Origin of the sequence: Caulobacter vibrioides (genome assembly GCF_002858865.1) — a bacterium.
Lineage (GTDB): Bacteria > Pseudomonadota > Alphaproteobacteria > Caulobacterales > Caulobacteraceae > Caulobacter > Caulobacter vibrioides.
Genome location: NZ_PJRR01000014.1, coordinates 1 through 112,716, shown reverse-complemented (window position 1 = coordinate 112,716; position 112,716 = coordinate 1). Strand labels below are relative to the sequence as shown.

General features: G+C 67.1%; 101 protein-coding genes, 1 tRNA gene and 9 pseudogenes (1 of these 111 only partly in view). 44 read left to right on the top strand and 67 right to left on the bottom strand.

The features are described from left to right. Positions 1-1,434, top strand: the 3' portion of a protein-coding gene (locus tag CVUC_RS10305) for a PAS domain-containing hybrid sensor histidine kinase/response regulator (protein WP_096032510.1). 897 nt of this gene lie to the left of the window's left edge; 1,434 of the gene's 2,331 nt are visible here — the last part of the coding sequence; its start codon lies off the left edge, out of view; the stop codon is at positions 1,432-1,434. Between the two features lie 69 nt (positions 1,435-1,503). On the opposite strand, the gene CVUC_RS10300 is transcribed toward CVUC_RS10305, so the two are convergent. Beyond that, complete coding sequence (locus tag CVUC_RS10300) at positions 1,504-2,007, bottom strand: CarD family transcriptional regulator (protein WP_024265581.1); 504 nt, start codon at positions 2,005-2,007, stop codon at positions 1,504-1,506. 352 nt (positions 2,008-2,359) lie between these two features. Further along, entirely contained in the window at positions 2,360-2,701 is a 342-nt protein-coding gene (gene fdxA, locus CVUC_RS10295; protein ID WP_010918540.1) for a ferredoxin FdxA, read from the bottom strand. A 264-nt stretch (positions 2,702-2,965) separates the two neighbouring features. Here fdxA and CVUC_RS10290 point away from each other — a divergent pair, with 264 nt between their 5' ends. Further along, the gene (locus CVUC_RS10290) at positions 2,966-5,050 is read left to right on the top strand and encodes a putative bifunctional diguanylate cyclase/phosphodiesterase (RefSeq protein ID WP_096032511.1); all 2,085 of its coding nucleotides are present in this window, start codon (positions 2,966-2,968) and stop codon (positions 5,048-5,050) included. Between the two features lie 235 nt (positions 5,051-5,285). On the opposite strand, the gene CVUC_RS10285 is transcribed toward CVUC_RS10290, so the two are convergent. Next, entirely contained in the window at positions 5,286-5,579 is a 294-nt protein-coding gene (locus tag CVUC_RS10285) for an RNA-binding S4 domain-containing protein (RefSeq protein ID WP_010918542.1), read from the bottom strand. After that, positions 5,576-8,143, bottom strand: coding sequence for a helicase-related protein (locus CVUC_RS10280; RefSeq protein ID WP_096032512.1), 2,568 nt, complete (start codon positions 8,141-8,143; stop codon positions 5,576-5,578). Before CVUC_RS10280 ends, CVUC_RS10285 begins: the two co-directional genes overlap by 4 nt. A 9-nt stretch (positions 8,144-8,152) precedes the next feature. Between CVUC_RS10280 and CVUC_RS20405 the strand changes: the two are divergent. Continuing rightward, a pseudogene (locus CVUC_RS20405) lies at positions 8,153-8,311 on the top strand (hypothetical protein); the annotation flags it as partial. Between the two features lie 4 nt (positions 8,312-8,315). Here CVUC_RS20405 and CVUC_RS10275 read toward each other — a convergent pair. Then, on the bottom strand, positions 8,316-9,950 hold the full coding sequence (locus CVUC_RS10275; protein WP_096032513.1) for an amidohydrolase: 1,635 nt from the start codon (positions 9,948-9,950) through the stop codon (positions 8,316-8,318). 80 nt (positions 9,951-10,030) lie between these two features. Between CVUC_RS10275 and CVUC_RS10270 the strand changes: the two genes are divergently transcribed. After that, positions 10,031-10,606: a methylated-DNA--[protein]-cysteine S-methyltransferase gene (locus CVUC_RS10270; RefSeq protein WP_096032514.1), complete on the top strand. Its 576-nt coding sequence runs from the start codon at positions 10,031-10,033 to the stop codon at positions 10,604-10,606. A gap of 513 nt (positions 10,607-11,119) precedes the next feature. Here CVUC_RS10270 and CVUC_RS10265 read toward each other — a convergent pair. After that, positions 11,120-11,617 carry a DUF3617 domain-containing protein gene (locus CVUC_RS10265; RefSeq protein ID WP_164468063.1) on the bottom strand — a complete coding sequence of 166 codons (498 nt, stop codon included), beginning with the start codon at positions 11,615-11,617 and terminating at the stop codon, positions 11,120-11,122. Positions 11,618-11,882: 265 nt separating this feature from the next. Between CVUC_RS10265 and rpmB the strand changes: the two genes are divergently transcribed. Further along, positions 11,883-12,182, top strand: coding sequence for a 50S ribosomal protein L28 (gene rpmB, locus CVUC_RS10260; RefSeq protein ID WP_010918547.1), 300 nt, complete (start codon positions 11,883-11,885; stop codon positions 12,180-12,182). 268 nt (positions 12,183-12,450) lie between these two features. Here the strand turns inward: rpmB and CVUC_RS10255 are convergent, their stop codons facing one another. Continuing rightward, positions 12,451-14,376, bottom strand: a complete 1,926-nt coding sequence (locus CVUC_RS10255) for a TonB-dependent receptor domain-containing protein (RefSeq protein WP_096032516.1) — start codon at positions 14,374-14,376, stop codon at positions 12,451-12,453. A 586-nt stretch (positions 14,377-14,962) separates the two neighbouring features. Here CVUC_RS10255 and CVUC_RS10245 point away from each other — a divergent pair. The 4 genes from CVUC_RS10245 (at position 14,963) to CVUC_RS10230 (ending at position 16,225) form a co-directional block, all read left to right on the top strand. Then, on the top strand, positions 14,963-15,172 hold the full coding sequence (locus tag CVUC_RS10245; RefSeq protein WP_010918551.1) for a cold-shock protein: 210 nt from the start codon (positions 14,963-14,965) through the stop codon (positions 15,170-15,172). A 144-nt stretch (positions 15,173-15,316) separates the two neighbouring features. After that, positions 15,317-15,676 (top strand): DUF6481 family protein, encoded by a 360-nt coding sequence (locus CVUC_RS19860; protein ID WP_164468064.1) that lies wholly within the window; start codon positions 15,317-15,319, stop codon positions 15,674-15,676. 102 nt (positions 15,677-15,778) lie between these two features. After that, entirely contained in the window at positions 15,779-15,985 is a 207-nt protein-coding gene (locus CVUC_RS10235; RefSeq protein ID WP_096032517.1) for a hypothetical protein, read from the top strand. 42 nt (positions 15,986-16,027) lie between these two features. After that, positions 16,028-16,225, top strand: coding sequence for a hypothetical protein (locus tag CVUC_RS10230; protein ID WP_096032518.1), 198 nt, complete (start codon positions 16,028-16,030; stop codon positions 16,223-16,225). 151 nt (positions 16,226-16,376) lie between these two features. On the opposite strand, the gene CVUC_RS10225 is transcribed toward CVUC_RS10230, so the two are convergent. The 4 genes from CVUC_RS10225 to cobT all read right to left on the bottom strand — a co-directional run bounded on the left by CVUC_RS10225 (position 16,377) and on the right by cobT (position 20,460). Continuing rightward, positions 16,377-16,667, bottom strand: a complete 291-nt coding sequence (locus tag CVUC_RS10225) for a hypothetical protein (protein WP_024265585.1) — start codon at positions 16,665-16,667, stop codon at positions 16,377-16,379. A 272-nt stretch (positions 16,668-16,939) separates the two neighbouring features. Then, a complete protein-coding gene (locus CVUC_RS10220; protein ID WP_193343187.1) occupies positions 16,940-17,245 on the bottom strand; it encodes a hypothetical protein in 306 nt (101 codons plus the stop codon). Between the two features lie 207 nt (positions 17,246-17,452). Then, the gene (locus CVUC_RS10215; protein ID WP_096032519.1) at positions 17,453-18,535 is read right to left on the bottom strand and encodes an esterase-like activity of phytase family protein; all 1,083 of its coding nucleotides are present in this window, start codon (positions 18,533-18,535) and stop codon (positions 17,453-17,455) included. Further along, complete coding sequence (gene cobT / locus CVUC_RS10210; protein WP_096032520.1) at positions 18,532-20,460, bottom strand: cobaltochelatase subunit CobT; 1,929 nt, start codon at positions 20,458-20,460, stop codon at positions 18,532-18,534. Before cobT ends, CVUC_RS10215 begins: the two co-directional genes overlap by 4 nt. 107 nt (positions 20,461-20,567) lie before the next feature. Here cobT and CVUC_RS10205 point away from each other — a divergent pair, with 107 nt between their 5' ends. Further along, positions 20,568-20,750, top strand: a complete 183-nt coding sequence (locus tag CVUC_RS10205; RefSeq protein WP_010918559.1) for a DUF1328 family protein — start codon at positions 20,568-20,570, stop codon at positions 20,748-20,750. A 120-nt stretch (positions 20,751-20,870) separates the two neighbouring features. On the opposite strand, the gene CVUC_RS10200 is transcribed toward CVUC_RS10205, so the two are convergent. Continuing rightward, complete coding sequence (locus tag CVUC_RS10200) at positions 20,871-22,028, bottom strand: DUF3089 domain-containing protein (protein WP_096032521.1); 1,158 nt, start codon at positions 22,026-22,028, stop codon at positions 20,871-20,873. 142 nt (positions 22,029-22,170) lie between these two features. On the opposite strand from CVUC_RS10200, the gene CVUC_RS10195 reads away from it, so the two are divergent. After that, positions 22,171-23,271, top strand: a complete 1,101-nt coding sequence (locus tag CVUC_RS10195; RefSeq protein WP_096032522.1) for an IMCp domain-containing protein — start codon at positions 22,171-22,173, stop codon at positions 23,269-23,271. Between the two features lie 4 nt (positions 23,272-23,275). On the opposite strand, the gene CVUC_RS10190 is transcribed toward CVUC_RS10195, so the two are convergent. From CVUC_RS10190 to CVUC_RS10160, 7 genes and pseudogenes are all read right to left on the bottom strand, one after another. Further along, positions 23,276-23,590 (bottom strand): hypothetical protein, encoded by a 315-nt coding sequence (locus CVUC_RS10190; RefSeq protein ID WP_096032523.1) that lies wholly within the window; start codon positions 23,588-23,590, stop codon positions 23,276-23,278. Between the two features lie 39 nt (positions 23,591-23,629). Continuing rightward, a complete protein-coding gene (locus CVUC_RS10185) occupies positions 23,630-23,761 on the bottom strand; it encodes a hypothetical protein (RefSeq protein WP_024265586.1) in 132 nt (43 codons plus the stop codon). Positions 23,762-23,777: 16 nt separating this feature from the next. Beyond that, positions 23,778-23,864, bottom strand: a pseudogene (locus tag CVUC_RS20395) (hypothetical protein); the annotation flags it as partial. 11 nt (positions 23,865-23,875) lie between these two features. Beyond that, entirely contained in the window at positions 23,876-24,064 is a 189-nt protein-coding gene (locus CVUC_RS10180; RefSeq protein WP_096032524.1) for a hypothetical protein, read from the bottom strand. Positions 24,065-24,124: 60 nt separating this feature from the next. After that, positions 24,125-24,328 carry a hypothetical protein gene (locus CVUC_RS10175; protein ID WP_096032525.1) on the bottom strand — a complete coding sequence of 68 codons (204 nt, stop codon included), beginning with the start codon at positions 24,326-24,328 and terminating at the stop codon, positions 24,125-24,127. Positions 24,329-24,345: 17 nt separating this feature from the next. After that, on the bottom strand, positions 24,346-24,633 hold the full coding sequence (locus CVUC_RS10170; RefSeq protein ID WP_105212838.1) for a hypothetical protein: 288 nt from the start codon (positions 24,631-24,633) through the stop codon (positions 24,346-24,348). Positions 24,634-25,191: 558 nt separating this feature from the next. Then, positions 25,192-25,392, bottom strand: a complete 201-nt coding sequence (locus tag CVUC_RS10160) for a hypothetical protein (RefSeq protein WP_096032527.1) — start codon at positions 25,390-25,392, stop codon at positions 25,192-25,194. A gap of 115 nt (positions 25,393-25,507) precedes the next feature. Between CVUC_RS10160 and CVUC_RS10155 the strand changes: the two genes are divergently transcribed. Further along, complete coding sequence (locus CVUC_RS10155) at positions 25,508-26,749, top strand: HlyD family secretion protein (RefSeq protein ID WP_012640036.1); 1,242 nt, start codon at positions 25,508-25,510, stop codon at positions 26,747-26,749. Beyond that, positions 26,710-28,890 (top strand): peptidase domain-containing ABC transporter, encoded by a 2,181-nt coding sequence (locus tag CVUC_RS10150; protein WP_096032528.1) that lies wholly within the window; start codon positions 26,710-26,712, stop codon positions 28,888-28,890. Before CVUC_RS10155 ends, CVUC_RS10150 begins: the two co-directional genes overlap by 40 nt. Positions 28,891-29,922: 1,032 nt before the next feature. On the opposite strand, the gene CVUC_RS10140 is transcribed toward CVUC_RS10150, so the two are convergent. From CVUC_RS10140 to groES, 3 genes are all read right to left on the bottom strand, one after another. Beyond that, positions 29,923-30,807, bottom strand: a complete 885-nt coding sequence (locus tag CVUC_RS10140) for a hypothetical protein (RefSeq protein WP_096032530.1) — start codon at positions 30,805-30,807, stop codon at positions 29,923-29,925. A 309-nt stretch (positions 30,808-31,116) separates the two neighbouring features. Next, positions 31,117-32,760 carry a chaperonin GroEL gene (gene groL / locus CVUC_RS10135; RefSeq protein WP_010918571.1) on the bottom strand — a complete coding sequence of 548 codons (1,644 nt, stop codon included), beginning with the start codon at positions 32,758-32,760 and terminating at the stop codon, positions 31,117-31,119. A gap of 57 nt (positions 32,761-32,817) precedes the next feature. Continuing rightward, on the bottom strand, positions 32,818-33,108 hold the full coding sequence (gene groES, locus CVUC_RS10130) for a co-chaperone GroES (RefSeq protein WP_013080760.1): 291 nt from the start codon (positions 33,106-33,108) through the stop codon (positions 32,818-32,820). A 213-nt stretch (positions 33,109-33,321) separates the two neighbouring features. Between groES and CVUC_RS10125 the strand changes: the two are divergent. Together CVUC_RS10125 and CVUC_RS10120 are read left to right on the top strand one after the other, a co-directional pair. Then, positions 33,322-33,477, top strand: a pseudogene (locus tag CVUC_RS10125) (VOC family protein); the annotation flags it as partial. A gap of 18 nt (positions 33,478-33,495) precedes the next feature. Further along, positions 33,496-33,924 (top strand): DUF4345 family protein, encoded by a 429-nt coding sequence (locus CVUC_RS10120; RefSeq protein ID WP_010918574.1) that lies wholly within the window; start codon positions 33,496-33,498, stop codon positions 33,922-33,924. On the opposite strand, the gene CVUC_RS10115 is transcribed toward CVUC_RS10120, so the two are convergent. Together CVUC_RS10115 and CVUC_RS10110 are read right to left on the bottom strand one after the other, a co-directional pair. After that, positions 33,921-34,583 (bottom strand): methylated-DNA--[protein]-cysteine S-methyltransferase, encoded by a 663-nt coding sequence (locus CVUC_RS10115; protein ID WP_096032531.1) that lies wholly within the window; start codon positions 34,581-34,583, stop codon positions 33,921-33,923. The two genes, CVUC_RS10120 and CVUC_RS10115, sit on opposite strands and share 4 nt — an antisense overlap. 50 nt (positions 34,584-34,633) lie before the next feature. Next, positions 34,634-35,941, bottom strand: coding sequence for an acyl-CoA dehydrogenase family protein (locus CVUC_RS10110; RefSeq protein ID WP_096032532.1), 1,308 nt, complete (start codon positions 35,939-35,941; stop codon positions 34,634-34,636). 156 nt (positions 35,942-36,097) lie between these two features. Between CVUC_RS10110 and CVUC_RS10105 the strand changes: the two genes are divergently transcribed. From CVUC_RS10105 to CVUC_RS10090, 4 genes are all read left to right on the top strand, one after another. Further along, the gene (locus CVUC_RS10105; protein WP_096034730.1) at positions 36,098-36,694 is read left to right on the top strand and encodes a GNAT family N-acetyltransferase; all 597 of its coding nucleotides are present in this window, start codon (positions 36,098-36,100) and stop codon (positions 36,692-36,694) included. Between the two features lie 72 nt (positions 36,695-36,766). Beyond that, a complete protein-coding gene (locus CVUC_RS10100; RefSeq protein WP_096032533.1) occupies positions 36,767-37,930 on the top strand; it encodes a hypothetical protein in 1,164 nt (387 codons plus the stop codon). A gap of 94 nt (positions 37,931-38,024) precedes the next feature. After that, entirely contained in the window at positions 38,025-39,329 is a 1,305-nt protein-coding gene (locus tag CVUC_RS10095) for a hypothetical protein (RefSeq protein ID WP_164468067.1), read from the top strand. A 75-nt stretch (positions 39,330-39,404) separates the two neighbouring features. Continuing rightward, positions 39,405-40,172 carry a MerR family transcriptional regulator gene (locus tag CVUC_RS10090; protein WP_096032535.1) on the top strand — a complete coding sequence of 256 codons (768 nt, stop codon included), beginning with the start codon at positions 39,405-39,407 and terminating at the stop codon, positions 40,170-40,172. Between the two features lie 170 nt (positions 40,173-40,342). On the opposite strand, the gene mutL is transcribed toward CVUC_RS10090, so the two are convergent. After that, on the bottom strand, positions 40,343-42,256 hold the full coding sequence (gene mutL / locus CVUC_RS10085; RefSeq protein ID WP_096032536.1) for a DNA mismatch repair endonuclease MutL: 1,914 nt from the start codon (positions 42,254-42,256) through the stop codon (positions 40,343-40,345). Between the two features lie 112 nt (positions 42,257-42,368). Between mutL and CVUC_RS10080 the strand changes: the two genes are divergently transcribed. From CVUC_RS10080 to CVUC_RS10070, 3 genes are read left to right on the top strand one after another with little or no spacing between them, the layout of a single operon-like run. Then, the gene (locus tag CVUC_RS10080) at positions 42,369-43,421 is read left to right on the top strand and encodes a TraB/GumN family protein (protein ID WP_096032537.1); all 1,053 of its coding nucleotides are present in this window, start codon (positions 42,369-42,371) and stop codon (positions 43,419-43,421) included. Between the two features lie 59 nt (positions 43,422-43,480). Then, the gene (locus CVUC_RS10075) at positions 43,481-44,419 is read left to right on the top strand and encodes a TraB/GumN family protein (protein WP_096032538.1); all 939 of its coding nucleotides are present in this window, start codon (positions 43,481-43,483) and stop codon (positions 44,417-44,419) included. A 53-nt stretch (positions 44,420-44,472) separates the two neighbouring features. Next, positions 44,473-45,381 (top strand): TraB/GumN family protein, encoded by a 909-nt coding sequence (locus tag CVUC_RS10070; RefSeq protein ID WP_096032539.1) that lies wholly within the window; start codon positions 44,473-44,475, stop codon positions 45,379-45,381. Between the two features lie 61 nt (positions 45,382-45,442). Here CVUC_RS10070 and CVUC_RS10065 read toward each other — a convergent pair whose 3' ends face one another. The 6 genes and pseudogenes from CVUC_RS10065 to CVUC_RS20825 form a co-directional block, all read right to left on the bottom strand. After that, the gene (locus tag CVUC_RS10065; protein ID WP_012640037.1) at positions 45,443-46,012 is read right to left on the bottom strand and encodes a DUF3035 domain-containing protein; all 570 of its coding nucleotides are present in this window, start codon (positions 46,010-46,012) and stop codon (positions 45,443-45,445) included. 112 nt (positions 46,013-46,124) lie between these two features. Next, positions 46,125-46,631 (bottom strand): signal peptidase II, encoded by a 507-nt coding sequence (gene lspA, locus CVUC_RS10060; RefSeq protein ID WP_010918586.1) that lies wholly within the window; start codon positions 46,629-46,631, stop codon positions 46,125-46,127. 146 nt (positions 46,632-46,777) lie between these two features. Continuing rightward, positions 46,778-49,783: an isoleucine--tRNA ligase gene (ileS, locus tag CVUC_RS10055; protein ID WP_096032540.1), complete on the bottom strand. Its 3,006-nt coding sequence runs from the start codon at positions 49,781-49,783 to the stop codon at positions 46,778-46,780. 78 nt (positions 49,784-49,861) lie between these two features. Continuing rightward, positions 49,862-49,906, bottom strand: coding sequence for a hypothetical protein (locus CVUC_RS20020; RefSeq protein WP_024265596.1), 45 nt, complete (start codon positions 49,904-49,906; stop codon positions 49,862-49,864). Positions 49,907-50,082: 176 nt separating this feature from the next. Beyond that, a complete protein-coding gene (locus CVUC_RS10045) occupies positions 50,083-51,174 on the bottom strand; it encodes a S1C family serine protease (protein ID WP_096032541.1) in 1,092 nt (363 codons plus the stop codon). Between the two features lie 81 nt (positions 51,175-51,255). Beyond that, positions 51,256-51,321: pseudogene (locus tag CVUC_RS20825) on the bottom strand (hypothetical protein); the annotation flags it as partial. 75 nt (positions 51,322-51,396) lie between these two features. Here CVUC_RS20825 and CVUC_RS20385 point away from each other — a divergent pair. Next, positions 51,397-51,468, top strand: a pseudogene (locus CVUC_RS20385) (hypothetical protein); the annotation flags it as partial. On the opposite strand, the gene CVUC_RS10040 reads toward CVUC_RS20385, so the two are convergent. Genes CVUC_RS10040 through CVUC_RS10030 form a run of 3 tightly spaced genes read right to left on the bottom strand, consistent with a single transcriptional unit; the run spans position 51,465 to position 53,749 of the window. Then, positions 51,465-52,406: a bifunctional riboflavin kinase/FAD synthetase gene (locus tag CVUC_RS10040; RefSeq protein ID WP_096032542.1), complete on the bottom strand. Its 942-nt coding sequence runs from the start codon at positions 52,404-52,406 to the stop codon at positions 51,465-51,467. The pseudogene CVUC_RS20385 and the gene CVUC_RS10040 overlap by 4 nt on opposite strands. Further along, positions 52,406-52,831, bottom strand: coding sequence for a MaoC family dehydratase (locus CVUC_RS10035; RefSeq protein ID WP_024265597.1), 426 nt, complete (start codon positions 52,829-52,831; stop codon positions 52,406-52,408). The genes CVUC_RS10040 and CVUC_RS10035 overlap by 1 nt, the downstream gene beginning before the upstream one ends. Positions 52,832-52,888: 57 nt before the next feature. Further along, a complete protein-coding gene (locus CVUC_RS10030) occupies positions 52,889-53,749 on the bottom strand; it encodes a TIGR01459 family HAD-type hydrolase (RefSeq protein ID WP_164468068.1) in 861 nt (286 codons plus the stop codon). 146 nt (positions 53,750-53,895) lie between these two features. Between CVUC_RS10030 and CVUC_RS10025 the strand changes: the two genes are divergently transcribed. Next, positions 53,896-54,462, top strand: a complete 567-nt coding sequence (locus CVUC_RS10025) for an NnrU family protein (protein WP_096032544.1) — start codon at positions 53,896-53,898, stop codon at positions 54,460-54,462. Positions 54,463-54,639: 177 nt separating this feature from the next. On the opposite strand, the gene CVUC_RS10015 is transcribed toward CVUC_RS10025, so the two are convergent. From CVUC_RS10015 to CVUC_RS10005, 3 genes are all read right to left on the bottom strand, one after another. After that, entirely contained in the window at positions 54,640-55,326 is a 687-nt protein-coding gene (locus tag CVUC_RS10015) for a 2OG-Fe(II) oxygenase (RefSeq protein ID WP_096032545.1), read from the bottom strand. Next, entirely contained in the window at positions 55,323-56,048 is a 726-nt protein-coding gene (locus CVUC_RS10010; RefSeq protein WP_096032546.1) for a methylated-DNA--[protein]-cysteine S-methyltransferase, read from the bottom strand. Before CVUC_RS10010 ends, CVUC_RS10015 begins: the two co-directional genes overlap by 4 nt. A 98-nt stretch (positions 56,049-56,146) precedes the next feature. Then, the gene (locus tag CVUC_RS10005) at positions 56,147-57,415 is read right to left on the bottom strand and encodes an EAL domain-containing protein (protein WP_205685767.1); all 1,269 of its coding nucleotides are present in this window, start codon (positions 57,413-57,415) and stop codon (positions 56,147-56,149) included. Between the two features lie 188 nt (positions 57,416-57,603). On the opposite strand from CVUC_RS10005, the gene CVUC_RS10000 reads away from it, so the two are divergent. The 3 genes and pseudogenes from CVUC_RS10000 to CVUC_RS20820 form a co-directional block, all read left to right on the top strand. Next, positions 57,604-57,924: a FeoA family protein gene (locus CVUC_RS10000; protein WP_164468069.1), complete on the top strand. Its 321-nt coding sequence runs from the start codon at positions 57,604-57,606 to the stop codon at positions 57,922-57,924. A 4-nt stretch (positions 57,925-57,928) separates the two neighbouring features. Then, the gene (gene feoB, locus CVUC_RS09995; protein WP_096032549.1) at positions 57,929-59,824 is read left to right on the top strand and encodes a ferrous iron transport protein B; all 1,896 of its coding nucleotides are present in this window, start codon (positions 57,929-57,931) and stop codon (positions 59,822-59,824) included. A 2-nt stretch (positions 59,825-59,826) separates the two neighbouring features. Continuing rightward, a pseudogene (locus tag CVUC_RS20820) lies at positions 59,827-59,953 on the top strand (hypothetical protein); the annotation flags it as partial. 159 nt (positions 59,954-60,112) lie between these two features. Here the strand turns inward: CVUC_RS20820 and CVUC_RS09985 are convergent. The 9 genes and pseudogenes from CVUC_RS09985 to epmA all read right to left on the bottom strand — a co-directional run bounded on the left by CVUC_RS09985 (position 60,113) and on the right by epmA (position 67,956). Next, positions 60,113-61,141 (bottom strand): helix-turn-helix domain-containing protein, encoded by a 1,029-nt coding sequence (locus CVUC_RS09985; protein WP_024265602.1) that lies wholly within the window; start codon positions 61,139-61,141, stop codon positions 60,113-60,115. A gap of 326 nt (positions 61,142-61,467) precedes the next feature. After that, positions 61,468-61,587: pseudogene (locus CVUC_RS20380) on the bottom strand (hypothetical protein); the annotation flags it as partial. A 39-nt stretch (positions 61,588-61,626) separates the two neighbouring features. Next, positions 61,627-62,868, bottom strand: a complete 1,242-nt coding sequence (locus CVUC_RS09980; protein WP_096032550.1) for a DUF418 domain-containing protein — start codon at positions 62,866-62,868, stop codon at positions 61,627-61,629. 33 nt (positions 62,869-62,901) lie between these two features. Continuing rightward, positions 62,902-63,780 carry a 3-hydroxybutyryl-CoA dehydrogenase gene (locus tag CVUC_RS09975; RefSeq protein ID WP_096032551.1) on the bottom strand — a complete coding sequence of 293 codons (879 nt, stop codon included), beginning with the start codon at positions 63,778-63,780 and terminating at the stop codon, positions 62,902-62,904. A 137-nt stretch (positions 63,781-63,917) separates the two neighbouring features. Beyond that, positions 63,918-64,955: a lysine-2,3-aminomutase-like protein gene (locus tag CVUC_RS09970; RefSeq protein WP_096032552.1), complete on the bottom strand. Its 1,038-nt coding sequence runs from the start codon at positions 64,953-64,955 to the stop codon at positions 63,918-63,920. 157 nt (positions 64,956-65,112) lie between these two features. Continuing rightward, positions 65,113-65,814, bottom strand: coding sequence for a VIT1/CCC1 transporter family protein (locus CVUC_RS09965; protein ID WP_096032553.1), 702 nt, complete (start codon positions 65,812-65,814; stop codon positions 65,113-65,115). 283 nt (positions 65,815-66,097) lie between these two features. After that, complete coding sequence (locus CVUC_RS09955) at positions 66,098-66,538, bottom strand: tellurite resistance TerB family protein (RefSeq protein WP_164468070.1); 441 nt, start codon at positions 66,536-66,538, stop codon at positions 66,098-66,100. Continuing rightward, positions 66,496-66,774, bottom strand: a complete 279-nt coding sequence (locus CVUC_RS09950; protein WP_012640045.1) for a hypothetical protein — start codon at positions 66,772-66,774, stop codon at positions 66,496-66,498. Before CVUC_RS09950 ends, CVUC_RS09955 begins: the two co-directional genes overlap by 43 nt. A 135-nt stretch (positions 66,775-66,909) precedes the next feature. Continuing rightward, on the bottom strand, positions 66,910-67,956 hold the full coding sequence (gene epmA / locus CVUC_RS09945; protein WP_096032555.1) for an EF-P lysine aminoacylase EpmA: 1,047 nt from the start codon (positions 67,954-67,956) through the stop codon (positions 66,910-66,912). A 120-nt stretch (positions 67,957-68,076) separates the two neighbouring features. On the opposite strand from epmA, the gene efp reads away from it, so the two are divergent. Next, a complete protein-coding gene (gene efp / locus CVUC_RS09940) occupies positions 68,077-68,643 on the top strand; it encodes an elongation factor P (protein ID WP_010918607.1) in 567 nt (188 codons plus the stop codon). 126 nt (positions 68,644-68,769) lie between these two features. On the opposite strand, the gene CVUC_RS09935 is transcribed toward efp, so the two are convergent. The 6 genes from CVUC_RS09935 to CVUC_RS09910 all read right to left on the bottom strand — a co-directional run bounded on the left by CVUC_RS09935 (position 68,770) and on the right by CVUC_RS09910 (position 75,466). Then, positions 68,770-71,244, bottom strand: coding sequence for a TonB-dependent receptor (locus CVUC_RS09935; protein WP_096032556.1), 2,475 nt, complete (start codon positions 71,242-71,244; stop codon positions 68,770-68,772). A gap of 134 nt (positions 71,245-71,378) precedes the next feature. Then, positions 71,379-73,079 (bottom strand): ATP-binding protein, encoded by a 1,701-nt coding sequence (locus CVUC_RS09930; RefSeq protein ID WP_096032557.1) that lies wholly within the window; start codon positions 73,077-73,079, stop codon positions 71,379-71,381. 144 nt (positions 73,080-73,223) lie between these two features. Continuing rightward, complete coding sequence (locus CVUC_RS09925; RefSeq protein ID WP_010918610.1) at positions 73,224-73,433, bottom strand: DUF4926 domain-containing protein; 210 nt, start codon at positions 73,431-73,433, stop codon at positions 73,224-73,226. Beyond that, positions 73,430-73,774: a DUF6883 domain-containing protein gene (locus tag CVUC_RS09920; protein ID WP_010918611.1), complete on the bottom strand. Its 345-nt coding sequence runs from the start codon at positions 73,772-73,774 to the stop codon at positions 73,430-73,432. Before CVUC_RS09920 ends, CVUC_RS09925 begins: the two co-directional genes overlap by 4 nt. Before the next feature lie 4 nt (positions 73,775-73,778). Next, positions 73,779-74,720 carry an electron transfer flavoprotein subunit alpha/FixB family protein gene (locus CVUC_RS09915; RefSeq protein ID WP_096032558.1) on the bottom strand — a complete coding sequence of 314 codons (942 nt, stop codon included), beginning with the start codon at positions 74,718-74,720 and terminating at the stop codon, positions 73,779-73,781. Then, on the bottom strand, positions 74,720-75,466 hold the full coding sequence (locus CVUC_RS09910; RefSeq protein ID WP_010918613.1) for an electron transfer flavoprotein subunit beta/FixA family protein: 747 nt from the start codon (positions 75,464-75,466) through the stop codon (positions 74,720-74,722). The genes CVUC_RS09915 and CVUC_RS09910 overlap by 1 nt, the downstream gene beginning before the upstream one ends. 207 nt (positions 75,467-75,673) lie before the next feature. On the opposite strand from CVUC_RS09910, the gene CVUC_RS09905 reads away from it, so the two are divergent. Beyond that, a complete protein-coding gene (locus CVUC_RS09905; RefSeq protein ID WP_012640047.1) occupies positions 75,674-76,012 on the top strand; it encodes a hypothetical protein in 339 nt (112 codons plus the stop codon). A gap of 158 nt (positions 76,013-76,170) precedes the next feature. On the opposite strand, the gene CVUC_RS09900 is transcribed toward CVUC_RS09905, so the two are convergent. Then, entirely contained in the window at positions 76,171-76,749 is a 579-nt protein-coding gene (locus tag CVUC_RS09900; RefSeq protein ID WP_010918615.1) for a cob(I)yrinic acid a,c-diamide adenosyltransferase, read from the bottom strand. 37 nt (positions 76,750-76,786) lie between these two features. Beyond that, positions 76,787-76,990, bottom strand: a complete 204-nt coding sequence (locus CVUC_RS09895) for a twin transmembrane helix small protein (protein WP_024265605.1) — start codon at positions 76,988-76,990, stop codon at positions 76,787-76,789. Positions 76,991-77,274: 284 nt separating this feature from the next. On the opposite strand from CVUC_RS09895, the gene CVUC_RS09890 reads away from it, so the two are divergent. From CVUC_RS09890 to CVUC_RS09875, 4 genes are all read left to right on the top strand, one after another. Next, entirely contained in the window at positions 77,275-77,409 is a 135-nt protein-coding gene (locus CVUC_RS09890) for a hypothetical protein (protein ID WP_024265606.1), read from the top strand. After that, positions 77,345-77,569 (top strand): hypothetical protein, encoded by a 225-nt coding sequence (locus CVUC_RS09885; protein ID WP_010918617.1) that lies wholly within the window; start codon positions 77,345-77,347, stop codon positions 77,567-77,569. The genes CVUC_RS09890 and CVUC_RS09885 overlap by 65 nt, the downstream gene beginning before the upstream one ends. Continuing rightward, a complete protein-coding gene (locus CVUC_RS09880; RefSeq protein ID WP_096032559.1) occupies positions 77,566-78,213 on the top strand; it encodes a TetR/AcrR family transcriptional regulator in 648 nt (215 codons plus the stop codon). The genes CVUC_RS09885 and CVUC_RS09880 overlap by 4 nt, the downstream gene beginning before the upstream one ends. Positions 78,214-78,296: 83 nt before the next feature. Further along, entirely contained in the window at positions 78,297-78,905 is a 609-nt protein-coding gene (locus CVUC_RS09875; RefSeq protein WP_010918619.1) for a TetR/AcrR family transcriptional regulator, read from the top strand. A 656-nt stretch (positions 78,906-79,561) separates the two neighbouring features. On the opposite strand, the pseudogene CVUC_RS09865 reads toward CVUC_RS09875, so the two are convergent. Further along, positions 79,562-79,777: pseudogene (locus tag CVUC_RS09865) on the bottom strand (hypothetical protein); the annotation flags it as partial. Positions 79,778-79,995: 218 nt separating this feature from the next. On the opposite strand from CVUC_RS09865, the gene CVUC_RS09860 reads away from it, so the two are divergent. Together CVUC_RS09860 and CVUC_RS09850 are read left to right on the top strand one after the other, a co-directional pair. Beyond that, complete coding sequence (locus CVUC_RS09860; RefSeq protein WP_024265607.1) at positions 79,996-81,474, top strand: M20 family peptidase; 1,479 nt, start codon at positions 79,996-79,998, stop codon at positions 81,472-81,474. Between the two features lie 222 nt (positions 81,475-81,696). Then, positions 81,697-82,800 (top strand): aromatic ring-hydroxylating oxygenase subunit alpha, encoded by a 1,104-nt coding sequence (locus tag CVUC_RS09850; protein WP_096034731.1) that lies wholly within the window; start codon positions 81,697-81,699, stop codon positions 82,798-82,800. Positions 82,801-82,809: 9 nt separating this feature from the next. On the opposite strand, the gene CVUC_RS09845 is transcribed toward CVUC_RS09850, so the two are convergent. The 3 genes and pseudogenes from CVUC_RS09845 to CVUC_RS09835 all read right to left on the bottom strand — a co-directional run. After that, positions 82,810-83,967 (bottom strand): aminotransferase, encoded by a 1,158-nt coding sequence (locus CVUC_RS09845; RefSeq protein ID WP_096032562.1) that lies wholly within the window; start codon positions 83,965-83,967, stop codon positions 82,810-82,812. Between the two features lie 92 nt (positions 83,968-84,059). After that, entirely contained in the window at positions 84,060-87,623 is a 3,564-nt protein-coding gene (locus tag CVUC_RS09840; protein WP_096032563.1) for a TonB-dependent receptor, read from the bottom strand. A 113-nt stretch (positions 87,624-87,736) separates the two neighbouring features. After that, positions 87,737-87,985 (bottom strand): annotated as a pseudogene (locus CVUC_RS09835) (EAL domain-containing protein); the annotation flags it as partial. Positions 87,986-88,209: 224 nt separating this feature from the next. On the opposite strand from CVUC_RS09835, the gene CVUC_RS19715 reads away from it, so the two are divergent. After that, the gene (locus CVUC_RS19715; protein WP_125469916.1) at positions 88,210-88,650 is read left to right on the top strand and encodes a hypothetical protein; all 441 of its coding nucleotides are present in this window, start codon (positions 88,210-88,212) and stop codon (positions 88,648-88,650) included. A 33-nt stretch (positions 88,651-88,683) separates the two neighbouring features. Here the strand turns inward: CVUC_RS19715 and CVUC_RS09830 are convergent, their stop codons facing one another. Both CVUC_RS09830 and typA read right to left on the bottom strand, forming a co-directional pair. Continuing rightward, positions 88,684-91,107: a putative bifunctional diguanylate cyclase/phosphodiesterase gene (locus CVUC_RS09830; RefSeq protein ID WP_096032566.1), complete on the bottom strand. Its 2,424-nt coding sequence runs from the start codon at positions 91,105-91,107 to the stop codon at positions 88,684-88,686. A 159-nt stretch (positions 91,108-91,266) separates the two neighbouring features. Then, positions 91,267-93,099, bottom strand: coding sequence for a translational GTPase TypA (typA, locus tag CVUC_RS09825; protein ID WP_010918627.1), 1,833 nt, complete (start codon positions 93,097-93,099; stop codon positions 91,267-91,269). Between the two features lie 566 nt (positions 93,100-93,665). Here typA and CVUC_RS09820 point away from each other — a divergent pair. Then, positions 93,666-94,067, top strand: a complete 402-nt coding sequence (locus CVUC_RS09820; RefSeq protein WP_024265610.1) for an energy transducer TonB — start codon at positions 93,666-93,668, stop codon at positions 94,065-94,067. Positions 94,068-94,080: 13 nt separating this feature from the next. Here the strand turns inward: CVUC_RS09820 and CVUC_RS09815 are convergent, their stop codons facing one another. Next, positions 94,081-95,007 (bottom strand): N-formylglutamate amidohydrolase, encoded by a 927-nt coding sequence (locus CVUC_RS09815; RefSeq protein WP_096032567.1) that lies wholly within the window; start codon positions 95,005-95,007, stop codon positions 94,081-94,083. Between the two features lie 151 nt (positions 95,008-95,158). Between CVUC_RS09815 and cpdR the strand changes: the two genes are divergently transcribed. Next, complete coding sequence (gene cpdR, locus CVUC_RS09810; RefSeq protein ID WP_010918630.1) at positions 95,159-95,515, top strand: cell cycle two-component system response regulator CpdR; 357 nt, start codon at positions 95,159-95,161, stop codon at positions 95,513-95,515. Between the two features lie 109 nt (positions 95,516-95,624). Then, a tRNA-Val gene (locus CVUC_RS09805) sits at positions 95,625-95,699 on the top strand. A gap of 311 nt (positions 95,700-96,010) precedes the next feature. On the opposite strand, the gene CVUC_RS09800 is transcribed toward CVUC_RS09805, so the two are convergent. Continuing rightward, entirely contained in the window at positions 96,011-96,667 is a 657-nt protein-coding gene (locus CVUC_RS09800) for a DUF4145 domain-containing protein (protein ID WP_164512719.1), read from the bottom strand. A gap of 178 nt (positions 96,668-96,845) precedes the next feature. Between CVUC_RS09800 and hsdR the strand changes: the two genes are divergently transcribed. The 4 genes from hsdR to CVUC_RS09780 are packed head-to-tail and all read left to right on the top strand — an operon-like array spanning position 96,846 to position 104,216. Then, positions 96,846-100,229 carry a type I restriction-modification system endonuclease gene (gene hsdR / locus CVUC_RS09795; protein ID WP_096032569.1) on the top strand — a complete coding sequence of 1,128 codons (3,384 nt, stop codon included), beginning with the start codon at positions 96,846-96,848 and terminating at the stop codon, positions 100,227-100,229. Beyond that, positions 100,211-101,710 (top strand): N-6 DNA methylase, encoded by a 1,500-nt coding sequence (locus tag CVUC_RS09790; RefSeq protein ID WP_096032570.1) that lies wholly within the window; start codon positions 100,211-100,213, stop codon positions 101,708-101,710. The genes hsdR and CVUC_RS09790 overlap by 19 nt, the downstream gene beginning before the upstream one ends. Then, a complete protein-coding gene (locus CVUC_RS09785) occupies positions 101,707-103,239 on the top strand; it encodes a restriction endonuclease subunit S (RefSeq protein ID WP_096032571.1) in 1,533 nt (510 codons plus the stop codon). The genes CVUC_RS09790 and CVUC_RS09785 overlap by 4 nt, the downstream gene beginning before the upstream one ends. After that, positions 103,236-104,216: a hypothetical protein gene (locus CVUC_RS09780; protein WP_096032572.1), complete on the top strand. Its 981-nt coding sequence runs from the start codon at positions 103,236-103,238 to the stop codon at positions 104,214-104,216. Before CVUC_RS09785 ends, CVUC_RS09780 begins: the two co-directional genes overlap by 4 nt. A 90-nt stretch (positions 104,217-104,306) precedes the next feature. Here CVUC_RS09780 and CVUC_RS09775 read toward each other — a convergent pair whose 3' ends face one another. The 5 genes from CVUC_RS09775 to sapA all read right to left on the bottom strand — a co-directional run bounded on the left by CVUC_RS09775 (position 104,307) and on the right by sapA (position 111,600). Next, positions 104,307-105,587 carry an AAA family ATPase gene (locus CVUC_RS09775; RefSeq protein WP_096032573.1) on the bottom strand — a complete coding sequence of 427 codons (1,281 nt, stop codon included), beginning with the start codon at positions 105,585-105,587 and terminating at the stop codon, positions 104,307-104,309. Then, positions 105,584-105,805, bottom strand: coding sequence for a helix-turn-helix transcriptional regulator (locus CVUC_RS09770; RefSeq protein WP_096032574.1), 222 nt, complete (start codon positions 105,803-105,805; stop codon positions 105,584-105,586). The genes CVUC_RS09775 and CVUC_RS09770 overlap by 4 nt, the downstream gene beginning before the upstream one ends. Before the next feature lie 261 nt (positions 105,806-106,066). Continuing rightward, the gene (locus tag CVUC_RS09765) at positions 106,067-107,329 is read right to left on the bottom strand and encodes a tyrosine-type recombinase/integrase (protein ID WP_164512721.1); all 1,263 of its coding nucleotides are present in this window, start codon (positions 107,327-107,329) and stop codon (positions 106,067-106,069) included. A 334-nt stretch (positions 107,330-107,663) separates the two neighbouring features. After that, positions 107,664-109,283 carry an AbgT family transporter gene (locus CVUC_RS09760; protein WP_024265611.1) on the bottom strand — a complete coding sequence of 540 codons (1,620 nt, stop codon included), beginning with the start codon at positions 109,281-109,283 and terminating at the stop codon, positions 107,664-107,666. Positions 109,284-109,623: 340 nt separating this feature from the next. Next, complete coding sequence (gene sapA, locus CVUC_RS09755; protein WP_010918632.1) at positions 109,624-111,600, bottom strand: protease SapA; 1,977 nt, start codon at positions 111,598-111,600, stop codon at positions 109,624-109,626. A 254-nt stretch (positions 111,601-111,854) separates the two neighbouring features. Between sapA and CVUC_RS09750 the strand changes: the two genes are divergently transcribed. Further along, positions 111,855-112,716: outer membrane protein (locus tag CVUC_RS09750; protein ID WP_101685813.1), on the top strand; the 862-nt coding region annotated here is incomplete at its 3' end.

The following is a 112,716-nucleotide window of genomic DNA, read 5'->3' as shown; positions in this document are numbered from 1 at the left end:
ATTCTCTTTGTCAGCGCGGCCGTCGAGCCCGTTCTGGGCTATGCCGAGGGCGAGCTGTTGGGGCGCAAGGCCGCCAAGCTCACCCATCCCAACGATCTGCCCGGTCTGGTCCAGGCGTTCGGCGCCGTGCTGGCCGACCCCGAGGGCCTGCCGCCCATGCTTGAAGCGCGCGCCCTGCACAAGGACGGGCATTGGGTGTGGCTGCAGGGCCGCCCCGTTCTCAATCGGACGGCGGGGCGGATCGAAGGCGTCATGCGGGACATCACCGAGTACAAGCGGGCGCGGGACGAGCTGGCGGCCGAGCAGGCGCGCGCCGAACAGGCGCTGGAAGCGCGCTCGGCGTTCCTGGCCAATATGAGTCACGAACTGCGCACGCCGCTGACGGCGGTGATCGGGTTCGCCGCCCTAGTCGAAGGGCTGGACGATCTGCCCGAGACGGCGCGGGACTATGTCGGCCGCATCTCCACGGCGGGCAAGGCGCTGTTGTCGGTCATCAACGACGTCCTGGAGATGTCCAAGCTGGAAACCGGGCAGGTCCAGGCGCATCTGGCGCCGTGCGCCCTGGCGCCGCTGATCGACGACACCGTCCGGATGTTCGGCCTGCACGCGGCCGAGAAGAACCTTCAGATCGCCGTCCGCATGGTCGATCCGCCGCCGCGCGTGCTGATGATCGACCCTGACCGTGTCCGGCAGGTGCTGATCAACCTGATCGGCAACGCCATCCGCTACACCGACGCCGGCTCGATCACCCTCGAGGTGATCTGGCGTGGCGAGCTGGAAGAGCTGTTCGTGGCGGTCAAGGACACCGGCATCGGCATCGATCCCGCCGATCAGGCCCATCTGTTCAAGCGCTTCTCCCAGATCGAATCCGCGCGCGCCCGGTCTCGCGGCGGTTCGGGTCTGGGCCTGGTGATCAGCAAGGGGCTGGTCGAGGCCATGGGCGGACGGATCGGCGCCAGCAGCAAGCCGGGCGAGGGCAGCACCTTCTGGTTCGCGATCCCGGCCTCGGGGCCGCTGCGGGACGAGGACGCCGGGGCCGAAACCGAGCCGGTCTTCGAGCCCGTGCGCTCGGGCGGCCGCATCCTGCTGGCCGACGACAATGCGCTCAATCGCGAGATGACCCGCGCGATCCTGGGCGTGTTCGACGCCGAGGTGGTCGAGGCGCGTGATGGCCAGCAGGCGGTGGAGGCCGCGCGCGATCAGGCCTTCGACCTGATCCTGATGGATATCCGCATGCCGGTGCTGGACGGTCTGGACGCCACGCGCGCCATCCGCGCCGAGCCGGGGCCCAACCAGGGCGCGCCGATCCTGGCGTTCTCGGCCGACATGGACTTCCAGCTGTCCGAGATCTTCGATGGCCTGGTGCGCAAGCCGATCACCGCCGCCCAACTGATCCAGGCCGTGGCCGGCGCGCAGCGCGCCGTCGCGATCTGAGGGGCCGCCAAATAAAAAACGCCCCCCGCTGGGCGGAGGGCGTCTTCTAAATCTGTGGCGGAGCCTGGATTAGGCGGCCTTGACCAGCGACTTGGTCAGGATGCCGATGGCGGCTTCGCGGTCGATGCGCTCGATGGCGGCGACTTCGCGGGCCATGCGGTCCAGGGCCGACTCATAAAGCTGACGCTCCGAGTACGACTGTTCCGGCTGGTTCTCGGCGCGGTGCAGGTCGCGGACCACCTCGGCGATCGAGATCAGGTCGCCCGAATTGATCTTGGCTTCGTATTCCTGGGCGCGGCGCGACCACATGGTGCGCTTCACCCGGGCGCGGCCCTTCAGGGTGGTCAGCGCCTGGCTGACCGTGCCGCCTTCGGCCAGCGGACGCAGGCCGGCCGTCTTGGCCTTCTTGGTCGGGACGCGCAGGGTCATTTTTTCGTGGTCGAAGGTGATGACGTAAACCTCGAGCGACATGCCGGCCACTTCCTGGGTCTCGATCGCCTGAATGCTGCCCACGCCGTGCGCGGGATAAACGACGTGATCGCCGACCGAGAATTCCAGACCAGTCTTGCTCATGTTCGTCCTCTTCAATACGGACCCTCGGGGTCCGAACGCCGTCATCATTCCCAAACCAAAAGCGACAGGTTCCCGCTCCGCGGAATACGGAACGCGGGGCCACGCCTGTCAGGATTTGGAATAGACCTCTAAGACACCCTTCGCCTTCGATCGGGCGGGCCGGTTCAAATGGGTTTTCTGAAACGGCTTCTTCGACAAGACGGACCGTCGCGAACGAGCGCGGCTGTCACGTCGTCGAAGACAATAGCATAAAATTAAGCCCTATGAAAGGGTTGCGTCCTGGCGCGCAAAGAGACGCCGCCAAGCTTTCGCGAGGCGGTCACGCTCTGGGCTTGAGAAATCGTCGCGGGGATCAGGAGCCCTTGCCGGGCTTTTCGCTGAAGTACTTCTCGAACTTGCCGGTCTCGCGCTCGAAATCCTCGCGGTCGGCGGGCGGCTCGCCCTTGACCGTGATGTTCGGCCAGACCTTGGCGTAGTCGGCGTTGATCTTCAGCCACTTGCCGTCGGCCTCGTCCTCGGTGTCCGGCTTGATGGCGTCGACCGGGCACTCGGGTTCGCAGACGCCGCAGTCGATGCATTCGTCCGGATTGATGACGAGGAAGTTCTCGCCTTCGTAGAAGCAATCGACCGGACACACCTCCACGCAGTCCATGAACTTGCAGCGGACGCAGGCGTCGGTGACGATGTAGGTCATCGAAAACTCGGTTGAGATCGGGCGGAGTTCGGCGGGCGCGTTTTCGAAGTCTGGGGGCCGCTTGTCAATGCGGCTTACTCTCGTACTGGCTCAGGAATTCTGATCGCCGCGCCAGAGCACGCGCATTTCTGGGGCGGTGGCCCGGCGGCGCCATGCCGCCTCCGCGACAATCGGTTACCTCCGTGAAAACTATTTCTTATTGAACGAACGGAATTATGCCGCCGGGGGAACGCCCAATAAAAACAACGTCGGGAATCCGACTTTATGAAGACTCAAGCCTTGGCTGTCCGACAAGACATGGTGGCCGAAGACGGAAAACGCGCCCTGGCCAGGGCGCGCGCGCGTGCGTTCGGCGAGTTCATCAGAGAGATCCCGTTCGCCACGGCGCTGCTGGATCGCGACCTGTCGCTGATCGCCGTCAGCCGCGATTGGGGCGCGCAGGGGATCGCGCCGGGCCTCTTGATCGGGGGGGAGGCGGTCGCCGGCGGCCTGGTCGCGCGTGAGGACGCCGCCGCCCTGCTGGCCTGCGCCGAGGAAGGCCTGGCCTTCTCCCGCTATCTGCCGGTCACGGACGAGTCGGGCGCTCAGCGGGTCTGGCGCACCGAGTTCAGCGCCTGTCGTGACGATGACGAGCCCTACGCCGTGATGGTCACGGCTCGCGACGTCACCGGCTATGCCGAAAGCGTGCTGCGCGCCGAGCGCGACCGCCAGCGCCTGACCATGGCCCTGGAGCTCGATGACCTGCTGGTGCGCGAATACGACCTGCGCACCCGCCAGGTGTTCTTCTCCGGTCACGCCCCCGACCTGCAGAAGTACTGCACCTTCAAGGACGACCCGTTGGAGATCGTCCATCCCGAGGACCGCCAGCGCTGCGCCGACCTGGTGGCCAGCCGCAAGCTGGGCGAGGCGCGGGTGTTCGAATTCAAGCTCAGGCGCGACGACGGGGTCGAGACCTGGGTGCGCTCGGTGGGCAAGGTGTTCATCGGCCAGGACGGTCAGCCCGAGAAGCTGGTGAACCTGTTCAAGGACATCACTGACCGCCGGCGCCAGACCGAGGCGATCGAGACCCTGGCCTTCAAGGATCCGCTGACGGGCCTGCCCAACCGCACCCTGTTCCAGCACCGCTTCCAGGAGGCGGTCTCGGCGTCGGAGACGCTGGGCGAGATGTTCGGCCTGATCATGATCGACGTCGATCACTTCAAGGACATCAACGACACCCTGGGCCACGACGCCGGCGATGCGCTGCTCAAGCGCCTGGCGGGTATGCTGCAGCACGCCTTCCGGACCGGCGACACCGTCGCGCGCCTGGGCGGCGACGAGTTCGCGGTGATCCTGCGCGGCCTGCATGGCGAGGCTGACATGACCCGACCGATCGAGGCGCTGCAGGATCTGCTGCGGCGTCCGATCCAGCACGGGGGGCGCAGCTTCACCGCCAGCGCCAGCATCGGCGCGGCCCTGCACGGCGACCTCGACGCCGACCCCGCCCACATGATCAAGAACGCCGACATCGCCCTCTACCGGGCCAAGGAGGCGGGCCGCAATCGCAGCATCGTGTTCGAGCCGTCGATGCGCTCCGAGGTCGAGCGACGTCTGGAGCTGCTGCGCGACGTCCGGGCGGCCCTGACGGAGAACGAGTTCACCCTGTACTACCAGCCGGTGGTCGATATCCGCGAGAACAGGGTCGCCGGCTTCGAGGCCCTGATGCGCTGGGTGCACCCGGAGCAGGGCGTCCTGACGCCGGCCCGCTTCATGGCGGCCTTCGAGGATCAAGATCTCTCCCTGAAGCTGGGCGACGTGGCGTTCGAGACGGCGCTGAAACAGATGCGGGCCTGGCTGGACGAAGGCGTCGAGTTCGGCCGCGTCGCGGTCAACATCAGCTCGGCCCAGTTCCGCAGCGGACGTCTGGCCGAAGAGATCCAGGAGCGCCTGGCCCGCTGGAACGTGCCCTGTGAGCGCCTGACCATCGAGGTCACCGAGAACGTCTATATGGGCTGGGGCTCTGACCTGGTCAGCGAGACCGTGCGCCGTCTGCACGAGGCGGGGGTGATGATCGCGCTCGACGACTTCGGCACCGGCTATGCCAGCCTGGCCAATCTGCGCCAGTTCCCGATCGACCGTCTGAAGATCGACAAGTCCTTCGTCCAGAACGGCGAGGACGAGGCCATCGTGAAAGCGGTGATCACGCTGGGCACGTCGATGGGCATGAAGGTGGTGGCCGAGGGCGTCGAGGACGCCGAGCAACTGGAGGCCCTGGCGCGCTATGGCTGCGACCAGATCCAGGGCTACCACTTCGGCCGCCCGATGCCGGCCGGTGAGGTGGCGGAGTTCCTGAAGGGGTTTGGAGGCTGACGGCAATCCTCCCCCCAGAGCCTCGCGCGTCAAAACGGAATCGTTTTGACGCGATAACGAGGCTCTAAATCAAACACTTAGAGCGTGACTTGCGCCGAAACCGGTTCCCACTTTCGGCGTCACGCTCTAGAGGGGGAGGTGGCCGAAGGCCGGAGGGGGACGTTGTCCTGGCCCGGTCTCTTCCCTCTCCGTCGGCTGCGCCGACACCTCTCCCACGGGGAGAGGATTTGCGATCCTACTCCACCGCCTCGTACAGCCCTCGCGCCTCAGTCGCCGGGCCCCTTCGCTCGCCGCAGTCCAGCACCCGAACCGCGATCAGCCGGCCGGCGAGGCCAAACACCAGCACGTCGCCGGGCTTGACCGTCCGCGAGGGCTTGTCGATCCGGCTCTCGGTTCCGGCGCGTGTCAGGCGGATGCGGCCTTCGTCGACGAACTTGGCGGCCAGCGAGCGGGTCTTGAAGAATCGCGCCCGCCACAGCCAGACATCGGCGCGGACCGCATCGTTGATCGCATCGTCGTGGGCCGTCATGAGGCGGCCTGTTTGGGCGCCTTGGCCGCCGCCGGTTTGCGGCGACGCGGCTTCTTTCGGCGCGCGGGCGGAGGCGGCGGCTCGGTCAGCTTGGCCAGGGCCGCGAACGGCGAGTCGGGGCGGGCCTTGACCGGCTTCTGCTCCAGCTTGGCCGCGCCGCGTCGCTTCCAGACGATCGGCTGATCGGGCTTGGCGCGGATGGCGGGGGTGTAGTCCAGCGCGCGCAGCACGGCGGCGGCCTGTTTGTCGGTCCAGCCCAGATCGGCGAGCGCCGCCTCGGTCAACACCACGCCCCCCTGTTGCTGGGCGGTGCGCAGCAGCGCGTCCAGCTTTTCCAGTTGCTCGACGGGGATGCTGAAGCCGGCTACCGCGCGCAGGCCGCTGGCCGACAGCTCACGGGCGCTGGGCTCGGGCGAGGGCAGTTTCTCCAGCGTCGTCAGGGCCCCGCGCCAGCCGGCCGGGTTCAGCGCCCGCGCGCAGGCGATGGCCTCGGCGCGCAGCACGCCCGGGCAGAACAGGCTGAACGCGCCGATCCGCACGCCCAGGCCCTTGAGGGTGCGACGCTCCGCCTGGCTCAACGCCTTCAGCTCCGGATCGACCGGGCGCTTGTCCAGCACCCCGCCGGCCTCCAGCAGCCGGTGGGCGATGCCGCGCGGCAGGCCGCGAAGCTCCCCGCCGGCGAGCGCGCGCTCCAGCTTGCGCAGCGGGGCCAGATGGCGGTCGACCTCGCCGGCCAGGAACGCGTCGAGGCGCCGCTCGGCCCGCTCGCGCACGGCGGCGGGGCCAAGCTCGCCCAGCAGGCGGGCGCGGGGCGAGAGCAGGGGCAGGTCGCGGCGCACGGCCCCGGCCACCTCGCCGCGCCACAGGATCGCGCCGTCGGGCGTCAGGGCGAAGGCGTCGTCGGCCTCGCTGGCCAGCAGGCCCAGGCGCCGGGCGATCTCGGGGCCGACCGCGCGCTGAGCGGCGTTGCGCAGGGCCTTTTCCTCCAGCGGCGAAGCGCCCTTGGCCGGGGTGAAGGCCACGCCCGACAGGTGGCCGACCACGTGGCCCTCGACCGTCACCTCGCCGTCCTGGCCAACCCCGGCATAGAGCGTCTCGCGCTCGCCTAGCTGTTTCAGCAGCACGCTGGTGCGCCGGTCGATGAACCGGGCCATCAGCTTTTCATGCAGGGTGTCGCTGATCCGGTCTTCCAGCTGGCGGGTCAGGCCCTGCCAGTGGGCGGGATTGGCCACCCAGTCGGGCCGGTTGGCGATGTAGCTGAGCGTGCGCACGCCCGACAGCCGCGCGGCCAGGCTGTCGATCTCGCCGTCAGTGCGGTCCAGCGCCTTGAACTGGCCGCCCACCCAATCCTCGGGCAGGCGCTTGCGGCCTGTCGTCAGGTCGTCGAACAGGGTGCGCGCCATCCGCTGGTGGTCATCGTCGGTGGTCTTGCGGAAGTCCGGCGTCTGGCAGACCTCCCACAGGCGGATCAGGGCCGAGCGGTCGGCCTTGCAGCGCTTGATCACGTCTTCTTGTTGGGAGAGCGCCCGCAGGGTGCGCTCGTCCAGCGCCTCGTCCGACAGTTTGAGCGCGCCGCGCTGCGGCGTCTCGGACAGCGAGCGCAGCAGGCCCGGCAGCGAGCCGAAATCCAGGCGGGCGTTGCGCCACTCGGCCTGGGTGATCGGCTCGAAGGTGTGGCTCTCGACGGCCTCGACCAGGTCCTCGTCGATCTCCTCGCAGTCGCTGGTGACGCCGAACGTGCCGTCGCGGGTGTAGCGGCCGGCGCGGCCGGCGATCTGGCCGACCTCCTGCGGATAGAGCCAGCGGGTGCGCTTGCCGTCGAACTTGCGAAGCCCGGCGAAGGCCACATGGTCGACATCCATGTTCAGGCCCATGCCGATGGCGTCGGTGGCCACCAGGAAGTCGACCTCGCCGGATTGATACAGAGCCACCTGGGCGTTGCGGGTGCGGGGGCTCAAAGACCCCATGACCACGGCTGCGCCGCCGCGCTGACGCCGGATCAGCTCGGCGATCGCATAGACCGCGTCGGTGGAGAAGGCGACGATCGCCGTGCGCCGGGGCAGGCGCGTCAGCTTCTTGGAGCCGGCGTAGGACAGGTTGGAAAACCGCTCGCGGCTGACGATCTCGGCGTCGGGCAAGAGGCGGCGGACCAGCGGGGCCATGGTTCCCGCGCCCAGGAACATGGTCTCGAACTTGCCGCGCGCATGCAGCAGGCGGTGGGTGAAGATGTGGCCGCGCTCGGGATCGGCGCACAGCTGGATCTCGTCGACGGCCAGGAACTCGACTTCGCGGCCCAGCGGCATGGCCTCGACCGTGCAGACGAAATAGGCCGCGCGGGCCGGGACGATCTTTTCCTCGCCGGTGATCAGGGCGACGGCGGCTTTGCCGCGCAGCTTGACGATGCGGTCGTAGATCTCCCGCGCCAGGAGGCGCAGCGGCAGACCGATCATGCCCGAGGCGTGACCCAGCATCCGCTCGACGGCCAGGTGCGTCTTGCCAGTGTTGGTGGGCCCCAGCACCGCCGTGAGCTTGGAAGGGGCCAGGCCTGTCGAACGGTCGCTCATGGGCCGAAAGTGGGGCGGGAATCGGGGCGGGGCAAGGCGGGGGTTAGTGGTTCCAGATCCTCCCCCCGGCGGGGGAGGTGGCCGAAGGCCGGAGGGGGAAGTTCTCCTGGCCCGGCCTCTTCCCCCTCCGTCGTCTCTTCGAGTCGACACCTCCCCCGCTGGGGGGAGGGGTTTACCGGCTGAACACCACCTTCCCATCCACCACTGTCAGAACCGGATCGACGGTCAGGATCTCCTTGGGCGGGATGGTCATCAGGTCCTTGCTGAAGGCCGTCACATCCGCCTTCTTGCCGGCCTCCAGGGTGCCCAGCTCCTTTTCGCGGAACACGGCGTAGGCGGGGGCCAGGGTCAGCATCTTCAGCGCTTCGGCGCGGCTGACCGCCTGATCGAGATGCCAGTCGGCGTTGGCGAAGCCGTCCAGGCTGTGGCGATAGACGGCGGCGTAGAACTCGATGCGCGGGTCGCCGACCTCGACCGGCGCGTCCGAGCCCGCCGCCACCACCACGCCGGCCTTCAGGAAGTCGGCCCAGCGATAGCCCTCGTGCAGGCGGGCCTTGCCCAGGCGCGCCGGGGCGAAGAAGAGGTCGCCGATCGCGTGGCTGGGCTGCATCGAGGCGATGACCCCCAGCTTGGCGAAGCGCGGCACGTCGGTGTCGGCGACGATCTGCGAATGCTCGTTGCGCCAGCGCGCGGCCTTGGCCTCGGCGCCCAGGCTCTGCTCGAACCAGTCCAGCACCAGGCGGTTGCCGCGATCGCCGATGGCGTGCATGGCGACCTGGGCGCCGGCGGCCTTGGCGCGCTTCATCAGCGCCAGACCCTGCTCCGGCTGGGTCAGTTGCAGGCCCAGCGTGTCGGCGTCGCTATAGGGCTCCAGCAGGGCCGCGCCGCGCGAGCCCAGGGCGCCGTCCATATAGAGCTTGATGCCCTGCACCCGGATCAGGCCGGTGGCGTCGGTCTGCGGCCCCTTGGTCAGCACCTCCTCGGCGCCGCTGGGGTCCATGTAGTTGTCGATGCGGATGTGGAAGTTTCCCTTGGCGGCTTCATCGCGCAGCAGGGAAAGGTCCTCGGCCATGACGCTCATATTGGCCATGCCGGTCCAGCCGCGCGCGGCGTAGAGCTGGCCGGCCTTGCGCAGGGCCTCGCGCTTGAGGGCCTGGTTCGGCGGCGGAATGACGTTCCGCACCAGGGCCTGGGCGTGGTCGATCAGCATGCCGTCGGGCTGGCCGTCAGGGCCTTTGAGGATATCGCCGCCGGGGGGCGAGACCGTGGCGGCGGTGACGCCGGCCTTGGCCAGGGCGGCGCTGGACGCCACGCTGGCGTGACCGTCCGAGCGGCCCAGCACCACGATCCGCCCCGGCGCGGCGGCGTCGAGATCGGCCTTGGTGGGGAAGCGCTTTTCGGGCCAGTGGGTCTCGATCCAGCCCCGGCCATAGATCGCGCCCTCGGGATGGGCGGCGGCGTAGGCCTTGACCGTGGCTGTCAGCTCGGCGACCGATTTCACCTGATCCAGGTTCAAGGTCAGCTCGCGCAGGCCGATCCCGGTCAGGTGGGCGTGGGCGTCGACAAAGCCCGGATAGGCCGCCGCCCCCTTCAGGTCGATGGCGCGCACGTCCTTGGCGGCCTTGGCCTTGGCGGCGGCCAGCGGACCGACGAACAGGATCCTGTCGTCGCGGATCAGCACGGCCTCGGCGGTCGGCGCGGCCTCGACGCCGGTGTGGATCGGCCCGCCGTGGATCAGCAGGTCGCCGGCCTTGGCCGTGGTCAAGGAGGTGGCGGCCAGCAGGGCGGCGAGAACGAGGCGGCGCACGGGCGGTCTCCAAGCAGCAAGATCTGGAAAACGTACGGCGCGGTCCTGCCAAGTCGCAACAGGCCTGCTAGTTTTTAGGCATGACCACCCAGGGTTTCGCCCTTTTTGACACGGCGATTGGCCGCTGCGGCCTCGCCTGGAGCCAAAGCGGCCTGATCGGCGTGCAACTGCCCGAGGCCACGCCCGGCGCGGCCTGGGCGCGGCTGCGCAAGCGGTTCCCGGACGCTGTCGAGGCTGACCCGCCGCCTGAGCTCGAGGCCGTCATCGACCGCGTTCGCGACCTGCTGGCCGGCGACCGCGACGATCTGGCCGACATCGTCTTGGACGTGAAGGGCCAGAGCGCCTTCAACCTGCGGGTCTATGCCATCGCCCGGGCCATTCCACCGGGCGAGACCTCGACCTATGGCCAGGTGGCCCGCGCCCTGGGCGAACCGGGCGCGGCCCGCGCCGTCGGCAAGGCCCTGGGCGAGAACCCCTGGCCGATCGTGGTGCCGTGCCATCGGGTGCTGGGCTCGTCAGGCAGTATGGGCGGCTTCTCCGCCTCCGGCGGCTCGGCGACCAAGGCCCAACTGCTGACGATCGAGAAGGCGCGGACCAGCGGGGCGCCGACCTTGTTTGATCTGGAGTTTTCGGTGGCCCCGCCGCGGGGCGGGTAGGGGGGCTGAGAGCAAAGGGCTGGCTTCGACTCTGGGCGGACGTCGCGCAAAAGCCCTCTCTCTTAGAGAGAGGGAGGGGCCCAAGCGAAGCTTGGGAGGGTGAGTGGCTACGCCGTCAGCCGGCGTGCCGGCACATAGATCAGCACAGCGTCAGAATCGTCTACGGGCTTCGCCTACCCACTCACCCTCCCACGCCTGCGGCGCGGGCCCCTCCCTCTCTCCATGAGAGAGGGATTCCTTGTGGCCGATCCCGACCCGTTGCTGAGGTCGCCAGCGTCCGTTTGCAGCCCTGCTCCGCGCCGGCGACCGGTCTTGTCGGCCACAGCCCACCCGCGATCTGAAACTGAAATGTCGGGCGCCCGGGAAACACCGCTTAACGCCCGCTAACGTTTCCCCGAACAGGGGCGAAACGAATCAGGACCGAATCAGCGACGTTCGCCGATTCAGTGTTTGTTCCCTACTAGCTATTGTAGCTGAAAGCGCATTAACCACAAATCGGTTTCATGGGGCGGGCTATTTGGCCGCAGTCTGGTCGGGCGGGCAGTCGGCTGACAGGCGCTTGGCGGTCATGGTTCCGGCCAGCGGCAGGCCGTTGATCGTCTTCAGCTGGATGTTCAGCTTGAAGCGCTCGGGCGTGTAGCTGCCCTCGGCGGTCACCGGGGCGACGCGGTCCTTCTTGTCGGTCCACGACCCCTTCAGCCGGATCTTGCCGTTTTGGACCACATTGGTGGTGTAGTCGCAGCGATACTTGCGGGTGCAGATGCCGCGCGAGAACTGCTCGACATCGGCGGGCTTGAGGCAGCGGGTCTCGTTGCCGGCGGGGATCGGGCCGATCCGATAGTCGTACTCCCAGTGACCGGGGAGAATCGTCGTCTTGCTGGTTACGGGGGCCGCAACCGGGGTCGCGACGCGACTCGCCGCGCTGACCAGCGGCTGGGCCAGGCTGAATCCGGCCGTGGCGACGCCGACGGCGAGGGTCAGGGCGCAGGCGGCGAGGGTGGTCGAACGCATGGGGCGGGTCTCCTTCAGGCGACTTCTATATAAGGCGCCAGATGAACCGTGCTTGAAGGCGGCGCGGGTGGGGCGGGTTGCTTTGCGGCCGCGAAGTCGGCGCGCGCGCTCAAACCCAGACCAGCCTTGACTCAAGGGCGGGCCTTCGCCTATATCGCCCGCTCTCGCGCGGCCAGCTCGTCCGGCTCGCGTGTCCGAATTCATATCTTAGCGGGCCAGGCTCTTCTCAAGAGGGCGGGGCTTCGCCCAAGCCAAGGTAACCACCATGTCGCGCCGTTGCGAACTTACCGGTATCGGTCCGATGGTCGGCCACAATGTGAGCCACTCGAACATCAAGACCAAGCGCCGCTTCCTGCCGGCCCTGTCGCCCGCCACGCTCCAGTCGGAGTCGCTGGGCCAGAGCTTCAAGCTGCGCATCAGCAACGCGGCCTTGCGCACGCTCGACTTCAAGGGCGGCCTGGACACCTTCCTGCTGGGCGCCAAGGACGAGCAGCTGTCGCCGCGCGCCCTGAAGATCAAGGCCCAGGTGAAGGCCAAGGCCAAGGCCGCCGCTCAGGCCGCCTAAGGCTTCAAGCCTTTCAAGGCTGACGAATTCGAAAGCCCGCCGGGAGCGATCCTGGCGGGTTTTTCGTCGTGGTGAATCCCTCTCTCTTTGAGAGAGGGAGGGGCCCGCGCCGCAGGCGTGGGAGGGTGAGTGGTTACGACGTCAGCCGCATACCCTCGAACCATCTAGCCGCTTTCCGTCACTGCCCTGTCCGGCAAAAGCGTACCCACTCACCCTCCCACCGCTTCGCGGCGGGCCCCTCCCTCTCTCCATGAGAGAGGGATTTTCCTCAGAAATCCATCGTCAGGAACAGCGCCGCCGCGCGCGGGGCGTTGACGTCGTAGGTGGCGCTGCTGACCACGCGCCAGTCGAAGACGTCGGTTAGGTTGGTGACCTGCAGGCGCAGCAGGGCCGGGGTCTTGCCCATGTCGAAGCGGTAGCGGAAGCCTGCGTCCCAGATCGTCGCGGCCGGAGTCGAGACGCGGTTGAGCTGGTCGGCGGTGCGGCGGCCGTGATGGTTGGCGGCGAAGGTCAGGGCCAGGCCCTCGACCGGCGTGGCCCATGTGCCGCTGAGCGTCAGGGTGGCGGCGGTCTGACCCACGGGCTTGGGGCCAAGGCGGCCTTGCGCGACCGGGGCGCCGGTGACGCGCGGGCGCATCAGGACCGCGCCCGCGACAAGGTTCAGGCCCTCGATCGGCGCGCCCGTCACGCTGACCTCCAGGCCCCGGTGGCGCACCACGCCCATCTCGCGGAACACATTGACCTCGTCGGGCGCGAAATAGGGCTTACGGACGTCGAAGGCGCCGGCGACCAGCCGCAGGTCGCCCGGCATGACCCAGCGCACGCCCGCGTCCCACTGGTCGGTCATGATGGCCGGCAGGGCCTGGGTGCGGTTGGCGGCGCTGTCGGGCGCGACGCCGCTTTCCTCCAGGCCGCGCGTCACGCTGCCATAGAGGGCGAGCCGCCGCGTCAGGGTCCAGGAGGCGGCGGCGTTGTAGAGCCAGGCGCTGTCATGGGTGAGGGCGGGCGCGACGCCGGGGCGACGCACGGTCTTGTCGTAGTCGGTGCGCTGCAGGCCCAGCATCAGCGAGCCGCGACCGCGCCAGCGCAGGTCATAGGCCGCCCCGCCGGTCCACTGCTTGACCTTTTCGGCGGTGCGGGCCCCCAGCACGAAGGTCGGCGGCGGGGTGTTGATCGGATCCTCCAGCCGCACCGTCCCGAAGTTGTAGGCGCCGCCGCCGCCATAGAGGCTGTCGCGCACCCGGCCGCGCACCGAGGCGTGCAGGCCATGGGAGAAGTCGCCGCTTATGATGACGCGGCTGATCCGGGCCTCGCCGCTGGTGGAGACGATGCTCTGCGGAGGATCGCGGCTGATCCGGCGCGTCGCCAGGCCGTCGGCGGTGATTCCCGTCAGGACGTGGGCGTAGTTCTCGCGCGTGTCCTGCTCGGAGCGGAACAGGCCCAGCGACAGGCCAAGCTTGGCGGGCAGCGGCGCATGAACGATGAGGCCGCTGTTGGTGGCGACGTTGCGGTTGTCGGCCCAGCTGGGGCCGACATAGCGGCGGCGCGCGACCTCTTGCGGCAGCACGCCGGGCGCGGCCACGTAGATCGGCGCCATCTCGCGGTTCCAGGTGTCGACGCGGCTCCAGAACGGAAGAATCTGGACGCCGGGGGTCGGACGCCAGCGTGCGCCCAGGGCGTAGGAGGCATAGACCGCGTCCGCGCCGCTGCCGTACTCGTCGTCAAAGCCGGCCACCCCGCCGAACAGGCTGAGCGTGTCCGAGACCGGCAACTGGCCGTCCAGCTCCAGTCGGCCGCCGTTCAAGGCGCCATAGCCCGCCAGCACGCTCAGCACCGGCTCGTCGCCGGATGGGCGGATGCGGAAGTCGACCACGCCGGTCGGGGCGGGGAACAGGTAGTTCTGCGCCGCCAGGCCCACGCGCACGACATTGCTGGCCACCAGGCGGTCGGTGAAGCTGGCGGGGCGGTCGACATACAGCCCTTCCAGCCGGATGTTGCCGGCGGTGATCGGCGAAAAGCCGCGCACCTCGCTGGCGCTGTACAGGCCCACCCGCTCATTGCCGATGCTGGCGCCGAAGGCGTCCTCGGCCCCGGCGACGGCGTTGTCGCCCACGCGCTGGGCCAGGGCCGCGCCCGGCGCGACGACGGCGGAGGCGAAGAGAAGCGCCGTCAGGCGGCGGGAGGGGAAACGCATGTCGAACGCACTCGCAAGGGCCAGGGCGAGCGATTCCCGCGCGGGTTCAGCGCGCGATCCTGAGGGCTCCCCCTGTTATTCTGTAACAGGGGCAATGCGGCAAATGCGCGAGTTTGGCAAGGCGCGACGCCGGGCATTCCGTTGACCCGGAGCGTCGGGCGGGGCCCAGGCAAGGCGAACCCCGCCGCGACCTGCACCGCGGCGGGGTTTGAAAGCTTGGCGCCAGGGTCGATCGCTCACCGCGAGACGACAGCGCCCGTGGCCGGGTCGGCGGCGAAAAATCGCGCCGTCTTGGCGCTCAGTTTCGACCGCAAATACTGATATATTTCGCGCTGTTGAATGGAATGTCGCGGTAAAATTCGCGCCGAATTCGGCAAAAATACTTATCGAAAATTGGACCTGAAAATAGAACAATTGTGGAAAACCTATTTCTAGGTCATTATTGTTTTATTGAATATCGCACTGGCTCGGTCGCTCTCCACGCTTGCTCTTCGGATCGAGCTTCGGGCCTACCAAGAACCTCTCCGACAATTTGATCGTAGGGCCTGTTTGAGGCCTCGCGTCACCACATCTGAAAGATACAAACATGGCTACCGGCACCGTAAAGTGGTTCAACGCCGCCAAGGGCTTTGGCTTCATTCAACCCAGCGACGGCTCTGCGGACGCGTTCGTCCACATCTCGGCCGTCGAGCGCTCAGGCCTGGGTTCGATTGATGAAGGCCAGAAGCTCAACTACGAGCTCGAACGCGACCAACGCAGCGGCAAGATGTCCGCCGGGCAGTTGACCGCAGCGTAACGACAAGAAGGGGCCGGGCAGCACACGCTACCGGCCCTTTTTCTTACTCAGGCTCACGGGCGTCTTCGTCCGCCCGGGTGAGCGCCAGCCCAGGCTGGGCCTTCAGCAGATAGGCAAGCCTGTGCTCAAGTCTCCGAAGGTTTCATGATCTCGACCTACGATACGAAATTCTCCACGCGCCTCGAAACCGCCGCGGCCGCCAAGGCGCTGCTGATCGCCAAGCTGCGCCCCAAGGCGGCGGTCACCGACCCGCTGTTTGCGCAGCGTGAGGCCTTGCGGGCGATGGAGCTCAACGCGGTCCGGGCGGCGCGCCTGCAGACGCGCGCCGACGCCAAGCAGGCGATCGCCGAGGCGCAAGAGGCCGCCGTGCAAGCGCAGGCCGCCCTCGACGCCGAGGCTCTGGCCGCCAAGCGTGGCGCCCGCAAGGAGCGCAAGGTTCTCAGCGCCGCCGACGCCAAGGCCAAGCGTGACGCCAAGTACGCTGCGCGCCAAGCCCGCCGCTAACCCGACCGCTCACCCGGTCCAGGTCTCGGACGCGTCCTGACGCACAACCGGTGGCCACAACCGCGTTCCGGTCTTTTCGCTCGCTCGCATTCAAGGACATTCATGAACAAGTCTCTCGGCGAACGCATCGTCATCACGGTCTGCCGCAATGAGGGCCTTTGGGTCGCGGAGGAGGCCGGCGTCTACTTCGGCGCATCGGCGGACAAGGACATCGCCAAGGCGTCAGCCGCGAAACGCGCTCGAGAGCGCATGGTTCAGGGCCACGCCTGCCAGATTCGGATCTCGGGCGAACATGGCTTCGCGATCTGACCGGCTGATCCTGGCGGGTCCGGCGAACGTGGCGGCGGTTCTATGACGCTGCCGTCCGGTCAGATGAAGGCGCTGAGGAATCTCTCGCGCAAGCGGTCCGGCGAAGACGTCGATTGGATCAATATCGGCGACGCCCGTGCGCTCACCGATCTTGGTCTGGCCGAGCGCGGACGGGCGGGGTGGATGATCACGGACATGGGTGTCGATCTCGTCCAGCGCCTGGACCAGGCTCGCGACTGACCATCAACTTCGGCGGGGCGCCGCAAGGGAGGGGCTTGCGCAGCTCACCGCTGCTCCCGGCGCGAGTCTCCGACACGGTCCCAGGCAAAGCAAAACCCGCCGCGACCTGTGCCGCGGCGGGTTTTGAAAGCTTGGTACTTGAAGGTGTCGCTTAGCGCGAAACGACAGCCGGGTTGGCCGTGTTGTAGGCGGTCAGGGCCGGGCTGTTGAGCTTGGTGACGGCGTCGTTGACCGAGGCGCGGATGCAGGCCGGGTACAGGTAGCCGGCGAGGGCTTCGCCACGGACGTCCTTCCAGCAGACGGTCGAGGCCGCCTTGACGATGTCGGCGCGGACTTCGGCGGCCGGGCGACCGGCGACCTTGACGCGGACTTCTTGAGCCGAGGCCGGAACGGCGACCAGGGTGGCGATGGCCGAGGCGGCCAGAACGAGCGAGCGGATCATGTCGAAGTGTCCAAAAAGGAGGTTGTGATCAACCCCCTCCAGACGCGTTCCTCTGACGGCCGGTCCCCGGTCTGTCGCCTGTTGGGCCGTCACTGAGCGTATAGCGGCGCTTTTTTGAGTGATCAATGATTATGTTGCGGCGCACGCATGAAATTTTGCGGCGCCGTTATCAGCGCAGCTGGGGCTCGGCGCAGGCGCCTGGCGGGCCTGCGCGCACGAAAAGGCCCGCGAGCGGGGGGCTCGCGGGCCGATCTCAGGCGAGGGCGTGGCCCTTAGCGCGCCGCGAGGCGCAGATAGGCGGTGCGGCCCTTGGCCTTGTCGTAGGCGCGCAGTTCGGGGTTCTTGGCGCGGACCACGGCGTCGCGCGTGACTTCGCGGATGCAGTAGGGGGTCAGGTCCGAGGCCTTCGGATTGCCCGCCAGGTCTTCCTTGCAGAGTTGCTGGGCGGCGCTGACGATTTCAGCGTGGACGACCGGCGCGGCGCGGCCGCGAACCTTGACGGTGATTTCGCCGGCGTTGGCGGCGGAGGCGGAGACAGCCATCACGGCGGTGACGGCGATAGCAAGCATGCGGATCATTTTGGTAGTCCCGGAAAGGAGGTTGAGTGCAACCGCCTCCCGACGCGTTCCTCTGACGGCCCCCAGGATCTCGCCTCGTCGTCCGTCCCCACCATCAATGTATGACACCGGTGTCTATCGCAAGTGCGAAGCGCGCGATCTCACGAAAATGTTAGCGGTACCATTTCGTTGCCAACGAAACCAGTTTCGGCGCGCGGACCCGCCGGGTCAGGGCTTGCGGACGGGCTTCTTCTTGACGGGCTTGGGCGGCAAGGCCGGCGGGGGCGGCGGCGGGACCCAGTCGAAGGCCAGCAGCAGGGTGCGCTGGCTCTCGGTCGCGTTGTCGTCGGAGATCAGATAAACGCGCGTGCCGCCCGAGGGCGAGCGGGTCAGGGCCACGCCCTCGACATTGTCGCGCGTGGTCGAGCCCTCCAGGCGCAAGGTGGCCGAGATGCGCTGGCGGGCGACGGGCACGGTGGGGTCGGCGACGAAGCGGACCATGACGCGCCAGCCGCGCACCGGATCAAAGCCGCGATGCAGGGTGGCGATGGCCGGGCCGGCGAACGGCGCAAAGCCCGACAGACCCCAGGTGAAGTCCGGGCCCGATTGCGGCGGCAGCGCCTTGCAGTCGGCCGACAGCCGGCAAAGCCAGACCTCGCCCTCCTCGCCGCCGACGATATAGGCGTCAGGACCGGCGACCGAATAGGCGGCGATGGCCTCCAGGCCCTCGTTGTCGGGCAGCACGGTTGCGGGCTTCGGCGCGGGGCGGGGCGTTCCCCAGCCGCCGTCCGGCGTGACCGGATAGAGCCAGATGCGGTGATCGCGCTCGAAGCTGACCAGGCGATCGCCATTGGGCAGCACCGCCAGGCCTTCGGCGTCGGCCTGCTGCTTGCCCTGGATGGGTTGGCCGTCGAGCCCCCGCAGCGGGCGCAGCTTGCCGTCGGTGAGCCCGGTCAGGCGGCCGTTGGCGTCCAGCTGGATCTTGGCCTCGAACAGGTCGCCGTCGTCGGTCAGGGCCATCAGCTGGCCCTCGGCGCCGACCGCCAGGTCCGACAGGCCGTGCAGTCGCGTGGTCGTGGCGCTGGTCAGCACCAGCCCGCCGGCATAGGTGAAGCCACCGTCCAGGGTGGTCTTGGCCGCGTTGGTGGCGTCCAGCGGAACCGGCGTGGCGGTGACGGCGATCTCGGGTCCGACCTTGACCGGCGCGGGCGGGGCGACGGCGACCGGCGGTCGGCGCGGCGCGCACTGGGTGGCCATGCCGCCCAGACCCGCGACCACGCCCAGCACAAGCGCCGTACGTAGACCGATCACGCGGGGACCTTAGCCGCCGTCTTTGAGACCTGCGGCATGACGACCGGCGGCGGGGCCAGGAGGCCGCGCGTGCGGGCGATCTGTCGGGGCTCTTCCTCGAACAGGGCGGCCAGCTGCTCGACCAGCACCCCGCCCAGTTGCTCGACGTCGACGATGGTGACGGCGCGGCGATAGTAGCGGGTGACGTCGTGGCCGATGCCGATGGCGATCAGCTCGACGGGGCTCTTGCCCTCGATCTCGGTGATGACCTGGCGCAAGTGCCGCTCCAGATAGTGGCCCGAATTGACGCTCAGGGTGCTGTCATCCACCGGCGCGCCGTCGGAGATCACCATCAGAATGCGGCGCTGTTCGGGCCGGGCGATGATCCGCTGGTGGGCCCACATCAGGGCCTCGCCGTCGATGTTCTCCTTGAGGAGTCCCTCGCGCATCATCAGGCCGAGATTCTTGCGCGCGCGTCTCCAAGGCGCGTCGGCGGCCTTGTAGATGATGTGGCGCAGGTCGTTCAGACGGCCCGGCGCGGCGGGCTTGCCGGCCTTGATCCACTCGTCGCGGCTGGTGCCGCCCTTCCACGCGCGGGTGGTGAAGCCCAGGACCTCGGTCTTGACGCCGCAGCGCTCCAGGGTGCGGGCCAGGATGTCGGCGCAGATCGCCGCCACCATGATCGGGCGCCCGCGCATCGAGCCGGAATTGTCGATCAACAGGGTCACGACCGTGTCGCGGAACTCCTGGTCTTCCTCCTGCTTGAACGACAGCGGCGCGGTCGGGTCGATGATCACCCGCGTCAGGCGGGCGACGTCCAGCATCCCTTCCTCGAGGTCGAAGGTCCACGAGCGGTTCTGCTGGGCCAGGAGGCGGCGCTGCAGCTTGTTGGCCAGGCGCGAGACCACGCTGGAGAGCGCGGTCAGCTGCTGGTCGAGATAGGCGCGCAGCCGCGTCAGCTCCTCGGCGTCGCACAGGTCCTCGGCGTCGACGATCTCGTCGTGGGCCGTGGTGAAGATCTTGTACTGCGGCTCGCCGCCCTGGCCGGTGCTGGTGTCGGGACGGGCCGGCTTGGCGCCGTCGCCCATCTCGGGGCTTTCGTCGGACTCCTCGGGCTCGCCCTCCTGGTCCGACTGGACCATCTCCTCGTCGCCGGACTCGCTTTCGCGGTCGGTGGCCTCGCTCTCCTGGGGCGCGGAGCCTTCCTGCTGCTCGCCTTCGCCCTCGCCCTGGTCCTCGTCGGAATTCTCGGTCGGGGCGTCGTCCTCGCCGTCTTCCTCGTCGGCGCTGTCGGTGGCGTCGGCCATCTCTTCGGAGAGATCCAGGTCGCGCAGGATCTCGCGGGTCACCCGAGCGAAGGCGGCTTGGTCGTCGATGGCGGCGGCCAGACGGTCCAGATCCTTGCCGGCCCGGGCCTCGATGTCATTGCGCAGGATGTCGACCAGGGCCTTGGCGCCGTCGGGCGGCGCATCGCCGGTCAGGCGCTCGCGCACCATCAGGCCCAGGATCTCGGCCATCGGCGCGGACTGGCGATCGGTGGCGACGGCGCGGGTCAGGCCCTGCTTTTCCAGCCGGGCTTCCAGGGCGGCGGTCAGGTTGGCGCGCACGCCGCCCAGCGCGTTGGCGCCGATCGCCTCCAGCCGCGCCTGCTCGATCGACTCGAAGGCGGCCTGACCGTCCGGGGAGCTGGGCCGCGCGCGGGCGTGGGCCAGCGGGTCGTGGTGCGCCAGGCGCAGGGCCATCTGGTCGGCCAGACCCCGGATGCGGGCGGCTTCCCTGCTGCTGAGGTCGCGCGGCGGATGCGGCAGCACCGCCCGGTTGCCCAGGAGCTGGGGACCATCGCCCGAGAACACGACCTCCAGGTCCGGCGTCTCGGCGAGCGAGCGCGCGGCGTGCGCCAGGGCGCGCTTGAAGGGTTCGGTCGGGCTTTCGGGCTTGGAGGCCATGGCGTTCGAGTTAAAGGCGCCGGGCGGGGAAAACAAGGAACGCCGCGCGCTGTGGCGACGTTGATTTTGCAATCGCGCCCCGGGCGCGCTTCTGGAGGGAATTCGACATGCTCAAATGGGCCATTATCCTCGCCATCGTCGCCCTGATCGCCGGCGCTCTGGGCTTCAGCGGCCTGGCAGGTGCGGCGGCCGGCGTCGCCAAGATCCTGTTCTTCCTGTTCCTGGTCGGCTTCGTGCTGGTGCTGCTGCTGGGCGGCACGGTGTTCAAGGCCGCGACGGGACCGAAGTGAAATCCTCCCCCAGAAGGGGGAGGCGGCCGAAGGCCGGAGGGGGAGCGGCAAGGTCAGCAGAACTTCCCCCTCCGTCCGCTTCGCGGACACCTCCCCCGCTAGGGGGAGGATTTTCGGACCCTACTTCACCTCGTAGGCCTTGGCCTGACGATCGGCCAGGGCGACCAGGTCACCCATCTGCAGGTTCACGTCGATCAGATGCAGGCCCCAGTCCTTGAGGGTGATGGGACCGACGACGAGGTCGCCGCTGATGTCGTCGGTACGCGGATCGGCCGGGTCGGCGTTCACCTTGACCGACAGATAGGTGAAGTCACCCTGCGCCACGCACTTGGCCGACAACAGGTCCGGCATCGACACGAACGGCGTCGACACCGTCAGATCCTTGGCGAACGGCTTGGGCGTGGCGCCCGACACCGCGCCAAAGCCCTTGGCGCTGAGATAGGCGTTCAGCGGCGCGGACTCGGCTGAGGCCTTGCCCGCCAGCAGGCTGGCGGGGCTCACGCAGCCGGCGCGGCGGCCCTCGGCGTCGGTTCGGCCAAAGCGGCTGACGGGGGGCGGTGGGCTGGTTTCGCGGAACGAGACATAGGTCACCAGGCACCCGGTCTGATCGGCCTTGTCGCACAGCGGGATCGAGCCGTACTTGCCGTCGACGACCGGGGTGTTCATGCCGATGATATAGGCGGCGATCATCTGCTTCTGGACGGGCTTGCCGTCGACCTCGTTGGTCAGCAGCCCCTGCAGGACGCGGGCGCCCTGGCTGTGGCCCATCAGGATCACGGGCCGGCCCTTGTTCTCATTCTGCAGATACCAGGCCCAGGCGTCGCGCACGTCGCCATAGGCCAGGGCCGCATTGCCCGGCGCGCCCTGGCCCAGCATCACCGCGCGCAGGGCCGCCAGGGTCACCTGGCGGTACATCGGCGCGAACACGCGGCAGGTCGAGGCGAAGCGGGCCAGCTGCTGCTCGACCACCCGGCGCTCGGCCTCGTCGATGGTCATGTCGCTGTTGCCGCCCGGATCGGTCGACACCGTCGGATAGACATAGAAGCAGTCATAGGCCGGGGCGGCCGCGGCCTTGAAGGTCTCGACCGAGGTCTTGCCGTCCGCCTGGACGATCGTCGTGGTCTGGTCGACGGCGCAGGCGTCGGCGCGGCCGGGCAGGCACAGCCACGACTCGGGCTTGCTGTAGTCGTTGGGCGCAGGCGCTGCCGTCTGGGCGCTCGCCGCGCCCGCCAGCCCCAGGACCGCCATCGCCGCAAGGCCCGTCAAAGTCCGCTTCATCCCGATCTGCTCCCGCGCTCAAACGCTCGTTTGGGCGCGACAATGATCAAAAGAACGACGGTCGCCAAGGGGGCTTGGCCCGATCGTTGCGCGACGGCGAAGCCGCGTCCCGGTTCGGGACGGCCAGCAGGAGCGCGCGTCCGTGATCAGCTTCAAGACCCTTTGCCGACTGGGCGCCGCCACGCTCGCCGCGCTGTCGCTGAGCGCCGCGCCCGTCCTGGCCGACGGCTTCCCCGGGGCGCCGACGCGCAGCCCGGTCCCAAAACAGGCCACGCCCAAGCCGCGCACCAAGATCGTCTATGTCGATCGCCCGGTCGTCGTGGAAAAGCGCGTGCCCGTCTATATCGACCGCCCCACTACCCAGATCGTCGAGAAGGTGGTCGAAAAGCCGGTGATCATCGAGCGCCCGGTGGTCGTGGAAAAGCGCATCGAGGTTCCGGTCGAGAAGCTGGTCGAGGTGCCTGTCGAGAAGAAGGTCTACGTCGACCGACCGGTCGAGAAGAAGGTCTACGTCGACCGCACGGTCGAGAAGAAGGTCTACGTCGACCGCCCGGTCGAGAAAAAGATCTATGTCGACCGCGTCGTTGAGAAGGTGGTCGAGAAGCGGGTCGAAGTTCCCGTGCAGAAGATCGTCGAGAAGGTCGTGGAAAAGCCGGTCTATGTCGACCGCCCCGTGCCCAGCGACAAGCCCGCCGAGGTGGTCGAGAAGATCATCCAGGTGCCGATCTACGTCTATGTCGATCGCCCGGTTGCGACGCCGGCTCCGGGCTGCGCTCAGCCCTGCGGCTATGTCGAGCGCCCCGCGCCCTGCGTTGGTCCTTGCGGCTATCCGCAGCCCGCCCCTTGCGCCAGCCGTTGCGACATCCATTGGCGGCCCGCGCCGCCGCCCAGCTGCGGCCACCCTTGCGGACCGATCCCGGCGCCGACGCCCTGCGCCAGCCCTTGCGGCTATGGCGGGGTGATCGAACACCGCGAAGAGCGCTCGTCTTATGATGAGCGCCATGACGGCTACGCTGAGCTTCCGCCCTTGCCGATGGGCTATGTCGGGAGCGCCTCGGGCGGTCGCGGCGGCGGCTATGGCGGGGTTGGCCTGATCGGCGGCGGCGGCTGGCGCACCGGCGGCTATGCCGGCGCTTCGGCCTCGGCCCGCGCTTCGGCCACCGCGTCGGCGACGGCCTCGACCTCGATCCGGATCGGCGGCGGGGGCGGCGGCTGTTCGGGCTGCGGCGGCAAGCGCCACTGACGCCTTAGAGAGAGAGCCAGCGGCGCGGGTTCTTGTCGCCCAGGGCCCGCGCCTCGCCGGGCTTGAGGCCCAGGTCGCGCATCCGGTAGGCGACGATCTCGCGCAGCGCCTCGACCGGCTCGTGGCCGCCGACGGGGCTGGACGCCACTGGACCGGCGTTCATCGCCAGATCCACCGCCGTCCACTCGGCCTGGGCCCGGTCGGCCTTGCCGACGGCGAAGTAGTGTCGCACCGGCGCGCGCTCGCCGGGGACCTCGACCATCACGCCGATGACCCAGCCTTGAACGATCAGATCGGCGTCGGGGCGCTGGCGGAACATCCATTGGATGTAGCCTTGCCAGAGGGTGTCCGAAAGGGGCTAGCCGATCAGCCGGAACGCCGCCTGGCTGATCAGGCCCAGCACCAGCCAGACCGACAGGCCCAGGATCACCACCGACGGGCGGGGCAGCCGGCGGCGATGGTGTGAAGACTGCAAACGCACGAACGACATTGGGCGCCTCCATGCCTCAAGTTATGGCCAGGAGGTTAACGTCGAAAGGCGAGCCTGGCTCCGCGACCCATTGACCCGGCGGAGGGGAGGGGGAAGGCGCCAAGTCGCCCCGATCTACTCGGCGCTGGCCGGCTTAAGTCGCGCCGCCAACCAGTCGCCCGCCACCCTGACGCCCAGCCCATAGAACGGGACCATGACGAAGAAGAGCGTCAGCGTGACCCAACTGACGTTCTTGTCGATCAGCGCCAGGACGATGGCGATCGCATGCAGCGTGGTGAGGACGCTCTGAAACAGTTGGCGCATCGGTCACCTCCTTCTTCTGCGTCCGAGGTCTCGTCGACGTCCCGCCCAGCTCGTAGATCCCTATGGATCGCGCGGCGTCTTGCCCGGCCCGGCGAGGAAGAACCAGAGCACGCCCGCCCAAGCGAGCAGGGTCACGACGGCGCCGAAAGCGTAGGGTTGCTCAGGGAAAACGTCGCTCGACCGGCCCCAGGCCAGACCGATCAGCGCCGGCGCCAGGACCACAAAGGTCAGGTCTATGAGGAGTGGTCTGCGCCTGTTTCGCATCGGTTCCAGCCCTCGGCTCAAGTCTTGGGGAGCGTCGAGGCCGCCGCGACGAACGGACCGATGATCGCTGCAACAAGGATGAGGCAAACAGCTCCCGTGGCGGACGCGGCGGCGTGCAGCCGAAGACCCTTCAGGCCCATCGCCCGCCATTCATCGAGAGAGGAATAGCCGACCAGAAGGAGCGCCACGCCGTACAGGAAGAAGGGCGTTCGGGGATCGAGCGAAAAGCGCTCCAGAGACGACGCGAAACCGGATGCGATGAGAAGCCAGGCAGCCCATCGAATGGAGCGGCTCTGCAACACCATGGCCAGGGTCCTCCGCTTGCACGGACCTCTCACGGACATGTCCCGCAGACGCGATCGCCGCTTGAGGTGTTTTGAAGCAAAACTCGCCGCGAGGCTGTCGTTTCGAGAACTATCTCATTCTGTCGCGCAACACCGACCAAGCCATCGACGCCGCCAGAACCGCCGCCGCTCCGATCAGGATTGTGGTAACAGTGTCGTTCTCGGCAATGCCCGCTAGCATTAGGAGTAGGCATACAGTTATAGTTAGGGGGGGTGATCTTTTTTCCAAATTGTTTCTCCGACAAATAAGATTATAAAGGCTGTGATATATTATAATTCTGATGCCTATATCACAGCCTTCTCTAATCAATATTAGGATAGAGAACTAATCAGGGCTGCGTGTCCGCCAAGGCTAAGTGCGCCTGCGAAGGCTCCCACTGGCCCGCCCCACAGGAATCCGGCAGCGGCGCCCACAAGAGCGCCTGCGGCGGCATCTTCCAGAACACTTGTCAGCTTACCAGCCCCGGAGACTTCGTCGATGTCTTGCTCAGAAAGTTCGTACATCATGCGTCTACACCCCTAGTCCGCAAAAGTGACATACACGCCCACAGCGGCGCCGAGCAGAATGCCAACGGCAGCGCCTTGGAGGCCGCCGAAGCGACCTATCGACCCGCCGACGCCAGCGAACTTGAGAACATTTTGACCCAGTTCGCTCGCGCCCGAGACAGAGTCGACTTCCCCAATACTCAACTCACGCACGTCCATAGCCAAAGCCGTCATAGCTTTCTCCTGATGTTGAGAGTGCGATGCAATCCGGATTGCGGACACGACGATTGCGTGGGCTCCGCAAACCTGTCAAGGTTGTATATCGCCATTTTCTCGGTGAAGCTGTTTCTTGTCCGACCTGTTCCGAAAAGAGGCCGTTGTCCATGCCACGCGCCGGCTGGCTGGCGAGGTGGTGCTGGCGACCTCCGTCCCGTCCCGCGTCCTGGCGGGGCTTGTGTGTCTGGTTGTTCTGGCCGGAGCGACCTTTGCCGCTACCGCTTCCTACGCCCGCAAGGAGACCGTCGTCGGCTGGTTGACGCCGCAGGCCGGCATGATCCGGCTGGCTGCGCGGCAGGGTGGGATCGTCGCCAATGTGCATGTGCGCGAGGGAGACCGGGTCGTCGTCGGGCAGCCGATCGCTACCCTGACGCTATCGTCGGCTCTCGAGGGCGGTGACAGTTTTGCGGTCCTCTCGCGCAGCCTGGGCGCGCAGAGTTCGGCGGCCGGATCACGCGCCGCAGCGACCCAGGCCGCGCTCGCCGCCGAAAGCCGCCAACTGACCCAGCGTCGCGCCGCTCTGAACCGTGAACTGGCCGAGGCCAAACGCAGTCTCGCCTTGCAGACCGAGCGGCTGACCCTGGCGCGCGCCGAGGTCGCTCGCGCCGAAACGATCGCCGCCCAGGGCTTCCTGTCGCCGCGCGAGCTGCAGGCCCGCCGCTCGGCCGAACTGGCGGTCCAGCAGGAGGCCTCGACCCTGTCGTCCCAGGCGCTGAGCTATGAGCGGCAGATCGGCGAGGTGGACGCGCGTCTGGCCGCCATCCCCATCGACCTGCAGGCCGCTCGCGCCGAGGCCGCCTCGACCCTGGCTGGGCTGGAGCAACAGGCGACCCAGGTGGAGGCGCAGGGGCGCTATGTCGTCGTCGCCACCGTGGCGGGGCGCGTCGCGGCCCTGCCGGTCGAGGCGGGTCAAACCGTGGGGGTAGGGGCCGCCGTGGCCGTCCTGACCCCTGGAGACTCCGCGCTGGTCGCTGAGCTTTACGCCCCGTCGCGCGCTGCGGGTTTCGTGCGCCAGGGCCAGGAGGTGCGGCTGATGTACCAGGCCTTTCCGCACCAGAAATTCGGCGTCGGCGAGGGGGTCGTGACGGCGGTTTCGCGGACGGTCCTGGCCCCTTCGGAGGTCGCCATCCCGGGCCTTCAGGTGCAGGAGCCGGTGTTCCGCATCCGGGTGAAACTGGCCAGAGACAACGTCGCCGCCTATGGCGAAACCCTGCCGCTGCAACCGGGCATGTTGTTGAGCGCCGATGTCGTGATCGATCGACGGTCGCTGCTGGAATGGTTGCTCGATCCCCTCTACGCGGTCGGACGCCGTTGATGAACATTCCCGCCGAGTTGAACTTCGCCCGCCGGCGCCGGTTGCCGGTCATTGTGGGGGCGGAGGCCGCCGAATGCGGCCTGGCCTGCATGGCCATGGTCGCGCGCTACCACGGCCATGACGTCGATCTGAACGGTCTGCGCCAGCGGTTCACCCTGTCGATGTCGGGGGCGACCCTGCGCAGCATCATGGGTCTCGCCGATAGCCTGGGGTTCGCGCCGCGCGCCTTGAAGGTCGAGCTCTCGGCGCTGGACAAGGTCCGGCTGCCGGCGATCCTGCACTGGGATCTGAACCACTTCGTGGTCCTGAAGTCCGTCCAGGGCGGCCGCGCAGTGGTGCACGATCCGGCGCTGGGCGCGCGGACATATGCTCTGGAAGAGCTCTCGAAGCATTTCACGGGCGTGGCGCTTGAGCTCACGCCATCGGGGCGTTTCGAAAAGATCACCGCGCGCGCGCCGATCAAGCTGACCAGCCTTTGGTCCAGCATGGTCGGCTTCTGGCCGGCCTTCTTTCAGATCCTGGGTCTGTCGCTGGCGCTGCAGGTGGCCGTGTTCGCCATGCCGTTCCAGATGCAGCTGGTGGTGGACGAGGCGATCCTGCGCGCCGACCGAGACCTTCTTGCCGTCCTGGCGATCGGCTTCGGCGCGCTGGTGGTGCTCCAGTCGATGATCGAGGCCCTGCGCGCCTGGGCCTTGCAGGTGTTCGGGCAGATGCTGAGTTTCCAGGTCGTGGGCAATCTGGTTCGGCACATGATGCGGCTGCCCAGCGACTGGTACGAGAAGCGCCATGTCGGCGACATCCTGTCCCGCATCGGATCGGCCTCGGCCATCCAGGACGTGCTGACCCGAGGGGTGATCGCCGCGATCATCGATGGGCTGATGGCGGCGGTCGCGATCATCATCCTCCTCATCTACTCGCCGACCCTCGCCGCCGTGGTGGTGGGGGCGGTCGCGCTCAACCTTGGTCTGGCGCTCACGCTTTTCCCCGCGATGCGCGCACGAACAGAGGAGCAGATCCTGGAGAGCGCCCGGGAACAGTCCCATGTCATGGAGACCGTGCGGGCCGCGACCACGATCAAGCTCATGGGCCGCGAGGCCGAGCGTGAGAGCGTGTGGCGCAATCTCTACGCCAACGCCATCAACGCTGCGGTCTCGGTGGGCAAGTTCCAGATTTCGCTGAGCTTTACCCAGGCTCTGATCACCGGGCTTCAAACCGTGATCGTGATCTATCTCGGGGCCCGGACGATCCTGGCCGGGGATGGCTTCTCGGTCGGCATGCTGTTCGCTTTCCTGTCGTTCCGCCAAACCTTCACCGATCGCGCCAACGCCCTGATCAACCAGTTCATCCAGTTCAAGTTCTTGAATCTGCACCTAGAGCGTCTGGCTGATATCGTCACCGCAGAGACCGAAGCCGCCGACACCGCCGCGCCTCGGCTTGAGGTTGCTGGCGCCCTGCAGCTGAAGGACGTCTCCTTCCGCTACGGCGCGGCGGACCGTCCCGTCCTGCAGGGAGTGGACCTGGAGGTCGCGCCGGGCGAGTTCCTGGCCATCACTGGGGCGTCTGGCGGCGGAAAGACCACGCTTCTCAAGCTGATGCTGGGCCTGCGCGCGCCCACCGAAGGGACGATCACCCTCGACGGTCAACCGGCGTCGCCCCAGCTCTGGCGCGCCTGGCGCGAACAGGTCGGCGTCGTCGCTCAGGATGATCGACTTCTGTCCGGGACCATCGCCGACAACATCGCCTTCTTTGATCCCGATCTCGACATGGCGCGGGTTCAGCACGCCGCCATGGCGGCTCAGGTCCACGACGATATCGCGCGCATGCCCATGCAGTACCTGTCCCTGGTCGGCGATATGGGCTCGACGCTTTCCGGCGGACAAAAGCAGCGGGTTCTGCTGGCGCGCGCGCTCTACCGCCGGCCGCGCATCCTGGTGCTCGACGAGGGCACGGCCAACCTCGATGTGCAGACCGAGGAGTTGATCGCCGACCTGATCGCTCAGCTGCCGATCACGCGGATCGTTGTGGCCCACCGCCCGGCGTTATTGAAGCGGGCCAGCCGGATTCTCGTGGTCGAGGGCGGCGTGCTGTCCACCGCCCGCAGCGAGCTTTCGAGGGCGGAGCCTAAGAGCGCGGTCTTCTAACGACGGACTATCGTTCCCGGCCAAAGAAAAAGGGCGGAGCCTTGCGGCCCCGCCTTCCATTCATGAAACAGACTTAGAAAGTCGTTCGAAAGCGGTTAGCATTGACCCGGTGAGCTCATTCAAGAGGAGAGTAGGTAAATACACAAAGTATATATTTGTGATCGCTAAATACAAAGCCCAGCCAAAAATCAGCCGATTATTTGAAGCGAATGGAAATCTAGGAAGCGTATCCGCTATGATTGGGCCCTTCCATGCATATAATACGCTCCCAACTATCATTAGGGCCACAATAAATCCAGAATTATTAGTCATAATGGAAATAGTACTGGCGGCGAAAAACGAGATAATTACGATTATAGCCATCATAAATGCCCCGATTTTGGGGGATAGAGAGCATAAAACCAGATCGACATAGTGGTCTCTCAGCCCCAGAATCTCCCCGATCTTACTTGTTATCGGTGAAGCCCTCGATCATGCCCTTCGAGGAAGGGACTCCATAATGTCCAGCTGCGATCAGGAGTGCGCCGATGGCTATGGGCGCCCACCAGGGTCCGCCCGCCACAGGGCCGAGTTCTGCATCGTCGAGTTCACGCGCGTGCCTAGCAAAACCCGTCACGGCGTCCTCCATAAGCTAGAAGTTCATGGGCTCGATCCGGATCGCAGTCTTAGAATTGTAGCTTGAGCTCAACCCGGTCAAGACTGAAAAGCATCTTTTCGTTGCATTCGGTGCAACACAACCGTGTCCGAGCTCTTCCGCAGGGAGACCGTCAACCACGCCGTCCGACGCCTTGCGGGTGACGTGTTTCTGGCGAGGTCTGTCCCCTCCATCATCCTGGCCGGACGTCTGTGCCTGGCCATCACCGGAGCGCCGCGCGGAGCCGGAAGTCTCGCAGGCCTGACCGCGTGCCGGCCGGACCGCGCATAGAAAAAGGGCGGAGCCTTGCGGCCCCGCCCTTCGTCTTGTTCCGCAGAAGGCTGAGTGTCTGGACTAGAAGTCCATGTCGCCCAAGCTCCCGCGCTTATCTCCGGACCTTAAGGCGAGCCCGGGGCGAGTTTGAGGTTGGCGCTCATCTGACGCGCTAGATGGCCGAGCTCGACCTGTCCGCTGAAGCCCTTGGCCGAGCCGTAGAGCGCTTTGAGGTAAGCTCTGTCCCAGGCGGTGAGCTGCGACATTTCGGAGGGTTTTTCATTTGCAATATTCAATATAGAGGGAAATCCGGAAATCTTCGCGCTCGGATCTATACTGGAAAGCGCGACCACGCATAGATAAGAAGACAGTGTCGTAAGCTTCATTTCTCTGCGGGATATCAGGCTTTTATCCGCGATAATTGTGGCGCTCAGGATGCCGCTGGCGTGGGTCTGCCTGATCAAAGAGCCTGACGCTCCGTAGAACGCGGTGGTCCCGCCCTCGTCCTGGGACGTGGCGCCATAGCTTGGAACATCCTCGATCTGCCGCCAAATGCGGAAGGGTTCGGCGCTGTTCTGGATCCGCTCGATCGCCAGGGGCGAGGCCCCGGGGAAGGCGATCTTTCTTGCAGCGCGCGCCTTGACGATGAAGGCTGTCGGCTCGTCAGCAAAGATCACCGTCAGATTGGGTTTGCAGTCTTTGGTCGGCTGCGGGGTTCCTGCCTCGGAGGCGGCGGCCCGAAGGCGTCGCTCAACGGCCTTGTTCTGAGCCGCCGTCAATCCCGCCACCAAGGGGCACGGGGGGACGACCCAGCGGCTGACAAGCCCTGAGGCGCTGAGTTGAGTGATGCTGCGCGCAAAGCGCAGAGGCCCAGCGCCTGCGTCGGCCTCGACCAGAACGCTGCTGACCAAGTCCGAGGTTTGCGGTTCAGGCGACTGCGGCGGAGCCTGAGCCCAAGCGGGGCTGGCCAACAAGATCCAGCCGACGGCGAGATGCTTGAGGGGCGTCATGGGCGGCGCAACTTGCTTCCAACCGGCATGCGAGCGCCCCTTGGCCTATCGCAAGATTTGATAGACCGGCTCTCCCCCTGGCCTCGTACGCGTCGGGGACATTCGCCTGGGAGTCCGCCGGCAACTTGACGACCAACATGTAGCCAGACCCTAGGTCCAGATACAATCTTAAATGGTTATTGTCCTTCCCGTTATCGCGTCTGCGGCATGGCGCGCCCAGGGGCGGGGCTATCGGGCGCGCCAAAGAAAAAGGGCGGAGCCTTGCGGCCCCGCCCTCATCTTGTTCAGCGCTGTGCTGACAGGACTTCCTTAGAAGTCCATGTCGCCCATGCCGCCCGGCATGCCGCCGCCGGCCGGGGCGCCGCCGCCCTTCTTGGGGGCTTCGACGATCGCGGCTTCCGTGGTGATCAGCAGGCCGGCCACCGAGGCGGCGTTCTGCAGAGCCGTGCGGACAACCTTGGCCGGGTCGATGACGCCGTCGACGACCAGGTCGACATACTGCTCGGTCTGGGCGTTGAAGCCGAACGCGCTGTTGTCGTTTTCCAGGATCTTGCCGACCACGATCGAGCCTTCGACGCCGGCGTTTTCGGCGATCTGGCGGATCGGGGCCTGCAGGGCGCGGCGGACGATGGCGATGCCAGCGGTCTGGTCATCGTTGTCGCCAACGACGCCGGCCAGGGCCTTGGAGGCCTTCAGCAGGGCCGTGCCGCCGCCCGGGACGATGCCTTCGTCGGCGGCCGCGCGGGTCGCGTTCAGGGCGTCGTCAACGCGGTCCTTCTTTTCCTTCACTTCGACTTCGGTCGAGCCGCCGACGCGGATGACCGCAACGCCGCCGGCCAGCTTGGCCAGACGCTCTTGCAGCTTTTCCTTGTCGTAGTCCGAGGTGGTGTCTTCGATCTGGCGCTTGATCTGGGCGATACGGGCCTCGATGTCGGCCTTCTCACCAACGCCGTCCACGATCGTGGTGTCGTCCTTGGTGATCGAGACCTTCTTGGCGCGGCCCAGCATTTCCAGCGAGACGTTCTCGAGCTTGATGCCGATGTCTTCGCTGACGACTTGAGCGCCGGTCAGGATGGCGATGTCTTCCAGCATGGCCTTGCGGCGGTCGCCGAAGCCCGGAGCCTTGACGGCGGCGACGCGCAGGCCGCCACGCAGCTTGTTGACGACCAGCGTGGCCAGGGCCTCGCCTTCGACGTCTTCAGCGATGATCAGCAGCGGACGGCCCGACTGGACGACGGCTTCCAGCACCGGCAGCAGCGGCTGCAGCGACGACAGCTTCTTTTCGAACAGGAGGATCAGCGGCTCTTCCAGCTGAACTTCCATCTTGTCGGCGTTGGTGATGAAGTACGGCGACAGGTAGCCGCGGTCGAACTGCATGCCTTCGACGACGTCGAGTTCGGTCTCGGCGGTCTTGGCTTCTTCGACGGTGATGACGCCTTCGTTGCCGACCTTGTCCATGGCCTTGGCGATCATCTCGCCAACTTCCTTGTCGCCGTTGGCCGAGATGGTGCCGACCTGAGCGATTTCAGCGTTGGTGGTGACCTTCTTCGAGGACGTCTTGATGTCCTCGATGGCGATGGCGACGGCCTTGTCGATGCCGCGCTTCAGGTCCATCGGGTTCATGCCGGCGGCGACCGACTTGAGGCCTTCCTGGACGATGGCTTGGGCCAGGACCGTGGCGGTCGTGGTGCCGTCGCCGGCCTTGTCGTTGGTCTTGCTGGCGACTTCGCGGATCATCTGCGCGCCGAGGTTCTCGAACTTGTCAGCCAGTTCGATTTCCTTGGCGACCGAGACGCCGTCCTTGGTGGTGCGCGGGGCGCCGAACGACTTTTCGATGACGACGTTGCGGCCCTTCGGACCCAGCGTGACCTTCACCGCGTTGGCGAGGATGTTGACGCCGCGCAGCATCTTGTCGCGCGCGTCGGAGGAGAAATAGACGTCTTTAGCGGCCATTTTAGAGCCCTTCTAAAAGAGAAACGTTTGGAAAACGGGTGGAGAGCGGGAAGCCGATTAGGCTTCGACCACGCCCAGGACGTCGCTTTCCTTCATGATCAGGAGGTCCTGACCGTCGACCTTCACTTCGGTGCCCGACCACTTGCCGAACAGGATGCGGTCGCCGGCCTTGACGTCCAGGGCGACGACTTCGCCCTTGTCGTTGCGGGCGCCGGGGCCGACCGCGACGACTTCGCCTTCTTGCGGCTTTTCCTTGGCGGTGTCGGGGATGATGATCCCGCCCTTGGTCTTGGTTTCTTCTTCGACGCGCTTCACGAGGACGCGGTCGCCCAGGGGACGAAACTTCATGATCTTCTCCGTCGGAACGGTTTGAAATAAGAACGCGCTGGCGCGGGGGAGCGGGACTGTTAGCAGTCGCTCCGTTCGAGTGCCAACGACGCTGGTGAGTTAGGCGCCGGCCCTCGGGGAGTCAAGGACGCGCGCCGCGAAGTTTTTTCGGGCGCGGTTAAGGGGAGCGCTTCGATGATGGATCATATGGGCGTGACGGTGCGGGATCTCCAGGCCTCCCGGGCCTTCTATGGCGCGACTCTGGCGGCGGGCGGCCTCGACAACGGCGCGCCGGGGGTGCGGCCTCATTATCACCCCCACTATTATGGCGCCTTCGTTCTTGACCCGGACGGTCGGAACGTAGAGGCGGTCTGTCACGCGCCGGCCTGATCGCTGTTAGGAGCCCCGATGTCGAGCTACGTCCTGTCGCTGCTTCTGGCCGTCATCGCCTGCGTCATCGGCGGCACGCTGGGCGGCATGATCCTGGCGCGACCGGCTACGCTGCTGGAGGCCGCAGGGCTGTCGAACGACGACACGCCCAAGCCGCCGCTGTTCGCTGAAGGCCGCGCCCTGGGCGGGGTGCTGATCGCCTCGCACGGTGTGGCGGCGCTCTATCTCGGCTACCAGCCCCGGATCGGCGCGGCCATGGCCCTGGCCCTGGCCCTGGCCTGGCTGGGCGCGGCGGCGGGGCGGGCGGTATCGCTGGCGCTGGACGGCGACGCCGGACGCTACAATCGCGGCGCGATGCTGTTCAACGCCCTGATCGGCGTGACGCTGACGCTGCCCTGGTTCCAGATCGGCAAGGTCGTTCTGCGCGGGCCGCTGGGCCTGGCCTAAAGCGCCCCTTCGTGGGTCAGCAGCCAGCGCTTGCGCTCGATGCCGCCGGCATAGCCGGTGAGGGCGCCATGGGTCCCGATCACCCGGTGGCAGGGGACGACCAGGCTGAGCGGATTGGCGCCGTTGGCCGCGCCGGCGGCGCGGATGGCGGCGGGACGGTCCGCACGGCGGGCCAGCTCTGAATAGGTGATGGTCTGGCCGGTTGGGATGGCGCCCAGCGCGCGCCACACCGCCTGCTGGAACGGCGTGCCGTTGGTGGCCCAGTCGAGGGACGCGAGCGCGGCGAGATCTCCGGCGAAATAGCGGGCGAAGGCGGCTTTGACCGCGGCCGGCGCCGGGCCGGTCTCCAGGGCGAGGTCGCCATAGTACCGCCGCGCCAGCCATCGCAGGCGAGGTTCGAAATCGTGAAAGTCGATGGCGCGCAGCAGGCCGGTCTCGTCGGTGACGATCAGCAGCTCGCCGAGCGGCGAGGGGGCGCGGTCGAGGATGAGACGGGCGGGGCGGGGCATGGGGCGATGATCGCCGAGGCGCGCGCGGCTGTCCGCCCGATAATTGCGCCCTTCTCCCCTTGCGGGAGAAGGTGGCCCGGAGGGCCGGATGAGGGGTGGAAAGACAGGTCCGCCTTTCACAAAAAAGGGGCCGCCACAGCGACCCCTCATCCGTCGGCCTGAAGGCCGCCACCTTCTCCCGCAAGGGGAGAAGGAAGCTACTACCGGATCCCCGGCACGTGCAGGGCGGCTTCTTTCTCGGCCTTCTGCTTGTACATCAGGTCGCCGTACTTGCCGTATTCCATGCGGGCGATCGTGCGCTGGTGCACCTCGTCCGGGCCGTCGGCCAGGCGCAGGGTGCGGATACCGGCATAGGCCTTGGCCAGGCCAAAGTCGGTGGTCACGCCGCCGCCGCCGTGGGCCTGGATGGCGTCGTCGATGATCTTGAGGGCCAGGCGCGGGGCCGCGACCTTGATCATGGCGATCTCCAGACGGGCCGACTTGTTGCCGGCCTTGTCCATCATGTCGGCGGCCTTCAGGCACAGCAGGCGGCACATCTCGATGTCGATGCGGGCGTCGGCGACGCGCTCTTCCCACACCGAGTGGTCCGAGACGTACTTGCCGAAGGCCTTCCGGCTCATCAGGCGCTGGCACATCTTTTCCAGCGCGACTTCCGCCGTGCCGATGGTGCGCATGCAGTGGTGGATGCGGCCGGGGCCCAGGCGACCCTGGGCGATCTCGAAGCCGCGGCCTTCGCCCAGCAGCAGGGCGTCCTCGATCGGCACGCGCACGTTCTTGAGGATCACCTCGGCGTGGCCGTGCGGCGCGTCATCATAGCCGAACACCGGCAGCATGCGGACGATCTCGATGCCCGGCGCGTCCAGCGGCACCAGCACCTGGCTCTGCTGGGCGTGGCGGCTGGCGTTGTCGGGATCGGTCTTGCCCATGACGATGGCGACCTTGCAGCGCGGATCACCCACGCCCGAGGACCACCACTTGCGGCCGTTGATCACATAGTGGTCGCCGTCGCGCTCGATGCGGGTCTCGATATTGGTGGCGTCCGAGGAGGCCACCGCCGGCTCGGTCATCAGGAAGGCCGAACGGATCTCGCCGTTCATCAGCGGGCGCAGCCACTTTTCCTTCTGCGCCAGCGTGCCGTAACGCATCAGCACTTCCATGTTGCCGGTGTCGGGCGCCGAGCAGTTGAACACTTCCGAGGCGAAGCCGACCTTGCCCAGCTGTTCGGCGATCAGGCTGTATTCCAGGTTGGTCAGCTGCACGCCTTCGAACTGGAAGGTGTCGTCCACATGGGTCTGGCCGCTGTGCGGCGGCATGAAGAAGTTCCACAGGCCCGCGGCCTTGGCCTTCTTCTTCAGGTCCTCGACGACCTGAACGACCTTCCAGCGCTCGGCGCCCAGGACGTTCATCTCGGCCTCATAGGCCGGGATCGCCGGATAGACGTGCTCGTCCATGAACGCCGTGACGCGATCCAGGAACGCGCGTTGCTTGGGGGAAATGTCGAAGTCCATGGCCGTTCCCTCTACCCGCTCTTTCGATGTCAAACGCTTGTTTGAAGCTTTTGTAGACCGGCCTGACGCGCCGGGCAAGCGGGCAGGACGACCTACGTACAGGCCCGTGCGCGGCTTTCGGTTGTCTTGCCGCCGATCATCGTCGACAACGGCCCCATGCTGAACCTGACCGCCGACATCCTGCAGGGCCGCTACGTCCGGCTCGAGCCCGTCACCGTCGATCACCACGACGAACTGAAGGCCGCCATCGACTGTGATCCCGCAAGCTGGGAGATCATGTCGGTCAACGGCTGCGGCGAAGGCTTCGAGGACTTCTGGGGCGCGCTGCAGGGCGAGACCGACCGGGGCGAGCGCATCGGCTTTGCGATCCGCCGGCTCGCTGACGGCAAGGTGGTGGGCACCTCCAGCTATCTGAACATCCGGCGCCTGCATGGCGGTTTGGAGATCGGCGCGACCTTCCTCAATCCCGAGGCGCGCTCGGGTCCGGTCAACCCGGAGAGCAAGCGCCTGATGCTGGGCCACGCCTTCGACAAGGCCGGGGCCATCCGGGTGGAGCTGGTCACCGACGTGCGCAACGCGCGCAGCCAGGCGGCGATCCAGAAGCTGGGCGCCACCAAGGAAGGCGTGCTGCGCAATCACAAGGTCACCTGGACCGGCCATGTCCGCGACACCGCCGTGTTCTCGATCACCGACTACGACTGGCCGGCGATCCGTGAGCGCCTGGAATTCCGGCTCAGCGAGACGTTCGCCTGAGGGTGCGTCAATCCGACGCAGCGTCTCGCGTAACAACAATTTCTCAACAAACGTCTGGGCCAATCGCTGCCCATGGCAGGGATGGCGTGTCTACGCATTTGTATCGAACACGGCGCGCGCAGCGTCACGCTTGACGGCGTCACGCCGGCCAAGATCGACAAGGTCGCCTCCGGTTACATTGATGTGAACTGGCGGGCGCCGCGTCGGCACGGGCGCGTGGGTCCCGGCGCCTATGTGCTGATCGACCCCAGCGCCGAGACCCTCAACGGCGAAGAGCTTCGCCAGATGGCGGCGGAGCTGCAGGTCCACCTGTTCGGGACGCAGGGGCAGCAGGACCTGTGCATGCTGACCTTCGAGGGCGACGAGGAACAGGTCCTGAAGTTCACCACCCTGCCCGAGGAGGAGTTGCTGGCGATGCGCGGTGGCGCGGAGCCGCCCCCGCCCGAAGGCCGCACTCGGATCGTCAGCCAGGACGGGATTCGTGAGTTGGCGCCCTGGGGATCGACGCCCCGGGTCGCCGCCGAGCAGGAAAAGGTCGAGGCGCCGCCGGTCCGCCTGGGCTGGCGCGGGGTCTACAGCCTGCCCAGCCAAAGGTTCGAGGCCGCCCAGGTCCAGTCCTTCCTCAAGCCCGGCGAGGCCGAGCCGCAGAGCGACGCCGATTTCATGGACCGGGACCTGCAGGCGCTGGACCGCGCGGTGGCGGCCCTGGAGGGCGACCCGCGGCTGAAGGCCTGGGTCGGGGTCCGGCTCTGGACGGTGGCGCGTGGCGGGTTGCGCGACACGTGCCGCGAGCGCTTCGCGGCCATTCCGCCGTCGGTGCGCGAGCGCCTGGGGGCGATGGTCTATGACGCGCCCCGCGACCTGCCGTTCTCGGCGATCGGGCCGCTGCGTGATCTGGTCCAGCCCTATTTCGCGCGGGTCGGGTTATGCGTGAACGACCCGGGCTTCTACGTCCAGGCCCTGCCGGACGCCCTGGTCCATTGCGTCGTCTTCCAGCTGCCCGAAGAAGATGAGAAGGCGCGCGTTCTCAAGGCCCACCGCTTCCTGTCGGCGCGGGGCCAGTATGTGACGCGAAGCCTGCGCATGGGGCTGGCCGGCGTCAAAACCCCCCGCGAGCTGGAGCTGGCGCGCAAGATGGGGGCCCATATGGTCAAGGGGCCGATGATCAGCGCGCTGTTCGCAACGCCGGTCTCCGACCAGGTTGTCCCGGTGACCGAGCTGCCGCTGCGCACCTGATCGCGCCCGCCGCCCGAGGCGTTTGGCCGCAGGCTGCACGAAATCCATCACGGCCCTAACGAATTGGCGAGGAATGGTGGCGCATGCTGCGGGCATGACGGCTATCGCCTGCCTTCGCATCCTGTTCACCGCCGACGCCGACATGCGCGCGGGCGATATGCCCAAGCACAAGGCTCAGGGCGTAGCGGACGCGTTTCTGAAGGCCAAATGGCGCAAGCCCCGCAAGTGCGGCGCCGTCGCCCCGCTGGCCTTCGTGCTGGCCGACCACAACGCCACGGAGCTGGATCCCACCGAGGTGCAGGGTCTGGCGGTCGAGCTGGAAAAGGTTCTGTTCCCCAATCGCCCGATCGGCCAGATCGCCCTGATGACCTTCGAGGGCGACGAGACGGCGGTGCTGCATTTCTCGGCGCTCTCCCAGAAGGAACTGGCCAGCCTGATGGCCGGCGAAGGCTACGGCGGCGAGCCGGGCCGGGTGCATGTGGTCACCGCCGACGCGGTCAAGCCGATGCCGGTCACGCGCGAGGAAGCCAAGGTCTATGCGGCCGAAAAGGCCAAGGCCGCTGAAGCCGAGAAGCCGGCCGCCGCCGCTCCGGCCGCCGCCGCGCCTGCGCCGGTCCAGGCCCCGGCGCCCAGCCCCGCCAAGTCCGCGCCGGTTCCAGCGCCGGCTCCGGCCCCGGTCGCCGCCAAGGTGGTCACCCCGCAGAGACCCGCCGATACGGGCTGGTGGGGCGTTTATGACCTGTCTCAGGGCGCCTTTGTCGGCTCGACGGTGGCCATGCGCGCCGACCTCGTTGAGCCTCCGCCCGAGGACGACGCCAAGCTGCTCAAGCGCGACCTCGTGGCCCTGACCGACGTCCAGGCCGCGCTGAAGACCGCGTCCTTCGGGGAAATCCAGGCCTCGTTCGGCTTCTGGAACCTGATCACGCCCGCCTCGCAGGAATCGTACAAGGCCCGCCTGTCGCGCTATCCGCTCGACGCCCGTCCCCGGCTGACCGCCTCGATCTATGGCGCGCCGCGCGAGGCCTCGATCGGCATGCTGCAGCAGATGCGCGCGCAGCTGTCCGGCGCCTTCGCGGCCATGGACCTGCGGATCACCGACCCGACCTTCCCGGTCCAGGGGCTGCCGCCCGAACTGCTGGAGAGCGTCACCCTGGTGCTGTCGGGCGAGACCGAGCATGAGCGCCTCAAGCAGATCCTCAAGTTCGTCGAGCGCAAGCCCGCCTACGCCGCCAAGGGCGTGATGCAGTGCGTGGCTAATGTCGCCTCGGCCGTGGAGCTGGAAGCCTGCAAGGTCGCCGGCGTCGTCCGCGTGCAGGGACCGGCCGTCACCGACTTCATGGACACCCCCGTCGCAGCGGCCGACGGTGCGCCGCTAGCCCTGGCCAAGAGCGCCGCCTGATCGCTTAGAACGCGCCGCTTGACCCTCACGCCACGTCAGACCTGATGGCTCTCGTCATCGAGAGGGAAGGTTGATTTGAGCGTCTACACGGTCAAGCAGATGGCCAGGCTGTCGGGTGTCTCGGTGCGTGCTCTGCACCACTACGACGCCATCGGCCTGCTGAAGCCCCGCGCCGTCGGGGCCAACGGCTATCGCTACTACGATCGCCAGGACCTGTTGCGCCTGCAGCAGATCCTGTTCCATCGCGCCCTGGAAACGCCGCTGAAGGACATCCAGGCCGCCTTGGACCAGCCGGGGTTCGACCTGGCCGCCGCCTTGCGCGCCCAAAGGGTTCGCCTTGCGGCGGAGGCCGAGCGCTACGCCCGGCTGGTGGACGTCGTCGACCGCACTCTCGCCGACCTCGAAGGAGACGAGACGATGGATGACAAACACCTTTTTGAAGGCTTCGACCCGGAGAAGCAGGCCCGACATGAGGCCTGGCTGGTCGAACACTATGGCGACGAGGCCACCCGGCGGATCGCCGACGCCAAGGCCGGGATGAAGAGCTGGGGCAAGAAGGACTGGTCCCAGTTCCAGGAAGAGGCCAAGGCCATCGAGCACGATCTGGCCAAGGCCCTGACCCAGGGTCTGCCGGTCGACAGCGCGCCGGTGACGGCGATCATGCGCCGCCACTGGGCGTGGATCGCCAAATCCTGGAACCGCGAACCGACGCCGGACGCCTTTGCGGGGCTGGCGCATCTCTACCAGGACAACCCCGAGTTCACCGCCCGCTACGAGGCGATCGCGCCGGGCCTGACCGAATACTTCGCCGAGGCCATGCGGGCGTTCGCGCGCGGGCGGTAGACGCCTGCCTCAGCATCAAAACGCGTGTCATCCCGGAAGCCTCGCAGAGGCTATCCGGGACCCAGGGGCGGCGCGCGCCGAGCTTCGTCACCCCCTGGGTCCCGGCTCTCCGCTACGCTTCGGCCGGGATGACACGGGATGGTATGCAACGGACAGGGGGCGCTCTGGCCTCACCGCCGCCCGAACAGCTTCTCGATATCGGCCAGCTTCAGCTCCACATAGGTCGGCCGGCCGTGGTTGCACTGGCCCGAGTGGGGCGTAGCCTCCATCTCGCGGAGCAGGGCGTTCATCTCGGCGCCGTTGAGCCTGCGGCCGGCGCGGACGCTGCCGTGGCAGGCCATGGTCGAGCAGACCTCCTCCAGGCGCTCCTTCAGGGCCAGGGCCTGGCCGTTCTCGGCCAGATCATCGGCGATGTCGCGCACCAGGGCGGCGGCGTCGGTCTTGCCGAGAAGGGCGGGGGTCTCGCGCACCAGCACCGCGCCGGGCCCGAAACTTTCGAGGACAAGGCCAAGGCCGGCCAGCTCTTCGGCGCGGGCGACGACGCGCTCGGCCTCGGCGGGGTCCAGGTCCACCACCTCGGGCAGCAGCAGGGTCTGGCGGGTCACGCCGCCGGACGCCATCTCGCCCTTCATCCGCTCATAGACGAGGCGCTCATGGGCCGCATGCTGGTCGACAATGACCATGCCGTCGCGGGTCTGGGCGACGATATAGGTCTCGTGAACCTGGGCCCGCGCCGCGCCGAGGGGGTAGTCGACCGGGTCGAACGGGGCGGTTGCGCCAGGGTAATCCGTAGACGGACGATCCTCGAAAGCCGCCGACGCATAGGCCTCTCGCACCACCCCGGCCAGATCGCCGCCATAGCTGGGCTCGACCCGCGCCGACACCTCGTTCAGCCCCGGCAAGTCCATCGGTCTTTGCGTCGGCGGCGTCCAGCCGCCCTCGCGCCAGGCCGAGAAGCCGGCGGGGGAGGGGCCCGGCTGATACTGGGGCTGATAGCCCGGGAAAGGGCTCTGCTGGGCGCGGATGCTGTCCAGCGCCTGGGCCGCCACGGTGGTCGAGGCGCGGTGGCCGGCGCCGGCCAGGGCGTGGCGCAGGGCGCCGACGATGAGACCGCGCACCAGGGCCGGATCGCGAAACCGCACCTCGGCCTTGGCCGGGTGGACGTTGACGTCGACCTCGGTCGGTTCCAGCGTCACATAGAGCGCCGCCGTCGGGTGGCGGTCCCGCGCCAGAAAGTCGGCATAGGCCGCGCGCAGGGCGCCTTGCAGCAGCCGGTCGCGCACCGGCCTGCCATTGACGAACAGATACTGGTGGGCGGCGTTGCCCCGGTTGTAGGTCGGCAGGCCCGCAAAGCCCGACAGCCGCACGCCGTCGCGGGTCTGGTCGATCTCCAGGGCGTTCTCCTGGAACTCGCGGCCGAGCACGGCGGCGAGGCGCGCCAGACGCCCCTGCGGCCCCGGATGCTCGGGCGGCAGGCGCAGCACCCGGCGGCCGTCGATGTCCAGCGAGAAGCCGACGCTCTCATTGGCCATGGCCTGGCGCTTGATTTCTTCGGTGATCGCCAGCGCCTCGGCGCGCTCGGACTTCATGAACTTCAGGCGCGCAGGCGTGGCGTAGAACAGATCCCGCACCTCGATCCGCGCGCCGTGCGGACCTGGGAAGGCGGCGGGGGCGACCTCGCCGACCTGGCCGCCCTCGACCAGGATCGAGAAGGCGTCCTTGGCCCCCTTGGCGCGCGAGGAAATCTGCAGCCGCGCCACCGAGCCGATCGAGGGCAGGGCCTCGCCCCGAAAGCCCATGGTGTGGATGCGCAGCAAGTCCCACAGGCCGTCCTCGTCGGGCGCCAGCTTGGAGGTGGCGTGGCGCTCGATCGCGACCGGTAGTTCCTCGGGTGACAGGCCGCAGCCGTCGTCGGCCACGAGAATCCGCGTTAGGCCGCCGCCGTGCGCCTCGACCTCGATCCGCGTCGCGCCCGCGTCGATGGCGTTGTCGACCAGCTCCTTGATGGCGCTCGCGGGCCGCTCGACCACCTCGCCGGCGGCGATGCGGTTGACGGTCTCGGGCGGCAGGCGGCGGATGGGCATCAAGCGGACTTTCACGGGGCGCGCCGGGGTCCGCAGGTGGGGCGGGGCCGCCGACATTGCAACTCCTTAAGTTGACCAGGCGAACGCCGATCGGCCAACCAAGCAGGGAGGGATGATATTAGTGCGATTCCGCGCGCCTTCGAGGAACCGAAAGATCGTGACCCTGACCCGTTTCGCCGCCGCCGGCCTGGCGCTTTCGTTGCTCTGTGGCGGCTCCGCCTTGGCCCAGGTTCAGGGCAAGAACGAGGTGTCGATCCATCAGACCAAGCCTGTGGATCTCACGCCCGTCGACAGTCAGGCCAACCTCGTCGAGGAGCTGATCGTCAACGCCCGCCTGCCGGGCCCGGCCTGGTGGAAGGTCAGCGACGGTGACACCAATGTCTATGTGATGGGCGTGCCGGCCTTCGCGCCGCAGAAGCTGGACTTCGACGACTCGGTGCTGCGTCGGCGCCTCGACGGAGCCAATGTGCTGATCATCGGCCAGGAGCCCGAGGTTCGGATTCTGAGCCTGCTGGCCCTGATCCCCGGGCGCGGCAAGCAGTTCATCATGGACAAGCCGATGCGCGACACCCTGCCGCCCGAGCTGCGGGCGCGGCTGGAGAAGCATTTGACCGCGCGCAGCAAGCCGGTCAGCGAGCACGACCAGCTCAAGCCGGCCCTGGCGGGCTTCATCATCGCCAACGACAAGGGCGGCGGCGTCTCGATCACCATCGGCGACCTGACCGACCGCATCCAGAAACTGGCCAAGAGCAAGGACATCGCCGTCCAGCCGCGCGTCAAGAAGCTGGACGACTACGACCTGATCGGCATGGTCAAGTCGCTGGGCGAAGCGCCCCAGCCGCTGCAGGAGCTGTGCCTGGACGCGGGCCTGAAGGAGACCGAGAACGGTCTGGCGGGCGTGCGCGAAACCGCCGACCAGTGGGCCGAGGGGCAGGTCAAGGCGGTGGTCGCCGCCGAGCGCGGCTATCAGCGGTGCCTGGCCTCCACGCCCTGGATCGCCCGCCAGTTCAAGGACGGCCAGGACGAGGCGGTCGGCGCGATCACCCAGGCCCTCAAGAAGCCCGGCAAGGCCGTGGCGGTGATCGAGCTGCGCTCGCTGCTGACCGAAGGCGGCGTGCTGGATCGCCTGCGGGCCAAGGGTTTCACCGTCACGGCGCCCGAATAAGGTCAAGCTTCCGCCACGCCGCGCGTCCAGGATCGCGCGGCGTTCACAGGGGGATCAACATGCGCGCGATCTGGGCTGCTCTGGCCATGAGCCTCACCGTCGCCGGCGGGGCCGCCGCCCAGGTGATGGATGATCCGGAGGCCAATCTCGTCGAGGCCCTGGTGGTCAGCGCCAAGCTGCCGGGTCCGGCCTGGTGGCGGATCTCCGACGCCGACACCACGGTCTATATCCTGGGCACGCCCGGCTCGACGCCCAAGGGCATGGCCTGGGACAGCTCGGTGGTCGACCGCCGGCTGAAGGGGGCGTTCACCCTGCTGACCCCGCCGACCTTAAGCGCCGGCGTCACCGACATCCCGGCGCTGCTGCTTCTGCGGCGCAAGCTGAAGGGCGACGAGGCCTGGGCCGCAGCCGATCCGGCCCTGGCCGCCCGCGTCCAGCGCGCCTGGACGGCGGTGGAGCCCAAGGACCCCGATGGCTGGCGCGACTGGAAACCTCTGGCGCTGGGCCCGCTGATCGCCAGCAAGACCAACCGCAAGGCCGGGCTGGAGTATGGCCAGGTCAGCCGCCGCATCGAGAAGCTGGCGCGCAAAAATCGGGTCAAGGTCCAGGTCGTCGAACGCTACAAGGCCATGCCCCTGCTCAAGACCGTCGCGCGCAAGACCGATGACGCGGCCGGGCTGGCCTGTCTGACCGAGACGCTGGACACCGTCGAACAGGGTCAGGACCGCTATCGCATCGCGGCCCAGGCCTGGGCCGAGGGCCAGGTTCGCGCGGCCCTGGCCGCGCCGCGCAGCACCGATCGCTGCCAGTACCTGCTGCCCGGCGTCGCCGAGATGGGCCAGCGCCTGAAGGCCGCCGAGGTCGAGGCCCTGGCCGACCTCCTCAAGACCCCCGGCCACGCGGTGGCGATCTATCCGATCCGCGGCCTCGTCGCGCAGGACGGCGTGCTGGACGAGCTGCGCGCGCGCGGGATCACGGTGAAGACGCCGGGGGATTGACGCCGCGACGCTGGTGCTCTGAAGTTATAATCTCAGGTTGAAGCGGAGGGCTCGTGAAGGCTGTTCTGATCGCTTTGGCGCTGACCCTCGGCGCCTCCTCCGCGTGGGCCCAGGACGGTAACCAGCCCGCGTTGGTCGATGCGCTGGTCGTCAACGCCCGCACCCCGGGTCCCGCCTGGTGGAGCGTTTCCAAGGGCGACAAGAAGGTCTGGGTGCTTGGGATCGGGGCGCCCGTACCGGCCGACGCCAAGTGGGACGGCCGAGCTTTTGAGCGGCGGGTCAAGGCCTCGCGACAGCTCATTCTCGTGCCGCCCAGCAAGACCAGGTTCGAGAAAAATACGATCAAAGCTGACCGGAAGTGGCTGGACGAACTGACGGAGGCCGAACGCGCGCGGCTGGCGGAAGTCGCGACACAGACCGGGCGAAAGCTAGAATTCTACACCCTGTTTCGCCCGAATTTCGCTGGCCTGCTGATCAATTCCGAGCTGCAGGCCCGTGCGAAGCCCAAGATGGGCAAGCTCCTGGATCTCAGCGTCAGGGCGCGGCGCCTCGGCGCCCGTCTGGTCCCCGCGGGAGGGCTTGATGCTCAGGGAATGAAGGCCAGTTTTCAGGTCGGCGGCAAAGACAGCCTGATCTGCTTGCGCTGGGCGATGAGGTCGCGTGACGCCGCCGCCCTTCGCGACCAGCGGGCCCAGGCGTGGATGCGCGGTGACGTGCGGACCCTGCTGGTCGGACCGGCTGCCTATGATCCCTGCGTCCAGGCGATGGCGGCCATGCAGGCGTCTCTGGAGAATAATGAAGGCGCGCTGGCCAACACCATCGCTGCGACTCTGGATCGGGGTGACGGCGCCGTGGCCCTGGTTGGACTGGTCCCGCTGCTTCGCGAGGGCGGGGTCCTGGATCAACTGCGCAAGCGCGGCTACCTGATCGAGACGCCAGCCCAGATGGACGACGAAGACTGAAACGAAAACGGCCCGGAACCGCGAGGTTCCGGGCCGTTTCGATTCGGTAGGCGTCCGGCCCTTACAGGCCCGGGAGCTTGATGCCGGTCTTCTTGTCGCGGCTGATCACCACGCCGCCCTTGCCGACCAGGGTCTTGAGGCGGGCCTCTTCGGCGGCGGCGTCGATTTCCAGCGGCGCGTTGGCGCCGGCCTCGGCGGCCGCGGCGACGTTGGTCTTGGCCTCGCCCTTCTTCCAGAACATCACCTTGCTGGCGAAGCTCTCGTCCTTGTGGGCCAGGTCGCCGTTTTCGTCGTCGACGACGAAGCGGATCAGCGGGTCAGCCTTGTCGCTGCCGGCGCGGGCGACCAGCAGGCGCTCGCCTTCCGAACGGCCGGACGCGGCGTTCTGGCCGATCAGCGCGGCGCGGGCGGCGCTTTCGGGCTGCAGTTCCTGCGGGCGCGGCTCGCCGGGCGCCGGCGGGCGCAGGGCGTAGTCCGGCGGAACCACCAGCGGGGCCTTGCTGACCACGCGGAATTCGTCGGGGACGACCTTGTCCATCCCCAGGGCCTTCTTGGTCGAGGTGCAGCCGGCCAGGCCGATCGCGGCCACGGCGGTCAGGGCGCTAATCGCGGCGACCCGGTTGAAACTCATCAAACCATGCTCCAGCAGGCCGACCCCCGGCCCAAAAATTCGGACGCTCTCGATACGACATCCTCGCGCGGGCGCCAATGTCCCACGCGATTGCGGCGGCAATCGGCCAAAACTACTCGGTCTGATGCGACAGTTTGTTCTCTTCCGACAGGAAGCTGTCGAGCAGCAGCAGGGCCACGCCCACCGAGATCCCCGAGTCGGCGATGTTGAACACCCAGGGGAAATACAGGCGCGAGACGTCGATGAAGTCGACGACATAGCCGTAGATCACCCGGTCGATCAGGTTGTTGCCGATGGCCCCGCCGATGATCAGCCCGATCCCCACCGCCAGCAGCGGCCTCGTCGCCTTGTGGACCCAGACGGCGAGGCCGATCACCACCAGGATCGAAAAGCCGATCAACAGCCAGCGGCCCCAGTCGCTGTCGCGCAGCAGGCCAAAGCTCATGCCGTAGTTATGGACCATGGTCAGGTGGATCGGCCCCAGCAGCGGCAGGCTCGCGCCCGGCTCACGGCCCAACAGGCCCAGGATCCACAGCTTGGAGATCTGGTCCAGCACCACCGTGACGGCGGCGATGGCGTAGGCGATCCAGCCTTGGCGGGTGATGGAGAGTGACGGCAAGCTATCTTTCCCACGGTTCCTTCTCCCCTTGCGGGAGAAGGTGGCCTGCGAAGCAGGTCGGATGAGGGGTCTCTCCGGGGGCACCGTACAACCCCTCATCCGTCGCTGCGCGACACCTTCTCCCGCAAGGGGAGAAGGGTAAAGAGCTAGCCGCGCCCCGCGTCCCAGTAGGCCACGGCGTCGGCGTCGCGAAGGCTCAGTTCCGGATAGCGCGGATCGGTTCCGACCTCCGGCAGGATGCGCCACGAGCGGGCGCACTTCTTGCCTTCGGCCTTGTTGGGATCGACCGACACGCCCTTGACCTCGTCGACGCGGAAGGCGCCGGCGTCGCCGGCCACGAGCGTGGCCGAAGACGTGCGGAACACCTCGGCGGCGTCCAGGCCCTCGAAGGCGGCCAGCAGGTCCTCGTCGGCGACGTGCACCACCGGCGCAGCCTCCAGGGCCGAGCCGATCCGCTTTTCGCGGCGCTCGACTTCCAGGGCGCCGGTCACGACGCTGGTGACTTTCTCGACCTTGGCCCAGCGGGCGGCCTCGGCGTCGTTGCGCCAGGCGTCGACGCGCTCCGGCATCACCCGATAGGCCACCGGGCCAGCCTCGGGGAAGCGGGTGGTCCAGGCCTCTTCCATCGTGAAGCTGGCCAGCGGGGCCAGCCAGATGGTCAGGCGGTCGAAGACATAGTCCAGCACGGTGCGATAGGCCCGGCGCTTCAGGGCGTCAGGGCGGTCGCAATAGAGGCTGTCGCGGCGCACGTCGAAATAGAGGGCCGACAGGTCGCCCTGGCAGAACTCGATCAGCGGGCGGATCACGTCCGAGAAGCGGTAGCTCTCATAGGCCTCGCGGACCTGGCCATCCAGTTCCCAAAGGCGGTGCAGGATGTACTTCTCCAGCGCCGGGAACTGGTCGTAGTCGGTGACGCGCTCTTCCTCGTCGAAGCCGGCCAGAGCGCCCAACAGGTAGCGCATGGTGTTGCGCAGCTTGCGATAGGCGTCGGTGGTGGTGGCCAGGATCGTTTTGCCGATCCGCTGGTCTTCCTGGTAGTCGACCATGGCGGTCCACAGACGCAGGATCTCGGCGCCGGACTCCTTGGTGATCGTCTGCGGCTCGATGGTGTTGCCGCGCGACTTGCTCATCTTTTCGCCGTTCTCGTCCATGGTGAAACCATGCGTGACGACGGCCTTGTAGGGCGCGCGGCCGCGGGTGCCGCAGCCTTCGAGCAAGCTGGACTGGAACCAGCCGCGGTGCTGATCCGAGCCTTCGAGATAGAGGTCGGCCGGCCAGGCGCTGTCCGCGCGGCCCTCGATCGTGAAGGCGTGGGTGCAGCCGCTATCGAACCAGACATCGAGGATGTCGGTGATCTTCTCGTACTGGGCCGGGTCGTACGCGCCCAGGAAGTCCGCGTCGGGACGGGTGAACCAGGCGTCGGCGCCGCCCTCGCGGATGGCGGCAAGAATCCGGGCGTTGACCTCGGGGTCGTTCAGCGGGTGGCCGGTGTGCTTGTCGACGAACATCGCCAGGGGCGTGCCCCAGTTGCGCTGACGGCTGATCAGCCAGTCGGGACGCGTTTCGACCATGGCGCCGATACGGTTGCGGCCGCCGTCCGGATAGAAGGCGGTGTCGGCGATGGCCTGCACGGCCACCTCGCGCAGGGTCTTGCCGCCCAGCGAGTCCACCGCGTGGTCCATGCGGATGAACCACTGCGGGGTGTTGCGGAAGATCACCGGGGCCTTCGAGCGCCAGCTGTGCGGATAGCTGTGCTCGACGCGGCCGCGCGCCAGCAGGTTTCCGGCCTCGATCAGCTTTTCCATGACCGCGCCGTTGGCGGGCCCGAACTTGCCGACCTTCTTGCCTTCGGTCTCCAGCACCTTGAGACCCGCGAACAGGGGCACGTGCGGATAGTAAGCGCCGTCGGCGTCGACGGTGTCGGGGATAGATGTGTCGATATTCGCTGAAATCAATTGGGTGTGGCTCTTAAGCCAAACTAGGTAGTCATCTGCACCGTGTCCTGGCGCGGTGTGGACGAAACCAGTGCCGGCGTCGTCGTTCACGTGATCACCGGCCAGCAGCGGCACATCAAAGCCAAAACCGAGGCCGTAGTTAGGTTCTGGCGCAAACTTGGCTAGCGGGTGCGCGCACACAAGACCTGTTGGATCGACGGGCTCAACCCGTCGCCAAGTCGCGACCTTGGCGGCTTTGCGGACGTCTTCGGCCAGCTTGTCGGCGATGATCAGGCGGTCGCCGGCCTTGGACCACGGGGCAAACTCGAGGTTCTGCTCCATGGCTTCCACCTCATACAGGCCATACTCGACCTTGGGGTTGAAGCTGATGGCGCGGTTGGCTGGGATGGTCCACGGGGTGGTGGTCCAGATCACGACGCTGGCGTTGGTCAGCGACGAAGAACCTTCCGGGATTGTGTCGAACTCACCGACAGCGGTCAAACCCTCTGGTTCATTCTGCTCCCTGACCGGGAACTTCACCCAGATCGTGGGCGAGACGTGGTCGTGGTACTCGATCTCGGCGTCGGCCAGGGCCGTGCGCTCGACGGGGCTCCACATCACGGGCTTGGAGCCACGATAGAGCTGGCCGGTGCTCAGGAACTTGTGGAACTCCTCGACGATCTTGGCTTCGGAGGTGAAGTCCATGGTGGCGTAGCGGTTCCACCAGTCGCCCAGCACGCCCAGGCGCTGGAACTCGGTCTTCTGGGCCTCGATCCAGCCGCCGGCATAGGCGCGGCACTCGCGGCGGAACTCCTCGGCCGGGACCTCGTCCTTGCGGCGGCCCTTGGCGCGGAACTGCTCCTCGATCTTCCACTCGATCGGCAGGCCGTGGCAGTCCCAGCCCGGCACGTAGTCGACGTCATAGCCCAGCGCAAAGCGCGAGCGGACCACGAAGTCCTTGAGGATCTTGTTCAGCGCGTGGCCGATGTGGATCGCGCCGTTGGCGTAGGGCGGGCCGTCGTGGAACACGAACAGCGGGGCGCCGGCGGCCTGACGCTTCTGGCGCACCGCGCCGTACAGGCCCTTCTCGGAGAGGGCCGCCCAGCCCTCGAGGATTTCCGGCTCCTTCTTGGGCAAGCCCGCGCGCATCGGGAACGGGGTGTCGGGAAGGAAGACGGTTTCGCGATAGTCGCGGGCGGTCGTGGCGTCGTCGGCCATGGGAATGGAATCCGGCTCTGGAAATTTCGGAAGAAGGCGGGAGGAACCCGGCGCGCGCTGGAGGATCGTCCGGCGGCGTCACGCCGGGCGGATAATTCGCGACATCTTCCGAACGGAACTCATGGGGTGGGGGATAGCAGACGGGGGGCGGCAAGGCCAGTGCGTCAAAGATCCTCCCCCCAGCGGGGGAGGTGGTCGCGAAGCGACCGGAGGGGGAAGGGCTTGAGCGCCTGCCTCTTCCCCCTCCGTCGTCTCTTCGAGCCGACACCTCCCCCGCTGGGGGGAGGATTTTAAGCCCCCTAAGCCCCCGGCTTCCGTAGCTTCGGCGTCACGGTCACCTGCATCAGCCGCGCATGGCGGATCAGGGTGAACACCGTCGGCTTGCCGATGCTGTGGTTGTCCAGCGCGCGCAAGAGGTCGTCGAGGCCGGTCAGCAGCATCTCGCCGGCGGCGATCAGGAGGTCGCCTTCCTTGATCCCGGCCTTGGCCGCCGGGCCGCCGGCGTCGACATGGGCCACATAGACCGCATAGGGCTGGTGCACGCCGGTGGCGCGGGCCAGGGCCGGCGGGATCGGGGCCTGCTGGGCGACGAGGCCGATCGAGCCGCGCCGTACGTGGCCATGGGCCAGAAGCTCGCCGATCACGAACTTGGCGGTGTTGGCCGCGACCGCGAAACACAGGCCCTGATAGCCGGCGATGATCGCCGTGGCGATGCCGACCACCTCGCCGGTCGAGCTGACCAGCGGGCCGCCGCTGTTGCCCGGATTGAGCGCCGCGTCGGTCTGGATCAGGTCCTCGATCAGGCGGCCGCGCTCGGCGCGCAAGGACCGGCCCAGGGCCGAGACCACGCCGGTGGTCACGGTGGCCTCGAAGCCCAGCGGCGCGCCGATGGCGATGACCAGCTGACCGCGCCGCAGCTTCTTGGAGTCGCCCAGCCGCGCGGTGGGGATCTCGACGGCCTGGTCGACCTTGATCAGCGCCAGGTCGGTGTCGGGATCATCGCCCACGCAGCGCGCGGTCAGGCTGCGGCCCTCGGCGGTGATGACGATGAAGCGGTTGGCGCCCTGGACCACGTGGCTGTTGGTCAGGATCAGCCCGCCCTCAGCGATGGCGAAGCCCGAGCCCACCCCCGACATGCGCGGGTCCGCCAGCATCGGATGGATGCGCACGACGCTGGGGCCCACATGCTCGACGGCGCGGACCACGGCGTTGGAATAGGCGTCCAGCAAGTCGCCGTCGGGCAGGGCGCAATAGCCGCCCTCGACCTCGACCGCCTTGCCGGTGTCGAACACGAACTGCGCCCCGTCCGGATAGGCCAGGATCTCGTGCCGACGCGGCGCGACCGGCCGCCTGGCGCGCGCGAAATGATGATACTTCCGGCCCTTGAGCATCCGGCCCCCACCTAGACGTTCATCAAGGTTAACGGCTGGCGCGGCGGGAGGAAAGGATTTCTCCGACGGCGGGAGCGGGGTTCTGTGCGTCTTTCTCCTCCCCCTCTGGGGGAGGGGAACCGCCGAACGGCGGTGGAGGGGCCAGCCGAGCCGGCTACGCCTCTGTCAGATCAGTATCCGCTTCTCCCGCCGACCACGGGATGGAACCCCGCCACACGAGGCCCCCTCCACCCGCGTTCGCGGGTCCCCCTCCCCCGATGGGGGAGGAGAGAGCGACCTTTGCCCGCCCCCTAAAACCCCGGCGCGACGATCGCCCGCGCGGCCTGCTCATCGCGGCGGATCTGTTCGATCATCAGCTCCAGGCTGTCGAACTTCAGCTCCGGGCGCAGGAAGGCCACCAGGTCGGTTTCGATGATCTGGCCGTAGAGGTCCTCGTCGAAGTCGAACAGCCAGGTTTCCAGCCGGGTCTCGACCAGGCCCGTGGTCGGGTTGTTGCCGAGATTGGCCACGCCGGGCACCTCGCGCCCGTCGGGCAGGCGGGTGCGGGTGGCGTAGACGCCGAGTTTCGGGACCACATAGTCCTCGACCTCGACATTGGCGGTGGGAAAGCCCAGCTGACGGCCCAGTTGCTGGCCGCGCCGCACCACGCCCTCGATGGCGAACGGGCGGCCCAGGATGGCCGCCGCCTGCTCGGGCTGGCCGCCGCGCAGGGCGTCGCGCACGCCGGTCGACGAGAACTTCTCGCCATCGCCGCCGGCCACGGGCTCGGCGATCGAGACGGTGAAGCCGTACTCCTGGCCATAGGTCCGCAGCAGTTCCGGGCTGCCGGTGCGGCCGCGCCCGAACGAGATGTCGAAGCCGGCGGCCACGTGGGTGACGCCCAGCCCCTCGACCAGCACCTTCTCGACGAACTCGCGGTCGCCGTAGCTGGCCATCTCGAAGTCGAACGGCAGCAGGTAGAAGGTGTCGACCCCCAGTCCGGCCAGCGCCCGGGCCTGCTGGCCCTGGGTCATCAGCTTGAAGGCCGGCTCGCTCGGCCGGAACAGGCGGCGCGGATGCGGGTCGAAGCTGATCACGCCCAGCGGGGTCTTGCCGGTCAGGGCGGCCTTCGCGGCCTGGGCGATCACCTGCTGGTGGCCGCGATGCACGCCATCGAAATTGCCGAGCGCGACGGACGCGCCACGGTGTTCCGGGGGCAGGTTCTTCCAGGCGTGAACAGTCTTCAGGGGCATCAGGCGGCCTTGCGGGGGACCATGATCACAGCCTCGCCCTCGACCACCGGCTTGCCGTTGACTAGGCAGACCGTGGCGAAGGTGACGCGGGCCTTGGCCTCGTCGATTTCAGTGATGGTGGCGCGGGCGGTGACGCCGTCGCCGATCTTGACCGGGCGCTTGAAGCGCAGGGTCTGGGACAGATAGATCGCGCCGGGACCGGGCAGGGTCGTGCCCAGCACCGCCGAGATATAGCCGGCCGACAGCATGCCGTGGGCGATGCGCTCGCCAAAGCTGGTCTGGGCGGCGTAGTCGGCGTCCAGGTGGACGGGATTGTTGTCGCCGGTCACTTCGGCGAAGGCCACGATGTCGGCCTCGCCCACGGTGCGGACCAGTTCGGCCGATTGGCCGACGCTCAGCTCTTCCAGGAACTTGCCCTGCATCACGCGCTTCCCTGCGGTTCTTATTGTGCGTTGCACAGAGTGTAGCGGCTCAAAACGCCGTCACCACACCAGATCGCCGATCGCGTGAGTCGCGCCCACGGCTTCGGCGTCCAGCAGGGCGTGGACGGCGTCTGGAACCAGCTGGCCGTCGGGACCCACGGCCTTGTCGCCATGGATGCCCTTGGCCACGAACAGGCAGGCCAGCTTCTGGTCGTGGGCGCCCTTGACGTCGGTGATGACGCCGTCGCCGACGCAGAGGATGCGCGCGCGATCGACCGGGCGGCCCAGCAGGCGCGCAGCCTCGGCCACGGCCAGGTCGTAGATCTGGCCAAAGGGCTTGCCGGCCATCACCACCTTGCCGCCCAGGCTCTCATAGAGATCGGCCAGGGCGCCGGCGCAGTAGATCAGCCGATCGCCGCGCTGCACCACGCGGTCGGGATTGGCGCAGATGAACAGCAGGCCCCGTTCGGCGGCGACCTTCAGGCGGTCGCGATAGTCCTCGGGAACCTCGACCTCATCCTCGTAGAGGCCGGTGCACGAGATGAAGTCCGCGTCCTCGCAGCCGGCGGCGACCAGGTCGATGCCCTCATAGAGCACCTCATCGCGGGCGGGGCCGATCTTCCAGACCTTGCCCGGCGCATTGGCCTTCAGCAGCGCGCGCGTCGCGTCGCCCGAGGTGACGAAGCCCTGCCAGGCCGAGCGCGGCACGCCCAGCGCATCCAGCTGCGCGACCACGTCGTGCGACGGGCGCGGCGAGTTGGAGATCAGCACCACCGGGCCCTTAGTCTGCGCCCACTTGGTCAGCGCGTCGCAGGCCTCGGGGAAGCTGGCGACACCGTTGTGGATCACGCCCCAGACGTCGCTCAGCACCACGTCATAGCGGTCGGAAAGGGCGGAGAGGCCGGGGGGGAAGTCCATCATGGCTCGGCGGTAGCGGTCTAGGAACGGGGCGTCAATGCGGCCCGGCCTCATAGCTGAGCCCTGGGCGGCGGGATTCAAGGTCCAGGCGGCCACGCTATCGAAGACCCGCGTTCCGTGACTATCCTGCGCGCCTACGGGAGAGCGTCATGACGATTCTGGTTCTTGGCCTTGTGCTGTTTTTAGGGATCCACTCGGTGCGGATCCTGGCCGCGCCGCTGCGCGACGCCCAGGTCGCCGCCAACCCCAAGCGCTGGCGCGGGCTCTATTCGCTGGTCGCCGCCGCCGGGCTTGGCCTGATCATCTGGGGCTGGATCGTCTATCGCCCCGCCGCGCCGCAGCTCTACGACCCGCCCGCCTGGGGGCGTCACGCGGCCATGCTGCTGGTGTGGCTCGCCTTCATCCTGCTGCCCACGGCCAATGCGCCGGCCGGACGGATCAAGGCCACCGTGCGCCACCCGATGCTGCTGGGCGTGATCCTGTGGTCGGCCGGCCACCTGATGGCCAATGGCGACCAGGCCTCGGTGATGCTGTTCGGCGCGTTCCTGGCCTGGGCGGTGGTGGATCTGTTCTCCGCCATCGGCCGCAAGGAGCCGGCCCCGGTGGTGGTCAAGCCGCGCTCGGACCTGATCGGCGTGCTGGGCGGGACGGTGCTGTATCTGGTGTTCGTGTTCGTGCTGCACCGGCTGCTGTTTGGCGTTTCGCCGATGGGGTGAGGTTCGGAAGCGTCGTGGTTTCCTCTCCTCCCCATTAGGGGGAGGTGTCGCGGCGCGAATACGCGACGAGACGGAGGGGGTCCGCGAAGCGGTGGTGCGCTCGCCGTCCCACAGGGCCCCTCCACCGGCGTTCGCCGGTCCCCCTCCCCCTATGGGGGAGGAGAGCGGTTTCACGCCTCACGTCGCATCATGAAAGATCACCCCCAGCGTCCGCCGTCTCCCTGACCGCACTTCGCTCACCCCGTGCCGCAGCATCCGCCGATGCACGCCGCGCGTCCCGTCGGCCGGGCGCTCCCGCACCGCGAAGATCACGCCTTCGCCCTGTCTTAGCGGCACCACCTGCGGAGCCGATTGCTGGCGCGGACGCTGCTCGACGATGACGAACTCGCCGCCCGTAAAATCGCGGCCGGGCTCGTCCAGCAGGAAGGCGGCCTGCAGCGGAAAGATGTGCTCGCCATAGAGGTCCTGGTGCAGGCAGTTGTAGTCGCCGGGGCCGTAGGTCAGCAGCAGGGGCGTCGGCCGCGCCTGGCCCGCGTCGTGGCAGCGATCCAGCATCCCCTCCAGCGTCTGCGGAAAGCGGCGGTCTTCGCCCAGCCGCTCCGCCCAACGGTTGGCGATCCCCGATAGCGGGCCATAGAGACCCTCCCGCAGCCGCTGGACGACGTCGGGCAACGGATAGCTGAAATACTTGTACTCGCCGCGCCCAAAGCCGTGGCGGGCCATGATCACGCGGCTGCGGAAGCCCTCGTCGCGGGGATAGAGGTCGGCCACGCCCGCGCAGGTTTCGGGCTTGAGCAGGGGGCCGGTCAGGGCCCAGCCGCGCGCGTCCAGCTCGGCGGCGATGCGGGTCCAGTCGAGAGTCACGCGGCCTCGCGCGCCAGCAGCGCACGCTTGCGCGCCACGCCCCAGCGATAGCCGGAGAGGCCGCCGTCCGACCGCACCACCCGGTGGCAGGGCGTGATCACCGCGAGCGGATTGGCCCCGCAAGCCTGAGCCACCGCGCGGAACGCCTTAGGCTGGCCGATGGCGTGGGCGATGTCGGCATAGGACACGGTGCGTCCGGCCGGGATCCGCCGCAGCGCGGCCCAGACGGCCTTCTGCAGGTCGGTGCCCAAGGCGTCGAGCGGCAGGTCGGGGCGCTGCTCGGGATGGTCCACCAGGGTTGCGACCGCCGCGAGGTCGGCGGCCAGGCCCGCGGTGTCGGGGATCAGGCGGGCTTGTTTGAAGCGGGTCTCGAGGTCGCCGCGCAGGCTCTCGACATCGTCGCCCAGGGTCACGAGGCGAAGCCCGGCGTCCGAGCGGGCGATGAGCGCCAGGCCAAGGCTGGTCTCGACGACGCCCCAGCGCAGAGTCTCGCGATCGAGGTCGGGCTTGCAGCGCAGACAGGCGCGCAACCCCGCAGCCCTGGCCGCTTCGCGCGTGGCGTGGAAGTCGACGTTCTTGCGCAGCGGCCGTCCGCCACAGCTGGCCACGCAGTAGATGCCGGTGGTGCGCACGCCGATATAGAACGCGCCCTGGGCGGCGCGGTCCTTGGCGCGCAGGGCGTTCCAGCGGGCGTCGTCGTCGGGATAGGTCGGAGCAGTCATCGGAAGGTCTCCTTTCGTGAGGAGACCATGCGCCAGGCCGCGCCCGTGATCATTCCGAACCTTGCGGCCCGCTACCCGGACGTGTCAGCAGTCGCGTCCTACCAGCCCACGGCGCGGCGACGCATCGGCGCGCGGATGAAGTCGGCGGGCGGATCGGCCTCGGCCAGCACCGCATCGCGGATGGCGCGCGGCTCGCCGAACAGGTGGCCCTGGCCATAGCCGATGTCGAGATCCAGCACCTCGGCGACCTGCTTCTCGGCCTCGACCTTCTCGACGATCACCTCGATGCCGTAGCGGCGGGTCAGGGCGGCGAAGTCGCTGGCGTTCAGGTCGGGCAGCGAGGTGATGACCAGCTTGCCGTCCTGCTCTTCCAGCTGGTCCAGCATCATCTGGGCGCCGACCTTGAGGAACTTCACGTCGGCGCGAGCCAGGTCCTGGAAGTCGACGTCCAGGTCGCTGACCTTGTCGAGGCTGAAGCTGAAGCCGAGGCTGGCCAGACGGGCCATGTGGCGGGCCTCGACCGGGCCGCGACGCTCGAACGCCGCCTGGCCCAGTTCAAAGAACACCGCCCCGGCCAGGTCCTTGTTGCCCTGCATGAACTCCAGGAACTGTGGGAAGAAGCTCTCGTCGCCCAGGCTGGCCAGCGAGATGTTGCAGAAGATCCCGACCTTGCGGTCCTGCTTGGCCAAGCGGCGGACGATCTGCACGCAGCGGAACAGCAACAGGTTGTCGATGGCCGTCATCAGGCCCTCGGGCTCGGCCACGGCCAGATATTCGGCCGGCATCATCACACGGCCGGTCTCATCGCGCAGGCGCGAGAAGCTCTCGTAGAACACCGTGCGGCGCTGGGGCAGGCTGACGATCGGCTGCAGGTAGAGGTCGACCCGGTTCTCGGCCAGGGCGTCCTGCACCACCTGCAGCATGTGGCTGGCCTGCGGGGCGCGGTCGCGGGCGCTGGTGCGGGCCGAGGCGGCGGCCACCTGGTGGGTCAGCTGGTGCTCCAGCCGGTCGTTCATCTGCTGGATCAGGTCTTCCAACTGGTGGACTTCGCTGGACAGCTCCTCGGAGCGGCGCTGGGCGTCGGCGGCGACGGTGTCGACGAGGTCGGTGACGCGGGCGTCGACCTTCTCGATCTGGTCCAGCAGGATGGCGTGGGCTTCGCGGATGGTGTCGATGTCGACGCGCAGTGCCGCGCCCATCAGCGCTTGGGCGATCAGGCCGTGGAACGCAAAGCACAGGCCCAACGTGCCGATGAACGCCGAGACGCCCACGGACGGAGTCGCTCCCGTTCTCAAGAGGAACAGGGAGACAAGCAAAGCCAGACAGAGATAAGCGCCCGTCAGGAGCGCCAGCATCAGCCTACGCATAAACCGTCCACACGAATCGTTACACGCAATCAGACCGGTCCCGGCCTGAAGAGTCGAATAGATTAACGGGACTGCGCCATTCGGTCCCAACAAACCTTAAGGGCGCAGCATAACCCAGAACGGCGGGATCCCTGAATCGACATTGGTCGCTTCGACTGATAATCGTTCGCATTCCCATCGGAGCCATGATGTCCGAAGCGTTCGTTTTGTCGCCTGATTTCAACCCCGCCGAGAGCGCGTCCGGCGTGCGGACCCTGGCCAGCGCCGGCCTGGGCGAGCGCGGCGTGATCGTCCGTGTCACCGGCCATAGCGGCGCGGCCGAAGCGGTGGAGGCCGAAGAGCTGGAGCGTCGTCTGCTGGAGATGGGCTTCGTCGAGGGCGCCGCGATCGAGGTGCTGCACGAGGGCCTGTTCGGCCGCGATCCGATCGCCGTGCGGGTGGACGACACCCGCGTGGCCCTGCGCCGCCGCGAGGCCGGTGCGATCAGCGTGAAATTCGACGGACGTTAAGACCTTGGCTCCCGATTCCGGCGCGGCCGCGCCCCCCGTCATCGACACCGCCCGCATCGCCCTGGTCGGCAATCCCAATTCCGGCAAGACCGCGCTGTTCAACGCCCTGACCGGCAGCCGCCAGAAGGTGGCCAACTACGCCGGCGTCACCGTTGAGCGCAAAGAGGGCGTGCTGACCGCGCCCAGCGGCCGCCAGATCCGCGTTCTGGACCTGCCCGGCACCTACTCCTTGCGCGCCCGCAGCCCCGACGAGGTGGTGACCCGCGACGCGGTGCTGGGCAAGCTGGCCGGCGAAGACGCCCCCCAGGCCCTGGTCTGCGTGGCCGACGCCACCAATCTGCGCCTGGTTTTGCGTCTGGCCCTGGAGCTGAAGCAGGTGGGCCGCCCGTTCGTGCTGGCCCTCAACATGTTCGACATCGCCCAGCGCCAGGGTCTGCGCATCGATGTCGAGCGCCTGCAGGCCGAGATCGGCGCGCCGATCGTCACCACGGTGGCCACCCGCAAGCGCGGCCTGCCCGAGCTGCTGGAAAAGGTCGAGGCCCTGGTCGACCGCGAGGCCCTGTCCGGCGACAATGTCTGGCACGAGCCCAGCCCCGCCGAGATCCGCGCCGCCCACGCCGAGGCCCAGCGCATCTTCAAGCTCTGCGTCAAGCCGCCCGAGCGGCCCGACACCATGACCGGCAAGATCGACGACGTGCTGCTGCACCCGGCGGCGGGTCTGGTGATCCTGCTGGGCCTGCTGTTCGTGATGTTCCAGGCGGTGTTCACCTGGGCCACCCCCGCGATGGATATCATCGACGGCGGCTTCGCGGCCCTGATCGAACTGACCAACACCCGTCTGCCGCAGGGGCTTTTGACCAGCTTCATCGCCGACGGTCTGATCGCCGGCGTCGGCAGCGTCTTGGTGTTCCTGCCGCAGATCCTGATCCTGTTCTTCTTCATCCTGCTCCTGGAAGACAGCGGCTACATGGCCCGCGCGGCCTTCCTGATGGACAAGATCATGGGGGGCGCGGGCCTGCACGGCCGGGCGTTCATCCCGCTGCTCAGCAGTTTCGCCTGCGCTATTCCCGGCATCATGTCGACGCGGGTGATCGACAACCGCCAGGACCGCCTGACCACGATCCTGGTCGCGCCGCTGATGACCTGCTCGGCGCGGATTCCCGTCTACACCCTGATCATCGGCGCCTTCATTCCCAACCAGACGGTCTGGGGCGTACTGTCGCTGCAGGGCCTGGTGATGTTCGGCCTCTACGCCGGCGGCATCGTCAGCGCGCTGCTCGTGTCGTTCGTGATCCGGCGCGTGTTCTGGCGCGGCGCGGTCGAGCCGTTCATGATGGAGCTGCCGACCTATCGCTGGCCGGAGCCCCGCAACGTCCTGATGAACCTGTGGGCCCGAGCCCGCATCTTCATCAGCCGGGCCGGCCGGATCATCATGCCGCTGATGGTTCTGGTCTGGGTGCTGTCGACCTTCCCCTATCCGCCGGAAGGCGCGACGGGGCCGGCCATCGACTATTCCATCGCCGGACAGCTGGGCCAGTTCCTGGCGCCGCTGATGGCCCCGATCGGCTTCAACTGGCAGATGACCGTGGCCCTGATCCCCGGCATGGCCGCCCGCGAAGTGGCCGTGGCCGTACTGGGCACCGTCTATGCCGTAGGCGGCGAGGACGGCGAGACCGGCGCCCTGTCGACCTTGCTGAAGAACCAGTGGTCGCTGGCCAGCGCCCTGTCGTTCCTGGCCTGGTACGTCTTCGCCCCGCAGTGCCTGCCCACCCTGGGCGTGGTCAAGCGCGAGACCAACAGCTGGGTCTGGCCGACGGTGATGTTCGTCTACATGGTGGGCTTGGCCTATATCGCGGCCTTCATCACCTACCACGTCGCCGTGGCGCTGGGGGCTGGGTAGGGCCAGAGCGCCCCCTCCGTCACGTCGCGTATCCGCGCCGCGCCACCTCCCCCGTGTTACGGGGGAGGAGGACTTGGACACCCTCCTGCCCCGCTTGCGGGGGAGGTGGCGCGCGGCGTAGCCGCGTGACGGAGGGGGCGTCCTTGCGTCCTTCGAGGGGCGCTCAGGAGCGCGCACCTCAGGATGAGGTGTTCAGCAGCAGTGTTCCTCATCCTGAGGTGCGAGCCGAAGGCGAGCCTCGAAGGACGCAAAGACGTTCGGCCTCCTCCGCCCTGCGTGCAAGAGCGCCTACAACAAGCTCCCGATCCACACGAACACGTCGTCCGGCCGCTCCAGGGCTGACAGGCCCTCCTGACGCGCCGAGGCGCCCAGGCGGCGCAGGCGGCCCGGTGTCACGCCGAAACGGGCGCGGAACACGCGGCTGAAGTGGGCGTCGGAGCGGAAGCCCAGGCCATAGCCGATCTCGGCCAGGGTCTTGCGCTCGCTCTGATCGCGGATGATCTCGTCGAAAGCCTGATCGAGGCGTCGCGCCTGGATGAAGGCGCTGACGCCGCCGGCGGGCTCGAACACCCGGTAGAGCAGGCTGCGCGAGACCCCCAGGTGCTGGCGCACCGCCTCGGGCGACAGCTCCGGGTCGGCCAGCCGGCCGATGACAAAGTCGCGGGCCGAGGCCAGCAGCATCTTTTCGATCGGCCGGGCGTCGGCGCCGGCGACTTCGCCGTGGGCCAGGATCGCCGCGCTGAACAGCGTCGCCGCCGCCTTGGCCGCCAGCGCCGCCTCGGCGGTGGTGATCGTCTCGATGCTGTCCCAGACCGCCCGCATATGGGCGCCCAGAATCCGCCCGGTGGCGGTATTCTCCGACACCACGCGGCCATGAAAGTCGATGTGGTCGACCTGTTCGTCCAGCGTCGCGCGGGGGATGGCCAGGTTCAGGGTCTCGAAGGCGGCGGTGGTCATGTCGAACGGCCGCGACATGTCGACGAGACGGATCGCGCCCATGCCGCTGTCGGCCGGTCGCCCGTCATAGATCCCGCTCCAGCCGCCCGAGCTCAGCTCCAGCACGGCCAGCACCGAGTCGGCGGTGTCGGCGATGATGTGGGCGTAGCGACGATCAAAGCGCTGGGGCACGCCCTTGCAGCGGGCCAGGACGACGCCGCCCAGATTGTAGCCGTCCATCCGATTGTGGAACGCGGTGTCGGGCTCCAGCAGGGTGACGTCGAACAACTGGGCGCAGGCTTGCCGGTAGCGCTCGGCGGCGTCGGCCTGCTCGCGGGCGTCCAGGATCCATAAGTCTCTAGGCGGAGTTTCAGCGTCCATGGGTCCTCGACAGTTCGAGGAGCCTCTCGCCGATTCCGGACGGCGAGACAATAGAACGTGGACGTGCGGGCAATGACAGACCGGCGCCGCACCGCCAAAAGGAGCGGGCTTTTTCGGGCGCGCCGGTGGGGTAGTTGGCGCGCTCGAGGGAGCGGTCGTCGACTCCTCCGCCGGGGTTCGGCGGTCTAGCCGGCGCGATTCCCCTATCGCGTCGGCCTCGGGGGGGCTCGATCTCCAGGCCTTGCGACAAGGCCTGATACCGGCGGAAAAGGAGGCGCGCCCCGGGGGGGAGCGCGCCTCGACATCCTTCAAGTCAAAGAGCTGCTCAGCCGTCCTCGCCCTTCGACAGGCTCAGGGTGAGGACGACAGGTCGCTGCGGTTCGCACAAAATCCTCATCCTGAGCTTGTCGAAGGACGAGGATTTCCATCCGCGTGAGCGCCCACACTCAACGCGGATGCCGCCAAGCCAGAGGGCTCTTGCGATTTCAGGCCCCGCGCGCGAGCCCCTTGCCGTAGGCGAGGCGGCGCCAGATCCACTCCATCGGCCCCATCGAGAAGCGCGACAGCCACAGCGGCGACCAGATCAGCTGCAGCGCCCAGATGGCGACGACGCAGCCCCACAGTTCAACGCGGTTGAACTCGCCGAACAGGCCAAGGCCCCGCCCGCTCCAGAAGATCGTCGTCATGATCAGCGACTGGGTCAGATAGTTGGTGAAGGCCATCTGGCCCAGGCGCGCTACGGGGTTCAGCAGGCCCGCGATGGCGCGCGAGCGGATCAGCAGGATCGCCAGCGACGCATAGCCGAGCGTGATGGGCAGGCTGGCGAACTCATAGGCCATGTTGAAGCGGCCCAGGGCCTGCGGCTTGGCGAAGTCGGTGGCCAGTTTCATGCTGCTCTCCCAGCCGGTCCAGGCCAGGCCCGCGCCGCCCAGAGCGATCAGCAGCAGATAGACCCAGGTCTTGGCCTTGCCGGTCAGGAAGCCGGTCTTGAACAGGGCCATGCCCAGCAGCATCAGGGCGCCCGTGCGCCAGATGAACACGATGACGCTCATGGGCTGAAGGATCATCCAGCTCTTGAAGTTTTCGCCCAGGGCCGCGACCAGCCCCCCGCGCATCGCCGCCGTCGCAGCCGCCACGTCCACCCCCGACCCGGGCTGGTTCATCTCCGCGATGATCTTTTGCTGCAGCTCGGCCGGCGCGCTTTCCAGCAGGAACAGCGGCGCGATCGCCAGGGCCGAGCCCAGGAGCAGGATGGTCAGGCTGACCGTGAACAGCCGCCTGGGCGTCCAGGACCGCGCCAGCAGGGCGACAAAGCCCGTGCAGGCGTAGAGCAGCAGAATGTCGCCGAACCAGATCAGGAGACCGTGCAGCAGGCCGATCACCAGCAGCCAGCCCAGACGGCGGCGCAGCAGGGCGCCGCGCGCCTTGTCCGAGCGCTCGCCGCCGACCAGCAGGATCGACACCCCGAACAGGATCGAGAACAGGGTGATGAACTTGTAGTGGAAGAAGGTCTGGACCACCCACCAGGCCGAGGCCTCGGCGCCCGCCATCCCGAAGGGCGACAGCTCCGGCGACATGTAGACCGGCATGGGCAGGCCGAAGGCCACGGCGTTGACCGCCAGGATACCCATCACCCCCAGGCCCCGCAGGACGTCGAGGCTCAGGTGGCGGTCAGCCTTGGCGACGGGGCGCAGGGCCTCCGTCAACGGCGCGGTGGTGTCGGTCATGGCGTCCCCTTTTCGGAGACGCCGCCCGCTCGCTTAGCGCGTGGGAACCGGCGTCTCGCCCCGGTAGTCATAGAACCCGCGTCCGGTCTTTTTGCCAAGCCAGCCGGCCTCGACATATTTCACCAGCAGCGGGCAGGGGCGGTATTTGCTGTCGGCCAGGCCCTCGTGCAGCACGTTCATGATGCTGAGCACGGTATCCAGACCGATGAAGTCGCCCAGCTCCAGCGGGCCCATCGGGTGGTTGGCGCCCAGCTTCATCGCCGTGTCGATGGCGTCGACCGTGCCGACCCCTTCGTACAGCGTGTAGATCGCCTCGTTGATCATCGGCACCAGCACGCGGTTGACGATGAAGGCGGGGAAGTCTTCGGCGTTGCTGGTGATCTTGCCCAGCGACTGGGCGAAGGTCACCGCGCGCTCGTAGGTCGGGACGTCCGTGGCGATGCCGCGGATGATCTCCACCAGCTTCATCAGCGGCACGGGGTTCATGAAGTGCAGGCCGATGAAGCGCTCGGGGCGGTCGGTGGCCGACGCCAAGCGCGTGATCGAGATCGACGAGGTGTTCGAGGCCAGCAGCGTCTCGGGCTTCAGGTGCGGCTGCAGACTGCGGAAGATCGACTTCTTGACCTCCTCGTTCTCGGTGGCCGCCTCGATGGCGAGGTCGGTGGCGCCGATCGCCTCCAGGCCCTCGGCGGGCTGGATGCGGGCCAGGGCCGCCTTCATGGCCGCGTCATCGATGATCCCACGGCCGACCTGGCGGGCCATGTTCTTCTCGATCACGGCGATGCCGGCGTCGATCCGCTCGCGCGAAACGTCGTGAAGCCGTACGTCATAGCCGCCCAGGGCGACGACATGCGCGATGCCCGACCCCATCTGGCCGGCGCCGATCACGCCGACCGTCTTGATTTCACTCATAAAAGCCAAGCCTTCGCTTGATTTCGCGCCGAACGCACAGTCCGGGCCATCTGTTGTGACAACTTTTCTAGCACGAGAAACCCTGACCTCGCCAAGGCTTTGCTGCGTCGCAACGGGGCGCGTGGGCGCTGCGGCGATCAAGCCGTCGGCGGATAGGGGCGAACCGCGCCGTCCGGGTCCTCGACCGCGCCGTCGGACAGGTAGTTGGGGCCGACCGGAACCTTGCCGTGGCCGCCGGGGATATCCAGCACATAGGTGGGCTGAGCCAGGCCCGACAGCGTCCCGCGCAGGGCCCGCATGATCGCCTGCCCCTCGGCGACCGTGGTCCGCAGATGGGCGGTGCCGGGGGCCAGATCGCCGTGATGCAGATAGTAGGGCCGGATCCGCGTCTCGACGAAGGCCCGCATCAGCTCGACCAGGGTTTCGGGGTTGTCGTTCACCCCGCGCAGCAGCACGGTCTGGCTGACCATCGGAACGCCGGCGTCGACGATCTGCGCGCAGGCCGCGCGGGCGGCGGGGGTCAGCTCGCGCGCGTGGTTGGCGTGCAGTGCGACATAGACGGTCTTGGACGAGCGTTTCAGCGCCGCCACCAGCTCGGGCGTCACCGCGCCGGGATCGACGGCCGGCACGCGGGTGTGGAAGCGCACGATCTTGACATGGTCGATCGCCTCCAGCCGGTCCATCAGGTCGGCCAGGCGACGCGGCGACAGCACCAGCGGATCGCCGCCGGTGACGATCACCTCCCAGATCTGCGGGCGCTGCGCGATATAGGCGAAGGCCGCGTCCAGCTGGGCGGGGGTCAGGTTTGACAGCCCCTCGGGCCCGACCATCTCGCGCCGGAAGCAGAACCGGCAATAGACCGCGCAGGTGTGGGTCGGCTTCAGCAGCACCCGGTCGGGATAGCGATGGACGATCCCCTCGACCGGACTATGGGCGGCGTCGCCGATCGGGTCGCCGTCTTCGCCCGGACTGGACACCAGCTCTTGCGGGGAGGGGACGAACTGCCGCGCGATCGGGTCATCGTCGCGGTCTGGATCGATCAGTTCGGCCATGGCCGGGGTGATCGCCACCGCATAGCGCGCCGCCACCGCCTCCAGCGCGGGCAGGCGCTCGGACGGGACCAATCCGGCCTCGGTCAGGGACCGGGCGTCGCGAAGGGTCTGGGCGGGGGACATGAGGCGCGGGGATATGCGGGATTTTCCGCCCCAACGCAAACAGCGCCCCCGAGAGCCTCGCGCGCCAAAACGGAATCGTTTTGACGCGCGAGGCTCTCAATCAAACACTTAGAGCGTGACTTGCGCCGAAACCGGTTCCCACTTTCGGCGTCACGCCCTAGACCACGGCCCCGAACAGCTTGCCGATCACGGCGGTGACCAGCAGGGCCAGAGCGCCCCAGAAGGTGACGCGCAGCATCGGCTTCCAGGGGCTGGCCCCGCCGGTCCGGGCGCCCAGCCAGCCCAGCACCGCCAGGAACACCAGGGTGGCCACCGTGATGGTCGGGATGATCACCGGCAGCGGGGCCAGCAGCGAGACCACCAGCGGCATCGCCGCGCCCACCGCGAAGGTCGCCGCCGAGGTCAGGGCCGCCTGCACGGGGCGTGCGGTGACGTGCTCGGAAATGCCCAGTTCGTCGCGGGTGTGAGCGGCCAGGGCGTCGCCGGCGTTCAGCTGTTCGGCCACCTGCCGGGCCAGGTCGGGCGTGAGGCCGCGCGCCACATAGATCGCGGTCATCTCCTCCAGCTCTTCCTCGGGCTGGGTCGCCAGTTCGGCGCGCTCGCGGGCCAGGTCGGCGGCCTCGCTGTCGGCCTGGGAGGCCACCGAGACATACTCCCCGGCCGCCATCGACATCGCGCCGGCCACCAGGCCCGCGCCGGCCGCCAGCAGGATCGGACCGCGCGTGGCCTCGGCCGCCGCCACCCCGACCACCAGCGAGGCGGTCGAGACGATGCCGTCATTGGCGCCCAGCACCGCCGCGCGCAGCCAGCCGATCCGCGACACCGCGTGCCGTTCGACATGGACCTTCAGACGGGTCATGCGTCGCTCCCTGTTTGCAACCACTCTGGGTCAACGCAGGGCGCGCGGCCTTGATCCGCGTCAAGCGCTCATAGGGTTAGGGACGCCTTCAAGGGCGGAAGCCAAAGCCTCCGGCGCTGCAAAGACCAAACCGTTCGTCATCCCGGCCGCAGCGAAGCGGAGAGCCGGGACCCAGGGGCAAGCGATCGTGCGGTGGCCCCTGGGTCCCGGCGCTACAGCCCGCTACGCGGTCTTGCGGCCGGGATGACGAGAGAAAACAATCTCAGCGGACCGCATAAGGCCCCTAGGGCAGAACCCGCACCGGGCTCACGCCTAGCCAGCCGCAGATGTCGAGCACCGCGGCGCGCTCCTCGGCCTCCAGTCCGCCGTCGATTGACACCGCCACGGCGGCCGAGGCCACGCCTTCCGCCTCGGCGCTGCCCTTCAGGCGGCGGATCATCAGCTCGGCCTCGACCCAGGTCTCTTCGGGGCGGGCGTCGAAGCGCGCGTCCAGCGCCTCGAAGGCCCGCAGGGCGGCCTCCAGGTCAGCGCCTTCCAGTCCGGCGTGCAGTTTCAGGCGTTCGACCATCCGGCCGCGCTCGTCGGGCGTCACGGCGCCGTCGACCTGGGCGATCAGCACGCAGGCGGCGACCAGGGCGTCCAGCTGTTCGCGATGATGCTCGTGAGGGTCCCTGGGCGGGATCACCGCCACCGCGCGGCTGTGGCGTTCGTCTCCTGCGACCACAGCTGCTCCTTGAGCCGCTCGCGGCGCAGATCCCACAGCCGCATCAGGCCGCGATCGGGCGTCGGCTTGCGGGCTTCTTCATGCAGGGCGGTCGTCAGCCGCGCGATCTCGGCGCGCAGTTGTCGGGCGTTCAATAGGGTCAATGGGCGCTCCTCTGGTGTCGAGGGGCGCGCCCGACGCCGGGCGAGGGGTATGGCGAGAGGGGGTAAGCCGCCAGGACCCAACATCGAGCGCACCCGATGCGGTCCGACATCACGTTCGACATGGGGGTGTCGACTACGTCAGAGGGGCCCGGCCCGCTTTCTCTATCTTGTGCGAACGCGTGCAGTTCGCAAGAGGGGTCGTGCATTTTTTATATGCGGCGAGGATTTTCACCCCGCGACCGGCGTCCAGACCACGTCCTCGATCCGCCGCGCGCCGGTGGCCAGCAGCACCAGCCGATCAAAGCCCAGGGCCGAGCCCGACGCCGGCGGCATGTGCGCCAGGGCGGCCAGGAAGTCCTCGTCGATCGGATAGCGCTCGCCATAGATCCGCGCCTTCTCGTCCATCTCGATCAGGAACCGGCGGCGCTGCTCGGCCGGGTCGGTGAGTTCCCCGAACGCATTGGCCAGCTCCACCCCGCAGGCATAGAGCTCGAACCGCTCGGCCACGCGCGGGTCGGCGTCCTTGGGACGGGCCAGGGCCGCCTCGCTGATCGGATATTCGCAGAGGATGGTGGCCCGGCCCTCGCCCAGGCGTGGCTCGACCTTCTCGACGATGATCCGGCTGAAGATGTCGGCCCAGCCGTCGTCCTCGGCCACCCGGATCCCGGCGCTGCGCGCCTGCGCGGCCAGGGCGTCGCGGTCGGTCGAACCGTCCGCCGCCACGCTGGCCAGGAGGTCGACACCCGCGTGGCGCGCAAAAGCCTCGGCCACCGACAGGCGCTCGGGCGCCGTGAAGGGATCACAGGTCATGCCCCGGAAGGCAAAGCGCGTGGTCCCCGCCGTCTCGGCGGCCAGGGCCAGCAGGACGGCGCAGTCGTCCATCAGGGTCTGGTAGGGGGCGGCGGCCCGGTACCACTCCAGCATGGTGAACTCGGGATGATGCAGCGGCCCGCGCTCGCGGTTGCGCCACACCTTGCCCAGGCTGAAGATCTTGTTCTCGCCTGCCGCCAGGAGCTTCTTGCAGGCGAACTCGGGCGAGGTGTGCAGGTAGAGCGGACTGGCCTCGCCGGCGATCGTCAGGGCCTGGGTGGCGAAGGCGTGCAGATGCGCCTCGTTGCCGGGCGAGACTTGCAGGGCCGCAGCCTCGACCTCCTCGAAACCCTGATCCTCGAACCAGGCGCGGAACGCCTTGGTGATCCGGTTGCGGGCCAAGAGGAACGGCCGGCGGTCGGCGTGGACGCCGGCGCGCCACCAGGAGGAGGAAGCTAGGGACAAGGCTGCAAAACCGAAGAGGCTGGAGATTTCGCCCCTTTCGCTATACGAGGGCGCTCACGGATCAATAGCACGAACGCGCCCGCGGCCTCGCGCGCGCTTTCATCCAAGGAACGTAACTACGTGAAGGTCGCAGCCAGCTCGCTCCGCAAAGGCTCCGTCGTCGATATGGACGGCAAGCTCTATGTCGTCCTGAGCGCCGAAAACATCCACCCCGGTAAGGGCACCCCGGTGACCCAGCTGAACATGCGCCGCATCTCGGATGGCGTGAAGGTGTCGGAGCGCTATCGCACGACCGAGCAGGTCGAGCGCGCCTTCGTGGACGACCGCAACCACACCTTCCTGTACAGCGACGGTGACGGCTATCACTTCATGAACCCGGAAAGCTACGACCAGCTCGTGGCCACCGAGGACGTGATCGGCGACGCCGCCCCCTATCTGCAGGAAGGCATGACCGTCATCCTGTCGACCCACAACGACGTGCCGATCGCCATCGACCTGCCGCGCACCGTGGTCCTTGAGATCGTCGACACCGAACCGTCGGTGAAGGGCCAGACCGCGTCGTCGTCCTACAAGCCGGCCGTGCTCAGCAACGGCGTCAAGACCACCGTGCCGCCGTACATCACCGCGGGCACCAAGGTCGTCATCCTGACCGAAGACGGCTCCTACGTGGAACGCGCCAAGGACTAAGGTTTCGACCTGTCCGAACAGACAAAGGCCCGGCGGATCGCTCCGCCGGGCCTTTTTCTTTGGCTCAGTATCGTGTCATCCCGGATAGCCTCTGCGAGGCTTCCGGGATGACACAGGTTTGTGGTCCTAGAACTCCGCCGACACCGTCACGAAGCCCATGCGCGGCGGCTGCGGGAAGGCGACATAGCCGCCCGAGTTGCTGGTCACGCCGGCCGTCGAGACGCCCTTCTTGTCGAAGAGGTTGGTGACGTTGGCGGTCAGGCGCAGGCCCTTCAGCATGCCGCCGTCGGCGATGTCGAAGCTGTAGCCGGCCTGCAGGTCGACCAGCATCATCGCCTTGACCGACAGGTCGTTCAGATAGGTGACGGGACGCTTGCCGATGTAGTCGCCGCTGATCTGGGCGTCGAACTTGCCCAGATTCACGCGGGCGATGGTCTTGTTCATCCAGCGCGGGGTCAGCGGCACGAACTTGCCGCCGGTGGCCACGGAGACCGGCGTGGAGACGCCGTTCACCAGGGTGGTGCCGCTCTGGTAGTCGCTGTCGTACTTCGACTCGTTGAACGAGACGGCGTTGTAGATCTGGAAGCGCGGACCAAACTTGATCGTGCCGGCCAGGTCGACGCCCTTGGTGGTCACGCCGCCGACATTGGCCAGGATGGCCGGCGCCGGGTTGATGAAGTTGAACGGCGCGATGTTCAGCAGGCGGTTGCTGAACTTGACGCTATAGGCGTTGATCTGACCCTCGATACCCGTGATCGGGCCCCAGGCCACCTCGCGACGCGAGCGCAGGCCCGCCTCATAGGTCCACGAGGTTTCCGGCTTCACCGTCGTCTTGAACAGCTCGAAGGCGGCTTGAGTGCCCAGGCTCCAGGCCGAGAAGCCGTAGAAGCCGCTGCCCGCGCCGTACGGGATGAACTGGCGCATGTTCTGCTGGACGTTGACGAACACCTGGTCGTTCTCGGTGGCGTCCCACAGCAGGCCCGCCTGCGGCAGGAACCACTTGTTCGACTCGATGCTGCCGGTCGGGAACTGGACCGGCACGGCCACGGTCGGCAGGTTCTTCTGGTTGACCGGGAACTTGCCCGTCGCGTCCTGGAGGCTGGACTTGAAGCCGGCCTGCACCAGGAGCTTGGGCGTCACGCGCCATTGGTCTTGCAGGTGCAGCTGGAGGTTGTTGATGAAGAAGGCGTTGGCGTACTGGGTCAGCACCTTGTTCCCGCGCGGCACGTCGTACGGCGAGAGGTTGTTGTTCGCCTTGGTCATCGGATACCAGGCGCGCTGCTGGGCCGGCTCGTTGTGTTCGAACCACAGGCCGCCCTTGATCTGGTGATCGCCCAGCGTCCACTCGACCGTCGAGATCAGGCCCGGACGGTTGATGCGGTACTCGGTGGTGCGCACCGCATAGCCGCTGCCGCCGAACAGGTTGACGATGTTGGTCAGGGTGGTGGGGCTGGTCGTGGTGCCGACCACGAGGTTCGGATAGTAGGTCGCGAACAGGCCCGGCAGGCCGGCCGTGTTGACCGGACCCGACACGATGCCGCGGCCGAAGTTGTAGTGATAATAGGCCTGGTTGGTCCAGGTCAGGGTCTCGGTCGGCTTCCAGGCGTAGCTGATGTAGGTGAGGATGTCCTCACGCTGGGCGGCGCTGAAGCAGTTGGAGAAGTTGTTGCCCTGGGCCGGGGGCGGGGTGCCCGGACCGCCGGTGAGGTTGGCCGTGCAGCCGGCCAGGTCCGGATAGATGAAGGCGCGGGTATAGGGCGTGAAGTTCCGCGCCGCAGCGGTCTGCTGGTTGCCGAAGGCCGTGGCGTCTTCGTTCGGCTCCACCTTCATCTGCCAGTTGGCGTAGAAGGTCAGGTCGCCCTTTTCGCCTTCGCGGACCAGCTTCAGGTTCACCTGGTGGCCGCGCTGGTTGCCGTCAAAGTCCCAGGCCTTGGCGTCCTGGCGCAGGTACGACAGATAGCCCTTGAAGCCGCCGGCCATCTCGCCCGACTCCGCGCGCAGGAAGGTGCGCGAGGCTTCATAGCTGCCGAAGGTCTGGTTGACGGTCAGGCTGCGCTCGGCGCCCGGATCGCGGCTGAAGGTTTCGATCGCGCCGCCCAGGTTGCTGGTCGAGGGCACGCCCAGCGAACCGGCGCCCGACGACAGGGTCACGCGCGAGACGTTCTCGCTGGTCACGGCGCGCGACACCGACAGGCCGTTGTAGTTGCCGTACTGCTGGTCGCCCAGCGGCACGCCGTCCATCGTGTAGCCCAGCTGCTGGGTCGAGAAGCCGTGGACGAAGAGCGACAGGTTCTGCTCGTTATTGCCCCACGGATCGGCGGTCCGATAGATCACGCCGGGCAGGAACTGGATGGCCTTCAGCGGGCTGGCGCCCGGCAGCACGCGTTGGATCTGCTGGGCTTCCATGGCCACGGCCGAGCGCGTTTCGCGGGTGCTGGTGATGATCACCTGCTCGACGCTGTTCGGGTCGGTATCCGGCGACGCCGCCGGGGTTGCGGTCGCCGGCGTTTCAGCCGCCTGAGCGGCCGTCGCCAGCAAGGCGCACAACGCGGCGCCGCACAGCAGGGCCGCATGGCCCGTCATCTTGGTCTTGGTTCGCATGACTCTGCCCCATACTCATTTCACGATTGCGAAGATGGAGGCGGGGATAGGCAGGCCAGGCGACGCTGGCGCGACGCTTTGATAATGGTGCGATGACGCTGACGTAATGGTTGTGTGACGGTCGGCCGCCTAACTCAACGTCGAGCGACGCGGGCGAGGGTCGAGACCAGGGTCGACATCTCGATCGGCTTCTCGATGAAGCCGTCCATGCCCGCCGTCGCGGCGGCGGCGCGTTCGTCGTCCATGACGCCGGCGGTCAGGCAGACGATGGGCAGCTTGCGCCAGCGCGGGTCGGCGCGCAGGCGACGGGTGGTCTCCAGCCCGCCCATCACCGGCATGTTGAAGTCCAGCAGCACGGCGTCGACCTCGCGCTCGGCCAGCAGGTCGAGGGCGCGCTGGCCATTGTCGGCCTCGACGATCTCGCAGCCCAGCGGGGCCAGCATCATGGCGATGACCTTGCGGTTCACCGCATAGTCGTCGACGACCAGCAGGCGCAGGGGGTGTTCGCCGCTCAGCGGTCCGCCGGTCTCGGCGGCGCCGGCGCTCGGCAGCCTGCAGCCGAAGGTCAGGGTGAAGGTCGAGCCCTTGCCCTCGGTGCTGCGCACGCTGACCGAGCCGCCCATCATCTGCGCCAGGCGCCGGGTGATGTTGAGGCCAAGGCCCGTCCCGCCCGTGCGGCGGGCGATGGTCGGATCGGCCTGCTCGAACGGCGTGAAGATCCTGGCCAGGACGGCGGGGCCCATGCCCACGCCGGTGTCGGAGACGATGATCTTGGCCAGCATCCGGTCAGGCTGGTCGCCGGCCTCGCAGGTCACCCGCACCCGGATCTGGCCGGCGGGGGTGAACTTCACGGCGTTGGAAACCAGATTCCCCAGGCACTGGCGCACCCGCAGCGGATCGAACAGCAGGGCGCGCGGCGTGGCCGGGTCGATCTCCAGCGTGATCTCCGTGCCCTTCTCGCGCGCCTGGGCCTGGTTGATCCGCACCACCCGTTCGGCCAGGCGCGAGAGGTCCTCCTGGGTGGGGGCGATATCGAGCTTGCCCGCCTCGATCTTGGCCATGTCGAGCACGTCGTTGAGCAGGGCCAAGAGGGTGCGGCCCGACTCTTCCAGCAGTTCGACCTGTTCGCGCTCGCCCGGCTCCAGCGGCTCCAGCTTCAGGGCCTGCGACAGGCCCAGCATGCCGTTCAGCGGCGTGCGCAGCTCGTGGCTCATCAGGGCCAGGAACTCGGACTTGGCCTGGCTGGCGGCCTCGGCCTGGCTCTTGGCCAACTCCAGGGCGCGGCCCTGCTGGCCGTTGGTCTGGGCGGCCTTGGCCGTATAGATGATCAGGATGATCGCCGCCGCGCACAGCGCCAGACGCTCGCTGGGCGGAAAGTCGTTCAGCACCCCGCACAACACCAGCAGCAACGTCGCGCTGCCGCCGCCGACGATCAGCAACAGGGTCTTGGACCGGGCCGTGAAGGCTTGCGCATGCACCAGAAAGGCGCAGACCACGCACAGGGCCGCCATCCGCAGGGCAGGGTGGTCCTGGCGCCACAGCATGATCGCCAGCGACCACCAGACGATGTTCATCCAGGCGACGGCGGCCACATAGGCCAGGCGCTGGGCGTGGCTGATCTTGCGGTCGGCGCGCTGGGGACTGCTGCAGATGAACACCGCCGCCTCGGCGCTGGCCACGGCCAGGCCCCAGAGCAGGCCGCCCTGCAGATCGACCGCCAGGGCGTAGATCAGCGCGGTCGCCGCGCAGATCGCCAGACGCACGCCCAGGGTCGGCAGGCTGCGCGCCGTCACCGAGGTGACGTCCTGGTCCAGCCATTCGGCGAATCTGGGCAAGGCGGCCGATGTCCTGGGAAACGAGACTAGGGATCGAGTCCTAGCTGCGCCTTTGCAGGTTGCAAAGGGACGCAAGATCGTAGGCGAGGCAAAAGCGGCGGACGAGTGTCTTCTTCCCTTGCGGGAGAAGGGGGAGGGCTTCGACTACGCCGCCTTGGCGCGCCGGTGGATCTTCAAGAGCTCTTCGGGCTTGAAGGTTTCGAGGCAGAAGGTGTGGCCATCGTCATCGACGAACTCGACCTCGAAAGCCTCGTGCGCGCCATGGACGTAGACGACCGCGCCGATCAGGCCCTTCTCCAGGCCCAGCGCCGGCTTGTCGATCAGCAGCGCCACCGTGTCGAGTTCTTCAATCATCCTGGGTCTCGCGCGATGAAGACCGAAGTCAAACGAACGGCCGATCCGTCAGCGGGGACGATCCAGCCGCTGGTGATCATCGCAGACAACGCGCCGAACTGAAACATGAAGTCGATCTGCCAGCGCTGGCCCCAGGCGTCCGACTTGATCAAGGTGGCGTCCTGCGAAGCGGCGGCGATGCGCAACGCGGCTTCGAGGGCAGGCGCATCGGCCTGGGTCAGGCCCAGGCGGGAGGCGAAGAGGCGGGCCTTGTGCTTGCCCACCGGGTGGGTCGGCGAGAGCGCATAATCGACAAGCTTTCGCGGATCGATCTGGACGCTCTCGCCGCCCGGGAGTTTCAAACGCTTACTTACCGGCCGCCGCCAGGGCGTCCATCAGTTCCGGCACGGCCGACTTGTAGTCCGCCACCAGGCCGAAATCGGCGACCTGGAAGATCGGCGCGTCGGCGTCCTTGTTGATCGCGACGATCACCTTGGAGTCCTTCATGCCGGCCAGGTGCTGGATGGCGCCCGAGATGCCGATGGCGACATAGAGTTGCGGCGCCACGACCTTGCCCGTCTGACCGACTTGGTAGTCGTTGGGGGCGTAGCCGGCGTCGACGGCCGCGCGGCTGGCGCCGACGGCGGCGCCCAGCTTGTCGGCCAGGGGCTCGATGACGCGCTGGAACTCTTCGGCCGAACCCATGGCGCGACCGCCCGAGACGACGATCTTGGCCGCCGCCAGTTCCGGACGGTCGGACTTGACCATCTCTTCGCTGACGAAGCGGGTCTTGGCCGCGTCGGCGCCGCCGACGGTCTCCACCGAGGCCGAGCCGCCTTCAGCGGCGGCGGCGAAGGCGGTCGGACGCACGGTGATCACCTTCTTGGAGTCGCTCGACTGAACGGTCTCCAGGGCGTTGCCGGCGTAGATCGGACGCGTGAAGGTGTCGGCGGCGACGACTTCGACGATTTCCGAGATCGGAGCCACGTCCAGCTTGGCCGCGACGCGGGGGGCGAAGTTCTTGCCGCCCGAGGTGGCCGGAACCAGGATCGCGTCGTAATTGCCGGCCAGGGCCAGCACGGCGTCGGCCTGAGCCTCGGCCACGCCGTGACCAAGCGCGTCGGACTCAGCCAGCAGAACCTTGCGGACGCCGGCGATCTTGGCGGCGGCGTCGGCGACGGCCTTGGCGCCCTTGCCCAGCACCAGCACGTCCACGTCGCCCGAGATCTTCAGGGCGGCGGTGACGGTCTTGTGGGTGGCGTCGCGCAGCAGCGCGTTGTCGTTATCAGCGACGACGAGAACAGCCATTACAGCACCCCCGCGGTGTTGAGCTTGGACACGAGGTCAGAAGCCGTCTCGACCTTGATGCCGGCCGAGCGCTTGGCGGGCTCGGTGACCTTCAGGACCTTCAGGCGCGGCGCGATGTCGACGCCGTAGTCGGCGACCGTCTTGCTGACGATCTCCTTCTTCTTGGCCTTCATGATGTTGGGCAGAGACGCATAGCGCGGCTCGTTCAGGCGCAGGTCGGCGGTGATCACGGCCGGCAGGTCGACATCGACCGTCTGCAGGCCGCCGTCGACTTCGCGGGTGACCTTGGCGCTGGTGGCCGAGACCTCGATCGCCGAGGCGTAGGTGGCCTGCGGCCAGCCCAGCAGGGCCGACAGCATCTGGCCCACGGCGTTGTTGTCGCCGTCGATGGCCTGCTTGCCCATCAGGACGAGGTTCGGATTTTCTTCGGCCACCACGGCGGCCAGCAGCTTGGCCACGGCCAGCGGCTCGGGATCGGCGTCGGTGGTGATCAGCACCCCGCGGTCGCCGCCCATGGCCAGCGCCGTGCGGATGGTTTCCTGGGCCTGCGCCGGACCGATGCTGACGATGACGACCTCGGTCGCCACACCCTTTTCCTTGAGACGCACGGCTTCTTCGACCGCGATCTCACAGAAGGGGTTCATGGACATCTTGACGTTCGCCAGGTCGACGCCCGTCTGGTCCGCCTTTACGCGGGCCTTCACGTTATAATCGATCACCCGTTTAACCGGGACTAGGACCTTCATCGGTTTCCACCGCCTCCAGGCTTGCGTTTCTCCTGCTTGGGCACCGACTTAGCGCTTCGACGCCGCAATGCAAGTTTCCCTTCGCGTAAGCGTAAGGCTGAAAACGCTCCGGGCTTCAAACGGTTGTACGATTTTCGCGGTCGCGTGTCGCCGTAAGGCCTCCCCACGGCAATTCCCTAAGGGGCCGAAAAGCGTTATGGGGCCGGCATGAACAAGACTATCAACCGTCTGAAATACATCTTCATCGGCATATTCCTGCTGAGCAGCGCCAGCGTGCTGGTCTACCACGCCACGTGGGTGTGGCCGAAGGACCGCTGCGAGAAGAGCGGCGGCGCCTGGGCGGGCAAGTGGATGAAGTGCGCCACGGTCTATCCGATCGAGACCTGGACCCGCCGTCCGCGCGGCACCCCGCCGCTGAACGGCCAGAGCGCCGACGGCCCCACCGCCGACGCCCCGGCCAAGGCCGCGCCGGCTGAGGCTGACGAAGCGGCTCCGGCGGCCGCACCGCCGACGGCGGCGGCTCCCGCGGCGTCCGAGAAGAAATAAACCCAACCGTCGTCATCCCGCGCTTCATGCGCGGGACCCATGGTTCAGCGTCTACGTGAGAGCGTAGGCCCGCACTTCACCTGCGGCGGAGAGATGGGTCCCGTGCATAAAGCACGGGATGACGGGGTGAGGTCTTGGGTGGGCGCCCGCTCAGCGCCCTAGCGCGTCGCGCCCGGCTTCCACAGCACGTCGGCCTGGCCCTTGTCGTTGGCCCAGCGGGCGGCGACGAACAGAAGGTCCGACAGGCGGTTCAGATACTTGATCGCCGGCGTCCCGACGATTTCCCCATCCATCTCCGACAGGGCCACGACCCCGCGCTCGGCGCGGCGGCAGACCGTGCGGGCCACGTGCAGGGCGGCGGCGGCGGGCGAGCCGCCGGGCAGGACGAACGAGGTCAGGGCCGACATCTCGCCGTTCAGCTGGTCGATCTCGCGCTCCAGCCGTTCGACCTGGCTTTCAACGACGCGCAGGGGCTCCCACTCGGGCTTGCCGTGCTGCTCGGGCGTGGCCAGATCCGCGCCCAGGTCAAAGAGGTCGTTCTGGATCCGCTCCAGAATCGCGTCCAGCACCGGGTCGGCGGCCGTGTGCTGGCGGGCCTGGCCGATCGCGGCGTTGGTCTCGTCGACCCCGCCATAGGAATCGACCCGCAGCGAGGCCTTGCTGACAGGCGCGCCGGTGGCCAGGCGTGTCGTGCCGCCATCGCCGGTGCGCGTATAGATGCGGTTGAGCGTGACCATCGGTCGCGGACTCTCGTTCTGCGAATAAGGCTAAGGATTATGCGCCCTTCCGCCACCAGAAGGCGGCGGCGACCAGGACGATGACGGCGATGAACTGCAAAAGCACGCGCAGCCGCATCAGCTTGTTCGACCAGGACCGGCCGAAATCGCCCCCGCGAAACAGGGCGTAGAGGCCGGCCGCCAGGGCGATCAGAACCGCCAGAAGCGCGGCCGGGACGAGAAAGTCGAACAGCTGTGACATGCGCCAAGAATAGGGCGTGGCGGCGCCCCGCGCCATAGACACCGTCGCCATAAGGGGGCGGGCGCTTTGATCCGCCCTGATCGACCATCAGCGACCGCTGTCCGCTGAGTGAATTCGTCGAACTCGTTCGGTGAGGGCTTTTGTCGCAGTGACGCGCTTGCGGCCTTCAGATAACGATTGCGTAAGTCCAGCGTTCAGTGATTGCGGTTCTTTTATGGGTTGCGTTAGCGTTCCCATGCCGTTAGAGCCGCCGCTTTCCATTTCTCAGTGCGCGTTCGTTGAACATGATCATCCTCCCCCACCACGATCTGTTCGGCGCTTTTCTCACCCAAACGGGGGACAGGAGACCACCGCATGAGCGCTCGCCTAGCGACCGCCGCCGCGCTCTCCGCGTCCGATCGCGAAGAAGCCATGGCTGAAGTTCGTCAACTGATTACCGACCTGCGCGACGCCGCGCAGGATGGCCGCCAGTTGGCCCGCCGCTACGCCGACGTCCTTCAGAACGTCGTCGATGAATACTGTGTTGAGTTCGAAAAGCGCGCCGAAGCCGCGCTCGCCCGTCTGGAGGCCGCCGCATGAGCTTTGTGTCCGTCAATATCGAACAGGGCGCTGAGACCCCGGTGAAGCTGACCCGCCGCGCGCTGGCCAAGCAGCGCACGCGCGAACGCGTGCTGGCCGCCGCCCGCCGCCTGTTCAGCGAGCGCGGCTATGAGGGCGCCACCATCCGCGACATCGCCCAGGCCGCCGGCATGTCGACGGGCGCCGTCTTCGCCAGCTTCGCTGACAAGTCGGAGCTGTTCGAGGAAATCCTGACCGCCGACTACGAAGTCATCTACGCCCAGATGACCCAGGCCGCCCGCACCGCCAAGACGGTGGACGAGGCGCTGCTGGGCCTGTTCGGCGTGGCCTACAGCTTCCATGTCGAGCAACTGCCGCTGCTGCGCGCCAGCATCTCGGTGTCGTGGACCCGTTCGGAAGCCGCCGAGCGTCGCGCCCGCAACGACCTGAAGCACATCTTCAAGCTGATCGGCGTGGCCCTGCAGCGGGCCGTCGACGAAGGCCAGCTGAAGAAAGATATCGACGCCAAGCTCTTGGCTGAAATCGTTTGGGACGTGTATGTCGCCAACTACCGCCGCGCCGTCTACGACGGATGGTCGGTTGAGGCTCTGCTGGCGCGGCTTTCGGATCAACTGAAAGTCATCTTCGCGGGCGCACGCGCTTAAGACCGGAGGGGGCGCTCCGTTCGGGGGAGCGGAGCGCCTTCGACCTTATCAATTGACGCTGGCGTGTTCGGGAGGGGGCGGGCTTGGGCGTAAGAGACGAGCAGAAGGCGGCGACGCGCGAGAAGGTTCTCGTAGCCGCCCGGGACCTGTTCAACGATGTCGGCTACGAGGAGACCACCATCCGCGCCATCGCGGAGCGGGCGGGCGTTTCGGTCGGCAGCGTGTTCACCACCTTCGCCTCCAAGGCGGAGGTGCTCAGTCATGTCATGACGCACCGCCTGGACGAGCTCTACGCCGAGTTCGACCGGGTGATCCCGGTCCTGCGCGGCAGCACCACGGATCGTCTGTGCTCGATCTTCGCGATCCACTACGCGTTCGAGACCCGGCGGGTGAAGCTGTTCCTGGCCCACATCGCCGCCTCCTATAATCCCAGCAACGAAGCGGGCGTCACGCCCTATGGCCGCAATCCGCGCCTCAGCCAGATGCTGGTCGACGTGCTGGCGGAAGGCGTGCGCAAGGGCGAGGTGCGGGCCGATCTGGACCTCAACCTGCTGGTCGACACCCTGAAGGCCGCCTACGCCTGGAACTACCGCATGGCCGCCGCCGCGGGCGGCGACCTGCCGGCCGCCGAAATGTCGGCCGCCATGGACCGCCAGATCGCCGTCATCGCCGAGGGCTGGAAGCCGCGGTAGGGGGGCGGGACGCCCCCTCCGTCTCGCTGCGTATCCGCAGCGATCCACCTCCCCCGCAAGCGGGGCAGGAGGGCGGCGGCTTCCTCCTCACCCGTGAAACGGGGGAGGTGGCGCGGCGCCGATAGGCGACGTGACGGAGGGGGCGCTCTTCGGTGCGCCCAGGGTCGTGAACAGCCTCCAACATCCCTCCAGAAACCCGACCTTCCCGGCGAACGCCGGGATCCAGATCGAACCCACGGGCGCTTGAAGCGGCGCCGTCGCGCGATGTCGCATCATCCCCAGCCGCCCCGGATGAATCTGGGCCTCGGCGTTCGCCGGGGAGGTCGGGCTTCTACCGCCCTGCGTCCTTCGAGGCTCACCTACGGCTCGCACCTCAGGATGAGGAAAGCTTTTGCTGAACACCTCATCCTGAGGTGCGCGCTCCTGAGCGCGCCTCGAAGGACGCAGGGAGCCAAAAGTCCGGTTCGGGGCGGGACCAGTCTCCTGCATCCCTCCAGAAACCCGACCTCTCCAGCCTTCGCCGTCTCGCCGGGGCTCTTGCCCTACAATCGCCCGCGTCCGCCGCCCCTCAACCGATCCAGGCCCCGAACAGAGCCAGAATCCGACCCCGGCGCGGCCGTCGCGACGGCGGAGAGCGCCGCGTCCGGCGCCGATCCCCCCGGCGTGCGGGGCGCGGGCTTCCTCTGACCGCTCATCGCCGCGATCTTGCGGACATTGGCGGCCATCTCGCCGCATGCCTTGACCCGGTCGCGGGCCTTGCGCAGCACGGCGGGGTCGTCGCTGGCCTCGATCATGGCCCAGGCGGCGTCGATCGCCGCCATCAGCTTGGCCTGTATCCGGGCGCACCAGGTTTCGGAGGTCGTCTGGGTCATGGCGCCAGCATGGGGCCGAACGGGAGGGCGGGGATAAGAAACCTGTGTTTTCCTATAAGGTGTTGAATTTCCTGGCCTCGGTTCGGAAAAGAACGGGGATTGAGCGCCACAGCGCGCCGCCCCTGTGGATAACTTTCGCTCCTTCACCGCCCCAACGGCAGGATTGCCAGCGCCGCTCCCCGGTCGCACAGTCTCCTCAAAGCTTAGGGGAGAGCGTCATGGGTATCGGGGGTAAGGTCGCGCTGACGGCCGTGGGGCTGGTGCTGGCCGTATCGGCGGTGGTGGCGGTGCGCACCGCGACGTTCGAGGCCCCGGCCCAGGCCGATCCCGCCGCCGCCAGGCTGGCGCCGGCCCGGCCGGTGGACGTGGCCAAGGCCGCCGAGCATCTGGCGGAGGCCATCCGCTTCCAGACCATCAGCCACCAGAACCGCGCCGACGACCAGCCGGCCGAGTGGGACAAGCTGCACGCCTGGCTGCAGACCACCTATCCGCAGGCCCACAAGGCCATGACCCGCGAGGTCGTGGCCGGCCATGGCCTCGTCTACACCTGGACCGGCTCGAACCCCGCCCTGGCGCCGATCGTGCTGATGGCCCACCAGGACGTGGTGCCGGTCACGCCTGGCAGCGAGGGCCAGTGGACCCACCCGCCCTTCGCCGGCGTCGTCGCGGACGGCAAGGTCTGGGGCCGCGGGGCGATCGACGACAAGGGCTCGCTGGTCACCATCTTCGAGGCGCTGGAAAGCGTGGCGGCCGGCGGCTTCAAGCCGGTGCGCACCGTGATCATCGTCAGCGGTCATGACGAGGAGGTGCGCGGCGAGGGCGCCCAGGCCGCCGCCGCGCTCCTGAAGTCGCGCAACATCAAGGCCCAGTTCGTCCTGGACGAGGGCATGGCGGTGGTCGCCGACCATCCCGTCACAAATGAGCCGGCCGCCATTATCGGCGTGGCCGAGAAGGGCTATGCGACCCTGAAGGTCACCGCCCCGGCCGTGGGCGGCCACTCCTCGGCCCCGCCCAAGGACGGCGGCGGCGTCGTCACCCTGTCCAAGGCCGTGCAGGCCATCCACGACAATCCCTTCCCGATGAAGTTCCAGGGGCCGGGGGCGGACATGCTCAAGGCGATCTCGCCCCACGCCTCGCCGGTGGTGAAGGTCTTTGCGGCCAACACCTGGCTGTTCTCGTCGCTGCTGGTGAAGGTCACGGCCAAGAGCCCGGCGGGCGCGGCCATGCTGCACACCACCATCGCGCCGACCATGCTCAAGGGCTCGCCGAAGGAAAACGTCCTGCCGCAGGACGCCACCGCCTGGATCAACTACCGCATCGCGCCCGGCGACAGCTCCGACAAGGTGATGGCCAAGGCCAAGGAAGCGGTCGGCGACCTGCCCGTCGAACTGGCCTTCGAAGGCCATCGCAACGAGCCCTCGGCGGTGTCGTCCACGACGTCGGACGCCTGGAAGACCCTGGCTGGCCTCGCCGCCGACGAGAGCCAGGCCCCGGTCGTGCCGGGCCTGGTCACCGCCGGCACCGACAGCCGCTACATGGGCGGGGTCTCAAGCGACGTCTATCGCTTCCAGCCGCTCGTTTTGACCGTCGACGGCACCAAGGTGATCCACGGCACCGACGAGCATATCAGCCTCGATAACGTCGAGCGCATGGTCCGCTTCTACCAGCGCCTGGTCGAGACGGCGGGGTCGCGGTAGGGGCGGGCTTTAGCGCCCCCTCCGTCACGCGGCTTTCGCCGCGCGCCACCTCCCCCGCAAGCGGGGCAGGAGGGTTGTGGCATCCTCCTCACCCGTAACACGGGGGAGGTGTCGCGGCGCCGATAGGCGACGTGACGGAGGGGGCGCTGCTAAGCTAAGAACGCTGTTGTTCCCACCTCCCAGCGTCGTGAAACCGCAATCAACTTGATGCACAGCCAGACCATGCCCGACGATGCGTCAAAGCCGATCAAACCCGCCGCCGCCGACAAGTTCGGCGAGGGCTTTGTCTGGGACGCCTGGTACGTGGCGGCCCTGTCGCCCGATCTGAAACCGGGGACCAAATCCAAGCGCGAATATCTGGGCGAGCCGGTGCTCTTGGGCCGCACGCGGGCCGGTCAGGTCTATGCGATCCGCGACATCTGTCCCCACCGCGCCGCAGCCCTGTCGGCCGGCCGCCTGCACCGCGAGGCTGACGGGACCGACAGCGTCGAGTGCCCCTATCACGGCTGGCGGTTCGGACCGGACGGCGCCTGCACGGCGATCCCGTCCCTGACCGCCGACAGCGACTTCGACATCGCCAAGGTGCGGGTGCGCCGCTATCCGACGGTCGAGGCGCAGGGCCTGGTGTGGATCTGGATGTCGTCGGACCCGCGCTTTGACGGCCAGCCGCCCGAGCCGCCGCCGGTGATCCCGGGCGTGGTGGGCGGCAAGCCGAAGCTCGTCGACCACCTGGACTACGACATCCATATCGACCACGCGGTGCTGGGCCTGATCGACCCGGCCCACGGGCCTTACGTGCATCAGCAGTGGTGGTGGCGCACCAAAACGAGCCAGCACGAGAAGAACAAACGCTTCGCCCCCAGCGAGGCCGGTTTCACCATGGTGCGGCACGAGCCGTCCAAGAACTCCAAGGCCTACGCCATCCTGGGCGGCGAGCCCCTGACCGAGATCACCTTCCGCCTGCCGGGCCTGCGCTGGGAGCATGTGACGGTGGGCAAGAAGCAGGTGCTGGCCCTGTCGGCCATGACCCCGATCAATGCCCACAAGACCCGGATGAACCAGATCATGTGGTCGGATCACTGGGCGTTCACGGCGCTCTATCCGATCATCCGCATCGCCGCCCGCGCCTTCCTGCGCCAGGACGGCAGGATCGTCGAGAACCAGACGCCGGGCCTCAAGTGCAATCCGCCCCTGATGTGGGTGGGCGACGCCGACCAGCAGGCCCGCTGGTACCACCAGTGCAAGCGCGAATGGAACGCCAGCCGCCGCGAGGGCCGGCCGTTCGTCAACCCGGTGCGGGACCAGACGCTGCGCTGGCGGACTTAAGGCGGGGCCCTACAGCGCCGCCTTCGCCGCCGCCAGGCGCCTGACCGCCTCGTCCAGGGTCGCGTCGGCCTTGGCGAAGCACAGGCGGACCACGGTGGTCACCGGATCCTCCGCGAAGAAGGCCGAGACCGGAATGGCCGCGACGCCGTGCTCGGTCACGCAGCGCTCGCAGAAGGTCACGTCGTCCAGCGCGATCCCCGAGGCGGCCAGATCGACATTGAGGAAGTAGGTGCCCTGGCTCTCCAGCACGACATAGCCGGCGTCGCGAAGACCGGCGGTCAGGCGATCGCGTGAGCGCTGCAGGTTCGCCGGCATGTCGTCGAACCAGGCGCGGTGGTTGTCGAGACCCCAGGCCACGCCCGCCTGCAGGTTGGGCGGGGTGGTGAAGGTCAGGAACTGGTGGGCGGCCGCCAGGGCGCGGGCCAGGGGCGGGGCGGCGCACAGGAAGCCGACCTTCCAGCCGGTCATGCCGAACAGCTTGCCGGCCGAGCCGATCTTCACCGTCCGCTGGCGCATGCCGGGGAAGCTCATCAGCGGCCGGTGGCGCCGACCGTCGAACACCACGGCCTCCCAGACCTCGTCGCAGACGGCGACGACGTCGTGGCGCACGCAGACCTCAGCCAGCAGCGCCAGGTCCTCGTCCGGGGCCACCACGCCCGCCGGGTTCAGCGGGCTGTTCAGCACCACCATCCGTGTGCGGTCGCTGAACGCCGCCTCCAGCATCGCGCGGTCGAACCGCCAGTGCGGCGGCGACAGCTTGACCAGCCGGGGCACGCCGCCCGCCCGGCGGACCAGCGGCAGGTAGGCGTCATACAGCGGCTGGAACAGCACCACCTCGTCGCCGGGCGAGATCAGCGACGTGAACGCCGCCGCCAGGGCCTCGGTGGCGCCGGAGGTGACGACGATCTCGCTCTCGGGGTCCAGGGCCAGGTCCTGGGTCCGTGCATAGTGGCCGGCCACGGCGGCGCGCAGCTCAGGCAGGCCCCGCATCGGCGGATACTGGTTCGAACCCTCGATCAGCGCCCGCGCGGCGGCTTCGCGCACGGGCAGGGGCCCCTGATCGTCGGGAAAGCCCTGACCCAGATTGATCGCGCCATACTGACGGGCCAGGCCGCTCATGCGCTCGAAGATCGTGGTGGGCAGGTTGTCGAAGACGGGATGAACCATGGCCGAGGCGTAGCATTCCGCCCGGCGGATCGACCATGAAAAAGGGCGCGGCCGAAGCCGCGCCCTTCGCCAGTCTTTCAGAAGGCCTGTCTTTAGAAGCGGTACTTCAGGCCCATGCCCACCGACCACAGGCTGGCGGCCTGGTCGACCGTCGGGGTGGCCAGGGTGGCCGGCGAGGCCGTGGTGTAGCTGTAGCGATAGGCCGCGCAGGTCGGGTCCGCCGAACCGGCGGCCGTGCCGTCGGCGCGGGCGCACTGGGCGTTGACCACCACGCCGCCCGAACGGCTGTTGGTGTACTCCTTCACCACACCCCACTTCTTGTCGAGCAGGTTGCCCAGGTTCTGGACGTCCACCGTGAACAGCAGGCTGTGGCCGCGGATCGGCGAGGGGATTTCCTGGGCGTACTGGAAGTCGATGCGATCCACGCTCGGGTTCTTGCCGAAGCCACGCGGCACGATCTTGCCCATCGGCAGGCCGAACTGGTTGACCAGGGCCTTGAGGCGGTCGACCGAGAGCTGGCTGTCGAAGAACACCGTCGTGCCCGACGCGCTGACGAACTTCAGCGGGTTGGCCGCATCCGGGCTGTTCAGGTTCGGGATATAGGCCAGGGCGTCGTCGCGCGACACGCCGAAGGTCGGGTTGCGACCGCCGGCCGGATCGGTCATCAGGAAGCTGATCGGACGACCGTCGCGACGCTCGCCGAACAGGGTGAAGCGCGACACCCAGCCCGGACGCGGCTCGAACTTGTAGCTGAGGTTCACCTTCAGCGAGTTGCGCAGCAGGTTGTTGGACTTGCCCTCGGCGGCGCCGTTCGGATCCAGGTCAAAGCCCTGGTCGGCATAGTAGTTGCCGCCCGTGGAGTTGCCGCCGGCGGTGGTGCCGAACTCCGAGATGCCGCCGTACTGGCGACCGTCCTGCCAGGTGTAGGCGGCCCAGGTGTCGACGCCGAAGATGTTGCGGCGGGCCGACAGGGCGACCGTCCGGGTCCAGTTCTTGGTCGAGGGGTTATAGGCCTGGATGTCGCCGAACAGGCCCAGGTTGGCCAGGTCGGCGTTGGCGACGACCGGCAGGCCCAGGGCCGTGCGGCTGGCGTTGATCGCCGCGGCGTTGGCGCCCGGGATCACCAGACCATCGTAACGGGCGCGACCGTCGGGCGTCAGCTGCTGGACGCCGTTGACCGTCAGGCGACGGGCGCGGGCGTCGCGGAAGGCCACATTGACCTCCGACCAGCTGGCCACCGCGTCGATGCCCCAGTCGATGCCGAACTGGGTGGTCTTGAACGAGAGGTTGGTCTTCCAGTCGGCCGCCATCTTGAAGCCGGGGGCCAGCGAGTTGGTGTAGGCGTTGCGACGGCTGGCGCTGTCGGCGGTCAGCAGGGTCTGGGCGACGGCCGCCGGATTGGTGATGAACGAGGGCGAGGCCTTGTTGATCGTCAAGAGGGCGTTGCCGGTCGCCGCGTCGATGGCCTGGTTGGTGGCGGTGTCGACGAAGGTGTCGTCGGCCGTCGAGAGCGTGCCGTTGGTGGCGCGGCGGATCGCGAAGCTGTTGGTCAGGGCGCCGGTGGTGCCGCCATAGCTGTTGCCCAGGAACACGTCCGGCAGACCGCCCGACACCAGGCCAAAGCCGCCCGAGAGCTCGAACCAGTCGCTGTTGTACTTGGCCGAGACGCGCGGCATCACCACGTCGATGCCGTCATAGGTGGTCTGGTTGGAATAGCCGTAGCGGTTGACGAAGTTGGTGTTCAGCGTCGGCTTCTTGTCGGCGGCGTAGTGATCCCAGCGGACCCCGAAGTTCACGGTCAGGGCGTCGGTGACGTCCCAGGTGTCCTGGGCCAGCAGCGAGTGGACCTTGTAGTCCAGCACCGCGGCGGCGTCGGTCGCCGTGCCGGTCAACGAGTTGCCGTACGACAGTTGGTTGGCCTGCCCCGCCTGGAACTCGGCGACGCTGTCGAAGTAGTAGACCCCGCGCGCGGCCTGCAGGAACAGGTTGTAGATCTCCATCCCGCGATACTGGTAGCCGAGCTTGATCTGGTGGTTGTCGAAGCCGGTGTAGTTGGCGACGAACGAGCCCGAGGTGTCCTTGGTCTTCAGGACGTTGGCCTGACGGAACTGGTCGGGGCCGAAGTTGATCGACGGCACGCCCGACGAGCACGAGAAGGCCGCGCCGGCGCCGAAGGCCGGGTCGGTGCAGATCGAGACGTTGGCGAAGCCCTGGCCCACGGGGGGTAGCTGGCCGCGCTGATAGCCGCGGAACGCCACGCGCGCTTCGGTCGCCAGGTCCGGGCTCCAGCGCGAGTTCAGCTGCAGGGCGTAGTTGTCCTCGTTCTCAGGCTGGACGTACCAGTTGGTGTCCAGGCTGATGGAGTTGGCCGACGGGCTGCGCTTCCAGACCGAGCTGAACGCGTGGCGATAGGTGGCCGAGAGGCGGTGCTTGTCGGTGATGTTGTAGTCGATCTTGATCGACGACTTCTCGTCGAGGATCGGCTCGACCAGGGCCACCGAGCCCGGCTTCAGCAGCGACGAGGCCGCATAGCCGTTCCAGTTGGCCAGCACCGCGTCGATGTCGGCCTGGCTGGCGCCGGTTCCGGTCGAGACGCCCGGAATGCGGTTGAAGGTGTTGGCGAAGCCCGCGCCGATCGGGCCGACGCCCGTGGTGTCGGAGCTGGAGAACTTCTCGTAGGAGGCCGCGAAGAACAGGCGGTCCTTGATGATCGGACCCGACAGGAAGACGCCGTAGTTGGTCTCGGCGATCTGGTTCTTGACCTTCCGGAAGCCGCTCAGCGGCGCCTGGAGCACGTCGTTGTTGGTGAAGCCGACGATCGGCAGCTGGTTGCCGACTAGGCGGGTGGTGCGCTCGTTGGAGAACAGCGAGCCGTGGAAGTCGTTGCCGCCCGAGCGCATGATCAGGTTCAGCGCGCCGCCGGTGAAGTCGCCGTCCTCGACGTCGAAGGGCACGGCCTGGATCGCGACCTGCTCGAGGGCCTCGAACGAGACCGGGCCGCGGTTGGTCGACAGGCCGCCGGTGTTCAGGCCGTAGCTGTCGGCCGAGCGCACGCCGTCGATGGTGATGCGGTTGGCGCGCGGCGCCGAGCCGGCGATGTAGAGACCGCCCGACGGACCGGTGCCGCGGGCCACGAAGTCCAGATTGGCCAGCGGGTCGCGGCGGCCGATGTCACGGATGTCGCGCTTGACCGACACGACGGCGTCGATCTCGTCGCGGCCCAGGGTCGTGCGCGAGCCGACATTGGCCAGTTGGCTGGTCGTCGCCTTCTTCGCGGCGGTGATGACCACTTCCGACAGTTCGGTGGCGGGCACCAGGGCCAGGCGGACGCGCTGGGCGTCGCCGACGTTCAGGAAGAGATCGCCGAGGGTCTGCGAGGCGAAGCCCTGACCCGTGGCGGTGATCTTGTAGGGGCCGCCGACGCGCAGGCCGCGCGCGTCGAAGGCGCCCGCCTCGTTGGTGACGACCACCTGGTCGGTGCCGCTGGGCACGTGGGTGACGGTGACGGTGGCGCCGGCGATCGGCGCGCCCTTGTCATCGACGGTGACGCCGCGCACCGCGGCCGTGGTTTGCTGGGCGTGAACCGCCGGCGCTGCGAATGCAAAGGCCAGCGCGCCGAACGCCGCTCCGGCGGCGAGCTTGCGAGCGAAAGACATGGAAACCCCCTCAGGTCGGCCGTCCCTGAGAGTCGGGACGCCTGCCTCGCCCCTACTGCGCCAAGTATGCAGTTTGTTACTCTATTGATGACAGTTTCAAAGCAGACTTGGCTTTAGCGGGTCTGGCTGACCGCCGCGTGCACGCCGTCGTCGTCGACGCCGGTCTCGCCCCGCATCCGGCGCGCCGTGGCGGCCATCAGGAAGCTGGGGATGTCGCCGACCGGCATCGGGCGGCCGAACAGGAAGCCCTGGAACTGGTCACAGCGCATCTCGGCCAGTAGCCTGGCCTGGGCCTGGGTCTCGACGCCCTCGGCGGTGACCTCCAGGTTCAGGGTCTGGCCCAACAGGGCGATGGTGCGCAGGCCTAGCCGACTTCAGGCCTTCTGACCCCTCATCCGTCAGCTTCGCTGACACCTTCTCCCGCAAGGGGAGAAGGAAACCTAGATTCGCAACTCGCCCTAGTCGGACCACACGGGTTCATTGACGAGCCAGGATTGCTTTCGCTGCGACACAGATCGACACGCATTCGCTTCAAAGCTTAAGGTCCTGATTGGAACGATCCTTCTTGCAATCTGCTTGAGTGCTTATGCCTGACTTTCCTGCAGCGCCCTGCTTCGTCCACACGCCGGGCACGCATGAATTCTGGCTTAAAGAGGCGCCTCTCGATCAGGAATTGACCAATCCTTTTGCGCTTTCAAATGGCTGGTCTGAGAACAACATAGTGTTCGACGCTGAGGGAGCTGCGTGGCGAATGATCGTCCCGGGCGCTTCGCGTTACAGGAAGTGGTATTGGCGATTACTTTCGCACCTCTATAGCCCGACCTTCCCGATCGAAATTTCCTGGAAACCTCTCAGACCTTATCGGCTGTCAGAGCTTCTGGCCGTGTTTAAGGAGCAAGTGACCATCGATGATGATCTTTTGACTCAGTTCTATGAGGTCGAGGAAATTTATCACCTACTTGATGGGTGCCGGAATTTTGATGATGTTCTTTCAGTCTGGCACAAGGTAGAGCGCGGACCGGACTAGGCGAGAAAGCCATCCTCGCTCCTTTGACGGCGACTACCCCGCCACAACCTCGGCGTCCTGGCCGTCCGCGTCGTCGACGCCGGTCTCGCCCCGCATCCGGCGCGCCGTGGCGGCCATCAGGAAGCTGGGGATGTCGCCGACCGGCATCGGGCGGCCGAACAGGAAGCCCTGGAACTGGTCGCAGCGCATCTCGGCCAGCAGCCTGGCCTGGGCCTGGGTCTCGACGCCCTCGGCGGTGACCTCAAGGTTCAGGGTCTGGCCCAACAAGGCGATGGTGCGCAGGATGTCTGCGATGGCCACATTGTCCTGCATCTCGGCCACGAACGAGCGGTCGATCTTGATCTTGTCGAACGGGAACCGCCACAGATAGGCGAGGCTGGAATAGCCGGTGCCGAAGTCGTCCATGGCGATCTTGACGCCGAGCGCCTTCAGGGCGGCCAGCTGCTCCAGGGTCTTGGCGCTGTCGTGCAGCAGCAGGCCCTCGGTGATCTCCAGCTCCAGTCGGGCGGGCGCCAGGCCCGAGGCCTTCAGGGCCGCGCGGACCTGCTCGACCAGATCGCCCGAGGCGAACTGGTTGGGCGACAGATTGACCGCGACCGTGAGGTGCGAGGGCCAGGTGGCGGCCGTGCGGCAGGCCTCGTTCAGCACCCACTCGCCGATGCGGCCGATCAGGCCCCACTGCTCGGCGCACTCGATGAAGTCGGAGGGCGGCACCAGGCCCCGCGTCGGATGCTGCCAGCGCAGCAGGGCCTCAAAGCCCGTGGTTTCGTTGTCGCGCCGGCCGATCAGCGGCTGGAAGAACAGCTTCAGCTCGTCGCGGGCCAGGGCCTCGCGCAGGTCCATCTCGAGCGCGCGCCGCTCCTGGGCCCAGACGTCCATGGCGGTCTCGAAGAAGCGATAGGCGCCCCGGCCGTCGCCCTTGGCGCGGTAGAGGGCCAGATCGGCGTTCTTCAGCAGGCCGTCGGGGTCGTCGGCGTCGAAGGGGGCGACCGCGAGGCCGACGCTGGCGCCGATCAGCACGTTGTGGCCGAGGATGTCGTAGGGGGCCGAGAGCGTCTCGACGATCGACTGCGACAGGGCCGACAGCGCCTCGTGGCCGGGGGAGGGGGCGCAGACCACGGCGAACTCGTCGCCGCCCAGCCGCGCGACCATACCGGTCTCGCCGACGCAGGACCGCAGGCGGCTGGCTACCTGCATCAGCAGGGCGTCGCCTACGGGGTGTCCCAGGCTGTCATTGACGCCCTTGAAGTGGTCGAGGTCGAGGCACAGGACGGCGCAGCCCGAGGTCTTGTCGCGGCCGTGATCCATCCAGGCCTTGCCCAGATTCTGCAGCAGCGACAGGCGGTTGGGCAGCTGGGTCAGCACGTCGTAGTGCGCCAGGTGCGAGATCCGCTCCTGGTCCTCGCGCGCCTGGGTGATGTCGGCGCCCACGCCGCGGAAGCCGACGAACAGGCCGTCCAGATCGTGCACCGGCTTGGCCGACAGCGCCCACCAGTGGGTGGCGGGCCGGCCCGCGTCATCCGCAACGGCGATGGAGACGACGACGTCGCGGAAGGTCTTTTGCTCGGCGAACAGGGCCGACAGCGCCGCGACGGGGCCGCCGGGCGCTTCGGCCGCGCCGCAGAGGTCCGACATCGGCTGGCCCAGCAAGGCGTCCTTGTCGACGCCGGCGGCGGCGGCCATGCGGTCGGAGACGTAGGTCAGGCGACCCGCCGCGTCGACCTCCCACAGCCAGTCGCTGGCCCCTTCCTCGAAGTCCGACAGCAGCAGGCTGACCACCTGCTTCTGCTTTTCCAGCTCGTCGGCGGCCACCAGGCGCTCGGCGAAGATCCGGGCGTGCGACAGGCATGAGACGATGACGACCGCGTAGCAGAACACCAGCAGGCCGCCCAAGGCGTACAGGATCGGATCGCCGCTGGTGCCCAGCATGTAGAGCGAGCCCAGGACCATCGGGGTCGAATAGGCCAGGGCGGCGGCCGGCAGGGTCAGCATGGCGAAGCCGCCGCAGCCGATCATGCCGGCGATCACCGAGGCGACCATCATCGGCATGGCGCTGGTGTCGCCCAGGCGGAAGGTCAGCACAGGAAGCACGCCCCATAGCAGCCCCAGCAGGGCGGCCTGCAGCACGACCCGACGCACGCCGCGCGCCGACACGGCCGCCTTGCCGGTCTTGCGGCGCTGGGCTGACACCCAGCCGCGCAGGCCGAGCAACGCGTAGCTGATGACCAGGGCGGCCCAGATCCCGATCCCGACGCGGTGCGGATGGCTCATGCCCGCCAGAGACACCAGGAAGGCGATGGCGATGTTGGCGCTCATCATCACCGGCGTCATGCGCAGGATGCTCTGCACCTGCTCCATGCGCACGCGGCCCGCCAGGGACTCGGGGGCGTCGGCCAGCACCTGGGACGGAAGGACCGCGACAAAGCGGTCAAGCAACGAGCTGGCGATAACGCGCACGCGCGATCCTATGGTCTTCCGGAGCGGAGATCCCCCGGAAACCATCGTTCTCTTGGGTAAACCCGAGGTTAAGCATGTCCCTGGCGGTCAAGATGACGCGGCCATGAAAAAGGCCGCCGTTCTGTTGAACGGCGGCCCTTCAGATCGGGGGGTTAAGCCCTAGTCTTCCTTCGTGCGCTTCTTGCGGAACGAGGGGTTCAGGACCTGCTTGCGCAGGCGGATGTTCTTCGGGGTCACCTCGACCAGCTCATCGTCTTCGATATAGGCGATGGCCTGTTCCAGGGTCATGCGGCGCGGCGGGGTCAGGCGGATCGACTCGTCCTTGCCCGAGGCGCGGACGTTGGTCAGCTGCTTGGCCTTCATCGGGTTGACGTCCAGGTCGTCCGAGCGGCTGTTCTCGCCGATGATCATGCCCTGGTAGGTCTTCTCGCCGGCGCCGACGAACATCACGCCGCGCTCTTCCAGGTTCCACAGGGCGTAGGCCGCCGTTTCACCGTCCGAGTTCGACACCAGCACGCCCTTGCGCTGCTGGTCGATCGGGCCCTTGTGCGGCTCGTAGTGGCTGAACACGCGGTTCAGCACGCCCGAACCGCGCGTGTCGGTCAGGAACTCGCCCTGATAGCCGATCAGCGAGCGCGACGGCGACAGCAGGGTGATGCGGGTCTTGCCCGCGCCCGACGGACCCATGTCCTTCAGCTCGGCCTTACGGGCCGACAGCTTTTCGATGACGATGCCGGTGAACTCGTCGTCCACGTCGATCATCACGTCTTCCATCGGCTCCAGGCGCTCGCCGTTCTCGCCGGTCTGATAGACCACGCGCGGACGGCTGATCGACACTTCGAAGCCTTCGCGGCGCATGTTCTCGATCAGCACGCCCAGCTGCAGTTCGCCGCGGCCGGCCACTTCGTAGGCGTCGCGTTCCGAGGTCTCGGTGACGCGGATAGCCACGTTGCTCTCGGCTTCCTTCAAGAGGCGATCGCGGATGACGCGCGACTGCACCTTGTCGCCTTCGCGGCCGGCCAGCGGGCTGTCATTGACCGAGACGGTCATCGAGATGGTCGGCGGGTCGATCGGCTGGGCCGGCAGGGCTTCGTTGACGTCCAGGGCGCAGAGCGTGTCGGCCACGGTGGCCTTGCTCAGGCCGGCGATGGCGACGATGTCGCCGGCTTCGGCGCCGTCATCGATCGGCTGACGCTTCAGGCCGCGGAAGGCCAGCACCTTGGTGATGCGGCCGCGCTCGATTTCCTTGCCGTCGCGGTCCAGGGCCTTGATGGCCATGCCGGGGACGGCCTTGCCGCTTTCGATGCGGCCGGTCAGCAGGCGGCCCAGGAACGGGTCGCTTTCGATCAGCACCGACAGGATCTGGAACGGCTCGTCCTTCTTGGCGATCTGCTTGGGCTCGGGCACGTGGCGCACGATCAGGTCGAACAGCGGGGCCAGGTTGTCGCTGGGCTGGTTCAGGTCCAGCGTGGCCCAGCCGGCGCGGCCCGAGGCGTAGATGTGCGGGAAGTCCAGCTGCTCGTCCGTGGCGCCGATGGCGGCGAACAGGTCGAAGGCGGCGTTGTGGACGCGGTCCGGATCGGCGTGGGCGCGGTCGACCTTGTTGATGCAGAGGATCGGGCGCAGGCCCATCTTCAGCGCCTTGGTCAGCACGAACTTGGTCTGCGGCATGACGCCTTCCTCGGCGTCGACCAGCAGGACGCAGCCGTCCACCATGCCCAGGATCCGCTCGACCTCACCGCCGAAGTCGGCGTGGCCGGGGGTGTCGATGATGTTGATGCGGGTTTCGCCCGCTTCACCGTTCCAGAGCACCGAGGTGCACTTGGCCAGAATCGTGATGCCGCGCTCGCGCTCCTGGTCGTTGGAGTCCATCGCCCGTTCGGTCGTGGCTTCGTTGGCGCGGAACACGCCGGACTGAGCCAGCAGCTGGTCGACGAGGGTGGTCTTGCCATGATCGACGTGCGCGATGATGGCGATATTTCGCATGGACATGGGGGCGGACGGACTTTCGGGAGGAATAGGAGATGACGCTGCGGGCGTCAGGCGCGCGGCTTTTACGCGAATGCGTTCAATTTATCCACCCCCGACCGTCAGGAACACTTGTCGCACGACACCGGTGTCAACGCGAAAGTCTTGTCTGGCTTGGGTTTGCGCCTCGATCTCATACGAGACGGTTTCAAACGCAACAAATTGTGCAGTGCAATATGCCTATAATTTGGGCGCTTTGAGAGAGCGTTGTTCTCCTTCCCCTTTAGGTAAAGGGTTTTTGCGAGGGTGAGCTTCAAAAAAATGACGTCGAACGTTTGTTTTCCGCTTGCCTAATTTTGCGCCGCACTCTAAAAACAATCCTGTGAGGCGGCGCTGCCGCTTCTGCCCTTCCTGGGCGTTTCCTCCCTAATGAACTGGCCCGGCGGTTTCGCCGGGCTTTTTTTTGGATTCGGCCCCGGGGCCCAGTCCCCATAGCGGGGCGGCGCGCTCCACGCCGGCCTGGAGTCCGTTTGACACCGGCGGCGCCATCGGCGCTACTCGCGGTCACGAAGCCCACCGGGGGGAGAGCTTTGGGTCGAAAACGCGGAATCACCGCCGTCGTTCTGGCGGCCCTGGCGCTGTACGGCGCGCCCGTCGGCGCCCAGGCGCCGAAGGCGGGCCTACCGCCGCTGAAAATCCTCAAGGCCCCCAGTCCCGAGCTGCTGGCGCGTCTGTTCCCGGCCACCGCGCGCCGGGCGGGCGTCGAGGGCGCGGCGACGGTGCAATGCACGATCCGCCGGGACGGAACCCTGGGCGACTGCGTGGTCACCGGGGAAAACCCGCAAGGCCTTGGCTTTGGCGGCGCGGCCCTGATCGCCATGACCTACTATCAAGTCGATGTCAGCGGGACCAACGCCGTCCAGGTCTCGCGGCGCCTGTCGGGAATCACCATTCGATTCGCCCTGCCGCCCGTCGAGACGCGGTCGCCCTAGTTTTTGTTTTTCTTCAGCGCAGGGCGCTCAGCTCCATCCCAGCCAGCGCCCGCGTCAGGGTTTCGGCGTCGGCGATCAGCCGCGCCAGGCCGTCGGTCGGCGCGCGCGTCGTCTCATCCATATAGAGCGCGCGGTTGATCTCGATCTGCAGGGCGTGGGTGCGCTTGGCGGGGCGGCCATAGTGTTCGGTGGTGTAGCCGCCGGCATAGGGCGCGTTGCGGGCGACATTGTAGCCCAGCGCCTCCAGCTCGCGCTCGACCAGGGCCGTCAGCTTGGGCGAGCAGGCCGCGCCGAAGCGGTCGCCCAGCACGATGTCGCAGGTCCCGCCGGACCTGGTCCGCTGGCCCCGCGCGGCGGCGGCCGGCATCGAGTGCCAGTCGATCAGGATCGCCGCCCCGTGCGCCGCGCGCGCCGCCGCCAGCTGCCGGTCCAGGGCGTCGTGATAGGGGCGGTGGGCCAGCTCGACCCGGGTCCTGGCCTCGTCGAACGACAGCTTGCGGCCATAGATCGGCCGACCCTCGCCGGCGACGCGGGGAATCGTTCCCAGCCCCGCCGCCACCCGCGCCGTGCGGCCCTGGGCGTAGTCGGGCAGGTCGCCATCGAACATCGCCGGGTCCAGCTCCCAGGGCTCACGGTTCAGATCCACATAGGCGCGGGCGAAGCGGGCGCGCACCACGGCGGCCCCCAGGGCGGGCGCGCCGCCGATGATGCGGTCGACAAACGCGTCCTCGGACGCGCGCAGGGTCTCGAGCGGCAGGCGGACCGCGGCGACCATGTCCTCGGGATAGAGGTCGCCCGAGTGGGGCGAGGCGAACACCAAGGCGGTCGGCGGCGGCGCCCCGGCCGGGACCGCGCGCAGCACCTCGAACGCTGGCCCGCCAAAGGTCTCCAGCGGCGGGGACGAAAGCTCTTCGCTCGAAAGGGGCCGCCACGCGCTCATGCCGCATCATCGAAGCGTCGCGGCGCGGGGTCAAATCTCAATCGCCGCTGTCGAAACATCCCCAGCCGCGACGTTTAGGTTCATCCCCGATTTACGGACGGGGCGATAAGGTGGATCCTCTATCGACGATCTTAATCGGACACGTGACCCCATGGCCCGCATCCTCCTCGCCGAAGACGATGATTCCCTGCGCGGCTTCCTGGCCCGCGCGCTGGAACGCGCCGGCTTCGAAGTCCAGGCCTGCGCCGACGGCGAGGAAGCCGTTCAGCATCTGGACCATCCCTGGGACCTGCTGCTGACCGACATCGTCATGCCCGGCATGGACGGCATCGAGGTGGCCCGCCAGGCCGCCGCCCGCGACCCGTCCCTGCGCATCATGTTCATCACCGGCTTCGCCGCCGTGGCCCTCTCGGCCCAGGACCGCGCGCCCGCCGGCGCCAAGGTGCTGTCCAAGCCCGTGCACCTGCGCGACCTCGTCGCCGAGGTCGAAAAGATGATGGCGGCCTGATCCCACAAAAAGTTTCGACAGGCGGCTTGCGCAGTCCGCGAGCCGCCGCTATACCCCCACACCTTCCCGGCCGGGACGTCTTCACGAAGACGCTTCGGATCGCTTCGGCGGACGCGTAGCTCAGCGGGAGAGCACTACGTTGACATCGTAGGGGTCACAGGTTCAATCCCTGTCGCGTCCACCATCCTTCTCCTTTCTTTTCAATGATTTAGCCACGGTCGGCTCGCTCCGCTCGACGACCGGATTGCGACCCGGCATCAAATCGGCATCAAATCGCCGACGTCAAGGTAGGGTGATCGGCGGCCTACCCACCCCCACCCCGGTGCTTGATTTTACTCGGTGACGACCCGCCGAGCCCCCCCCGGGGGGGGGAGGGGGCAACCCGGTGTGGGTCCCATCAGGCGCTCGTAACGTCTCTGGGCGGCCGCGTGCAGCGAGCAAATTTCAAAACGTCGGCGGCTTAACCTTGAGCGCGATTGGTGCGAGAGCTCTGCGCTACTCGCGCTTGGCCGCTGAAGTCTTTTTTGGCCTAGGCGGCGTCGCGGCTTTGATGCTGCTCGCCTTCTCAGGCAGCACGTATATTTGCCAGAGCATGTTCTCGAGCGCGTCCATAATGTGCGAGAAGACATCGTTATCGGGCTCAAACGCCCGATGCGCCGATGCGCTACCGGCGTCCAATATAATCTCAAACGCTTCCCTTAGGCCGGCGGGCAGATGGCCGGCGCTCACGAAAGCGGCGAGATTTGAGTGGAATGACCCTTGGTCGCCAACATGATTAACCATGGTCCGCTCAAGGACCGTACGAACTCCTGTGGTGCTAAGTCGAAATGCTCCACTTTGAAGAGCTACGTAAACCTCACGAAGAAGCTGTTGCACTTCATGATCGGAGATTTTGCCGATCCAATCAGGTACTGGCCGGGCCAGGCGGGGAGGATAAATCTGGTCTGTGGGGGTGCACTCTACGTCCCACTCTCCGTTCGGCTTGCGGACATTGGTCGTATCTTCGGAGAAGTAGCTGCGGTGTAGGAACGACACCTCCTTGCATCCGCCGCAACGCAACACTTGGTAGTGGTCGTCTGACCAAAACTCATCGTCGGCGCTGTAGGAGCGTTCGTAGTACGTTGTCTTTACGTCGTGAAATGTATCACGCATGCAGACGTTACACCTGACCCGAACCTGTTCAGAGGTACTCATGCGACCATAGCTAGCTTGACCAAGCGGCTAAGCGATAGAGATATGTCTATCATCCAGCCCATTTTCCAAGCTCTACAACCGGTTGCGCTGGTCCAACGTTTCGTCTCAATTGCTCCGGTTATCGGCCGGGGACCGGATGCAGCCTAAGAGCGCCAACTTCGAGTTTCTTCGCGCGCATGGGCCCCAGCTCTTCCGTCTGGCGGCTCAGGCCGACCACTATTTCCGCACCGACCCCAACACGACCCTGCTTAAGCTCCGGCAATTCGCTGAATTGCTGGCCAAGGAGATCGCCGCCCGAACCGGGTCGTTGCGTTCGTACGACGAGCGGTTCGTCGATATCCTAGGCGAGCTGGGGCGGGCGTCGTTCGTTCCCCCGACACCCCTAGCCCTGTTCCACAATCTGCGCGTGGCGGGGAACAAGGCCAACCACGGGGACCTCGACGATTTCGCGGTCGCGCTCACGGCGCTGAAGAACGCCAGGCAGTTGGCGGTGTGGTTCGTCCGAAGCTACGGCGGCCAGCCAGAGTTCGCTCCCGGACCCTTCGCGCCGCCGCCGGCGCCAGAGGATCCGACCGCCGAGCTACGAGCTCAACTCGATGCCCTGCGCGCCGAGGCGGATGCGCATCGTTCCGCCGCCGAGACCGCCGCCGCTAGGGCCGAAGCGCTCGAACGCGAGAACATGGCGACCTCTGAGCGGCTGAACGCCGAGGCCGAGGAAAAACGCGTCTGGCAATCGCTGGCCGAGGAGGCTGAAGCCGCCGCCGAGGCGGTAAAGGCCAAGCTGCTCGCCACGCAGCAGCAAGCCCAGAAGGCCACCGCGCCAGAGCTGGCCGCCATGGAAGCTGCGGCGACGAAGGCGGAAGGCGGGATCGTCCTCGACGAGGCCGCGACGCGCGCCATTATCGATCTGCAGCTCCGCGACGCGAAGTGGGAAGCGGACACTGTAAGGCTCCGCTACGCCAGAGGCGCGCGCCCGGTGAAGGGGCAAAACCTGGCCATTGCCGAGTGGCCAACCGACAGCGGCCCGGCGGACTATGCGCTATTCGCCGGCCTAAAGCTGGTCGGCGTCGTCGAAGCCAAGCGGCGCAACGCCAATGTCATGAGCGTGCTTCCCCAGGCCGAACGCTATGCAGCCGGGATCCGCGTTGAGCCCGAGCTTTTGGTTGAAGGCGCTCCGTGGGGCCAGATGAAGGCTCCCTTCGTCTTCTCGACGAACGGCCGTCCTTATCTAAAGCAGCTCGAAACGGCGTCTGGGATCTGGCGCCGGGATGTCCGGCGACCGACCAATCCAGCCGGCGCCCTGCCAGCCTGGCCGACGCCGGAAGGGCTGCTGGAGCGCCTGCGCTTGGATCAGGCGGCGGCGGAGGAAAAGCTCAAGACCAAGGGCTTCGACTTCGGCTTCCCGCTGCGTCCGTATCAGCGCAAGGCGATCGAAGCGGTCGAGAGGGGGCTCGCTGAGAACCGCACCAACATGCTGATCGGCATGGCGACGGGGACGGGCAAGACCAAGCTGGCCATCGCCATGCTTTACCGGCTTATCGCGTCGCAGCGCTTCGGCCGGGTCTGCTTCGTCGTCGATCGCAGCGCTCTAGGCGAACAGACCGAGCGCGAGTTCAGCACGACTAAGGTCGAAGCGGGAAAGGCGTTCGCCGAGATCTTTGGGCTCAAGGGCCTGGAAGACATCCAGCCCGAAGCCGACACCCGCGTCCATATTTGCACGATCCAGGGCCTGGTGAAGCGGGTGCTATACGCGAACGACCCTAAGAAGGCCCCGTATGTCGATCAGTACGATCTGATGATCGTGGACGAGTGCCATCGCGGCTATCTGCTCGACCGCGAGATGTCCGACGCCGAACTGACCTTCCGCGACCAGGACGATTACGTCTCCAAGTACCGCCAGGTTCTGGACTATTTCGACGCCACCAAGATTGGTCTGACGGCGACGCCCGCCCTGCACACGACCCAAATCTTCGGCGCTCCGATCTTCACCTATGGCTATCGCGAGGCGGTGGTTGACGACTTCCTGATCGATCACGAACCGCCCGTCCGGATCACGACCGCTCTGGCGCAGGGCGGCATCCATTTCATGGCCGAAGAGGATGTGGACTTCATCCACGCTCCCACGGGCGAGCTGCAGAGCGTCACTCTGCCGGACCAGCTCGACTTCGAGGTCGAGGCGTTCAACCGCACCGTCATCACCGAGAACTTCAATCGCGCCGTCGCCGTCGAGCTGACCAAGCACATCGATCTGGCCGATCCCGGCAAGACGCTGGTTTTCGCCGTCTCGGACGCCCACGCCGACATGGTCGTGAAGGCCCTGAAGGATGCCTTCCGCGACGCCTATGGCGAGATCGAGGACGCGGCGATCCAGAAGCTGACGGGCAAGGTCGATCAGGTCTCGAAGAAGATCCTGAGTTTCCGTAACGACGCGCTGCCCAAGATCGCCGTCACGGTCGATCTGCTGACCACCGGCGTCGATATTCCGAAGATCACCAACCTGGTCTTCCTGCGCCGCGTGAACAGCCGGATCCTGTATGACCAGATGCTGGGCCGCGCGACGCGAACCTGTCCTGAGATCGGCAAAGAGACCTTCCGCGTCTTCGACGCCGTGGACCTCTACAGCCACCTGCAGAACCTGACCGAGATGCGGCCCGTCGTGGCCGATCCCAAGATCACCCTCGGGCAACTGCTCGAAGAGCTGGGGCGCATCGAGGACGCCCGGATCCGCGCCGACCTGCGCGACCAGATCATCGTCATGCTGAGCCGGCGCCTGAAGCGTCTGACCGACGAGGCGCGCGCGAAGGTTCAGTTGGCGTCGGGCGAGACGCCGGAAGACATCCTGGATCGGTTCCGCCACGGGGCGTTGGAAGACCTGACGGCCTGGGCGCGCGAGCGGCCGGGGCTGGGTCCGGCGCTCGACTACCAGACCCAGGGCGGGACGCCGTTCCTGGTGGCGATCTCGCAACACGACGACGCGGTAATCGACGTCTCGCACGGCTATGGAAACGCGGAGCGGCCGGAGGATTACCTGTCCGCCTTCGAGCGCTTCATCCGCGACAACGTCAACCAGATCGCCGCCCTGGCCACCGTCGTACAGCGTCCGCGCGAACTCACCCGCGAGGCGCTGCGAGAGCTAAAGCTCCAACTCGACGCCCAGGGCTTCACTGACCTTAGCCTTCAGCGCGCCTGGGCCGAGGCGCGAAACGAGGACATCGCCGCCTCGATCATCGGCTTCATCCGCCAGGTAGCGTTGGGCGATCCCCTGGTCCCGTATGCCGATCGGGTCCGTCGAGCGGTTGACGCCATCATTCGGAAAGGCGACTGGACGCCGGTTCAGGTGCGCTGGCTGCGTCGGATCGGCCAGCAGCTCGAGAAGATGGTGGTCGTCGATCGCCAGGCCTTGGACGAGGAGCCGTTCAGCGCCGACGGCGGCTTCCGCGTCATCGACCGGTTGTTCGGCGGCAAGATGGAACAGGTCCTGGCGGACCTTAGCGAGGAAGTATGGCGTACGGCGAGCTGACGCGCGGCAAGGTCACGACCCAGGACATCGTCGCCAAGCTCTGGAACCTCTGCAACGTCCTGCGCGACGACGGCGTCACCTACCAGGACTACGTCACCGAGCTGACCTTCTTGCTCTTCCTGAAGATGATGTCTGAGGTTACCGACCGCGAGGGCCAGTTGCGCGAAGAGCGGCTGCCGGCCGCCTATCGCTGGAGCGAGATCGCGCGGCGTGACGGCGTTGATCAGCTCGATCACTACAAGCGGACCTTGCTGGAGCTGGGCAAGTCCTCGGACCGCACGGTCCAGGCGATCTTCACCGACGCCCAGACCAAGCTTCGCAAGCCCGCCAATCTGAAGGCCCTGACGACAGCGATCGACGGCCTCGACTGGTTCTCGGCCCGCGAGGAAGGGCTGGGCGAGCTGTACGAAGGCCTGCTGGAAAAGAACGCGGCGGAGAAAAAGTCCGGCGCGGGCCAGTACTTCACGCCCCGCCCGCTGATCGATTGCATCATCCGCCTAATGAAGCCCAAGGCGGGCGAGGTGATCCAGGACCCGGCCGCCGGCACCGGCGGCTTCCTCGTCGCCGCCGACCACGCCATCAAGGCGGCGACGGACCAGCTCTACGACCTCACCGCGCCCCAGGCTTATTTCCAGCGCCACAACGCCTTCCTGGGCGTGGAGCTGGTTCCTGACACTCAGCGCCTGGCGCTGATGAACCTGATGCTGCATGGCATCGAGGGCACGGTGGTCTTGGGGGACACCCTGACGTCGGAGGGGGAGGGGCTGGAAAAGGCCAACCTGATCCTGACCAACCCGCCGTTCGGGACCAAGAAGGGCGGCGGTCGACCCAACCGCGCCGACTTCTCGGTGACGGCCGAGACCTCGAACAAGCAGTTGGCCTTCGTCGAACACATCATCCGGGCGCTCAAGCCTGGCGGTCGCGCGGCGGTGGTGCTGCCGGACAACGTGCTGTTCGAGGACAATACCGGTAAGCGCCTGCGCCAGTGGGCGATGGAGCTGGCCAATCTGCACACCATCCTGCGCCTACCCACTGGGATCTTCTACGCGCAGGGCGTGAAGACGAACGTGCTGTTCCTCCAGCGCGGCCATACGGACCGGGGCAACACCAAGGGCGTCTGGATCTACGACCTGCGGGCCAACATGCCGGCTTTCGGCAAGACCCGTCCGCTGCGAGCCGAGGACTTCGCAGCCTTCGAGTCGGCCTATGGAGAGGATCCGAACGGCGGCTCGCCGCGCCAGGACGAAGGTCCCGAGGGACGCTTCCGCTACTTCAGCCGCGCCGACATCGTCGCCCGCAACGACAACCTCGACATCGCCTGGCTGCGCGACGACAGCAACGTCGTCGAAGACGATCTCAGCGATCCGGAGGACATAGCGGCGGCGATCCTTGGCCACTTGCGGGCGGCCCTATCTGAGGTTGAGGCGGTGGAGGCCGAGCTTGCCGGTGAGGAGGCCGTGCTGGCGGAGGTTGAGGCGTGAGCGGTCGGGCCGCTACTACAACTCTGATCAGGGGCAGAGCAGCACTTAGTGTCGGTTCACCGGAGGAGGATGCTCCGACTGGATGGGTATGGACATCTTTGTATGACGTCTCTGAGTTGGGGACTGGTCATACGCCCAGCCGCTCCGTGCCTTCGTATTGGGATGGAGATGTGCCGTGGATCGGTATCCGCGACGCCGCTCAGCATCACGGTGGCCTGATCAGGACGACCCAGCAGACGATCACTGAAGCCGGACTAGAGAACTCGTCCGCGCGACTTTTGCCAGCGGGTACGGTGTGCCTTTCGCGCACTGCATCTGTGGGTTACGTGGTCCAGATGGATCGCCCAATGGCGACCAGCCAGGACTTTGTAACCTGGACCTGCTTCGAAGAGGGCTTGGAGCCCCGATTTCTCATGTACGCGCTGTTGGCCGAGGGCGATGACATCCGTCGTTTCGGCAAGGGCACGACGCACACCACGATCTACTTTCCGGAGGTCAAGGCTTTCCATATCTGCCTTCCGCCTCTCGCCGAACAACGGCGGATCGTGGAGAAGCTCGACGACCTGACCGCTTGCACGGCGCGTGCTCGCGCCGACCTCGATCGCATCTCTGACCTCGCCGCCCGCTACAAGCAGGCGGTGCTGGCTAAGGCGTTCAGCGGGGAGCTGACGGCGGAGTGGCGCGCGTCCCATAGCCAGGCGGCCGCAACAGTCCGCGAACAGGATCAAGCCCGGCGATTGGCCTGGGAAAGCTTGCCCAAGCGCCGTGGAAAATATGAGGCCGCCGAGACTGCGGATTGGGTGCCAGAGCAGCTTGAACTGCCTGGAACGTGGCGCTGGGCCTCGGTTGATGAACTGACGTCGCTACTACAGTATGGTAGCTCCGCCAAAACATCCGATGAGCCCGCTGTCCCGGTCCTGCGGATGGGCAATATCGTCGAGGGGCAGCTCGATTACGGGAAGCTCAAGTATCTGCCGGAAGATCACGAGGAGTTTCCCGACCTCCTACTCCAAGATGGCGATCTGCTTTTCAACCGCACCAACAGTCCGGAACTCGTGGGAAAGACAGCGGTCTTTAGGGGGGGCGGCGGTTCAATGTCCTTTGCCTCCTACCTGATCCGCCTCAAATCAGTGTCTTATCTGCCGGAACTCCTCTCGGCCTACATCAACTCGTCGTTCGGGCGTAGCTGGGTGGCTACGGCCACAAGCCAACAGGTCGGCCAAGCCAACGTGAACGGCACGAAGCTGCGTGGTTTAGGCGTTCCGCTTATGCCGTTCGATGAGCAACTGTTGATCTGGAAGCGGATACGAGCGGCGTTTGTCGAGATCGACCGCCTCGTCGCCGAAGCCGCCGCCGCCCGCCGCCTACTCGACCGCCTTGATCAAGCGATCCTCGCGAAGGCCTTCCGGGGTGAGCTTGTCCCTCAGGACCCCGCCGACGAGCCTGCCAGCGTACTGCTTGACCGCATCCGCGCCGAACGCGCCGCCGCGCCCAAGGCTAGGCGGGGGCGAAAGGCCGTCGCTGCATGAGGGTCTTCATCGCCAACTTCGGCCAGGAAAACTACCTGTGGCCCAAGTGTCTGGCGAAGAGCACGGTCGCGACCATCAACAACGAGGACGCGCAGCCTTATTGGGAGCGCGGCGATCGCCATGGCTACATCGCCCACGCCCTGGCCAATCTGAAGACCGCGCGCGGCCAGGTCCCGACCAAGCCGGTCGCCTCGCGCTGGTACAGCCTGATGGAGATCATCAGCGAGACGTCTGGCGATCTCTGGATCCACCGCGCCAAGGACGAGCTGTGGTGGACCATCACCCATCCCGAGCCGATGACGGTGACGCTAGAGGCCGCGTTCACGCCCGAGCGCGACGGTCCGCGCATCTACGAACTGCATAAGCCCGCCGATCCCTGGTCGGACCGCACCCGCAAGGGCGCGCGTCTGAGCTGGAACGGCCTGCACCCCAAGGCCAGGGACTTCCTGTTCACCGAGGGCACGCTTCAACAGCTCTCGCCCGACTACGCCGCCTATGCGCTGGCCCTGGTCAACGGCGACGATCTGAGCGAGTGGGAAGACCGGCCGATATGGCGCACAAAGGTCGCCAACGCGGGCCGGGGCGGCGCAGTCGTCTACGATGCGGTAGAAAAGTCGATCTGGGATATGGTCGATACGGTCAAGAAGACGGTTGCTCAGGCGAACGGCCAGCAGGTTTTGAAGACCGTCAAGTTGAAGCTGAATGGCTTCGAGGATGAAGACGAATTCAAGGCCTACATCCGAAACTTGATCAAGGACCAAGAAGGTGTTTGCGCTCTTACTGGACTGAAGCTTCAGTACGCCGGGGACTGCGAGGATCCTCAGATGCTCTGCTCGCTCGATCGCATCGATAGCAGTGGGCACTATGATCGCGGCAATTTGCAAGTCGTATGCCGCTTCGCGAACTTCTGGAAAGGCAACAGCAACGACGAGGAATTCAGGCGGCTTCTCGCGTTGGTCCGGTCGGTCAGGCTGTAGCTGGATGGGCGCAGCGAGCAGCGCAAAGCTGCTCGCTCGCATGTCCGTGATGGTGTTCTTGGAGATCGGCGATCACACCGATCACAGTGATCACACTTCCTCTAGAGCCTCGACCGCTTCGTCGATCCACTCATCCGCCCAGCCAGTGTGATCGGTGTGAGTAGTGTGATCGCAGGCGGCATACTTGCCGTACTTCTGCTTCGCCACCTGGCCGTCCCTGACCATGCTGGCGAGGAGCTTGCGGACATTGGCGTCCGGCGCGCCCACGGCTTCCGCGATTTCCCGAGGGCCCATGGGCTCGGCTCCTTCGCGCAGCGCGCGGAGGATCGACGTTCGCTCGTCCGACCGAAATACGCTGTCGCCGTCGCCGAGAAGGATCCAGCGACCGGTCTTGGGATCGTGGCGGACGGCGCTGTTGAACTCTTCAACATCCCGCCCCCGACCAACCAGCGCAACGCCGGCGCTGGACCGATCCAGCACCATGATGCAGTCGGCCGCACCGGTGAGCCCGTTCGTGCCGCTGAGCGTTTCCAGCGGATCGTCGGCCGGCATTTTCCGCGTGTGGTGGATCAGGACCACGCAGATGTCGTGCTTGTCGGCTAGGTCCTTCCACGGCGCGATCGCGGCGTAGTCGGCGGCGTAGGAATTATCGCTGCGGGTCAAGGCGGGCCGGACCTTCTGAAGAACGTCTACGATGATCAGGCGCGGGTTGGGCTTGGCCGCCAGCCACTGGTCTGTGGTCTTGGCCGCCATTGCATCCTCGTCAGGAAGCCGCGTGATGATGTCCAACCTGGCGATGTCGGCAGGCCCCGCCATCTTGGTTAGACGGTCCTTGAGCCGGCGCTCGGTGTCCTCCAGCGCGAGATAGAGGACGTCGCCAGCCTCGCACGTTGCGCCGAGGAATTCCGAGCCCGTGGCCACCGCGACAGCAAGGTTGAGCACCATGAACGACTTCCCGAGTTTGGGCTTGCCGCCCAGCACGACGAGGCCTTGAGGGAAGAAGCCTGGGGCGATCCATTTCACCGGCGGGAAGGACTCGGCCATCAGCGTGGTTGCTGATTTCCAGGGCGTGGACGGTGGCGGTGGCGGCTTGCTTCGAAAGGTTAAAGGATAAATTGAAAGCTGCTCGGATAGCCATCCGGCTAGATCACGCAGCCGAGGTCGCTGTCTTTTGTAGGCGTTTGAGATCAATTCAAGCGCGCGGAGTGGTGGAATTACGGGGCCAATGTGGCTCGCTGGATCAGTTACATTCGTAGCAACCTCGATCTCTTTTCGGTCGAGGAAGTTGGAGATCCAGTTGGCACGCGCGTCACCTTCCAGGTTCATCATATCGATCGCGCGAAGCATGCCTTTGATTTCCGCGCCGCTCATTGACCTACCTCCGACGTCGAATGGCGGCGGCCGTGCCGCAGCCACGCCTCAAGGTCAGCGGCACGGTACAGGACGCGTCGGCCGAGTTTGACGAAGGCGGGTCCTTCGCCGGTCACGCGCCATTTGTTCAGGGTCGAGGTCGACAGTCGAAGGCGTTTGGCGGCCTCGTCGACGGTCAACAGTTCAGCGGCTGGGCCGCAGTTGGGGAGGGGGAACATCGCCACTTTCTCAATCGAGGCCAGGAAGACCCCTGGCAGTGGCCATCCAGATATCGCGTGGGCTTCGACCCGGTCGTCCTGGTTGATTTCAGGTTTCCCGCTTTTTCCGTCCTCACTGACGGTCACTTTGCTCGGGACTAAGTGCTTGGATCTGCTCGCAGACGACCTGCTAGGCCATGTTGCGAGTAAATCGCGTTAGCGATCGCTGAGATATTTATCCACAGGAAAGGGAGGGCGGGATTTCCCGCCCTCCTGCCCGACTCACGCCGCGTTCGCCGGCTGAGTCGCGTTGAACACCAGGTCCGCCACCTGAGCGGCGGCGGCCTGGATGGGGTCATCGCCAAGGTGCGCGTAGCGCTCGGTCGCGCGTGTCCCGGAGTGGCCAAGCGCCTTAGCGATAATCGGCAAACTCACGCCGTTGGAGGCGAGAGCGCTTGCGTAGCTGTGACGGAGATCGTGGATACGCACGCCACTAAGACCTGCCGCTTTGCAGACCCGCTTGAACGGACGTAGGACGCCAGTGGCGTGCTGGCCGCCCTTCAATCCGGGAAACACTTGGTCGCCGTCAGAACTATGATCGCGACGCGCCAGGATGTTGGCCGCCTCGGCGGAGAGGCGGATCCGGCGCTCGCCGGTCTTTCCGCCGGCCTTGGTGCGCTCTGGCGGGAGCGTGAGCATTCGGCGTCCGAGGTCGACCTCAGACCAACGCAGTCCCAGGATCTCGGACTTTCTAGCGCCCGTTAACATCAGCAGTCGGATGCCGTCTGCGAAGGTAGGGTTGATCCTGTGCTCGGCCTCGTGGACGGCGAGGGTTTCCCAAATCGCCCGAAGTTCAGCCGGAGAGAGATCGCGCTCCTTCAACGGCGCAGCGGCCAGCTTGATCGCGGCGAACGGATTGGTCTTGATCAGTTCGTGTTCGATGCCCCAAGCGAACATCGCCGCCGCCGTGATCCGCGTGCGTCTGGCCGTCCCTGCGCCCCCCGAGATCCGCGCAACGCCTCTTGGCCCAGTCTTCACCGTTCTGGCCGTCTTGCCGTCCGTGATCGCCTGGATGGCCTTTGCGGCGTCTGCTTTGCTGACTTCATCAGCCAATCGGGAGCCGAGGATAGGGCACAGATGGCGCTCAAGATTGCTTTTGTCCGCTTTCCAAGTGGAAGCGCGCTTCGCCGGCTTGGTTGCGGGGCCATCAGCTAGGTAGGCGTCGATCAGTTTGCCGACTGTCATAGCTTGGCGTTCGGCCTTCTTGTCAGACGCAGGATCGCCGCCGGTGATGATCTCAGCGAGAAGGACTTGCGCCTTCGTCCTGGCCTGCTCGGGCGTCCATGGTGACCCATGGGTCCCGATCGTTAGGGTTCGCTGCTGCTGGCCGCGCCGGTAACGCAGGATGTAGACCTTACGCCCCGTCGCATAGACGCGGACGCCGAAGCCCTTGATCTCTGTGTCCCAGAGAACGGTCTCGCCGGCTTGAGGAATGGGGAATGCGTCGACGACGCGCTTGCTGATCTTCGCGGTGTGCGGTTGCACGATCTTGCTCCACATAACGAGCCGCCGCCCGGCATCAAATCGGCATCAGGCGTGAGGCAGCTCAGGGAATGTCGGGATACGAGGGTGCGTCGGGACGGTCGTCCCGGTCCCTTATTTTTCAATGGCTTGGGTAATTCTGGGCAACGGTGGGCAAGCCGGGAAAACACCCTGGGACCGCGTTGACATCGTAGGGGTCACAGGTTCAATCCCTGTCGCGTCCACCATTCCTTCCCTGAAAACTCAGACTTCCACGGCGATCGCGCACGCGATGCCCGCGTTTGCGCGCCCGATTCCCCGAGGCGCGGGGTGCGCGCCTCGGGGTTCGTGGACTTGCCTACTTCAGCAGCCCGCCCGGCGGGGTGTAGTGGACCTGGGCGGCTGGGCCCAGCGGCCAGTCGAAGGCCACCCAGGCCAGGGTCATCGCCACGCCGGCGACCATGAAGGCCAGGGCGTAGGGCAGCATCAGGGCCAGCAGCGAGCCCACGCCCATGCTGGGGTCCCAGCGGCGGGTCATGGCCAGCACCAGCGGGAAATAGCTCATCAGCGGCGTCATCAGGTTGGTGAAGCTGTCGCCCATGCGGTAGGCGGCGGTGGTCATCTCGGGCGAGATGCCCAGCAGCATGAACATCGGCACCACCACGGGGGCCAGGGCGCTCCACTTGGCCGAGGCCGAGCCGATGAAGAGGTCCAGCACCGAGGAGAAGCCCAGCACGCTGACCAGCAGCAGGGGCGCGGGCAGGTTCATCGCCTTCAGCGTCTCGGCGCCGTGGATGGCGGCGATGGGGCCCAGGCGCGACCAGTTGAACATCGCCACGAAGTGGGCGGCGAAGAAGGCGAAGACGATATAGGGGGCCACCGAGCGCACGCCGTCGGCCATCATGTTCACGACATCGCCCTCGGTTTTCACCGTGCCGACGCCGACGCCATAGGCGACGCCGCCCGCCAGGAACAACATCATGAATCCGGCGATCAGCGCGCCGTAGAACGGGGTCAGCTGGGCGGGGCCGGTCTTGGTCTCGTCGATCAGCGGGGTGAAGCCGGGGATGAGGCTCAGCGCCGCGAACAGGGCGACGATGGCCAGGGCCGCCAGGCCCGCAAACTTCAGGCCGCGCTTTTCGTCAGCCGTCACGGCCGATTTGGCGAGCTCGGCCTTCAAGGCGTCATCGGCCTGGCCGCCCCAGGGGCCCAGACGCGGCTCGACCACCTTGTCGGTCAGGAACCAGGCGATGGGGGTGAAGACCACCACGATGGCCAGGATGTACCACCAGTTGCCCAGGGGGTTCATGGTCCAGGTCGGGTCGATGATCCGGGCGGCTTCCTGGGTGAAGCCGAACAGCACCACGTCGAACTGGCCCGGCGTCAGATTGCCGGCGAAACCGCCGGACACAGCCGCGAAGCCTGCCGCGATGCCCGCCAGCGGATGGCGCCCCACCGCCGCATAGAGCAGACCGGCCAGCGGGATGAACACCACATAGGCCGCGTCGGACGCATGGTGCGAGACCATGCCGATGATCACCACCAGGGGGGTGAGAATGCGCTTGGGCGCCTCGCGAAGGCTGGCGCGGATCAGGGCGCTGAACAGGCCCGAGCGTTCGGCGACGGCGGCGCCCAGGATCACCACCAGCACCAGGCCCAGCGGCGCGAAGCTGGTCAGGGTCTTGGGCATCTCGGTGAACAGGCGGGCCAGGTTCGCCTCGGAGAACAGGCTGCTGGCCGCATAGGTCAGGACGCCGTTCTCAAGCTCGCCGAACTGCGGGGCCTCGTCGCCGGCATAGGTGATCGAGGCCGACCAGCCCAGGGCCTGACCGATGGCCGACAGGACCATCAGGCCCAGGATCAGCCAGACGAAGATCATCACGGGCTCGGGAAGGAGATTACCTAGTCGCTCGACGACGCCGAGCAAGCCCTTCTGACGGGGGGGCGGAGACGAGACGGGGGGCGCAGCGTCGCTCATTCGGCGTCCTGAACAGTTTTTCTTGGAGCCCCCTCCGCAGACATCGCTAGCGGGCGCTGCAGCCAAGGTAAAGCTGCACGTTCGTCGAGAGCGCCTTGTTTTGTCCCCTGCGCGGCGAATGGGCTACTGGGCGCTGCACGTGACGTTGTATTTGCGTCACATTCAACCGCATTATGGGTATTTTGGGCTTGCTAGTCGCGGTCGGCTGCGGCTAGCTCTGCGTCCCCTTCACCACCCCACCGGTGAAGCAACTCGGGCGGCGACCTTTTCGGGGGAGGGCCGCCCGCCCTTGCTCCCTCAAATCGCTGTCTGGACCTTTGTCGCCGCGCCCTTCGCACGGTCAGATGAGGTTGTATTCCGGCTTGGCGTAGACGCCGATCAGATCCACGCCATAGACATTCTTGGTGGCCTGGTCGGCGAAGAAGGCCCCCGCCGACTTGGCGTAGACGCCGATGTCGGCCTTGCCCGCCTCGGCCATCAGCCAGCCCACCATGGCCGCCTTGGTTCCCTGGCCGTTTGGCCCGTCCTGGCCATAGGCGGCGAAGTAGTCGGTGCGGCCGTCGATCAGGGCGCGCACCTTGTCGTCGGTGGGCGTCAGGCCAAAGATGGTCGCATAGGCCTTGCGCGTGGCGTCAAACAGGCTGAGCCCGCCATAGTCGGCCAGGAACTTGGTGGCTCCCTCGCCGATCTTGCCCAGATTGACCGCGAAGTTGATGTAGCGGTTCTCGAGATTGAACGACTGATAGTAGGCGCTGTTGAGGTTGTTGGCGTTCACGCCGTCCGGATTGACCAGATAATCCATGCCGGCCGCCGTGGGCGTCTTGCCGGTGAAGAACTGATAGGCCAGCACCGCCACCCCGCTGGTCGACAGCGCGGTCTTGGACACCTGGCCGATGGCGTCGCTATGGCTGGCGCCGGCGGCCATCGAGGCCGCCAGGCTCTTGGACAGCGGTTCGGCCGAGGCGCTGAAGGTCTGCAGGCGCAGGATATTGCTGATCGCGGTCGCGACGCGGCTGTCGACGAGCGTCACGGTCCGATCGGTAAAGGCCAGGAACTCGATGTTCGCCAGGGTATCGGTGGCGTCCGTCCCCACCCGGTCGAGCACCGACCAGGCGCCGTTCGTGGCGGCGGTCAGGGTGTAGTTGCCGTAGGCGCCGGAGAAGACGGCGGTGTCGACGCCCCGGCCGCCGTCCAGGATGTCGGCGCCCGCGCCGCCGGTCAGCCGGTTGTCGACAGCGTTTCCGTTGATGGTGTCGGCCGCCGAGCCGCCGATGGCGTTCTCGATCACCGCGTTCATGGCGATGGTGACATTGCCCTTCAGGCCGCCGACGCTGGAGAAATAGCCTGCTCGCAGGTCGATGGTCTGGGCCACGCGATAGCCGGAGAAGTCCAGGGTGTCGACGCCGCCGGCGTCCCAGACCGCGAACACCAGCCGGGTCGAGGACGAGGTCGCCGCGAACCACTCGCGGCCGGCGGTCGAGTTGAAGCCGTACACCGTGTCGCCGGTGCGCGTGGTCATGTTGGCGCCATAGGCCAACTGGGCGGCGGCGATGTCATCGAGCAGGGGCGAGGAGGCGTAGGCGCCGCCGAACGAGCCGCCGGTGTTGGCCTCGCTGAAATAGGACATCACCGTGTACTGGCGGCTGTCCTGGTAGTAGGTCGCGTTGGCCGCATAGGTCAGGGTGTCGTCGGCGCTGGCGTTGTACTCGCTGGGGTGGGCGATGCCGATGGCGTGCCCCAGCTCATGAACCAGCACCATGCCGCCATAGTTGGAGCCGGTCGGGTTGGTGTTGTAGCCGGCCGTCGACTTGATCCAGACGTCGCCGGACCGGCTGCTGGCCGCAGGGTTGCCCGGATAGTAGGCGAAGCCCGCCGAGCCCTCGCTGCCGGTGCTGAAATTGGCGAACAGGATCGAGGCGTTGTCGCTGTAGGCGGCCTCGCCCGACGTGCCCTGGCCCACGCGGACAAAGGTGATGTTGGCGACGTCGGACCAGGCCTGCAGCGCCTTCTCGGCCTGGAGGATCTGGGCGGCGTTGAACTGCGAAAAGCCGCCCGTATCGCTGGGCATGCTCGCCGGTGCGGTCGCGCGGAACGCATAGGTCACGGTCGCGGGGACCAGGAACTGGTTCGACCAGCCCGGCTCGCTGCGCAGCAGTTGCAGGGCGGCTTCTGGAACCGTGAGGCTCTTTTTCCCGTCGACGGTTCCCACGCGCGAGTCGGCGTCGACAAACGCGTAGGGACCCTCGCCACCCGAGACGGCCGGGGCGACATCATCCCCGTGGAGGTTCAGTCCATACCGCTCGCACTGACTACACACCGACGCGCTCCACTCACCTGAAAGGAGTATGGAGAAGCAGAATTTCTTCTGCAATCTTGGCTATTTGCGACAAGTTCGCACAGCGCTCGCTCGGGCGGAGCCAGACCTTGGCGGGGCGGCCTTCGTCACCTTTTTCAGCTTCCAACTCACTTTGTTGCCCAGGCGCCACAGCTAAATCCTCGCATGGCGCGTTTGTGCTGCAGGTCCCAGGCAAGATGTCGGGTCCGCGACTTTCGTAGAAAAAGGGTTTTCAAATGAACATGCGGTTGCTGGTCTGCGTCGCGGCGGTTGCGCTGTGCGCCGCCTCTGGCGCTTCGGCCCAAAGCGCCTTGAGCGGCTGGTACGTCGCGGGCGACGCCGGCTATCACGAGCCCCAGGACGTCAAGGCGACGTCCTCGAAGGGCTATCAGTGGAACTTCAACGCCGACAAGGATTGGGCTGCGTTCGGCCGCCTCGGCTACCGGTTCTCGCCCAACTGGCGCGTCGAGGCCGAGTATGGCTATCGCCCCAGCGACCTGCAGGGCGTGCGCGGCGCGGGTCTGAGCGGGGCCCAGCCCATCGGTCTTTGCACCGCGGGCGTCGGTCGCACCTCGGCCTCTCCAGGATGCGGTGAGCCGAACGGAGAGCTGAAGGCCTCGACCCTGATGGCCAACCTCATCTTCGACATGGGCGGCGACTCCCGCCTCAGCCCGTTCATCGGCGTCGGCGCCGGTACGGCCTGGGTGCACAACAAGGTCTATGGCCAGCTGTCGGGCGTTCCGGCGGGCGCGGCCATCTATCAGAACACCGGCTTCGACGACGTCGACCAGGCCTTCGCCATGCAGGGCCTTCTGGGTGTGGCCTGGAACTTCGCCGACAACTGGTCGATGGACCTGACCGGTCGCTACCTGCGCAGCTCAAAGCTCGACTGGGGTTCGGTAACGCAGAACGCCGGGCCGGCCGGGGGTTCGATCACCGATGTCGGCACGTTCTCGGGTCGCTACAAGGACACCTCGGTGACCCTGGGCCTGCGCTACACCTTCGGCGCCCCGCCGCCGCCGCTCCCGCCGCCTCCGCCGCCTCCGCCCCCGCCTCCGCCGCCGCCGCCGCCTCCGCCCGAGCCGGCTCCCCCGCCGC

Excerpts from the sequence above, each read along its gene's own strand:
- CVUC_RS10300 (WP_024265581.1), bottom strand. The coding sequence starts at position 2,007 with ATGAGCAAGACTGGTCTGGAATTCTCGGTCGGCGATCACGTCGTTTAT.
- fdxA (WP_010918540.1), bottom strand. The coding sequence starts at position 2,701 with ATGACCTACATCGTCACCGACGCCTGCGTCCGCTGCAAGTTCATGGAC.
- CVUC_RS10290 (WP_096032511.1), top strand. The coding sequence starts at position 2,966 with ATGAAGACTCAAGCCTTGGCTGTCCGACAAGACATGGTGGCCGAAGAC.
- CVUC_RS10285 (WP_010918542.1), bottom strand. The coding sequence starts at position 5,579 with ATGACGGCCCACGACGATGCGATCAACGATGCGGTCCGCGCCGATGTC.
- CVUC_RS10280 (WP_096032512.1), bottom strand. The coding sequence starts at position 8,143 with ATGAGCGACCGTTCGACAGGCCTGGCCCCTTCCAAGCTCACGGCGGTG.
- CVUC_RS10270 (WP_096032514.1), top strand. The coding sequence starts at position 10,031 with ATGACCACCCAGGGTTTCGCCCTTTTTGACACGGCGATTGGCCGCTGC.
- CVUC_RS10265 (WP_164468063.1), bottom strand. The coding sequence starts at position 11,617 with ATGCGTTCGACCACCCTCGCCGCCTGCGCCCTGACCCTCGCCGTCGGC.
- rpmB (WP_010918547.1), top strand. The coding sequence starts at position 11,883 with ATGTCGCGCCGTTGCGAACTTACCGGTATCGGTCCGATGGTCGGCCAC.
- CVUC_RS10255 (WP_096032516.1), bottom strand. The coding sequence starts at position 14,376 with ATGCGTTTCCCCTCCCGCCGCCTGACGGCGCTTCTCTTCGCCTCCGCC.
- CVUC_RS10245 (WP_010918551.1), top strand. The coding sequence starts at position 14,963 with ATGGCTACCGGCACCGTAAAGTGGTTCAACGCCGCCAAGGGCTTTGGC.
- CVUC_RS19860 (WP_164468064.1), top strand. The coding sequence starts at position 15,317 with ATGATCTCGACCTACGATACGAAATTCTCCACGCGCCTCGAAACCGCC.
- CVUC_RS10235 (WP_096032517.1), top strand. The coding sequence starts at position 15,779 with ATGAACAAGTCTCTCGGCGAACGCATCGTCATCACGGTCTGCCGCAAT.
- CVUC_RS10230 (WP_096032518.1), top strand. The coding sequence starts at position 16,028 with ATGACGCTGCCGTCCGGTCAGATGAAGGCGCTGAGGAATCTCTCGCGC.
- CVUC_RS10225 (WP_024265585.1), bottom strand. The coding sequence starts at position 16,667 with ATGATCCGCTCGCTCGTTCTGGCCGCCTCGGCCATCGCCACCCTGGTC.
- CVUC_RS10220 (WP_193343187.1), bottom strand. The coding sequence starts at position 17,245 with ATGATCCGCATGCTTGCTATCGCCGTCACCGCCGTGATGGCTGTCTCC.
- cobT (WP_096032520.1), bottom strand. The coding sequence starts at position 20,460 with ATGGCCTCCAAGCCCGAAAGCCCGACCGAACCCTTCAAGCGCGCCCTG.
- CVUC_RS10205 (WP_010918559.1), top strand. The coding sequence starts at position 20,568 with ATGCTCAAATGGGCCATTATCCTCGCCATCGTCGCCCTGATCGCCGGC.
- CVUC_RS10200 (WP_096032521.1), bottom strand. The coding sequence starts at position 22,028 with ATGAAGCGGACTTTGACGGGCCTTGCGGCGATGGCGGTCCTGGGGCTG.
- CVUC_RS10190 (WP_096032523.1), bottom strand. The coding sequence starts at position 23,590 with ATGTTCCGCCAGCGCCCCGACGCCGATCTGATCGTTCAAGGCTGGGTC.
- CVUC_RS10185 (WP_024265586.1), bottom strand. The coding sequence starts at position 23,761 with ATGTCGTTCGTGCGTTTGCAGTCTTCACACCATCGCCGCCGGCTGCCC.
- CVUC_RS10180 (WP_096032524.1), bottom strand. The coding sequence starts at position 24,064 with ATGCGCCAACTGTTTCAGAGCGTCCTCACCACGCTGCATGCGATCGCC.
- CVUC_RS10175 (WP_096032525.1), bottom strand. The coding sequence starts at position 24,328 with ATGCGAAACAGGCGCAGACCACTCCTCATAGACCTGACCTTTGTGGTC.
- CVUC_RS10170 (WP_105212838.1), bottom strand. The coding sequence starts at position 24,633 with ATGGTGTTGCAGAGCCGCTCCATTCGATGGGCTGCCTGGCTTCTCATC.
- CVUC_RS10160 (WP_096032527.1), bottom strand. The coding sequence starts at position 25,392 with ATGACGGCTTTGGCTATGGACGTGCGTGAGTTGAGTATTGGGGAAGTC.
- CVUC_RS10150 (WP_096032528.1), top strand. The coding sequence starts at position 26,710 with ATGGTTGCTCGATCCCCTCTACGCGGTCGGACGCCGTTGATGAACATT.
- CVUC_RS10140 (WP_096032530.1), bottom strand. The coding sequence starts at position 30,807 with ATGACGCCCCTCAAGCATCTCGCCGTCGGCTGGATCTTGTTGGCCAGC.
- groL (WP_010918571.1), bottom strand. The coding sequence starts at position 32,760 with ATGGCCGCTAAAGACGTCTATTTCTCCTCCGACGCGCGCGACAAGATG.
- groES (WP_013080760.1), bottom strand. The coding sequence starts at position 33,108 with ATGAAGTTTCGTCCCCTGGGCGACCGCGTCCTCGTGAAGCGCGTCGAA.
- CVUC_RS10120 (WP_010918574.1), top strand. The coding sequence starts at position 33,496 with ATGTCGAGCTACGTCCTGTCGCTGCTTCTGGCCGTCATCGCCTGCGTC.
- CVUC_RS10115 (WP_096032531.1), bottom strand. The coding sequence starts at position 34,583 with ATGAGGGGTCGCTGTGGCGGCCCCTTTTTTGTGAAAGGCGGACCTGTC.
- CVUC_RS10110 (WP_096032532.1), bottom strand. The coding sequence starts at position 35,941 with ATGGACTTCGACATTTCCCCCAAGCAACGCGCGTTCCTGGATCGCGTC.
- CVUC_RS10105 (WP_096034730.1), top strand. The coding sequence starts at position 36,098 with ATGCTGAACCTGACCGCCGACATCCTGCAGGGCCGCTACGTCCGGCTC.
- CVUC_RS10100 (WP_096032533.1), top strand. The coding sequence starts at position 36,767 with ATGGCAGGGATGGCGTGTCTACGCATTTGTATCGAACACGGCGCGCGC.
- CVUC_RS10095 (WP_164468067.1), top strand. The coding sequence starts at position 38,025 with ATGACGGCTATCGCCTGCCTTCGCATCCTGTTCACCGCCGACGCCGAC.
- mutL (WP_096032536.1), bottom strand. The coding sequence starts at position 42,256 with ATGCCCATCCGCCGCCTGCCGCCCGAGACCGTCAACCGCATCGCCGCC.
- CVUC_RS10080 (WP_096032537.1), top strand. The coding sequence starts at position 42,369 with ATGATATTAGTGCGATTCCGCGCGCCTTCGAGGAACCGAAAGATCGTG.
- CVUC_RS10075 (WP_096032538.1), top strand. The coding sequence starts at position 43,481 with ATGCGCGCGATCTGGGCTGCTCTGGCCATGAGCCTCACCGTCGCCGGC.
- CVUC_RS10065 (WP_012640037.1), bottom strand. The coding sequence starts at position 46,012 with ATGAGTTTCAACCGGGTCGCCGCGATTAGCGCCCTGACCGCCGTGGCC.
- ileS (WP_096032540.1), bottom strand. The coding sequence starts at position 49,783 with ATGGCCGACGACGCCACGACCGCCCGCGACTATCGCGAAACCGTCTTC.
- CVUC_RS10045 (WP_096032541.1), bottom strand. The coding sequence starts at position 51,174 with ATGCTCAAGGGCCGGAAGTATCATCATTTCGCGCGCGCCAGGCGGCCG.
- CVUC_RS10040 (WP_096032542.1), bottom strand. The coding sequence starts at position 52,406 with ATGCCCCTGAAGACTGTTCACGCCTGGAAGAACCTGCCCCCGGAACAC.
- CVUC_RS10030 (WP_164468068.1), bottom strand. The coding sequence starts at position 53,749 with ATGATGGACTTCCCCCCCGGCCTCTCCGCCCTTTCCGACCGCTATGAC.
- CVUC_RS10025 (WP_096032544.1), top strand. The coding sequence starts at position 53,896 with ATGACGATTCTGGTTCTTGGCCTTGTGCTGTTTTTAGGGATCCACTCG.
- CVUC_RS10010 (WP_096032546.1), bottom strand. The coding sequence starts at position 56,048 with ATGACTGCTCCGACCTATCCCGACGACGACGCCCGCTGGAACGCCCTG.
- CVUC_RS10005 (WP_205685767.1), bottom strand. The coding sequence starts at position 57,415 with ATGCGTAGGCTGATGCTGGCGCTCCTGACGGGCGCTTATCTCTGTCTG.
- CVUC_RS10000 (WP_164468069.1), top strand. The coding sequence starts at position 57,604 with ATGTCCGAAGCGTTCGTTTTGTCGCCTGATTTCAACCCCGCCGAGAGC.
- CVUC_RS09985 (WP_024265602.1), bottom strand. The coding sequence starts at position 61,141 with ATGGACGCTGAAACTCCGCCTAGAGACTTATGGATCCTGGACGCCCGC.
- CVUC_RS09980 (WP_096032550.1), bottom strand. The coding sequence starts at position 62,868 with ATGACCGACACCACCGCGCCGTTGACGGAGGCCCTGCGCCCCGTCGCC.
- CVUC_RS09975 (WP_096032551.1), bottom strand. The coding sequence starts at position 63,780 with ATGAGTGAAATCAAGACGGTCGGCGTGATCGGCGCCGGCCAGATGGGG.
- CVUC_RS09970 (WP_096032552.1), bottom strand. The coding sequence starts at position 64,955 with ATGTCCCCCGCCCAGACCCTTCGCGACGCCCGGTCCCTGACCGAGGCC.
- CVUC_RS09965 (WP_096032553.1), bottom strand. The coding sequence starts at position 65,814 with ATGACCCGTCTGAAGGTCCATGTCGAACGGCACGCGGTGTCGCGGATC.
- CVUC_RS09935 (WP_096032556.1), bottom strand. The coding sequence starts at position 71,244 with ATGCGAACCAAGACCAAGATGACGGGCCATGCGGCCCTGCTGTGCGGC.
- CVUC_RS09925 (WP_010918610.1), bottom strand. The coding sequence starts at position 73,433 with ATGATTGAAGAACTCGACACGGTGGCGCTGCTGATCGACAAGCCGGCG.
- CVUC_RS09915 (WP_096032558.1), bottom strand. The coding sequence starts at position 74,720 with ATGGCTGTTCTCGTCGTCGCTGATAACGACAACGCGCTGCTGCGCGAC.
- CVUC_RS09910 (WP_010918613.1), bottom strand. The coding sequence starts at position 75,466 with ATGAAGGTCCTAGTCCCGGTTAAACGGGTGATCGATTATAACGTGAAG.
- CVUC_RS09905 (WP_012640047.1), top strand. The coding sequence starts at position 75,674 with ATGAACAAGACTATCAACCGTCTGAAATACATCTTCATCGGCATATTC.
- CVUC_RS09900 (WP_010918615.1), bottom strand. The coding sequence starts at position 76,749 with ATGGTCACGCTCAACCGCATCTATACGCGCACCGGCGATGGCGGCACG.
- CVUC_RS09895 (WP_024265605.1), bottom strand. The coding sequence starts at position 76,990 with ATGTCACAGCTGTTCGACTTTCTCGTCCCGGCCGCGCTTCTGGCGGTT.
- CVUC_RS09890 (WP_024265606.1), top strand. The coding sequence starts at position 77,275 with ATGATCATCCTCCCCCACCACGATCTGTTCGGCGCTTTTCTCACCCAA.
- CVUC_RS09885 (WP_010918617.1), top strand. The coding sequence starts at position 77,345 with ATGAGCGCTCGCCTAGCGACCGCCGCCGCGCTCTCCGCGTCCGATCGC.
- CVUC_RS09880 (WP_096032559.1), top strand. The coding sequence starts at position 77,566 with ATGAGCTTTGTGTCCGTCAATATCGAACAGGGCGCTGAGACCCCGGTG.
- CVUC_RS09860 (WP_024265607.1), top strand. The coding sequence starts at position 79,996 with ATGGGTATCGGGGGTAAGGTCGCGCTGACGGCCGTGGGGCTGGTGCTG.
- CVUC_RS09850 (WP_096034731.1), top strand. The coding sequence starts at position 81,697 with ATGCCCGACGATGCGTCAAAGCCGATCAAACCCGCCGCCGCCGACAAG.
- CVUC_RS09845 (WP_096032562.1), bottom strand. The coding sequence starts at position 83,967 with ATGGTTCATCCCGTCTTCGACAACCTGCCCACCACGATCTTCGAGCGC.
- CVUC_RS09840 (WP_096032563.1), bottom strand. The coding sequence starts at position 87,623 with ATGTCTTTCGCTCGCAAGCTCGCCGCCGGAGCGGCGTTCGGCGCGCTG.
- CVUC_RS19715 (WP_125469916.1), top strand. The coding sequence starts at position 88,210 with ATGCCTGACTTTCCTGCAGCGCCCTGCTTCGTCCACACGCCGGGCACG.
- typA (WP_010918627.1), bottom strand. The coding sequence starts at position 93,099 with ATGTCCATGCGAAATATCGCCATCATCGCGCACGTCGATCATGGCAAG.
- CVUC_RS09815 (WP_096032567.1), bottom strand. The coding sequence starts at position 95,007 with ATGAGCGCGTGGCGGCCCCTTTCGAGCGAAGAGCTTTCGTCCCCGCCG.
- cpdR (WP_010918630.1), top strand. The coding sequence starts at position 95,159 with ATGGCCCGCATCCTCCTCGCCGAAGACGATGATTCCCTGCGCGGCTTC.
- CVUC_RS09800 (WP_164512719.1), bottom strand. The coding sequence starts at position 96,667 with ATGCGTGATACATTTCACGACGTAAAGACAACGTACTACGAACGCTCC.
- hsdR (WP_096032569.1), top strand. The coding sequence starts at position 96,846 with ATGCAGCCTAAGAGCGCCAACTTCGAGTTTCTTCGCGCGCATGGGCCC.
- CVUC_RS09790 (WP_096032570.1), top strand. The coding sequence starts at position 100,211 with ATGGCGTACGGCGAGCTGACGCGCGGCAAGGTCACGACCCAGGACATC.
- CVUC_RS09780 (WP_096032572.1), top strand. The coding sequence starts at position 103,236 with ATGAGGGTCTTCATCGCCAACTTCGGCCAGGAAAACTACCTGTGGCCC.
- CVUC_RS09775 (WP_096032573.1), bottom strand. The coding sequence starts at position 105,587 with ATGAGCGGCGCGGAAATCAAAGGCATGCTTCGCGCGATCGATATGATG.
- CVUC_RS09770 (WP_096032574.1), bottom strand. The coding sequence starts at position 105,805 with ATGTTCCCCCTCCCCAACTGCGGCCCAGCCGCTGAACTGTTGACCGTC.
- CVUC_RS09760 (WP_024265611.1), bottom strand. The coding sequence starts at position 109,283 with ATGAGCGACGCTGCGCCCCCCGTCTCGTCTCCGCCCCCCCGTCAGAAG.